Genomic DNA, 111,609 nt, shown 5'->3' with positions numbered 1-111,609 from the left:
CAATTTGCAGACCGGACGGCAGCGTGGTTTGCTCAGAAGACTGCGCCCCTGGCTGACGAATCGTTTGATAAAGCAAATCTTCGAAAACCGCACGCTGGCGCTTGAAACCATTGGTGCTGACGTTTGCCAGGTTGTTGGCAATTACATCCATATTGGTTTGCTGTGCGTCCAGACCGGTTTTCGCGATCCATAAAGAACTGATCATAGGGAGTCCTGTTAACTCATAGCCAGAAGTTGGTTAGCCTTGCCTGCGTTTTCATCGACGCTGCTGATGATTTTCATCTGCATTTCGAAGCGGCGGGCGCTGGCGATCATGTCGGTCATGGCTTCCACCGGTTTGACGTTACTGCCTTCCAGCACGCCGGACATCACGCGGATGGTCGGGTCGGCCTGTAACGTGGCGCCACGCGTGGCCTGCGCCGCCTGGGTCAGACGGAACATCCCGTCATCGCCACGCTGCACTTCGTTGCCTTCGGCTTTCACCAGCTTCAGACGACCGACAGGCGCAACGGTGTTCGCCGGGTCGCCCGGATTCAACGCCGAGATCGTCCCGTCTGCCGCAATGGTCAGCTCTGACCCTTCCGGCACCGTCAGCGGACCGGCTTCGCCCATCACCGGATGCCCCTGAATCGTCAACTGTCCGGTGGCGCTCACCTGAATGTTACCGTTGCGGGTATACCCTTCTGCGCCGTCAGCCGTTTGCACCGCCAGCCAGCCGTCCTGCTGAAGGGCAACGTCCAGCGGACGCGCGGTGTAATCCATCTGGCCTGGCGTCATGTCGGCGCCCGGCGTGGAGGCGGTGACCAGCGTACGCGTGGGCAATGACAGCCCTTCTACCGGCACCGCACGCAGTGCGTTGAGCTGTGCACGAAAACCAGGCGTGGAGGCGTTCGCCAGGTTGCTGGCGGTAACAGCCTGCTGATTGAGCGTCTGGCTTGCAGCCCCCATCGCTGTATATATTGCGTGATCCATTGCGCTTTCCCGTCAGCCGCTTAACGCAGGTTAACCAGCGTGTTGAGGATCTGATCCTGGGTTTTGATGGTCTGCGCGTTGGACTGGTAGTTACGTTGCGCGACAATCATGTTCACCAGCTCTTTACTCAGATCGACGTTGGAGGCTTCAAGCGCGCCGTTGGTCAGCGTGCCGAAGTTACCGGAACCCGCGGTACCCAGCAGGGCAACACCGGAAGACTGCGTGGCGGACCAGACGTTATCCCCTTCGGACTTCAGGCCTTCGTTGTTGGCAAAGTTAGCCAGCACGATCTGGCCCAGCACCTGGGTCTGTTCGTTGGAGTAGTTACCGACAACGGTGCCGTCATCGTTGATCTGGTAGCTCACCAGATCGCCCGGCTTATAACCGTTCTGGCTCGTCGCCACGATGTTGTTCGCACCGGTGTTCTGCTGCATGGAGTTCGCGAAACTCATTTTGAAGGTTGCCACCGTTGCACCAGTGATCTCCCCGGTCTCGATATCGACTTCCCCACCGCCGGTCAACACACCGCTCTCATTAAAGACCAATGTGGTTGCCAGTTTCGCTGCATCTCCCGCTACGCTGCCGTCCTGCGAATACACCTTCCAGGAGTTAGCTGGAGTAGCGTCTTTGACATAGAACAGGTTCATGTTGTGCGCATTACCCTGGCTGTCAAACACCGTCACGGTGCCTTTCTTGTTGTAAGAGTCAGGGTTGGCCGGGTCGAATGCGACGGTTGGCGCGGTATCGGTGGAGTTCAGGTTGATCTGCTGAGAGGCCGTGGTGGTGGACTTCGCCGCCATCAGCGTCGTTGGGATGGTGATCGCCTGCGGATTCGCACCGGTTTGCACCGTCGGCGGCGTGCCGGCAACCGGATAACCGGTTAACTGTAGCCCCTGCATGTTCACCAGGTTACGGTTTTCATCCAGCTTGAATTGGCCATTGCGGCTGTAGAACACGGAACCGTTGGCATCCACCATACGGAAGAAACCGTTCTGGCTGATGGCGACATCCAGACCACGACCGGTGTTGGTGGTCGTCCCGTCGGTGAAGTCCTGGGTGATACCCGCAACCTTCACGCCCAGGCCCACTTTAGAGCCTGCAAACATATCTGCAAAAGACGCAGAACCGGATTTAAAACCATAGGTCGCGGAGTTGGCGATGTTGTTGCCAATGACGTCCAGGTTGGTGGCCGCAGCATTCAGGCCGCTGACCGCTTGAGAAAAGGCCATGACTTACTCCTGATAAGTATGAAGGCTTAGATAATCTGCCGAACTTCGTCGAGTGTGGTGGTACCGGAGGTACCCAAATCCAGTTTGTTGCCATCGCTACCTTTGATGACGCCCTGAACCAGGGCAAACTGTAGCGGCTGAGCCACCAGCTGCGTGGTGCCGTTGCTGGCGCTAATCGCAACCTGATACGAGCCGTTAGGCGCTTTAGTGCCGTCGGTCAGGCTGCCATCCCAGGTAAAGGTATGAACGCCCGCTTTAAGCTCGCCAATCTCAATCGTGCGCACCACGTTGCCGCTGGCGTCTTTGATGGTGGCGGTGACTTTGTCGGCCGGTTGCTGCAACTCAACGCCAAACGGCGTCGTGGTGGTGGTGGACGTGCCATCGGTGGTGCTGGTGCCCGCCAGAATCGTGGTCCCCGGGATCATCACCCCGTGACCGATCAGGTTGGCGGCCTGCAAGGACTGGCTGTTATCGATTTGACCGGAGACCGAGCCGAGCGTGGTGTTCAGTTTCTCAATGCCGCTGACGGTACTGATCTGCGCAAGCTGCGTGGTCAGTTCGTTATTCTGCATCGGATTGGTCGGGTCCTGATTTTTCAGCTGTGCCACCAGCAGGGTCAGAAAGCTGCTCTGTAAATCGGAGGCATTGCTCCCGGTGAGAGAGCTGGAACCGGTTGCACTACTGGTGCTGTTGACGCCGGTATTTGTCGGGTCATTCACGTTTACGGCGATGGACATGCGTGTCTCCTTTACTGGCCGAGAGTGAGTGTTTTGAGCATCATGCTCTTCACGGTATTAAGCACTTCGACGTTTGCCTGGTAGCTGCGTGACGCGGACATGGAGTTCACCATCTCCCCGACCACATCCACGTTCGGCATTTTCACGTAGCCGCTGGCATCCGCGAGCGGGTTGCCTGGCTCGTAAACCAGCTTGTCGGGCGCCTGGCTCTCAACCACGTCCGCCACTTTCACGCCGCCCGTTGCCGCACCCGGTGCAGAATCAACCTGGAAGACGACCTGTTTAGCGCGATACGGTTGTCCGTCAGGTCCTGTCACGCTGTCGGCGTTGGCCAGGTTACTGGCTGCCACGTTCAGTCGTTTGGACTGCGCCGTTAATGCCGAACCGGCGATATCAAAAATATTCAGCAAGGCCATTTACTAATTGCCCCCCTGCAGGACGGTCATCATGCCTTTGATTTGCCCGCCGAGTAGCGTCAGGCCTGTCTGGTATTGCAGGCTGTTATCGGCAAACTGTGTGCGCTCCCGGTCCATATCGACGGTGTTGCCATCAAGCGAGGGCTGATCGGGAATACGGTAAAGCAGGTCGGTCGTTGGCGCGGTCATCGCCTGAGCGGGAATATGCCGTGAGGATGTCAGGGCAAGTGAGACACCCGTCCCTTCGGCACGTCCACGCTCCATCACTTTTTTGAGTTCACTGGAAAAATCAATATCGCGCGCCTGATACCCGGGGGTGTCCGCGTTGGCGATATTGGCGGCTAAAATTTCCTGCCGCTGGGCGCGTAAGTTGAGCGCTTCCTGCTGAAAACGTAACGCGGCGTCGAGTTTATCGAGCATGTCTCCTCCGCTGATGAGAAAATTTCAGTTCACAGCTTAAATCTCACCCCGTCTCCCCTATCGACGGAATAAGCGCAAAATGCGTCGCTATTTGTTGCGTTGATGGAAAACCACTGCGGGTAGAATTTGCTTAATTCTGGACATGGTGGAACGTGCGATGCGGACTTTTAAACGTGGCCTTGCGGCGACCCTGCTGCTTTTGAGCCCTCTTGTGCAGGCTGAGGGGTTAGAGAACCAGCTCAATGCATTCTTTGCGCAGAAGCTGGCCGGTTTCAGCGATGACGTACGCGTGACCGTACGCACCCCGCCTAACCTTTACCCTTCCTGCGAAGCCCCGTCATTTAGCGTGACCGGCAGCACCCGCTTATGGGGCAACGTGAATGTGCTGGCGCGTTGCGCCAACGAAAAACGTTATTTACAGGTTGCGGTTCAGGCGACAGGCAATTATGTTGTCGCCGCCGTTCCCATTCCCCGGGGCAGCCTGCTGCAACCAGACAGCGTAACGCTGAAGCGAGGCCGTCTGGATCAGCTTCCACCGCGGACGATGCTGGATATTAACCAGGCTCAGGAGGCGGTCAGCCTGCGCGATGTCGCTCCTGGACAGGCGATACAGCTCTCTATGCTGCGCCAGGCGTGGCGGGTGAAGGCGGGACAACAGGTGATGGTGGTCGCCAATGGCGAAGGCTTTAGTATCAACAGTGAAGGAAAAGCGCTGAATAATGCCGCAGTGGCGCAAAATGCCCGGGTCAGAATGTCCTCAGGCCAGGTGGTCAGCGGCACGGTCGGTCCTGATGGGAATATTCTGATTAACCTGTAATCTTTTTAAAGATTTCGCGGCGACTGCCGATAAATATTCAACAAATGATGATGTCAGGCGCAAACGCCGCGAACCCTCGATGAGGACAACACTATGAGCATTGATCGTACATCAGCCCTGAAGCCGGTTAGCACTGTACAACCTCGCGAAACGAATGAGGCTGCCCCGCAAAAAACGCGTCTGGAAAAAACCTCGACGGCTAACAGCACGAGCGTCACGCTGAGCGATGCGCAGTCGAAGCTGATGCAGCCAGGCAGCAGCGATATCAACATGGAACGAGTTGAAGCGCTGAAAACGGCTATCCGTAACGGCGAACTGAAAATGGATACCAGCAAAATCGCTGATGCGCTGATTCAGGACGCACAGAGTTTCCTCCAGAGTAACTAACCGTATGAGTCGACTGTCAGAAATACTGGATCAGATGACGGTGGTCCTGAACGACCTGAAAACGGTGATGGACGCAGAACAGCACCACCTCTCTTCTGGTCAAATCAACGGCAGCGCGTTGCAACGCATTACTGAAGATAAAAGCTCGCTGCTGGCGACCCTGGATTATCTGGAAAAACAGCGACGCGCTGAGCAAGACACGAAACGCAGCGCCAATGATGAGATCAATGAACGCTGGCAGACCATTACAGAAAAAACCCAGCATCTTCGCGATCTCAACCAGCATAACGGCTGGCTGCTGGAAGGTCAGATTATCCGTAATCAGCAGGCGCTTGAGGTGTTAAAGCCCTATAAAGAGCCGGGGCTGTACGGTGCGGATGGTCAAACGGCCACGGCACGTATCACGGGCGGGAAAAAGATTTCGATTTGACGCACTAGCGGCATGTCATGAAGCGGGGAGCACCTTCTGGTGACTCCCCTTTTGGCGTTTATACCGTGCGGCGGGTAAACTCTTTCACCTTGAAGCCAAGCACCGCCAGCGTGGCAAAGTACGCCACCACCCCGACCACCACCACGGCCATCAGACGCATCAGGCGGTAAGGCATGGTGCCCTGCGCCCATTCAGGCATGACATACAACATGCCAACCAGCGCGGCCGCCATCACTACTACCGCGATCGCCAGACGCAGCAGGAAGCTTGCCCAGCCCGGCTGCGGGGTGAAGATATCCTGCTTACGCAGCTGCCAGTACAGCAGCCCGGCGTTGAGACAGGCCGCCAGACCAATCGACAGTGACAGACCCGCGTGTTTCAGCGGACCAATAAACGCCAGGTTCATCAGCTGCGTCATGATCAGCGTCACAATGGCAATCTTAACCGGCGTTTTGATGTCCTGACGTGAATAGAAACCGGGCGCAAGCACCTTCACGACAATCAGCCCCATCAGCCCCACCGAGTAGGCTACGAGCGCACGCTGGGTCATGGCGGCATCAAAGGCGGTGAATTTTCCATACTGGAACAACGACACCGTCAGCGGTTTCGCCAGGATCCCCAGCGCCACCGCGCTTGGCAGCGCCAGCAGAAAACAGAGACGCAGACCCCAGTCCATCAGGCGGCAGTATTCATCGTGGTTGCCGCTGGCGAAACTTTTCGACAGCGACGGCAGCAGAATAGTCCCCAGCGCCACGCCCAGCACCCCGGATGGAAACTCCATCAGCCGGTCGGCGTAGTACATCCAGGACACCGAGCCCGACACCAGGAAAGAGGCGAAGATGGTATTGATGATGAGCGAGATCTGGCTGACGGACACGCCGAGTATTGCCGGTCCCATCTGTTTGATAACGCGCATTGCGCCCGCATCTTTGAAATTAATGCGCGGCAGAACCAGCATGCCGATCTTTTTCAGGTGCGGGAGCTGGTAAGCAAGCTGTAACACCCCGCCGACGGTCACGGCCCAGGCCAGCGCCAGCACCGGTGGGTTAAAATGCGGCGCGGCGAACAGCGCAAAGCCAATCATGCTGACGTTAAGGAACGTGGGGGCAAAGGCCGGCACGGAGAAGCGGTTCCAGGTATTCAGGATGGCACCCACCAGCGACGCCAGCGAAATCAGCAGAATATAGGGGAAGGTTATCCGCAGCAGTTGCGTCGTCAGGGCAAATTTATCCGCCGTGTCGGCAAAGCCCGGCGCCGTTACCATGATTACCCAGGGCGCTGCCAGCATCCCCAGTACGGTCACGATCGCCAGCGCCAGCGTCAGTAAACCGGAAACGTACGCCACAAAGACGCGGGTGGCATCTTCGCCCTGCTTGCTTTTATATTCCGCGAGGATCGGGACAAATGCCTGTGAGAAAGCCCCTTCGGCAAAAATACGGCGCAGCAGGTTCGGCAGCTTGAACGCAACGAAAAAGGCGTCAGTCGCCATCCCTGCGCCAAAAACCCTTGCCACAATGGCATCGCGAGCAAAGCCAAGCACGCGGGAAAACATGGTCATCGAGCTGACGGCCGCCAGCGATTTTAATAAGTTCATTAACGTGAAGTTCCACAACCCTACGGATTTCCAGGACGGATAAGCGAAAGCGCCACCCGGCAAAGCCAACAAGCGGCGCTTAGTCTAACCGGATTTCAACGAATTACTATCGGCAGATGTTACAGCGAGTTATTCCGACATCGCTTCGCGCCAGAGTCGTTCCACGATGCGCTGCGCCAGAATGGCCTGCTCCCCGGACGTTTCAGGAACCGTCTGATTCTGCACGCAGGTAATGAAGTGACGCGCACAGCCCACAAAGCCACGCTGCTCCAGGGTGCTCTGCCAGCCGGGAACGGGTAACGCAAGCACGCCATTGCCCTTCTCTTCCCGCCACTCACGCATATCGGTGACGTCATACAGCGCGCCATCCGTAACGGCCTGCACGGACTCGCGCTGGCTGCCCGCCCGACGATGCATGCTGGTCGTCACCTGTAAATGCTCAACGGCAAAATGATGTTCGGCGTAAACCATTTCACCCTGCTCGTTGGTCAGCAGCGTGCCGCTTTGCAGCTGGGCTTTTCCGTTACTCAGCCACAGGGCCGTATCCACGACGTGGAGATAATCATCCAGCAGCGTGAACCGCAGATCGTTCGGCCCCACGCTGTCGGTACGGTGCTTATCCATACGCAGAGAGGCAAACGAGCCGGACTGCGCTTTAAGCTTCTGATAGAGCGGCGCAAAACGGCGGTTGAAGCCGACCATCAGCGTCAGCTTTTTACGCGCGGCCAGCTCAATCAGTCGTTCAGCATCCTGCACATTTTCCGCCAGAGGCTTATCAACGCAGACGTGAACGCCTGCGTTCAGCAACTCGCTCACCACCTGGAAGTGCGTCGCGGTTGAGGTATGCACAAATACCGCATCACATTCACGGGCTAAATCCTGGAGTGAGACAGCATAAGGGATGCGCCAGGTTTTGCAGATGCGCTCTGCTTTCTCGCGAGTGGGCGACCACGCCCCTTGCAGCGTCCAGTCTGACGCGGCGCCTAAAACGGGCAGCCAGGCTTTTTGCGCAATCCCGCCCAGCCCCACCACTCCAATGCGTAATGTAGTCACGGTTAATCTCCCAGGTGTGCGAGTAAAGCATCCAGACGCTGCTTCAGCCCGGCAACCTCGTCTTCCAGGGCTGCCACGCGCGCAGTCAGGCTGTCGTTTGATGCTGGCGTGTCGGATTCGACGGCAAGCGTAGAGGACTCCACGTCGCCGCTAAACAGGTGCATGTAGCGGCTTTCACGCTTGCCCGGCTCGCGGGCCAGACGCACCACGTAAGGACCGTCCTCGCGTGAGGCTAATCCCTCCAGCGTCTGTTCAACGTCCTGCATATCCTGAAACTCATGCATGCGGGAGGCGCGTGTGCGCAGTTCACCCGGCGTCTGCGCCCCGCGCAGCAGCAGCGTGGTGATAACCGCCACTTCTGCGGCGCTGAGTTTTAAATCGCCAAATTCGGAATTACAAAAGCGCTGTTCATATTTAGTGACGCGATTACCGAAGCCGCTGACGGTGCGCAGGTAGTGGCGCTTCACCAGCTCATCAAGGATATCCTGCACCTCGTACTCGCCAAGGTTCATCACCGGCTCACGGTTCGTCTTTTGGTTGCAGGCCATCGTGACGGCATTCACGGAAAGAGGATACTGTTCCGGCGTCGTAACCTGCTTTTCCAGCAGGCAGCCAATCACGCGCGCTTCGGCGCCATTTAACTGATATTTCATCTTTTCTCCTTAACGACCCGCGGTCCACTCCTGCGTGGTGAGCGCGGTGAGGACATGGTCCCGCCACTCGCCGTCAATCAGCAGATAATCTTTGGCATAGCCCTCTTTCTCAAACCCCAGGCGGGCCAGCAGATCGCCGCTGCGCTTATTGTGCGGCATGTAGTTCGCCATAATGCGATGGATATGTTGCGTGCGCTGCATGTAGCGAATCGCCGCCGTCAGCGCCTCAAACATGAGCCCCTGCCCCTGCCATTTCTGGCCGATGGAATACCCGAGATAGCAGGCGTGAAACGACCCGCGTACTACGTTTGAAAAATTGGCAATGCCAACGATCTCTTTCTCTTCCGGATCGAGAAGCGCGAAATAAAACGCACTTCCCTGTTTGTGAAATTCCGCAATCATACTGAGGCGCGCCTGCCAGCCAGAGGGGTAGCAATGGCTCTCGTCCCGAACGGGTTCCCAGGGTTTTAAAAACTGGCGATTCTCGGCGTAATAATCCGCCAGACGCCAGGCATCACGCTCATGCACCAGACGAACGACCAGCCTGTCCGTCGTCAGACGCACTTTTGGCACATTACTGCGATAGCCAAACATCGATACCACTCCTTCCCGTCGCTTCTGCTCTGCCTGTTAGCTTTACTATACCTGCGCCTGTGCCTTCTGTGAAAACAGTGACATACCATTTTTATCGCTTTTCACATTTTTCGATGAGAACTCTCTATCAAAGCACCTTTTTGATAAAAAAATATTGTCGCCAGCAGGTATGTGAAAAAGCGCGGCGACACCGCAGAATATTAGCGTGCTCACCTTTTATTTTCCCTGGAGGGAAAATGTCCCGCGTATCACAGGCCAGGAGCCTGGGTAAATATTTCCTGCTCGTCGATAACATGCTGGTCGTGCTCGGCTTTTTTGTCGTTTTTCCACTTATATCGATTCGTTTTGTCGATCAAATGGGCTGGGCGGCGCTGATGGTCGGGATCGCGCTGGGCTTACGCCAGTTTGTACAACAGGGTCTTGGCGTGTTTGGCGGGGCAATAGCCGACCGCTTTGGTGCGAAACCGATGATCGTCACCGGCATGCTGTTACGTGCGGCGGGATTCGCCACGATGGCAATCGCTCATGACCCCTGGCTGCTGTGGTTCTCCTGTTTCCTTTCCGGGATTGGCGGCACCCTTTTCGACCCACCGCGTACCGCGCTGGTGGTTAAACTTATCCGTCCGCAACACCGGGGTCGTTTCTTCTCAATTTTGATGATGCAGGACAGCGCTGGCGCGGTAGTGGGCGCCCTGCTGGGAAGCTGGCTGCTGCAATACGATTTCCGCCTGGTCTGCGCCACCGGCGCGGTGCTGTTTATTCTCTGCGCGCTGTTTAACGGTCTGTTTCTGCCTGCATGGAAGCTGTCGACGGTAAAAGCGCCGGTGCGGGAAGGGCTTGACCGCGTGCTGAGCGATAAACGCTTCGTCACCTATGTTTTAACGTTGACCGGCTACTACATGCTCGCCGTGCAGGTCATGCTGATGCTGCCGATTATGGTTAACGATATTGCCGGCACGCCGGCGGCGGTAAAATGGATGTATGCCATTGAGGCCTGCCTTTCTCTGACTCTGCTCTATCCGATTGCCCGGTGGAGCGAGCGCCGTTTCCGGCTTGAGCACCGTCTGATGGCCGGGCTGTTGCTGATGACGCTGAGCATGATGCCCATCGGCCTGGTGAGCTCACTCCAGCAGCTGTTTATGCTGATTTGCACCTTCTATATTGGCTCAATCATTGCCGAGCCGGCCCGTGAAACCCTGAGCGCGTCACTTGCCGACGCCCGGGCCCGTGGCAGCTACATGGGCTTCAGCCGTCTCGGACTGGCGCTTGGCGGCGCGCTGGGTTACACCGGTGGCGGCTGGCTGTTTGATGCCGGAAAAGCGCTCCATCAGCCGGAGCTGCCGTGGGTCATGCTCGGTATGGTCGGCTTTATGACGCTGATTGCCCTCTGGTGGCAGTTCAGTGATAAACGCAGCACCCGCGGGATGCTGGAGCCTGGCGCCTGACCTTCTGGGGGAGGATATTTACCTCCCTGCACTATCAGTTTTTTCTGCTGGTTTCTCCAGGATCACCCTGACATACTGGCGTATCAGGACAGATGCGCCGATTTTATGTTGAGGAACACCATGAAAAAGATCGTTATTGCCGCTGCGTTAATTGTCAGTGGGCTGCTGGTGGGATGTAACCAGCTTACGCAGTACACCGTCAGTGAGCAGGAAATTAATCAGGCGCTGGAAAAACATAATAACTTTTCAAAAGATATCGGCGTGCCCGGCCTTGCGGATGCACATATCGTCCTGACGAATCTCGCCAGCCAGATTGGGCGCGAGGAGCCAAACAAAGTCACCCTGTCCGGCGATGCCAGCCTCGACATGACCTCGCTCTTCGGCAATCAGAAAGCGGATATCAAGCTGAAGCTCAAGGCGCTGCCGGTCTTTAATAAAGAGAAAGGGGCAATTTTCCTGCAAGAGATGGAAATCGTCGATGCGGTCGTCACGCCGGATAAAATGAAACCGGTGCTGCAAACGCTGATGCCTTATCTCAACCAGTCGTTACAGAACTATTTTAACCAGCAGCCCGCCTACGTTCTGAGCGAAGACAAGAGTAAGGGCGAATCTCTGGCGAAAAAATATGCCAAAGGGATAGAGGTGAAACCGGGTGAAATCATCATTCCTTTCACCGACTAAATACTCCGGGCGCTCAGGCGCCCGTTTTTTTTAACGGAATAGTGTGCAAACGAAAACGTTTCCGCTTATGATTTGTGTCCGGCAAAAACAGCCATCTTATGACTGATCCCTTTCAAGCCGGAGCTTCCATGACTGTACAATCCCAGGTTCTCAAAATCCGCCGCCCAGACGACTGGCATATCCATCTTCGTGATGGCGACATGCTGAAAACCGTCGTGCCGTATACCAGCGAAATTTATGGCCGTGCGATTGTTATGCCTAACCTGGTTCCGCCAGTCACCACCGTCGAGGCCGCGATCGCCTATCGCCAGCGTATCCTTGACGCCGTTCCGGCCGGGCACGATTTTACTCCGTTGATGACCTGCTATCTGACGGACTCGCTGGATCCCAATGAGGTTGAGCGCGGATTTAACGAAGGTGTGTTCACCGCCGCGAAGCTCTACCCGGCAAACGCCACCACCAACTCCAGCCATGGGGTGACGAGCATCGACGCCATCATGCCCGTTCTGGAGCGTATGCAAAAACTGGGGATGCCACTGCTGGTGCACGGGGAAGTCACCCACGCTGACATTGATATTTTCGATCGCGAAGCGCGTTTTATCGAAACGGTCATGGAGCCGCTGCGCCAGCGTCTTCCTGGGCTGAAGGTAGTGTTTGAACACATTACGACCAAAGATGCCGCAGAGTATGTCCGGGATGGAAACGAATTGATTGCCGCCACCATCACCCCGCAGCACCTGATGTTTAACCGTAACCACATGCTGGTGGGTGGCGTTCGTCCACATCTGTATTGTCTGCCGATCCTCAAGCGCAATATCCACCAGCAGGCGCTACGTGAGCTGGTCGCCAGCGGCTTCCCGCGCGCGTTCCTCGGCACGGATTCCGCCCCGCATGCCCGTCACCGAAAAGAGGCGAGCTGCGGCTGTGCAGGCTGCTTTAACGCCCCGACCGCCCTGGCAAGTTACGCAACCGTCTTTGACGAGATGAACGCGTTAGGCCATTTCGAAGCCTTCTGCTCCCTTAACGGCCCGCGTTTCTACGGTCTGCCGGTTAATGACACGTTCATTGAGCTGGAGCGCAAAGAAAGCCAGGTTGAAGCGTCGATTGCGCTCACCGACGATACGCTGATCCCCTTCCTGGCAGGTGAAACCGTAAGCTGGACGGTAAAAAGCTAAAAAATTGTCATCCCCCTGTTGTCAAACCGGCAATATAACTGTATAAATAAACAGTATATTACACAGGGGGCATTTATGCGTATTGAAGTCACCATTGCCAAAACCACCGTCCTGCCTGCTGGCGCACTCGACGCTCTGGCGGGTGAGCTATCCCGACGTATTAACAGCACTTTTCCTGAAAACGATGGCGCCATAACGGTACGTTATGCGTCAGCAAACCATCTTTCCGTCATTGGCGGCGCGAAAGAAGACAAAGACCGCATCAGCGAAATTTTGCAGGAAACATGGGAAAGCGCCGACGACTGGTTTATCACTGATTAAAATTTGCTCCCTCATTGTGTTTTTTTGCCGGGTCGCCCCGGCTTTTTTTCGTTTCGTCTCCTGGAAGTTCAAAATATTTCAGTATCTTCTTAGAAAATCGTGAACAAGATGACGTTTTATTGTTCGAACAATCCTAAAAAGCAGAAAAATGTGTTGCTACCCGTTTATTTTTTCCTGCGGAACCCTTATTAATTGATATACTGAAAAAGCTTTCAGAAAAACATGCATTGAACCTCAAAGTCGTTGTCTTCTAACACGCATTAAGGGGGTTATAATGGAAAAGAATAATGAAGTCATCCAGACCCATCCACTCGTTGGCTGGGATATCAGCACCGTAGACAGCTACGATGCGCTGATGCTGCGTTTGCACTACCAGACCCCGAATCAGCTAAACCGTGACGAAGCGGAAGTTGGACAGACGCTGTGGCTTACAACAGACGTCGCCCGTCAGTTTATTTCTATTTTGGAAGCAGGCATCGCAAAAATAGAATCTGGCGACTACCAGGAAAATGAGTATAAACGGCATTGACCTTATGCCCCTTTTCACTCAACAGGCACCCTCGCGGTGCCTTATTTATTTCGCTCTTGTATAAGCCCACATAGTTAATTACTCTGCTAACAAAGCGTTAGTAAAGAGAAGCCTATGAAATACGATTTGATCATTATCGGAAGCGGCTCCGTTGGATCTGCAGCCGGTTATTACGCTACGCAGGCGGGTCTGAATGTTCTGATGATTGACGCCCACCTTCCCCCTCATTCTGAAGGAAGCCATCACGGCGATACCCGTCTTATCCGTCACGCTTACGGCGAAGGTGAGCGCTATGTACCGCTGGTGCTTCGGGCTCAGACGCTGTGGGATGAGCTGGCCGCACTCACCGAAGAACGCATTTTTGAGCGCACCGGGGTTATTAATCTGGGGCCCGCCAACTCCACGTTTCTGGCGACGGTCGAGGAGAGCGCGAAAGCCTACCGTCTGGACGTTGAGCGTCTGGATGCGAACGACATAATGGCGCGCTGGCCGGAAATTTCTGTCCCTGAAGACTACATTGGATTGTTTGAAGCCAATTCCGGGGTACTGCACAGCGAAACGGCCATTAAGACCTGGATTGATCTCGCCGCCAAAGCGGGCTGCGCACAGTTGTTTAACTGTCCGGTCACGGGTATCACCCACCATGCCGGGGGTTCAACCGTCACCACGTCTGAAGGTGAATATACCGCCACGCGCCTGCTGGTGAGTGCGGGAACGTGGGTGACGAAACTGCTGCCGGATCTGCCCATCCAGCCGGTACGCAAAGTCTTCTCCTGGTTCCAGTCTGACGGGCGTTACAGCAGCCAGAACAAATTCCCGGCGTTCACGGGCGAGTTACCTAATGGCGACCAGTACTACGGTTTCCCCTCGGAAAAAGACGCGCTCAAGATTGGCAAACATAACGGCGGACAGGTAATTTCCTCTGCGGAAGAACGCAAGCCGTACGGAGCCTATCCGCAGGATGGTTCCGAAGCCTTCACGTTCCTGCGTAATATTCTGCCGGGCGTAGGCGGGTTGCTTTATGGCGCAGCGTGCACCTACGACAATACGCCAGATGAAGACTTCATCATCGACACCCTGCCTGGGCACGACAACACCCTGATCGTAACCGGGCTCAGCGGTCACGGGTTTAAATTTGCCTCTGTGTTAGGTGAAATCGCCGCCCAGTTTGCTCAGGGGATTGCGCCTTCGTTTGATCTCAAACCCTTCGCGCTCTCGCGCTTTAGCCGATAATACCGCTACAGGCTCCGAATAACCGGAGCCTGATTTGCGAGAGGATCATGATGCGCAGACTGGTGAATTACCTTATCAATAACATCCGCGAGCATTTCATGCTCTACATTGTCCTTTGGTCGCTGCTGGCGATTGTTGACGTCATCTTTATTGTATTCTTCTGAAAACCATCACTGACGTTTATTGACACTCCTTTAAACTTATTTAACTTATAGTTTTTATAAAAAGTCATCTCAAATTTATTGAACGAAGCGATTGAAATACATTGCGGAAACATATTCAAATTCGCTGAAATAAAATAACTAAATAACATTATTCCTTTTTTTCAGTTGCATTATTTAATTAATCCGGCCATTTTTATTGCTCAGTCATTTGAGAACGGAAATTCATATGCAATGGCGTAACTCCTCCAGCCGCTACGGAATAATATCCATGTGTTTACACTGGCTATTTGCACTTGCTGTCTATGCCATGTTTGGTCTCGGCCTCTGGATGGTGACATTAAGCTATTATGACGGTTGGTATCATCAGGCCCCCGAATTGCACAAAAGCATTGGGGTTCTGCTGATGATGGGTCTGGTTTTTCGCGTGATCTGGCGACATCTCTCTCCGCCCCCTCCTGCCCCCAAAAGCCATGGCCGTCTTACCCGCATAAGCGCTGTTGGCGCACATATCGCACTCTATGCCCTGCTGTTCGCCATTCTGATCAGCGGCTATCTCATTTCGACCGCAGACGGCAAACCGATCAGCGTGTTTGGGCTCTTTGACGTCCCTGCCACGCTGGCTGACGCCGGTTCACAGGCTGACACCGCAGGTGTGGTTCATCTGTGGCTGGCATGGAGCGTGGTGATCCTGTCTGTTCTGCATGGCCTTGCGGCCCTGAAACACCACTTTATCGATAAAGACGATACGCTGAAGCGCATGCTTGGCCGTTCGTCAGTTGACTCTGGAGCATAAAATGAAAAAACGCCTGTTGGGTATCGCATTAGGTTCGCTGTTATTTACCACCGGTTCGGCCATTGCCGCCGACTATAAAATTGATAAAGAAGGCCAGCATGCCTTCGTCAATTTCCGTATTCAGCATCTGGGTTACAGCTGGTTATATGGTACGTTCAATGATTTCGATGGCACATTTAGTTTCGACGAGAAAAACCCTGCTGCCGATAAAGTAAACGTCACCATTAATACTAACAGCGTCGACACTAATCACGCCGAGCGTGATAAACATCTGCGCAGCGCTGAATTCCTGAACGTAGGCAAATTCCCGCAAGCTACTTTCGCGTCGACAGAAGTGAAGAAAGACGGTGATAAGCTCGCTATTACCGGTAATCTGACGCTGAACGGCGTAACAAAACCGGTAACACTGGATGCGAAATTAATCGGCCAGGGAGACGATCCGTGGGGCGGAAAACGTGCTGGCTTTGAAGCCGCCGGCAAAATTCATCTGAAAGATTTTAATATCACCACAGATTTAGGACCGGCATCGCAGGATGTAGAGCTGATTATTTCGGTGGAAGGCGTTCAGCAGAAGTCATAAAACAGGCCCGGCAGGCTTTTACGCCGCCGGGCAATGTTTTACTCCGGGTCCGGAATACCCAGTTTGGTATTCAGTCGGCCCCGGGATTTATTAAAGATCTTATTCCCGTTCTCGCGCCCGGCACGGCGACGACGTTGCTCTTCTTCAGGCAGGATACTCTCTTCACTGCACAGCTCGCTACAGCAGCCATTAAACTTCTCGGCACATGCAGGACACTGAATAAACAGAAGATGACAACCGTCGTTTTTGCAGTTGGTATGCGTGTCGCACGGCGTACCGCACTGGTGACAGTGAGCGATTACGTCCTCTGAAATTCGCTCGCCCATACGCTCATCAAACACAAAGTTTTTACCGATAAAACGCACCGGTAACCCCTGCTCGCGGGCGCGGCGGGCATATTCAATGATCCCACCCTCAATATGCCAGACTTTATTAAAACCGTTGTGTTTCATCCAGGCACTGGCTTTTTCGCAGCGGATCCCCCCGGTGCAATACATAACGATCTTTTTGTCTTTATGCTCCTGCATCATCTCAACCGCTTTCGGCAGCTGTTCGCGGAAAGTGTCGGCAGGAATTTCCATCGCATTCTCGAAGTGGCCCACTTCATATTCGTAGTGGTTACGCATATCGATGAACACTGCATCCGGATCGTCGAGCATCGCGTTCACTTCAGCGGCCTTTAGGTACTCCCCCACATTAGCGGCATTGAAGTTCGGATCGTCGATGCCATCCGCCACAATACGCTCACGCACCTTCATGCGCAGCACCCAGAACGATTTGCCGTCATCATCCAGCGCAATGTTCAGGCGTAAGCCGTTAAGCGCCGGATCAAAACCATAAAGGAGATCGCGGAAGGCGCTGACTTTGCTTTCCGGCACGCTGATCTGCGCGTTAATACCCTCACGCGCCAGATAGACGCGACCAAACACGTTCAGGGCGGTGAAAGCCTGGTAAAGCGCATCGCGGGTCGCCTGTGGATCGTTGATGGTAAAATATTTATAGAAAGAGATCGTTGTGCGCGGTTCGGTTTCGGCCAACATACGCGCTTTCAACATCTCATTCGAAACGCGGTTGTGTAACACTGGCATGGTGTACAAGTCCTGCAATCGTTGAGAAATAAAAATCGGTCGGCATGATATAGCAAACAAAGACAATTTACATCCACACAATTTACGCTACATTTCAGTCAACCTGATTAATCAGACTTAACACTTGCATATTCTTTCATGTTTCGATGACAGACATTTTGGCTATGCCTCAAAAAATGAGACAATAGCCCTTCAGGACGTTAGAACACAGGACAGACATGACCCAGTTACCGAAATTTACTGCCGCGCTTTTACACCCACGCTATTGGTTAACATGGTCAGGCATTGGCTTGTTGTGGCTAATTGTACAGCTGCCTTATCCCGTAATTTTCCGCATGGGTAAAGGACTGGGCCGCATTGCTCAACAATTTATGAAGCGTCGCGCCAGGATCGCGTATCGAAATCTTGAGCTTTGCTTTCCTCAGATGAGCGAATCTGAGCGTCACGACATGGTGGTTAAAAACTTCGAATCTGTCGGCATGGGACTGATGGAGACCGGTATGGCCTGGTTCTGGTCGGATAAGCGCATGGCGCGCTGGACGGAAGTGGCCGGAACCGGCATGGATCCGGTGCATAATCTCCAGGCCAACCAGACTGGCGTCCTGCTGATTGGCGTTCATTTCCTGACGCTCGAAATTGGCGCGCGCATGTTCGGCATGCAGGCGCCGGGTATTGGCGTTTATCGTCCCAACGATAATCCGGTGATCGATTTGATACAGACCAACGGACGCATGCGCTCGAATAAAAGCATGATCGACCGCAAAGACCTTAAAGGGATGATCCGCGCCCTCAAATCAGGTGAAGTGGTCTGGTATGCCCCGGATCATGACTATGGCCCGCAATCCAGCGTGTTTGTCCCGTTCTTTGCGGTGGAAGATGCGGCGACAACCACCGGGACCTGGATGCTGGCGCGGATGTCCAAAGCGGCTATCGTGCCGTTTGTACCGCGCCGTAAACCAGACGGTTCAGGCTATCAGCTCATCATGCTGGAGCCGGAACTCACGCCGCCGCTGGATGATGCAGAAACCACCGCGCGCTGGATGAATGCTATTGTCGAGAAATGCATTATGCTCGCTCCCGAGCAGTACATGTGGCTGCATCGCCGCTTCAAAACCCGGCCTCAGGGCGTCCCTTCTCGTTATTAATCTGCATGCGGTCTTCCGGGCCGCAAGCTGTTTTAGCTTTAAAAGCTCCCCGTCATTGCGGCAATCATACCCCAGGCGCATAATTAGCAGGCTTATTACCTCACTGGTCACGGTGCCCTGCACCTCATTATGCGGATAGTTATGTCCTCCACAGATGCTCCCATAAACTGGAAACGCAACCTGACGGTTGCATGGCTGGGTTGTTTTCTTACTGGCGCCGCCTTTAGCCTGGTAATGCCCTTCCTGCCCCTCTACGTTGAACAGCTCGGCGTCACCGGCCATAGCGCACTGAATATGTGGTCCGGCCTGGTGTTCAGCATTACGTTCCTGTTCTCCGCCATTGCGTCGCCTTTCTGGGGTGGGCTTGCGGATCGCAAAGGCCGCAAAATTATGCTGCTGCGCTCCGCGCTCGGCATGGCGATCATAATGCTGTTGATGGGGGTGGCGCAGAATGTCTGGCAGTTCCTGATATTACGCGCGCTTCTGGGTCTGCTCGGGGGATTTATCCCCAATGCCAACGCCCTGATCGCAACCCAAATCCCACGCCATAAAAGCGGCTGGGCATTGGGTACGCTCTCCACTGGCGGCGTAAGCGGCGCACTGCTGGGTCCGCTGGCGGGCGGGCTGCTGGCCGACCATTACGGACTGCGGCCGGTATTCTTCATTACCGCCAGCGTGCTGTTCCTCTGCTTCCTCGTGACGCTTATCTGCATCCGCGAGAATTTCACGCCGGTAGCCAAAAAAGAGATGCTGCACGCCCGGGATGTGCTGGCCTCGCTGAAAAACCCAAAGCTGGTGCTGAGCCTGTTTGTGACCACCATGATTATTCAGGTGGCCACCGGTTCAATCGCGCCTATTCTGACGCTCTATGTCCGCGACCTGGCCGGCAACGTCAGCAATATCGCCTTTATCAGCGGCGTGATCGCCTCTGTTCCCGGCGTGGCCGCGTTGCTGAGCGCGCCGCGGCTCGGCAAGCTGGGCGATCGCATCGGCCCGGAGAAAATTCTGATCTGCGCCCTGATCCTCTCCGTTCTGCTGCTGATCCCCATGTCGATGGTGCAGTCTCCCTGGCAGCTCGGCGTGTTGCGCTTTCTGCTGGGCGCAGCGGACGGCGCGTTGCTTCCTGCGGTGCAGACGCTGCTGGTTTATAACTCCACCAACCAGATTGCCGGACGTATTTTCAGCTACAACCAGTCGTTTCGCGATCTGGGTAACGTCACCGGGCCGCTGGTCGGCGCGGGGGTTTCGGCCAGTTTCGGTTTCCGGGCGGTCTTTATCGTGACGGCAGGCGTCGTGCTGTTCAACGCTGTTTATTCCTGGCTCAGCTTATCCCGGGCGCTACGCCCGGCGCGCATAACACAACATCGTGACGGCTAATTTACGCATTCATACTTGCAAAATCATATAATCAGCTATTCTTTCCCTGAATACCTTCACGAAAAACAGGGAGACACCAATGACCATGTACGCCACGCTGGAAGAAGCTATCGATGCCGCTCGCGAAGAATTCCTCGCCGATAATCCCGGCATTGAGGAAGAAGATGCTGACGTGCAACAACTCAATATCCAAAAATACGTCCTACAGGACGGCGATATTATGTGGCAGGCCGAATTCTTTGCTGACGAAGGTGAAGACGGGGAATGTCTGCCGATATTGAGTGGTGAAGGTGCGCAGGCGGTATTCGACGGCGACTATGACGAAATTGAGTTACGTCAGGAGTGGCTGGAAGAAAATACGCTGCATGAATGGGATGAAGGTGAGTTTCAGCTCGAACCGCCGCTGGATACCGAAGAAGGTCAGGCCGCAGCGGACGAATGGGACGAGCGATAAGCTCTCGTTACTCGTAAGGGCCGTGGCTGGCATCGATGGGCAGCAGTAGCGTGTCGAAAATCAGCGAAAACGGCAGATCGAGCACGGTGAGATAGCGCCATGCGGAATCGCGGACATCCCACTGTACGCCGGGGTAGTACTGATTCCCGTGGCCCTGTCCGGGAATGGTGCGGCTGATGATGCTGCCGCAGCCGCTGAGCAGGCATGCCATCATGACAACAATGATTACTTTCATTTCTGACCTCTAAAAAAATACCGGCGATTAAGCCGGTATTTTATTTGGCGGGTGGCGCTTCGCTTACCCGCCCTACTTAACAACTTACTTCGCCTTCAGGGCCAGCGGATTCAGCTTCACGTCCTTGTAGTAGTTCACCCACGAAGAGTATCTCTCCGGAGAAGTCCACACGCGGTAGTGAAGCCGTGCCATCGTCACCGGATCGCTCAACAGCACCAGACGACGGTCGCGGTTAAGCTTTTCTGGCGTCTCATTCAGCGCCTGCTCAACGTGGCGATCGCGGGCGATCTCCAGCACCTGGCTGGCGCGGTGACGCGCAGTCGCCATCGCGGTTGCCAGCGCATTGAATGACGGGTTAAACACGGCGTGCATAAAGCCATCATCCAGCGTGCGTTTGCGGTTCTGCTCCAGATAGGTATCGGTATCCACCAGCACCTGCGGCGGAGAATACTCTTCCGGGATCAGGAACAGCTTCCAGCGTTTGGTACGCAGGCCCACCGTAGAACGACTGGAGATCACCGACACAAATGGCGACAGGATCAGCGAGAAGACGATTGGCGCCAGCCAGAACAGGAAACGCAGATCCAGCCAGGCCATACCAACGGCCCACACCAGGCCCAGCAGCAGCTGAGAGCCGTGGCGCATAAAGGCTTCACTCCATGGCGTAGAGTCATCGTCACGCTGCGGTGAATTCCACACCACTTCCCATCCCAGGAACGCGCTCACCACGAATACCGTGTGGAACAGCATACGCACCGGTGCCAGCAGGACCGAGAACAGCACTTCCAGCAGCAGTGAAAGGGTTACGCGGCAGAAACCACCGTACTCCTTCGAACCTTTACACCAGATCAGAATGATACTGAGCAGCTTAGGCAGGAACAGCAGCACCATGGTCGACGCGAACAGCGCAATCGCCAGCTCCGGACGCCACTGCGGCCACACCGGGAACAGCTGGCGCGGTTGCAGGAAGTACTGCGGCTCCGTCAGGGCATGCACAACCTGCAACGCGGTCGAGAGTGCCAGGAACATAAACCACAGCGGCGCAGACAGATAGGACATCACGCCCGTCAGGAACACCGCACGGTGAACAGGGTGCATCCCCTTCACCAGGAACAGGCGGAAGTTCATCAGGTTACCGTGACACCAGCGGCGGTCACGCTTGAGCTCATCCAGCAGGTTCGGCGGCAGCTCTTCATACGAGCCCGGCAGATCGTAGGCAATCCAGACGCCCCACCCTGCGCGACGCATCAGCGCGGCTTCCACAAAGTCATGCGACAGAATGGACCCGGCAAACGATCCTTCACCCGGCAGCGGCGCCAGGGCGCAGTGCTCGATGAATGGCTTCACGCGGATAATGGCGTTGTGGCCCCAGTAGTGAGATTCACCCAGCTGCCAGAAGTGCAGACCGGCAGTAAACAGCGGCCCGTAGACGCGGGTCGCAAACTGCTGGCAGCGCGCATATAGCGTGTCCATACCGGACGCTTTTGGCGAGGACTGAATAATACCCGCGTTCGGATTGGCTTCCATCAGACGGACCAGCCCGCTCAGGCAGTCGCCGCTCATCACGGAGTCCGCATCCAGTACCACCATGTAGCTGTACTGGTTACCCCAACGACGGCAGAAGTCATCGATGTTCCCGCTCTTACGCTTAACACGACGACGACGACGACGGTAGAAGATCTGCCCTTCGCCCTGCACTTCAGCAATCAGCTCCATCCAGGCTTTTTGCTCTGCCACGCAGATATCCGGGTTGTAGCTGTCGCTCAGGATGTAGACGTCGAAATGCGCCGCGTTACCGGTCGCCTTTACGGACTCCCAGGTGGCACGCAGCCCGGCGAATACGCGGTCAACATCTTCGTTACAGATAGGCATGATCAGCGCGGTACGGTGCTCAGGATTGAGGGGTTCATCCCCGACCGTCGACGCGGAAATGCTGTATTTGTCACGCCCCATCAGCAGTTGCAGGAAGCCCATCAGCGCCGTCCAGAACCCGGCGGAGACCCAACAGAACAGCACGGCAAACAGCAGAAGGATGCCGCTCTGTAAAATATACGGCAGCAGCTGCATGAAGGAGACCCAGATATCCTGGCCAATCATGTCAGCAGGGTTAATCAATGCCCAGCCCTGGTACGGCAGAATAGTTTTCATGTACCAGGTGGCGACAACAGTCTGTGCCAGCGTCAGCAGCAGCAGAATGTAACGACGAATCGTTCCCACGGTACGCCATTTCTGCTCGGACGCCTGCTGTTCTTTGGTCAGACGTGACAGATAGCGCGGCGTCACGTCACGCCCACGCAGGCGATCCCAGAAGCGACCCACCGGGTTGGTGCGCCACGGATCGGGGAACATAGAGGAACGCGTGGCCTTCGGCATCGCCTGTAGCTGGTCACGCCCTTCGTCATCCTTGATTAACTGCCCTTCTGCCAGCGAGTCTGGCCATGCCTGCTCCAGACGTGCCTTCACTGACCCCAGCGGCGTATCATCATCACGGGAAAAGTGACGATGTTCACCATCCAGCGCGGTGTGAACCGCGCGGATGTCGCTCGCAGGGAGTGCCGCTTTTTCAATGTCCGTTAGCGGCATGGCATCAATATATTCAGATGTATTATTCATTGGCAGGTAGCTGATAGCTCCAGGTTTCACTCAGCGGCTTATCGTTACTGACCAGCGCGGCGCGCATTTCAGTGGTCTGTTTCGGATCTTTCACCTTCACGCGCAGGGTCAAACGCCACCCTTTGGTGACCGGATTGTAACGCACAGCGTTCTCAACGATTTCACCGTTATCGCCAATGCTGGCCTGTGCCGTCACGGCAGTATCCGGCGCCAGTTTTTTCATATCCTGCCCGGTGAAGTCCACGATAAATGCCAGCGTGCCATCCGGCTGACGAATCAGGTTGGACTGCTTCACGTCCCCCGTAGAACGACGCGTCTGCATCACATACACGTTATCCGGTGCGTGCAGTTTGTCTTCGTCACGGCTGAAGGTGATCGCATACTTGAAGTTCATCTCTTTACCGGCTTCAGGCAGCTGATCCGGTGTCCAGTACGCCACGATGTTATCGTTGGTTTCATCATTGGTTGGAATTTCAACCAGCTCAACCTTGCCTTTACCCCAGTCGCCTTTCGGTGTAACCCAGGCGCTTGGGCGCAGATCGTAGCGGTCGTCCAGATCTTCAAAGCGGGAGAACTGACGGCCACGTTGCAGCAGACCAAAGCCCTGCGGGTTTTCCATCGCAAAGCTGCTGACGGCGAGGTGTTTCGGGTTGTTCAGCGGACGCCAGATCCACTCGCCGTTACCAGCATGAATGGAAAGGCCATTAGAATCATGCAGTTGAGGGCGGAAGTTAGTCGCCGGAGACGGCTGATTCGGCCCGAACAGGAACATGCTGGTCAGCGGCGCGACGCCCAGTTTGCCCACTTTATCGCGCAGGTAAACTTTAGACTGCACGTCAACCACCGTGTCACGCCCTGGCATGATCACGAAGCGATAAGCGCCTGTCGCACGAGGGGAGTCCAGCAGCGCATAAATTGTCAGACGTTTGTCGGTTGGTTTTGGACGTTCGATCCAGAACTCGCGAAAACGTGGAAATTCTTCACCTGATGGCAGCGCGGTATCAATTGCCAGACCGCGCGCAGAAAGCCCGTACACCTGCCCCGCGCCAATCACGCGGAAGTAGCTGGCGCCAAGCATGCTGACGATTTCGTCGTTTTTATCTTTGCTGTTAATCGGGTAAAGCACCTTGAAGCCTGCGAAGCCGAGGTCTTTCACCGTGTCTTTATCGTGTTGCACATCGCCAAAATTGAAATAATCCGGGCTGTACTTGATTTTACGTACCGCGGTCGCCGTCACTTCATTGATGGCAACCGGCGTGTCGAAGTACATACCCTGGTGGTAAAATTCAAGCTTGAACGGGGTTTTAATATTGTTCCAGTACGCTTTATCGTGATTGAACTGGATCTGCTGATAGTCCGCGTATTTCATGTCGCGGAAAACGGAGGGCAGGTTACTTTTTGGCGCTTCGTAGCTCTTGCCCGCCATCGATTTAGCCTGTTTTGCGACATCATCGATGTTAAAGGCCAGTGCAGATGAGGTATACAGTGACAACAGCACTGCTACACCCAACCAACGCATTTTCATCATTTGTGGTTTATGTTTCATAATAAGTAAGCACTTCCCCCTTTGTGTGCTTATATCGATCCGATCCATTTTAATGGAAACTCAGGCAATCCGACAACATTATCACTGCTTTGTTCAGCTCGCTGGCTCATGGATTAAGCAAATGAAAGAACCCGCTTTTCACTTTGCGTGCTTATCCTGGAGACAGGGTGTCGGTCTTGGTGTAGGGTTGGCTCCGAATGTAACCATTATGAGCCTTAGGGATAAGGCGAAAAGTCTGAGAATGCGCAAAGTTATATGAGCACAACCCCTGTACAACGTGAATATTTCCTCGACTCGATCCGCGCATGGCTCATGCTATTGGGGATCCCTTTTCATATTTCACTGATCTATTCCAGCCACACCTGGCATGTGAACAGCCAGATGCCCTCCTGGTGGCTGACGCTGTTCAATGATTTTATCCATGCCTTCCGCATGCAGGTGTTTTTCGTCATTTCAGGCTATTTCTCTTACATGCTCTTCTTGCGCTATCCCCTCAAGCGGTGGTGGAAAGTACGCGTGGAGCGCGTGGGCATACCAATGTTGACGGCCATTCCGCTGCTGACGCTGCCGCAGTTCATCATGTTGCAGCATGTTAAAGGCAAGGCGGAAAACTGGCCTAATCTCTCGTTCTATGAGAAATACAACACCCTGGTCTGGGAGCTGATTTCCCACCTCTGGTTCCTGCTGGTACTGGTGGTGCTAACCACGGTGAGTTTGCTGATCTTCAGTCAACTGCGCCAGCGCGCGAGCGCCGCAACTTCGACCTTCTTCGCCAACATCACCCTGGGCAAGCTGTCGCTGCTGTTTCTTGCGCTGGGGGTCGCGTATGCCGCCGTCAGGCGTACGCTGCTCATTGTCTACCCTCCCATTCTGAGCGATGGGCTGTTTAATTTCGTGGTGATGCAGACCCTGTTCTACATTCCCTTCTTCCTGATTGGGGCGCTGGCATTTATTCATCCCCGGCTTAAAGCGCTGTTTACCACCCCCTCCCCCTGGTGTGCGGTGGGTGCTGCGCTGGCCTTTGCCGCCTATCTTCTCAATCAGCGCTTTGGCAGCGGGGACGCGTGGATGTATGAGACAGAGAGCGTGATAACGATGCTGATGGGCCTGTGGATGGTTAACGTGGTGTTCGCCCTTGGCCATCGTCTGCTGAATTTTAAATCAAGTCGCGTCACCTATTTCGTTAATGCTTCACTGTTTATCTACCTGGTCCACCATCCGCTGACGCTGTTTTTCGGGGCGTACATTACGCCGCATATCAAATCGAATGCGCTGGGCTTCTTCACCGGTCTGGTCTTTGTGGTTGGCATTGCCATCGTGTTGTATGAAATCCACCTGCGGATCCCGCTTTTGCGTTTCCTGTTCTCAGGCAAACCTCAGGTTAAAGCGGGATAAAAAAACGGCGCCTCCAGAGCGCCGTTTTTGCTTTTCAGACATCAAAATGCCTGGCTGCGCACGGTCAAAAGCCGCTGATACAGGTCGGCGGTGTGCTCATCGAAACAGACAAAAATGACTTTTTCCGGCATGGGTTTGAGGGAAAGGTAGTGATAAACGGTATTCACGGCGATCGTAGCTGCCGCTTCCTTTGGATAACCGTACACCCCGGTGCTAATGGCGGGGAACGCCATGGTCTTATAGCCGTTATCTGCCGCAAGCCGCAGGCAGTTACGATACGCCTGCTCCAGAATCTCAGCCTCATGGCGGTCGCCACCGTGCCAGACGGGTCCAACGGTATGGATCACCGCTTTGGCCGGGAGATCGCCCGCAAGCGTAATAACAGCATGCCCCGGCGGGCACTCTCCCTGCTGCTGGCGCACGGTTTTGCATGCTTCAAGGAGCTGAGGGCCCGCGGCCCGGTGAATGGCACCATCCACCCCGCCCCCACCCAAGAGGGAGGAATTGGCTGCGTTGACGATCACGTCAACGTGCACCGTCGTGATATCGCCATGAATAACGTCGATTTGCGGTCTCATAAACACCCTCTGCAACCCGCCTTTTTCATCAGTGTATCGCAGAGGGAGAAGGAGAAAAACTGTCGCGAAAAAAACGGCGGTTAACGGTAATCCACCTGAACGACCGCAAGCGTTTTCTTTTCATTCAGGTATTTCATGGTGACAGCGGCCAGCGCTGAGTGAGGATGATGGCCCCGGAGCGCCTCTTCATAACTGATGGTATGCGTTTTCATACGGTTATTTTCCGGGCAGGAAATCGCAAACTGCCGATGCCGGGGCGTGACTTCGCACGGGTCAGCGACCACCGCGCCACGAAAATGAATCACCCCACCATTCTCTATAGTTGCTGAATAAGCCGGAGAAAAAAAAGAGGACAGGATCAGTCCCAGACCAGAAATAATACACGCTGCGGATTTGAACATTATTTGTACTCCTCAATGAAATTCGTCCTTGAGGGGTAAAAACGCTCCGTTATGACGTATCAATTTAAGCAACCCGTTTGCTGGGTTCTTGATATCAGCATAGCTTACCTGTGCAGCGCCGCCACTTTATTAAATCATTGATTTTATGAATGATTAAAGCGTACTTGCCGGTGCGTTCCACTGCTGTGATAAATGAAGCGATTTTCCATCGGAAACGGTGACGATTATTTTTACCGCATCCCCTGAGCGAATATTTAAACTGATTCGCGTTAAATCAATCGGCTGATTAGCGGGTATAAAAAGAGTATTTTTCTGCCGCGATGTACTTTGTCCCCCCTGCCCCTGTCGGACAGATAACACCTCAACCTGACATTCGCAGGCGTCTGCCAGCGTGACCTGAGGAATAATGGTTGTCACATTTGCCTGCTGTGAGGTACTGAACGTTATCTGGCTGGCAAGCGCGGCAAGGAGAATGAAGGTGCTCATGAGATCCTCCCGAAAAAAAACAGGGCGCATGCCCTGTTTTTTGGTACAGAAATGAATCAGTACTGGTGTGCGGTCGCGTTGTTGCCGAAGCCAACCTGGTGCACAGTCACCGTTGAGCCGGACGCTGTCTGGTCTACCGCTGCGCCGTTGCCGCCGCCGAACTGTTTTACGTTGATAACAGAGTCTTTGCTATTCCACTGGTCGATGGTGGCGCTGTTACCAAAGCCTTTTTGCAGCAGATCGATAGAACTGTCATCAGAGCCCTGGCCAACATCTGCGCCGTTACCGCCACCATGCTGGGTAATGGTCAATTCAGAATCTCGGGCATCCGTCTGCAAAGCAAGCGCGGAGTTACCGCCGCCGTACTGGTAAATGCTCAGGGTTGAGTCAGGGCCGTTATTGCCGCCACCCCAGCCACCACCGTGGCCGCCGCCAAATTGTGGTACCGCACCTGCGAAAGCACTGCCAGAAACTACGATTGCTGCAATAACTGCCACTTTGAAAAGTTTCATGGTAAACCCCCATCGGATTGATTAAGGCGTCACACATCGCTAGCGTTGAATAACGCGAATAGCCATCTGCGACTGTCTCTGTACTACAACTGCTGTTTTCTGCGTACCATACTGCGTTATATTCGCCCTGTTACCCGAGCCTTTCTGGATAATCATGGCGGTGTTGCCAAAAGCGCCCTGCTTAATACTCGCATCGTTGCCGTTGCCGGTCTGATCGATATAAGCAAGGTTATACGTCCCTGACTGATCAACATTCGCGCGGTTATTCCCGCCCTCCTGGGAAATAACGGACAGCAATTTAGAACCGCCCTGGCGTACATCAACATTATTACCTGAACCCTGTTGACCAATAATGGCTGCCTGATTGTATGAAGCTTTACTTAATTCATTTATCGCAAAATTATATTCAGAACTGGCTAAATCTGAATCACCTGCGATTACAAACCCAGGCGCACCCAGTAATGTAAACATCATAAACAACGTTTTGTTTTTCATGCTGTCACCCTGGACCTGGCTATAAAAAAGGTATTCCTTACTCCGTTAACGCGATTCGTTTTGTTAACGCCGCGTTACGGAAAAGAGTATGTCTGCCGAAACATGTTTAATATCTCACCCGTGCGCCTTATTTTTATATTCCCCTTCACCTCAAAGTCGTAAATCTCGCCTGAAACGATGGGATACTCGCCTAAAGCAGAAACCAAAAATGTCTTCCTGCGCTTGTACAACAGCGAGACAGGCTGTCCAACCTGTACCGGCTTCTTCAGACAAAAACGACAATGCCCTTTGTCACGCGCGTGACACGAAGCAAGTTTTCTTAAGAAAAAATTCCGGCTTAGGGAAGTCTTATGTTTTTAGCAGAGTTCATACTTTTTACCGGTTGGCTTACAATAATAAAAAACCAGATAATACAACTCATTATAATATACCGTATGGTTTTTAAAATCTGTGCACGTTTATACACCTGTACAACTTTCCCCTTATCTTAAAAACTATTAACCCTGCAAAATACACAAATAAATATCGAATTTTACATTCTGTTACACGATTAACACTTGCTTTAAAGTTTGCAATAGCTAGATTGAAAACAGCAGTACGTTATTTGTTTTTAATTTTACCGCCTCCTTTGGAGGAAGGTTTTTTAACTACACACAGCAGTGCCACACCTGCAGTACTTCTGGTGCCCTTTTCAATAATACGAGGGCAGCTGCCGGGTGTCATAAATAACGTGGGGTTTCATCATGTTTAATGAAGTCCATAGCTTACCCGGTCATACATTATTGTTGATCACAAAACCTTCCTTACAAGCGACAGCGTTATTGCAGCATTTAAAACAATGCCTGTCACTTAACGGGAAACTTCATAACATTCAACGTTCTTTTGATGATATCGCTCCTGGCAGCATCATTCTTCTCGATATGATGGAAGCGGATAAAAAACTGATCCATTACTGGCAAGATAATTTAAGCAGGAAAAACAATAATATCCACGTATTGTTATTGAATACGCCTGATGAGTATCCTTTCCGCGAAATTGAGAGCTGGCCGCATATTAACGGCGTGTTTTACGTTACAGAAGAAGAAAACCGTGTCGTGGAGGGTTTGCAGGGCATATTGCGGGGGGAGTGTTATTTCTCGCAAAAACTGGCCAGCTACCTCATTACCCACTCCGGAAATTATCGCTATAACAGTTCGGAATCGGCCCTTCTGACGCACCGTGAGAAAGAGATCCTGAACAAACTGCGTATTGGTGCTTCAAATAATGAAATCGCCCGTTCGTTATTTATCAGCGAAAATACGGTTAAGACGCATCTTTATAATCTTTTCAAAAAGATAGCTGTTAAAAATCGCACGCAGGCGGTGTCGTGGGCAAACGATAACCTCAGGCGTTAATAGCATGAAACGCACCCTAAGTTGGATTGCCGCCGCAGGCATTATGCTTGCTGCCGGAAACCTTCAGGCTGTTGAGGTGGAAGTTCCTGGACTGTTGACCGACCACACTGTCACCTCTGTCGGACACGATTTTTATCGTGCCTTCAGCGATAAGTGGGAAAGCGATTATCCGGGTAATTTAACCATCAACGAACGGCCCAGTGCGCGGTGGGGAAGCTGGATCACAATAACCGCTAATCAGGACGTTATTTACCAGACTTTTTTATTCCCAACGAAAAGAGACTTCGATCAGAACGTCGCTTTCGCACTGGCACAAACAGAAGAAGCTATTAACCGCCTACAGTTAGATAAAGCCCTTTTGAGCACAGGCGATTTAGCAAAAGATGAGTTCTAGCAACGACACCTATTTCGGAGGCTGTAATGCGTCTCGCACACACAGTGATTTCGTTAATGCTCATTGCGCCGTTGAGTTGGGCCGGAAATATGACATTCCAGTTCCGCAACCCTAATTTTGGCGGCAACCCGAATAACGGAGCCTTTATGCTTAACCAGGCGCAGGCTCAAAACTCCTATAAAGACCCCAGCTATGACGATGATTTCGGTATCGAGACCCCGTCAGCTCTGGATAATTTTACTCAGGCCATCCAGTCGCAAATATTAGGTGGCTTATTAACCAACATTAATACCGGAAAACCCGGCCGGATGGTCACTAATGACTTTATCGTCGATATTGCCAATAAAGACGGGCAGCTTCAGTTAAATGTGACAGACCGAAAAACCGGTAAGACGTCGACAATCCAGGTTTCCGGTTTGCAGACCAGTTCAACTGATTTCTAAACAACCCCGAAATAAGGACAATTATTATGCAGCGCTTTTTTATTTTAGTTGCAGTGTGCTTATTAAGCGGTTGTTTAACTGCCCCGCCAAAAGAAGCCGCTAAACCCACCCTAATGCCCCGTGCCCAGAGCTATCGGGATCTGACGCATCTGCCGGGCCCTACCGGGAAGATATTCGTCTCGGTCTATAACATTCAGGATGAGACGGGCCAGTTCAAACCGTATCCGGCCAGTAACTTCTCCACGGCCGTACCGCAGAGCGCCACCGCGATGCTGGTTACCGCCCTGAAAGATTCGCGCTGGTTTATCCCGCTGGAACGCCAGGGGCTGCAAAACCTGCTTAACGAACGAAAGATCATTCGTGCTGCACAGGAGAATGGTACCGTTGGCGTCAATAACCGCATGCCGCTACAGTCTCTCACCGCAGCCAATATCATGGTGGAAGGCTCGATTATCGGCTACGAAAGTAACGTGAAATCGGGCGGCGCGGGTGCCCGTTACTTTGGTATCGGGGCCGACACGCAGTATCAGCTGGATCAGATTGCCGTCAACCTGCGCGTGGTTAACGTGAGCACGGGTGAAATTTTATCCTCCGTGACCACCAGCAAAACGATTCTCTCATATGAAGTGCAGGCGGGGGTATTCCGCTTTATCGACTACCAGCGTTTGCTGGAGGCTGAAATTGGCTATACCTCTAACGAGCCGGTCATGCTATGTCTGATGTCGGCCATCGAAACCGGGGTGATTTTCCTGATTAATGACGGCATCGATCGCGGCTTGTGGGATCTTCAGAATAAAAGTGACGTGAGTAATGCGGTGCTGGTGAAATACCGTGAGATGTCGGTTCCGCCGGAGTCATGATTGGCGGCGTATAAAAAGGCGAGATTTTCGTCTCGCCTTTTTTTTATTTACTTACCACAGGAACGTTCTGGCTCTTCTCGCGTCGGGCTGCAAGCCAGAGACCGCTGTTCTTCATAGCGTAGCCAAACAGTAATCCCAGCATGAGCGAAGGGACCACCAGCTTCCAGTCCCCCTGGCCTGCAAAGGTCGCGCAGGCACCCATGAACGTGCCGGGCACAAAGGACAACAGCAGATGTTTTGCCTGAACGCACATCAGGAAAGCCACAATACCGGTCATGACGTACCCCAGGATTTCCACATGCGGCGCCAGCGCGCTGCCCTTCATAATGATCAGCGCCCAGACCACGCCACTCAGTAACGTGCTGCCTGAAATAAAGAGCCCTTTAAAACCACCCTGCGGACAGGCGAAATAGGCCGTGCAGCCAAGAAAACCGGCCCAGCTCAACAAACCGAGAGATACCGCCACCCAACCCCAGAGGCCGGAGAGGATGCCAGTCGTGATTGCAATACAAAGTAATATGTTCATGGTGCGCATCTTAGCAGATGCGCACCCAAGAAATGAGATCAGAAGCACGTTACGTGCAAGTTGAAATGTATCGTTGCAGGATTTTTGTGATTTAAATCACTCTTCACTCTCTTCTGCCAGCTCATCCCACATGGCAGCGATAGCGTCACGCGTCAGCGGAGCCAGCGTTCTCCAGAACGGAGAGGTGGCGTGGGCTTCAACTTTACCCAGGAAGGTTCCGACCCACGGGAGCAGATACATTTCGAACAGGGTTTCAATCGCCTCATTCTCATCATCACCTGCTTTATCTTCAATCCATGAGGCCGCCAGCAACAGGGTACCGATATGATCGGCAGGCATATCCGTCAGCGGCATGCCGCGTTCTGAAAGAAACGCCCGAACTTCCGCTTCGGTCGCACCTTCCTGCCAGGCAGAACGATACGGCGACACGCGACACTCTTCTCCCACGAACAGCGCGTTGTAATCCGTTGAAATCTGCTGCATATCGCAACTTTTTTGCAAGCGTTCCAGCAACTCATCCTGTTCCAGCGGCCAGCTCTGCGCCAGTTTACCTTCACGAATCAGGGTAAACAGCGGAACCAGCAGCGGATCCTGCGGCTGGCGGTAATATAAGGTGCCCAGCACGCGGCAAAGGATGGAAAACTCATTCATGTTTTTATTCCGTTATTAATTAAAGATCGGCAAATTCATCAATCGGCGCCATGCCGCGCGACTCAAGGAAGTCGAGCATACGACGCGGCGTGACGTTCAGGATCTGTTCTTCCGGGAAATTCACGTCCCGCAATATTTTCAGGCACTCGCTAAAATCACCCAGCGTGAAGGCCGTGTGTGAATCAGAGCCCAGCGCCACCATTCCGCCCGCGTCACGCACGGCCGCCGCAACGTCGCGGCAGTTGGCCTCACTGCCCTTACGCGAATGCACGAACGAGGAGTTGTTGATCTCCAGCGCCACGCGGTGCTTCGCTGCGGCCTGTGCCACGGCCTGAATATCGATCGGGTATTTCGGATTTCCCGGGTGGCTGATAATGTGCACATTGCCGCTGGCAATGGTGGCAATCATCGCCGCGGTGTTGGTCTCTTTATCCTGGGGCGCAAAGACCGGCTCGTGGAAGCCGGCGAGGATCAGATCTAACGAGGTCAGCATCGGGCCGGTGCAGTCAATTTCACCGTCGGTATTTTTGATGTTCGCTTCGATGCCTCGCAGTATCCCGATACCGTCAACCAGACGTGGCCAGATACGCATATTCACAAAATGCCAGTAGTGCGGCGCATCCGCCATATCCGGACCGTGATCGGTTATCGCAAACAGCTTGATGCCTTTCAGCTTCGCCTGAGCGATATAATCATGGAGGTTACTGTAAGCGTGAGTACTGGCGACGGTGTGCATATGCAGGTCAACGGGATACATCTTTCTCTCCTCTGCGGTTTTTCCAAAGGATAGCAGTTATCAGCGGCGAATATTAGCAAAAACCCGGCGAACGCCGGGTTTCTCTCAGTAGCCTCGCTGTCTGTCGACCTGTCCGGTCACCACGTTGCCCTTCTCTATTTCGCTGATGGTATGCGAGATATACGCCACGGCCTCCGCCGGTCGCGTCACGGCCGCAATATGGGGCGTCATCGCCACGCGTGGATGTGCCCAAAGCGGGCTGTCTGTCGGCAGCGGTTCGCGGCTATACACATCCAGCATTGCGCCTTTCAGTTTACCGCTATCCAGCGCTTTCAGCAGATCGTCTTCCACAACGTGTACCCCGCGCGCCAGGTTCATTAAGTAGCTATCTTCTGCCAACTGGTTGAGGAGCGTGCCATTGATAATGCCGACCGTTTCCGCCGTATTCGGCAGCAGGTTAATGAGAACGCGTGTCCCTTTCAGGAACGCCGGGAGTTCGTCCAATCCGGCAAAGCTCTCGACGCCCGGATAATCCTTACGGCTCCGGCTCCAGCAGCGCAGTGGGAAGCCCCACGGAGCGAGCGCTTCGGCGACTTTCGAACCCAGCACACCCGCCCCGAGGATGCCGATGGTGAAATCTTCACGCTGATAATCCGGGAGAGGTTCCCAGTGGGATTGCTGTTTAAACGCCTGATAATCGTCGAAGCGGCGGAACCAGTGCAGCACCTGGCTTACGGCGTATTCCTGCATCTGCTCCCCCATACCGGTATCTTCCAGACGAAACAGGGGAATATCTTCCGGCAGCATTTCAGGGTGAGCCTTCAGCTTACTGAGAATGGAATCCACCCCCGCACCAAGAGCAAACACCGCCTTCAAACGGCGTCCCTGTAGCATTTCGACCGGGGGATGCCAGACCAGCGCGTAGTCGGCATGTTCATTATCGCCCTGTTTCCATTCGCGAACGCGTGCGCCAGGCAGTGCCGCCGTGAGCGCCTTAATCCAGTAAGCCGTATCAAAAGTGGGGTGATAGAAGATAATATCCATAGTCATTGTCTTTTAGTGCGCTGTTTTATTTTCATTTTCAACTGGCTTGTCAGCATAACAAATTTATCGCTAAACCGCGTTGCTGATAAAAGAGGCGCTTTTCGCACATTTCGAAATCAGGTTGCCTGAAGTTTGTCTAAACACGCTAAATTACTGAAAAAGTGGGTTGACGGCAGTACGGCTTTTCCTTACATTAGCGCCCGTCCCGACAACAACGGGATGACAATATGGTGAGGTGTCCGAGTGGCTGAAGGAGCACGCCTGGAAAGTGTGTATACGGCAACGTATCGGGGGTTCGAATCCCCCCCTCACCGCCATATTCAAGACGAGAGCTCGTACGAAAGTACGGGCTTTTTTCTTATATATTCTCCGCAAGGGGGGGATGAGAACCCCCGACCGGGGTTCGACAACTGGCGCAGCCAGTTGGACAGACTGTGAGCGTAGCGAACAGGCTGCCCGCAGGGCGAGCGAAGCGAGTCAATCCCCCCCTCACCCTAACCCTCTCCCCGGAGGGGAGAGGGGATAGTTAGGTGCTCGCATTCAGTTGTCCCCTGGAAACGTTACTCCTCCACCATCCGGGCATATTCTTCGGTGAGAAAATCCACCAGCGTCCTGACCGATGGCAGCAGGCCGCGCCGGGAAGGATACACCGCATGGATCACTTCCCTTCTGGGTTCCCAGGCATTCAGCACCCGAACAAGCTCACCTGAAGCCAGCTGATCCTTCACCATCAAAATGGGCAACTGTACCACGCCCACGCCCGCCATCGCTGCCTCCCGCAGCGCCAGCATATCGGTAGTCACCAGGCGCGGCGTGAAGTGAATGTCTGCTTTCGCCCCCTCCGGCCCGCTCAGCTCCCATTTATGCAGGTGTTTACCAGCGCCCATACTTAAACCCGGCCATTCGCTGAGTTCAGAGGGCATCGCCGGGTTGCCCATCCGTTCAATCAGTGTCGGCCCGGCAACCAGACAGTGTCCCCTGTCCGCCAGCACCCTTAATACCAAATCGCTGTCATCAAACGGGCGCGGACGAACGCGGATCGCCACATCCACCCCCTCCCCCACCAGATCGACCCGTCGGTTGGTGGCTTCAAGCTGGAGGTTGATCCCCGGATAGCGCGCCATAAACCTCGCCAGCATGGGCCCCACGTGAACGTGCAGTAGGGTTACGGGGCAAGTGATCCTGACCATACCGCGCGGCTCAGCCTGTAAAGCAGCCACCGCCTCCTCCGCAGCTTCAGCCTCCACCAGCATGGCTTTACAGTGCTGATAGAACGTCTGCCCCACTTCAGTCACCGCAAACTGCCGCGTGGTACGTTGTATCAACCGAACACCCAGGCGTTCTTCCAGCTGCGCAATCCGACGGCTCAGTTTCGACTTTGGCTGATCGAGCGCCCGCCCCGCCGCCGCAAAGCCGCCATGCTCCACCACCTTCACAAACCATACGAAATCATTGAGATCCTGCATACGCCCCCATTGTTCTATTTAAGGAACAGTGAATGTCATTTTTGCTATCTACCGGGATATTAACCTTGAATATAAGCTAATTACATCAACAGGACATCAGGAGTTAATCATGAAAAACGTAACAGGCGTTTATACAGCACCTCGTCCGCACTGGGTCGGTGATGGTTTTCCGGTTCGTTCGATGTTTTCTTACCAGACGCACGGCGAACCGCTGAGCCCGTTCCTGCTGCTTGACTACGCCGGACCACATACCTTCCCGGCGGATGGCGCAAAACGCGGCGTGGGCGAGCATCCTCATCGCGGTTTTGAAACGGTGACCATCGTCTACTCAGGCGAAGTTGAGCACCGTGATTCCACCGGCAAAGGCGGCGTTATTGGTCCAGGCGATGTGCAGTGGATGACGGCAGGCGCAGGCATTTTGCACGAGGAGTTCCACTCCAGCGCGTTCTCGCAGAAAGGCGGTGAACTGAAAATGATGCAGCTGTGGGTCAACCTGCCCGCCAAAGACAAAATGGCGACACCTGGCTACCAGAGCATCACTCAGGCGGATATCCCGGTGGTCACCCTGCCGGATAACAGCGGAACAATGCGCGTGATTGCTGGCCGCTTTGGAGAGGTAACCGGCCCGGCGCATACCTTCTCACCGCTTAACGTATGGGATCTCGCGCTGCACCAGGGCAGCCACCTGACGCTCAATCAGCCCGAAGGCTGGAGCACGGCGCTGGTTGTTGTTGAGGGCAGCGTGACAGTGAACGGCACCACGCCTGCGGGTGAGGCGCAGCTGGTCGTGCTGAGTCAGAGCGGCGACAAGCTGCATCTCGAAGCCAGCAGCGATGCCAAAGTGTTGCTGATGGCCGGGGAGCCACTGAATGAACCCATCGTGGGCTATGGCCCGTTTGTGATGAACAGTAAAACCGAAATCGCCGAAGCTATTCGCGATTTCAACTCCGGCCGCTTTGGCCAAATCTAAACGTAATAAAGGAGCGCATTATGTCTACCCCTGCAAACTTCAACGGTGCACGTCCCGTTATTGACGTCAATGATGCCGTTATGCTGCTTATCGATCACCAGAGCGGATTGTTCCAGACTGTTGGAGACATGCCAATGCCTGAGCTGCGCGCTCGTGCAGCAGCGCTGGCAAAGATCGCCTCGCTGGCGAAGATCCCGGTGATCACCACGGCGTCGGTTCCACAGGGACCGAACGGCCCGCTTATCCCGGAGATCCACGCCAATGCGCCGCACGCACAGTATGTGGCACGCAAGGGTGAGATCAACGCCTGGGATAATCCGGAGTTCGTGGCGGCGGTGAAAGCCACCGGACGCAAAACGCTGATTATCGCGGGTACGATTACCAGCGTTTGCATGGCCTTCCCGTCCATCAGCGCGGTGGCGGACGGATATAAAGTGTTTGCGGTGATTGATGCCTCCGGCACCTACAGCAAAATGGCGCAAGAGATCACCCTGGCGCGCGTGGTGCAGGCAGGCGTGGTACCGATGGACACAGCGGCAGTGGCCTCAGAGATCCAGCGCACGTGGAACCGTGAAGATGCGGGAGAATGGGCAGAGGTGTACACACACATCTTCCCTGCCTACCAGCTGCTGATCGAAAGTTACAGCAAAGCGCAGGACGTCGTGAAAAACAGCGAAGTGCTCGATTCGCAGCGTTGATCCTGCGCGGTGCGCCATAAGCTGATTAAGGCTTAACCGAACAGGCACGAATGCAGAAAATCTGCTTGACCGCTTTCGCGCAACTCCCTATAGTAGCGCCCCGTTGCCCCCCAAGCGGTCAGGCAGCAAAACAATATGGTGAGGTGTCCGAGTGGCTGAAGGAGCACGCCTGGAAAGTGTGTATACGGCAACGTATCGGGGGTTCGAATCCCCCCCTCACCGCCATATTTTAAGAAGAGCTCGCATGAAAATGCGGGCTTTTTTTTCGCATGTTGCACGACTGCGGGGGGATGAGAACCCCCGACCGGGGTTCGACAACTGGCGCAGCCAGTTGGACAGACTGAGAGCGAAGCGAGTCAATCCCCGCCGGTGCGGGTGATACCGCCTCACCCATAAAAAAAGCCCGCGCATAAGCACGGGCCCGTTTTAAACTATTCCTCAGTTATTCAACTTCCCCGCCGGCTGCTTTCCTTCAGAAGAAGAAACCTGCCCCGGCAATCCCCCCTCTTCATCTCTGCGCTCCCCCAGCCAGTAATCCGCATTTTTAATCCCAAGCCGAACCGGATCAAACTGTGGATCAATTCCCTGCGCATTCTGGGTTTCATAATCCTTCAGGCTGGCAAAGGCTTTTTTATGCAAGAGGACAATGGCAATAATGTTGAGCCAGGCCATCAGCCCTACCCCGATATCCCCTAATCCCCATGCCAGATCCGCGGTGCGGATTGTGCCATATACCGTGGAAGCCATCAGACATAATTTAAGCAGGAATGTCAGCCACGGACGGTGAATTTTACGGTTGATGTAGGCGATATTGGTTTCAGCGATATAGTAATAGGCAATGATGGTGGTGAAGGCAAAGAAGAATAGCGCGATGGCGACAAAGTAATTACCAAAGCCCGGCATCATACTTTCCATCGCTGTCTGCACATAGCCAGGACCGGCCGCCACGCCTGCAATACCGGTATAAAGGGCTGCGCCGTCAACGCCCTGAACATTATAAAGCCCGGTGATCAACAGCATAAACCCGGTCGCGGAGCAGACAAACAGCGTGTCGATATATACGGAGAACGCCTGAACCAGCCCTTGTTTCACCGGATGACTTACGGCTGCTGCCGAGGAGGCATGTGGCCCGGTGCCCTGCGCCGCCTCGTTGGAATAGACACCGCGTTTAACGCCCCACATGATAGCCTGGCCCAGAATAGCGCCAAATCCCGCTTCAAGGCCAAAAGCACTTTTCCAGATCAGCAGGATAACAGCAGGCAGTTTTTCAATATTGATCGCGATAATAACGCAGGCAACAATAATATAGCCGAGCGCCATAAACGGAACGACCATACTGCTAAAGCTGGCGATCCTTTTTACACCACCGAAAATAATGAAGCTTAACAGTACAGCCAGTATTGCCGCCGTAACGTTTGGGTTAAGACCGAAGGCAATATCCAGGCTGGCGGCAATTGAGTTTGCCTGTACGCCCGGAAGTAATAAACCGCAGGAGAAAATGGTCACAATAGCAAATAACCATGCGTACCACTTCACCCCCAACCCTTTTTCAATATAAAAGGCAGGTCCCCCACGATATTCGCCGTTAATTTTTTCTTTATAAACCTGACCTAACGTGGATTCAACAAAAGCAGAGCTGGCGCCTAAAAATGCCACTACCCACATCCAGAAAAGCGCACCGGGGCCACCAAAGGTAATGGCGGTCGCCACACCGGCGATATTCCCTGTCCCTACGCGGCCCGCCAGCGTCATCGTCAACGCCTGAAACGATGATACGCCGGCATCGGTAGCCCCGCCCTGAAACATCAGGGTAATCATATGTTTTATATGACGTAATTGCAGAAAACGACTACGCAGTGAGAAATAGAGACCGACACCCAGACATAAAAATATTAACGCAGGGCTCCAGATAACACCGTTAATTGCACTAACCAGTTCGTTCATGTATGACCCTCAGCGTGATGTTCCAGAGGAAACGATCCCCTGGTGTGTTTCTTCTTAGAATTTAATTTGAACAAGTACGAAACATAGATAATTACCCAAAAGACACCAACTTAATTTTTACTGCTTAGTCATGTTCTGTGACAACATTCACGTTTAATTTTCACCTAACAATTAGCGCGATCATTATATTCAAAGGTATTTTGTGGGTATTGTAAATACATATCACATTTTTTCTAACTGTATAAAAAGCGTTCGCAGCAAATTAACAGTAATATTATTATTACCGCAAAACGGTGCGTAAATGCCGTTGAATGCTATAGGAAATAAATATGATTTAAAAAAAGCCATGCGAACAGAGGGAATAAAAGAAGCTTCCCGGCATGACGCCGGGAAGAAATGACTTAAAATGTGAAATGATCTTAGTCGGAGTACACTTCCAGCGTTCGTTGACACAGCGCTGAGCGGACGCAGTCCTCTTTTGTGAAGCGGACCACCCCTATCATCTCATCTTCCTCAAAACGTGACATGGCATCGCTCAGGCCAGACTTCACGCCCGACGGCAGGTCACACTGGGTAATATCGCCGTTGACGATAACCGTCACGTTCTCCCCGAGGCGCGTTAAAAACATCTTCATTTGCGCAGCGGTCACGTTCTGAGCCTCGTCAAGAATAACGACCGCATTTTCAAATGTACGTCCGCGCATATAGGCGAACGGCGCGATTTCCACCTTGCCAATCTCTGGTCGCAGGCAGTACTGCATAAAGGAAGCGCCCAACCGCTTCACCAGCACGTCATAGACGGGCCTGAAGTACGGGGCAAACTTCTCAGAAATATCGCCAGGCAGGAAGCCCAGATCTTCATCCGCTTGCAGTACCGGACGGGTAACGATGATCCTTTCCACGTCCTTATGAATCAGCGCCTCCGCCGCTTTGGCGGCACTGATCCAGGTTTTCCCGCATCCGGCTTCCCCGGTTGCAAAGATGAGCTGTTTACTCTCGATAGCATTCAGGTAGTGCGCCTGAGCTTCATTCCGCGCCACTATTGGCGATGCATCGCGGCTGTCCCGCGCCATGCCAATGGATTCTACGCCGCTCATCTGCACAAGCGAGGTGACCGATTCTTCTTCACGCTGTTTATGGCTACGTGAATCCCGTCTCAGCACACGTTTTGCTTCGCGACGAGCTTTGATCACTGCTTTCTGTCTTCCCATGGATAGCACCTTGAGTTGTTGGTATTCATCACACGCGCCAGCATCGGCACGATTATGCGCACGAACATCAGAGGGTTGGCTTCCTTGTAAGCCATTGCTTGCATTACCGGATGACGATACAGAACGGCTACGCGCACCGTTATGCACGTCGGTAGAAATCGTATTTAGAGGTGGAGGGGAGAATTTTGTGGTGAGGAAATCGCTGCCGGAGTCTGAGCCTCCGCGCCGGGTGCTGCGGTTGATGTGTTTACCTTGTCCAGTACAGGACGCAACCATTCGCGATCTCCATAGTGAGTCAATATCACTGCCGGGAACTACCGCTGTCTTATCTTAAGTACATCAGGAATTATCATAAATGCAACATTTATTTTACCTAGATGCAACCTTTAAGACTGCTCCTGCAGCGGAATCAGTCTCATATATGAATATTACAGAAATATAACAACAAGATAGTCATATGGAAAAATAATGTCCCCGCGAACTGTCGCAGGGACGATTATCAGGCTTCTATCAGACCCTGAGCGAGCCAGGTCTTCGCGTCACGCGCGCCGGGCAGGGCAAAGAAATAGCCGCCGCCGATGGGCTTGATGTACTCCTCCAGCGCTTCGCCGTTGAGCCGCTTCTGCACGGTGAGGAACCCTTTCTCCAGATCGTGCTGATAGCAGACAAACAGCAGTCCCATATCAAGCTGACCGGAATTGGTCACCCCCAACGAGTAGCTGTAGCCCCTGCGCATCATCAGACTGGACTGGGTCTCTTTGGTGCGAGGATTAGCGAGACGAATATGGCTGTCCAGCGCGATGACATCTCCGTTCGGATCGCGGGCGTAGTCGGGTTCATCGTGCTCGTGCTTCATGCCGAGCGGTGCGCCGGTTTGCTTATCGCGGCCGAAGATCGTCTGCTGCTCTTTCAGCGGCGTGCGGTCCCAGAACTCCACGTGGAACTGAATGATACGCACCGCCTGATAGCTGCCACCCACCGCCCAGGCCGGTTCGCCCTGATCCTCCGTCACCCAGACCACGTTTTTTATCAACACGGTATTGCTGCTGTCCGGGTTGGCGGTACCGTCTTTGAAGCCCAGCAGGTTGACCGGCGTCTCTTTCCCTTTACTGCGCGCGGCGTGGTCAGAGATAAAACCTTCCCGCTTCCAGCGCACGCTGAGCAGATCCGGAGTGTGCTTGATGATATCGCGCAGGGCGTGGATCACCGTATCCTGGGTATTGGCGCAGATCTGCAACAGCAGATCGCCGTGGCACAACGCCGCGTCGAGAGAGTCATTCGGGAATCGCGTCATTTTTTGCAGCGCTTTCGGCTTCTGCTTCGCCAGACCGTAGCGATCATCAAACAGCGATTCCCCCACCGACACGGTGATGGTCAGATTATCGGGAGCGATAAACGCCCCGAGGATCCCGGAATCCATCGGCGGCAGGCGCGGATTCGGTGTTTGCGGTGCCGGACCGCCCGCCGTAAGGAAGGCAATGCGCGTGGTCAACAGCCTGAACAGACGCTCAAGGTCTGCCTTTTCACTCGCCAGCGAATCGAAAGCCACCAGCATCATCGAGGCCTGCTGCGGCGTCAGGATTCCTGCCTGGTGCTCACCATAAAATGGCTGCGTTTCCATACGCGCATCCGGGGAGAGCGTGCCGGGGGCACTTTGCGGTTTTGCCGCATGCGCCACCGGACAGCCGCCCGCCAGGGCAAACGCGCCGCCCAGCGCCCCTACCCCTTTTAACAACCGACGTCGGGAAGGTTCCGCCACGTCGTACTCATCATGCTTGTTCATCGCTTAGTCCAGACCCAGAACGCCACGCAGCAGGGAGAGATCTTCCGCCAGCGTCGTAATCGGGCCTTTCAGCGCGTTACGATCAGCATCGGTCAGCTTGTCGTAGGTTTCGAACCCGTCTTTGGTACGGTATTTCGCCAGGATGGCGTCAACTTTCTTAAAGTTGGCATCCACTTTCGCCAGCAGTTCGCCGTTCTCTTTTTGCAGCTGGGGCCGCAACAGATCGACAATTTTTTGTGCGCCGTCGACGTTTGCCTGGAAGTCCCACAGGTCGGTGTGGCTGTAGCGATCTTCTTCGCCGCTGATTTTGCTCGCGGCCACTTCTTCAATCAGACCCGCAGCACCACCCACCACTTTCGACGGCGGGAAGGCCAGCTCGCTGATGCGTTTTTGCAGCTCCAGCACGTCGCTGTTGAGCTGATCGGCGTATTTCTCCATCCCTTTGGTGGAGCTATCGCCAAACAGGGCTTTTTCCAGGCGGTGGAAGCCGGTGAATTTCGGATCGGCGGCCTTCTGCTCGTAGTCATCTTCGCGGGCGTCAATGCTGCCATCGAGGTCAGAGAACAGCTCGGCAATCGGCTCGATGCGCTCGTAGTGCTGACGTGTAGGCGCATACAGGGATTTCGCTTTTTCGATATCGCCCGCTTTCACCGCGTCGGTAAAGGCTTTGGTGCCTGCCACCAGGTCAGCCGTCTCTTTGGTGACGTAGGCTTTATAGGCGGTAATGGCGTCGCCGAGGCTCAGCAGCGCGGTGCCTTTGGCCGCGTCCGCTGTCGCTGCGCCTTTGACGATCAGCTTACCTTTCGGGTTAGTCAGCAGGCCGCAGGTCATGTCATATTCCCCCGGCTGAAGATTTGCGGTCATTTTCTGGCTGAAGCCAGGCGCGATATTTTCACGCTCTTCCACCACCATCACGCCTTTCAGGATCTCCCACTCCAGCGCCTTCTGGCTGTGGTTCTGAATAATAAACTGGGTTTTACCGCTGTTAACCGTGATGGTCATCGGCTCGCACTGTTTATCGTTGACGGTGACTTTTACCTGCGGAATATCTGCTGCCTGAGCGGCGAAGGCAGACGCGAACAGCGCTGCCACACCAACCTGTAACGCGCTACGACGGAATTGAATAGCCATGTCTCTTCCCTTTAAAGTATGTTGTAACTAAACAAAGAGCTTCACGGCGCAGTACGCGACGGCTGAGCGCTGGGGCGCGATGGCATGAAGAACAGCACCAGCGCCGGAATAAGATAGATAAAGTACATCGCCACCTCGCTGACGCTCGGCGTTTCCTGATAGCCGAAGATACCTTCAAGGAGCGTGCCGGTCAGTGAGTGGGTGGAGAGAACGTTACTAAGATCAAACGCCACGTCCTGGAAGTGGTTCCACAGGCCCGCTTCATGGAAGGCGCGGATCGCCCCTGCCGCCAGCCCCGCGGCCACCAGCAAAATAAACAGGCTGGTCCACTTGAAGAACGCGCCCAGGTTAAGACGAATTCCGCCCCAGTAGAGCAGGAAGCCAAGCACAACCGCCGTGGCCAGCCCAAGCATCGCGCCCAGCGGCGGCCAGATGCCCACGTCCTGCTGAAAAGCCGCGAGCAGGAAGAACACTGACTCCAGGCCTTCACGCGCCACGGCGAAAAAAACCATCATGATCAGCGCCCAGCCGTGTTGGTTGCCTTTTTGCAGGGCGTTATCCACCGCCTGCTCCAGCTGTACCTTCACGTTACGGGAGACCTTGCGCATCCAGAACACCATCCAGGTGAGGATCACCACCGCTATTACGGCAACAATGCCTTCAAAAAGCTCTTGCTCTTTCTGAGGAAATTCACCGGTGGTTTCGTTGATAAGAATACCCAGCCCCAGGCAGAGCGCCGCGGCCAGGAAGACGCCAACCCACATCACGCCGATCCAGCGTCCGCGCTGGGTGCGCTTCAGATAACTGGCGATAAGGCTAACAATCAGGGCCGCTTCAAGGCCTTCACGTAACATAATGAGAAAAGGAACAAACATGCAGACACCTTAAATGTTTATCGCGGTCAACTGATGCAAAGAAAGGTAAATTCTTGTGATAGTGATTATCATTACGGCTACAAGAAAAACAAGCGAAATATGTGGAGTTTTGATGACCAGATGTAAACGCATTGCGGAATAATAATTGCCTGAGTAACCGTTGCGTTTATAAGGTATAACGAAAATGCCCATTTACGGTTAACCGGGGCTGTGGCTAAATGTCCGTCTCGAAAACCAACTGAAAATAAACCATGTTTAAAATTGTCCATTTCCTGCTGGCGCTGGTGATTATTCTTGCGCTTGCCTGGCTGGTGAGTTTCGACCGCCGAAAAATTCGCATTCGTTTCGTTTTACAGCTGATCGTGATTGAAATCGCGCTGGCATTCTTTTTTCTGCATGCAGAAAGCGGCCTTTTCATTATTAAACATGTCTCCGGTTTCTTTGAGTCACTGCTTAAATTCGCTGCCGAAGGGACGAATTTTGTCTTTGGCGGGATGGGTGAAAAAGGGCTGGCGTTCATTTTCCTTGGCGTGCTCTGCCCCATTATTTTTATCTCGGCGCTGATTGGTATTCTGCAGCATTGGCGTATTCTGCCGATCTTTATTCGGGTTATCGGGACGCTGCTGTCAAAACTGAACGGCATGGGCAAGCTGGAATCCTTTAACGCGGTGAGCTCACTGATACTCGGTCAGTCTGAAAACTTCATTGCCTACAAGGGCGTGTTGGGCGATCTCTCCTCACGCCGCCTGTTTACGATGGCTGCAACGGCGATGTCGACGGTTTCGCTGTCGATTGTCGGTGCCTATATGACCATGCTCGACGCCAGATTTGTCGTCGCGGCACTGATCCTGAACATGTTCAGCACCTTTATTATCCTTTCGGTCATTAACCCGGCCCGCCCGGAAGCCGAACCCGATATCAAACTGGAAAAGCTGCATGAATCCCAGAGCTTCTTTGAAATGCTGGGCGAATATATTCTGGCCGGTTTTAAGGTGGCGATGATTATTCTGGCGATGCTGATTGGCTTTATCGCCCTTATTAGCGCCGTTAATGCCCTCTTCTCCAGCGTATTTGGCCTGAGCTTCCAGCAGATTCTGGGTTACGTGTTTTATCCGCTGGCGTGGCTTATTGGTATTCCGCTGAGCGATGCCTTAAGCGCGGGCAGTATTATGGCAACCAAACTGGTGGCGAATGAATTTGTGGCGATGATTGAGCTGCAAAAAATAGCCCATCAAATGTCCCCGCGCGGTCTGGGTATTTTGTCCGTGTTCCTGGTGTCGTTCGCTAACTTCGCCTCGATTGGCATTGTAGCGGGGGCAATAAAAGGCCTGAACGAGCAACAGGGTAACGTGGTGTCGCGGTTTGGTCTGCGCCTGGTGTACGGTGCGACGCTGGTGAGCCTGCTGTCGGCGAGCTTTGCGGGGTTGGTGCTCTGATGCAATGCCGGGTGGCGCTTCGCTTACCCGGCCTACAAAACAACAACGGCGGGAATTCCCGCCGTTCTCATTAAAACTGCACGCACACCGGCTGGTCGACCCGCATCACCGACTCCTGTGCGAAGCGGGATTTATAAATGCCGCGTAAAGCCTCGATGTTTTTCTCGCTCTGCGCGTCTTTGCCGTGGATCAGCATCAGCGCCTTGCTCGGCTCGCGCGCCACCTTGTCGTCGTTACCCAGCCACTGACCACGGGCATCAAACACCGTTAAGCCATCGCGAAAGCGCGGCGTCACGTCCTGGTCGACAAACTGCTGCCATTCGTTGCCTGTAATTTGCGCCCCGGCAGGACGGTTTAAGCCGAAATAGAGCGTGGTTTGCTGCATCTGATTTTCGGCTTTGCAGGTTTCCACCGCCGCATGCTGCGCGGGTGCGTTACAGCCCGCCAGCATCACGCATGCTGCCACCATTAGCCCTGTTTTAATTCTCATTGATGAAGACTCACATAGGTGAAAGGACTATCCCCTCTCCCCACCGGGGAGAGGGTTAGGGTGAGGGGGAAATTACTCAGCCTGGAGCTTAGACGGCGGCGCTGAGTGGTAATGCGCATCCGCTTCCGCAAAGCGCTTCTGCATAGATGCAGACGGCGCTTTACCCAGCAGGCTAAACACCACAATACCGAGGCTGCCGAAAATGAAGCCCGGGATGATTTCGTACAGGCCCAGCCACGCGAACTGTTTCCAGACGATAACGGTAACCGCACCTATGATCATCCCCGCCAGCGCGCCGTTGCGGGTCATGCGTGACCACAGAACGGAGAACAGCACCACCGGACCAAATGCGGCGCCAAAGCCCGCCCACGCGTAGCTCACCAGCCCCAGCACGCGGTTTTCCGGGTTAGCCGCCAGCGCAATCGCCACCAGCGCCACCAGCAGCACCATAAAACGCCCTACCCACACCAGCTCTTTCTGGCTCGCGCCCTTACGCAGGAACGCTTTGTAGAGGTCTTCGGTGATGGCACTGGAGCACACCAGCAGCTGACAGCTCAGGGTGGACATGACTGCCGCCAGGATCGCGGAGAGCAGGATACCGGCAATCCACGGGTTGAACAGGATCTGCGCCAGCTCGATGAACACGCGCTCGGCGTTCTGGTTCACCGCGCCCGCCTGCGCCGGGTTGTTGTTGAAGTAGGCGATACCGAAGAAACCGACCGCGCACGCCCCCGCCAGACATAGGATCATCCACGTCATGCTGATGCGACGCGCGTGAACGATGGTGTGGTGAGAATCCGCCGCCATAAAGCGCGCCAGAATGTGCGGCTGACCGAAGTAGCCCAGGCCCCAGCCCATCAGGGAGACGATGGCCACGAAGTTCAGCCCTTTCAGCATATCGACGTTTTCGATGCTCTTCTGCTTGATCACTTCCAGCGATTCGCCAAAGCCGCCGACGGTAAAAATCACAATTATCGGGGTCAGGATCAGGGCGAAAATCATCAGACTCGCCTGCACGGTATCGGTCCAGCTTACCGCCAGGAATCCGCCCACGAAGGTATAGAGGATGGTCGCGGCCGCACCGGCCCACAGCGCCGTTTCATAGCTCATGCCGAAGGTGCTTTCGAACAGACGCGCGCCCGCCACAATGCCGGAGGCACAGTAGATGGTGAAGAACAGCAGGATCACCACCGCAGAGATAATACGCAATATGCGGCTGTTATCTTCAAAGCGTCCGGTGAAGTAATCCGGCAGCGTCAGGGCGTTGTTGTTGGCTTCGGTATGCACACGCAGACGGCCTGCTACCAGCTTCCAGTTGATCCATGCGCCAACGGTCAGGCCGATGGCGATCCAGCTTTCGGAGATACCGGAGATGAAAATCGCGCCCGGCAGCCCCATCAGCAGCCAGCCGCTCATGTCGGATGCGCCCGCTGAGAGTGCGGTGACCATCGGGCCCAAGCTGCGCCCGCCGAGGATGTAGTCGTCAAAGTTTTTAGTGGAACGCCATGCCAAAAACCCTATCAGGATCATGCCAAAAATATAAACGAGAAATGTCACCAGCATCGGTGTGCTAATAGCCATTCAAATTCTCCAAAATGTCGAGCGACAGCCGTCCGGGCTGCCTTGTTATGTCATCACCGGAACGTAGTGATGTGTGTATGTGTTTCCGTTGGGCGCGCTATCCTGCCGTATACGCATCCCACTGACAAACGATTTAACACTGCATTTACATGAATTTCATCCCTGGTTTTATACGTCTTTCCTATAGGTTGCACTCGCTCACGCTTTTACGGGTTGCACCTTTAAAAAGTGTTAAGCACCGCATAAAAACTGGGCTCAGAAACCGCCGCGCGTTCTTTTTCACAGCTAACTAATCGTTAACAATCCATTCATTTTCCAGCTTGCAGACCAGGTCACATTTAACACGGTTGCACAAAGTTGCAACATGGTGGATATTTCACGCTATCAACAGAACGCTATTACAGAACAACAGGAGTTTTGGCATGGGGATGACCACCATGGGGGTTAAGCTGGATGACGCTACCCGCGAACGGATTAAAACCGCTGCGACCCGTATCGACCGCACGCCGCACTGGTTAATCAAGCAGGCGATTTTTAACTATCTGGAAAGACTGGAGAGTGAAGAAGGTCTGCCGGAGCTGCCTGCCCTGCTGGCGGGCGCTGCGAACGAAGGCGAAGAGGCCGCGACGGCCGCTGATGAGAACCACCAGCCGTTCCTGGAATTTGCCGAGCAGATCCTGCCGCAGTCCGTCAGCCGCGCCGCCATTACCGGCGCCTATCGCCGTGCCGAAACCGACGCCGTGCCGATGCTGCTGGAGCAGGCGCGCCTGCCGGAAGCCGTTGCCGCTCAGGCGCACAGCCTGGCGTATCAGCTCGCCGACAAGCTGCGTAATCAGAAAACCGCCAGCGGACGCGCCGGTATGGTGCAGGGTCTGTTGCAGGAGTTCTCCCTCTCCTCGCAGGAAGGCGTGGCGCTGATGTGTCTGGCGGAAGCGCTGCTGCGTATTCCGGATAAAGCCACCCGCGATGCCCTTATCCGCGACAAAATCAGCAACGGCAACTGGCACTCCCACATTGGCCGCAGCCCGTCCCTGTTTGTGAACGCCGCCACCTGGGGCCTGCTGTTTACCGGCAAGCTGGTCTCCACCCATAACGAAGCCAACCTGTCGCGCTCCCTGAACCGTATTATCGGCAAGAGCGGCGAGCCGCTGATCCGCAAGGGCGTGGACATGGCGATGCGCCTGATGGGCGAGCAGTTCGTCACCGGGGAAACCATTGCCGAAGCGCTGGCGAACGCCCGCAAGCTGGAAGACAAAGGCTTCCGCTACTCCTACGACATGCTGGGTGAAGCGGCGCTGACCGCCGCCGACGCGCAGGCCTACATGGTCTCTTACCAGCAGGCGATCCACGCCATCGGTAAAGCGTCCAACGGTCGCGGTATTTATGAAGGGCCAGGCATCTCTATCAAGCTTTCCGCCCTGCACCCGCGCTACAGCCGCGCGCAGTACGACCGGGTGATGGAAGAACTCTACCCGCGCCTGAAGTCCCTGACCCTGCTGGCGCGCCAGTATGACATCGGCATCAACATCGACGCCGAAGAGGCGGATCGTCTGGAGATCTCCCTCGATCTGCTGGAAAAACTGTGCTTCGAGCCGGAGCTGGCGGGCTGGAACGGGATTGGTTTCGTTATCCAGGCCTACCAGAAACGCTGCCCGTTCGTCATTGACTACCTGATTGACCTGGCCAGCCGCAGCCGTCGCCGCCTGATGATCCGTCTGGTGAAGGGCGCCTACTGGGACAGCGAAATCAAACGCGCCCAGATGGAGGGTCTGGAAGGCTATCCGGTCTATACCCGCAAGGTCTACACCGACGTCTCTTACCTCGCCTGCGCGAAAAAACTGCTCGGCGTGCCGAACCTGATTTATCCGCAGTTCGCCACCCACAACGCCCACACCCTGGCGGCGATCTACAGCCTGGCGGGTCAGAACTACTATCCGGGCCAGTACGAGTTCCAGTGTCTGCACGGCATGGGTGAACCGCTGTACGAGCAGGTGACCGGTAAAGTGGCCGACGGCAAGCTGAACCGTCCGTGCCGTATTTATGCCCCGGTAGGTACCCACGAAACCCTGCTGGCCTACCTGGTGCGTCGTCTGCTGGAGAACGGGGCGAACACCTCCTTCGTTAACCGCATCGCCGATACCACCCTGCCGCTGGACGAACTGGTGGCCGATCCGGTACAGGCCGTAGAGAAGATGGCGGCGCAGGAAGGCCAGATTGGTCTGCCGCATCCGAAGATTGCCCTGCCGCGCGAGCTGTATGGTGCAGGCCGCGTCAACTCGGCGGGTCTGGATCTCGCCAACGAACACCGTCTGGCGTCGCTCTCTTCTGCCCTGCTTAACAGCGCATTGCAGAAGTGGCAGGCCAAACCGATCCTTGAGCAGTCCGTTGAAGACGGTGAAATGCAGCCGGTGATCAACCCGGCAGAGCCGAAGGATATCGTCGGCTACGTGCGCGAAGCCACAGAAGCGGAAGTGGATCAGGCTTTGGAGAGCGCGGTGAACAACGCGCCAATCTGGTTTGCCACCCCGCCGCAGGAGCGTGCCGCCATTCTGGAACGCGCGGCGGTGCTGATGGAAGATCAGATGCAGCAGCTTATCGGCATTCTGGTGCGTGAAGCGGGTAAAACCTTCAGCAACGCCATCGCCGAAGTGCGTGAGGCGGTCGACTTCCTGCACTACTACGCCGGTCAGGTGCGTGATGATTTCGACAACGAAACGCACCGTCCGCTCGGCCCGGTGGTCTGTATCAGCCCGTGGAACTTCCCGCTGGCAATCTTCACCGGCCAGATTGCCGCGGCCCTTGCCGCAGGCAACAGCGTGCTGGCAAAACCGGCAGAGCAGACTCCGCTGATTGCCGCTCAGGGCATTAACATTTTGCTGGAAGCGGGCGTACCGGCGGGCGTGGTGCAACTGTTGCCGGGGCGCGGTGAAACGGTGGGTGCCAAACTGACCTCCGATAACCGCGTGCGCGGCGTGATGTTTACCGGTTCGACCGAAGTAGCCTCCCTGCTGCAACGCAACATCGCCACCCGTCTGGATGCGCAGGGCCGTCCAACGCCGCTGATCGCTGAAACCGGCGGCATGAACGCCATGATCGTGGACTCCTCCGCGCTCACTGAGCAGGTCGTCGTTGACGTGCTGGCCTCTGCCTTCGACAGCGCGGGTCAACGCTGTTCCGCCCTGCGCGTGCTGTGCTTACAGGATGACGTGGCTGACCACACGCTGAAGATGCTGCGCGGTGCGATGGCGGAATGCCGCATGGGCAACCCGGGCCGTCTCACCACCGATATCGGGCCGGTGATCGACGCGGAAGCCAAAGCCAACATCGAAAACCACATTCAGACCATGCGTGCCAAAGGCCGTCCGGTGTTCCAGGCGGTGCGTGAGAACAGCGAAGATGCCCGCGAGTGGCAGACCGGCACCTTCGTGCCGCCAACGCTGATTGAGCTGGCAAGCTTCGACGAGCTGAAAAAAGAGGTCTTCGGCCCGGTACTGCACGTTGTGCGCTACAACCGTAACAACCTCAACGAGCTGATCGATCAGATCAACGCCTCGGGTTACGGCCTGACGCTCGGCGTGCATACCCGTATCGACGAAACCATTGCCCAGGTGACCGGCAATGCTAAAGTCGGCAACCTGTACGTCAACCGTAATATGGTCGGCGCAGTCGTGGGCGTGCAGCCGTTCGGCGGCGAAGGCCTCTCCGGCACCGGTCCGAAAGCGGGTGGCCCGCTCTACCTGTACCGTCTGCTGGCTAACCGTCCGGAGAACGCCCTGGGCGTGACCCTGGCGCGTCAGGACGCGGACTATCCGGTGGATGCGCAGGTGAAAGCCGTGCTGACCCAGCCACTGGACGCGCTGATTAAGTGGGCAGAAAACCGCCCTGAACTGCGTGCAATTGCGCAGCAGTACGGCGAGCTGGCGCAGGCCGGTACCCAGCGCCTGCTGCCGGGTCCAACCGGTGAGCGCAACACCTGGACGCTGATGCCGCGCGAGCGTGTGCTGTGCATGGCGGATGACGAGCAGGATGCGCTGGTGCAGCTGGCAGCCGCTACAGCAACGGGCTGTGAGGTGCTGTGGCCGGAAGATGCGCTGCATCGCGACCTCGCCAAACAGTTGCCAAAAGCGGTCTCGGCTCGCATTCGCTTTGCGAAGGCCGATGCCCTGCTGACCCAGCCGTTTGACGCGGTGATCTACCACGGTGATTCCGACCAGCTGCGCGAACTGTGTGAGCAGGTTGCGGCCCGCAGCGGTGCCATCGTTTCCGTGCAGGGCTTTGCGCGCGGGGAAACCAACCTGCTGCTGGAGCGCCTGTACGTTGAGCGCTCGCTCAGCGTCAACACCGCGGCGGCAGGCGGTAACGCCAGCCTGATGACCATCGGTTAATCGTGTAAACTCTCCCCGGTGACGCTAAGCTTACCGGGGCTACAAAATAGCCCAGGCCGGATAAGCACAGCGTATCCGGCTTTTTTACATGGAGGGGATGATGAAAAGAGTATTTCTCGCAGGTGCAGCCCTGCTCATGAGCGCCAGCGCGCTGGCCGACGAGTGCGATAACGCGACCACCCAGCTTGAACTGAACACCTGTAGCGCGCAGCAGTACCAGGCCGCCGATAAAAAGCTCAACGAGACCTATCAGGCCGCCATCAAACGTGCGGCTGCACCTCAGCGCGATCTGCTGAAAAAGGCGCAGCAGGCGTGGATCAGCCTGCGCGACGCGGACTGTGCGTTTATCGGTTCGGGTACGGAAGGCGGGAGCGTTCAGCCAATGATTGTGAACCAGTGTCTGGCGGAAAAAACCGTGGAGCGCGAAGCGTTTCTGGCCACGCTGATGCAGTGTGAAGAGGGCGACTTAAGCTGTCCCCTCCCGCCGGGCTGACGCGGCACTGAGCAATCCCCTCGCCCCTCCGGGGAGAGGGTTAGGGTGAGGGGAACATACGGCGGTGGCGGTCATTCCGTTCACTTTATGTTCCTTGCCACTCTGTAACGACATGACCGGTGAACGTGCCAGGGTGGCTCAGTCGCCACCACCCTGGCGACCCGGGCTCCCGGCGGTAAATCGCCGCTTCGCGGTGCCCTCGGCTTATTCCTTCCGGCTTATCGGGTACGGGCGGAGGCAACGTCCCTGTAAAGCCGCCCTCTCGGCGCATCCCTGCGCCTCGCCCCGGCCTGCAGGAAACGCCTCAGCGATTTACAGCCGGACCAGGGCATCGCTGACAGCCCTCAGTCATTTAGAAAGCAACTTTATTGCTTCTGCATAAAAAAATTACTGGGGATCCCTCAGCCCCGCGGGAGAGGGTTAGGGTGAGGGAAATTAGCGCACACGGATCCCTTCGATAATCATCCGCTGCACGTTTTCCAGGGTGCTCTGGAAAAACGCCTCGTCCTGGAGCGTTTTACCGGTTACCGCCTCGACCTGGGCCGCGAAGTCAGCGTAGTGCTGGGTTGAGGCCCAAATCATGAAAATCAGATGCTGCGGATCGACGGGCGCCAGTTTTCCGCTGGCGACCCATCCGGCAATAATGGCCGATTTTTCGTCCACCAGCTGCTTTAGATCTCCCGTCAGCTCCGCCTGCAACAGCGGCGCGCCCTGTAACATCTCCAGACAAAACAGCCTCGATGCCTGGGGATAATCACGCGATACCTCCAGCTTCAGGCGTATGTACTCCTCTATCGCCACCAGCGGGGCCAGCTCTTCGCGAAATGCTTTAAGCGGTGCGAGCCAGATATCCAGGATCTGCTGCATCACCGCCACATATAGCGCCTCTTTCGACGGGTAGTAGTAGAGCAGATTGGTCTTGGACACCCCGGCCTGCTCCGCCACCTGCTCAAGGCGCGTACCGTGAATACCAAACTGCGAAAATGTCTCCAGCGAAGCGCTGAGGATCGCCTGTTTCTTGGCGCTCACCGCCTGCGAACGTTTACCGGGTGTTTTCACTGCGCCTTGTGTCATTTTCGCTCTCCATTTTCTGTCCTGCGCTCAGCATAGCAAAACCCCCGTCTCGCCACGACCTTCTGCACCCTCAGCGCGCATGAGTGCCTGTTTTCTGTGCAATGATTTTGACCACTTAGTCCACATTTTCGCTGTTAAATTTAACAGCCACCAGTTAACACCCTAATAACAAAGTATTTTTCAAAACTGGCACTCCCTTTGCAAAAACGTCGTGACACCTGCGACGTAATGAAGAGAGGTTCGTGATGAAAATTGGCGTATTTGTACCGATCGGCAACAACGGCTGGCTTATCTCGACCACGGCCCCGCAATACATGCCGACCTTTGAGCTGAATAAAGCCATCGTGCAGAAAGCGGAGCATTACCACTTCGACTTTGCGCTCTCGATGATCAAGCTGCGCGGTTTCGGCGGTAAGACCGAATTCTGGGACCACAACCTGGAGTCCTTTACCCTGATGGCGGGCCTGGCGGCGGTAACCTCGCGCATCCAGATTTACGCCACCGCCGCCACCCTTACCCTTCCCCCGGCAATTGTGGCGCGGATGGCCTCCACCATCGACTCCATCTCCGGCGGGCGCTTTGGCGTTAACCTGGTCACCGGCTGGCAAAAGCCGGAGTACGAGCAGATGGGGATCTGGCCGGGGGACGATTACTTCTCCCGTCGCTACGACTACCTGACTGAATATGTGCAGGTGCTGCGCGATCTGTGGGGCACCGGCAAAAGCGATTTCAAAGGCGACTTCTTTACCATGAACGACTGCCGCGTCAGCCCCCAGCCGTCGGTGCCGATGAAGGTGATTTGCGCCGGGCAGAGCGACGCGGGGATGGAATTCTCCGCCAAATACGCCGACTTCAACTTCTGCTTCGGCAAAGGCGTTAACACCCCGGCCGCCTTCGCGCCCACCGCGGCACGCATGAAAGCGGCCGCCGACAAAATCGGGCGCGACGTGGGCTCCTACGTGCTGTTTATGGTGATTGCCGACGAAACCGACGACGCCGCGCGCGCCAAATGGGAACGATACAAGGACGGCGCCGACGAGGAAGCCCTGAGCTGGCTGACCGAGCAGAGCCAGAAGGATACCCGCTCCGGCGCGGACACCAACGTTCGCCAGATGGCCGACCCGACGTCTGCCGTCAATATCAACATGGGCACCCTGGTTGGCTCGTATGCCAGCGTCGCCAGAATGCTCGACGAAGTGGCTGCCGTGCCCGGCGCCGAAGGCGTGCTGCTGACCTTCGATGATTTTCTCACCGGCGTGGAAACCTTCGGCGAGCGTATTCAGCCGCTGATGCAGTGCCGCGCCCACATCCCTGCCGTGACGAAGGAGGTGGCGTAATGACGACCCTCAACGCTCGCCCGGAGGCCATCACCTTTGACGCGCAGCAGAGCGCGCTGATCGTGGTGGATATGCAAAACGCCTATGCCAGTAAAGGCGGGTATCTGGATCTGGCCGGGTTCGACGTCTCGGCCACGCAGCCGGTGATTGAGAATATCAAAACCGCCGTGAGCGCCGCGCGTGCTGCGGGCATGCTGATCGTCTGGTTCCAGAATGGCTGGGACGACCAGTACGTCGAAGCTGGCGGTCCCGGCTCACCCAACTTTCACAAATCCAACGCCCTGAAAACCATGCGCCAACGGCCTGAACTCCAGGGCACGCTGCTGACGAAAGGCGGCTGGGATTATCAGCTGGTGGATGAGCTGGTACCGGAAGCTGGCGATATCGTACTGCCGAAACCGCGCTACAGCGGCTTTTTCAATACCCCGCTCGACAGCCTGCTGCGCAGCCGGGGCATTCGTCATCTGGTCTTTACGGGCATTGCCACCAACGTCTGCGTGGAGTCCACCCTGCGCGACGGCTTCTTCCTCGAGTATTTTGGCGTGGTGCTGGAAGACGCTACCCATCAGGCCGGGCCGGATTTTGCCCAGAAAGCCGCCCTGTTCAATATCGAAACCTTTTTTGGCTGGGTCAGTAACGTCAATGATTTCTGCGACGCGCTGGATCCCCCGCTCGCCCGCATCGCCTGAGGAGAACCGCTATGCCGAAATCCGTGATTATTCCGCCGGGCACCAGCACCCCGATAGCCCCGTTTGTCCCCGGTACCCTCGCCGACGGCGTGGTGTATGTCTCAGGCACGCTGCCGTTTGATAAAGACAACAACGTGGTGTTTATCGATGACCCAAAGGCGCAAACCCGCCACGTGCTGGAGACGATCAAAACCGTGATCGAAACGGCGGGTGGCACGATGGAGGACGTGACCTTCAACAGCATCTTTATCACCGACTGGAAAAACTACGCCGCGATTAACGAGATCTACGCGGAGTTTTTCCCCGGCGATAAACCGGCGCGATTTTGCATCCAGTGCGGGCTGGTAAAGCCTGAAGCGCTGGTTGAAATTGCCACCGTTGCGCACATCGCGAAGTGAGGCCGCCATGAAACTGTCCATTTCCCCGCCCCCCTTTGCGGGCGCGCCCGCGGTGGTGCTGATTGCCGGGCTCGGCGGCAGCGGCAGCTACTGGCTGCCTCAGCTCGCCGTGCTGGGGCAGGAGTATCAGGTGGTGTGCTACGACCAGCGGGGCACGGGGAATAACCCGGATACCCTGCCGGAAGATTACACCCTCGCACACATGGCCGACGAGCTCGCACTGGCGTTAGCCGGGGCCGGGATCGCCCGTTACTGCGTGGTCGGCCACGCGCTGGGGGCGCTGGTCGGCCTGCGGCTGGCTATCGATAAGCCTGACGCCCTCACCGCGCTGGTTTGTGTCAACGGCTGGCTGACCCTCAATGCCCATACCCGACGCTGTTTTGACGTTCGCGAACGTCTGCTGCATGCGGGCGGGGCTCAGGCGTGGGTAGAGGCACAGCCGCTGTTTCTTTACCCGGCAGACTGGATGGCTGCCCGCGCTCCGCGGCTGGAGGCCGAGGAAGCGCTGGCGCTGGCCCATTTCCAGGGCAAAGCCAATCTGCTGCGCAGGCTGCATGCGCTGAAACAGGCCGATTTCAGCCGCCACGCTGCACGCGTTCGCTGCCCCGTGCAGATTATCTGTTCCACCGACGATCTGCTGGTGCCGTCCGTCTGCTCCGCGGAACTGCACGCCGCCCTCCCGCACGCCCGCAAAACGGTCATGCGCCAGGGCGGGCATGCCTGCAACGTGACCGAGCCGGACATCTTTAACACGCTGCTGCTGAACGGGCTTGCCAGCCTGCTGCACAGCCCTGAACCCGCTTTGTAAGGAGCCTGAATGAGCGAAGCCATCACGCCCGCCGCGCTGGAAACGCTGTTTACCGGCGCACGTACCCATAACGGCTGGCTGGATATACCGGTCAGTGACGAGACGCTGCGCGAGATTTATGACCTGATGAAATGGGGGCCGACGTCCGCCAACTGCTCCCCGGCGCGCATTGTCTTTGTGCGAAGCCCGGAAGGAAAAGAGAAGCTGCGCCCGGCGCTCTCCAGCGGCAACCTTGAGAAAACGCTCACCGCCCCGGTCACGGCAATTGTCGCCTGGGACAGCGAGTTTTATGAGCGCCTGCCTGTACTGTTCCCGCACGGCGATGCCAGAAGCTGGTTTACCTCCAGCCCCGCACTGGCGGAAGAGACCGCCTTTCGCAACAGTTCGATGCAGGCCGCGTACCTGATCTTCGCCTGCCGCGCGCTCGGGCTCGACACCAGGCCGATGTCCGGCTTTGACCGGGAAAAAGTGGACGCGGCCTTTTTCACGGGCACGCTGCTTAAAAGCAATCTGCTGATTAACATCGGTTATGGCGATATGAGCAAAGTCTATGGGCGCTTACCGCGTCTGACCTTCGAAGACGCCTGCGGGCTGGCGTAAGGAGCCATCATGACGACACCCGATCAACAAACCTTCCGTGATGCCATGGCCTGCGTCGGTGCGGCGGTCAATATCATCACCACCGACGGCCCTGCGGGAATGGCGGGCTATACCGCCAGCGCGGTATGCAGCGTGACCGATTCCCCGCCCACTCTGCTGGTTTGCCTCAACCGTGGCGCGTCCGTCTGGCCGATTTTCAGCGAGAACCGCACCTTGTGCGTTAACACGCTGAGTGCCGGACAGGAGCCATTATCCAACCTGTTTGGCGGTAAAACGCCGATGGCGGAACGCTTTGCCGCTGCCCGCTGGCAGACAGGCGACACGGGCTGTCCACGTCTGGAAAATGCCCTGGCCTCGTTCGACTGCCGCATCAGCCAGGTGGTTAGCGTCGGCACCCACGACATTCTGTTTTGCGACATCGTATCCATCGTTCGCCACCCGGCACCGCAAGGGCTGGTGTGGTTCGACCGCGGCTATCACGCACTTATGCGACCCGCCTGTTAATCCGCATTCAGGAGACAGAACATGTTCGGACTTCCCCACTGGCAGTTGAAATCGACCTCCACAGAAGCAGGCGTGGTCGCGCCGGATGAAAGGCTCCCGCTCGGGCAGACAATGGTGATGGGCGTGCAGCATGCGGTCGCGATGTTTGGTGCGACGGTGCTAATGCCCATGCTGATGGGGCTGGATCCTAACCTCGCCATTTTGATGTCGGGTATGGGTACCCTGCTGTTCTTTTTTGTCACCGGCGGGCGCGTGCCCAGCTATCTGGGCTCCAGCGCCGCCTTTGTGGGAGTCGTTATTGCAGCGACCGGGTTTAACGGTCAGGGCATTAACCCCAACCTGAGCGTGGCCCTCGGCGGCATTATCGCCTGTGGGCTGGTCTACACCCTGACCGGTCTGGTGGTGATGAAAGTCGGCACGCGCTGGATCGAGCGGATGATGCCCCCCGTCGTCACCGGGGCGGTGGTGATGGCGATAGGCCTGAACCTCGCGCCGATTGCGGTGAAGAGCGTATCCGGCTCGCCGTTTGAAAGCTGGATGGCGGTGATTACGGTGCTGTGCATCGGCGTGGTGGCGGTCTTTACGCGCGGGATGATCCAGCGGCTGCTGATCCTGGTCGGGCTGATTGCGGCCTGTCTGATCTACGCGCTGCTGGCGAACGTGTTTGGTCTCGGCAAGCCGGTTGATTTCACACTGATTCACCAGGCCGCCTGGTTCGGGATGCCGCACATGACCTCGCCCACCTTTAACGCTCAGGCGATGATGCTCATCGCGCCTGTCGCGGTGATCCTGGTGGCTGAAAACCTGGGCCACCTGAAAGCCGTAGCGGGAATGACCGGGCGCAATATGGATCCGTATATGGGGCGGGCGTTTGTGGGAGACGGTCTGGCGACCATGCTCTCCGGCTCGGTCGGCGGCAGCGGCGTGACGACCTACGCGGAAAATATCGGCGTGATGGCAGTGACCAAAGTCTACTCGACGCTGGTCTTCGTGGCGGCGGCGGTGATGGCGATGCTGCTCGGCTTTTCCCCAAAATTCGGCGCATTGATCCACACCATCCCGGCACCCGTGATTGGCGGCGCCTCGATTGTTGTATTTGGTCTGATTGCCGTCGCGGGGGCACGCATCTGGGTGCAGAATCATGTTGATCTGAGCCAGAACGGTAACCTGATCATGGTGGCGGTCACGCTGGTGCTGGGCGCAGGCGACTTCGCCCTGACGCTGGGCGGGTTTACGGTGGGCGGGATTGGTACGGCGACCTTCGGCGCGATCCTGCTCAACGCCCTGCTTAGCCGACGCAAAGGGGATGAAGCGCAAGCGGAAGCCATCACCCCCTGAACCTGAAATAGCCGGGTGACGCTACGCTTACCCGGCCTACATGCCAATTGTAGGCCCGTGCAAGCGAAGCGCCGCCGGGCAAAACGGACAGCGTGCGCGTTGTTAGCTATCTGCCCCTTGTTCAGTGCCGAACCCGGCAGTCGCCTTACGTCGTTTTTTTAACTTTAACTCGCTCACCAGCACCCCGGCGACAATAAATGCCGCGCCCACCAGCGCCAGCAGCGGCAGACGCTCCCCGGCGAGTCGCCCGAAAATACCCGCCCACACCGGTTCACCGGTATAGATGACCGTCGCCCGTGTCGGAGATACGCTGCGCTGCGCCCAGTTCATGGTGACCTGAATAATAGCGCTAAAAATGCCCAGCCCCAGCGCCACGACGATAAGCCCGGTAGACATCGGCGGGACGGACTCCCCTGCCGGCACCATTGTCGCGAACGCCACCAGCGACGCGGTGGCAAGCTGCACGACCGTCACCCGCTTGACGTCCACTTTTCCTGCCCAGGCGCTAATCAAAATAATTTCTGCCGCAATGGCAACGGCCCCCACCAGCGTGATGATCTCTCCCGGCCCCAGCGCCAGCAGATTATTTTCCGGCCCGGCTAATAAAATGAGGCCGATGAACGCCAGCACGATACCAATGCACGACATCAGGCCCGGTATTCTGCCCAGGCACAGCCACTGCAACAGCGGCACCAGCGGTACGTACATGGCGGTGATGAAGGCGGATTTACTGCTGGAGATAGACTGGAGCCCCCACGTTTGCAGGCTATAGCCCATGGCAATCGCCACGCCAATAGCGACACCCGCTTTAAGCTCTCTCAGGGTCAACCCGCGCAGGGTTTTCAGCGAAATAAGCGCCACGGCAACCGCCGCGGTTGCAAAACGCAGCCCTACAAAGAAAAACGGATCGCTCATCGTGACCGCGTACTGAACGGCAAGAAAGGTTCCGCCCCAGAACATGGTGATCAAAATCAGGATGGCTTCCTGAGGCTTAATGGAGAAAGTAAAACGGGAAACGGACATGGGACACCAGCACGAAGAATCAATCCTGTAGTGTGCGATGCCTTTGATTACAGTTCAATGTAGCAGACATAAAAAAACCGCCGGGAAACCCGGCGGCAGAGAGTTAACCCGGCGTACTACTTGTTGCTGCCGTGGCTATTTTTACCCCCTTTTTTGCCAGCCTCTGATGCGCGCTGAGGGTCGTTTTTAAAATTGCCCCCGCTAGACTGGCCACCTTTACGACCTGCTTCTGATGCTCTTTCACGGTCTTCAGCGAAATTACCTGAACCACCACGATGGTTTGCCATCTCTAACCTCCAGAGTGTGAAACATTAGACATCATATTGCATTCAGTAAAAGAGGATTCTTTCACCTCGCGGCTCAAGGACAGTACCTTTATCTGTGCCGCGTGAAACTAAGCTTAGTGTAATGCGGCTATCCGGCAAGCGAGAGGTAATATTCTGCAACATGATCTCAGCCTTTCGTATGAAATATTGAGGAGGTCATCCATAAGCCATTCTTATATTTTGAAAAATCAGCGCCGCTAAAGTTGTTTCATTTTGCTACAAAGCACATAACGAAAAGATATTGTTATATATCAAATAAATGCCGTTCATTTTTGCAGTCTGGCCGTGATGTCATATCTTTAAAGTAACGCAGCGATCCGCTGTAAGAAAAACCAACGAGGAGTGATGCAAAATGGCAAAAGTTCTGGTGCTCTATTATTCCATGTATGGACACATTGAAACCATGGCTCACGCAGTTGCAGAAGGCGCAAACAGAGTAGACGGCGTTGAGGTTGTGGTTAAACGCGTACCGGAAACCATGCAGGCGGAAGCCTTCGCCAAAGCCGGGGGAAAAACACAAAACGCCCAGGTCGCCACCCCGCAGGAGCTCGCGGACTATGATGCCATTATCTTCGGCACCCCGACCCGCTTCGGCAATATGTCCGGCCAGATGCGCACCTTCCTCGACCAGACGGGCGGGCTCTGGGCCTCCGGCGCGTTATACGGCAAGCTGGCCAGCGTGTTCAGCTCTACCGGCACAGGCGGCGGCCAGGAGCAGACGATCACCTCAACCTGGACTACCCTTGCACATCATGGGATGGTGATTGTGCCGATTGGCTACGGCGCGCAGGAACTGTTCGATGTTTCCCAGGTTCGTGGCGGGACACCGTATGGCGCGACAACCATTGCCGGTGGGGATGGTTCACGTCAGCCAAGCAATGAAGAACTTTCGATCGCCCGCTATCAGGGTGAATACGTCGCGGGTCTTGCCAAAAAACTGAACGGCTAACCCAACAGGAGGACAAGTATGCCAACTCAAGAATCCAAAGCTCACCACGTGGGCGAATGGGCAAGTTTACGCAATACCTCTCCGGAGATTGCAGAAGCCATCTTTGAAGTCGCCAGGTATGACGAAAAGCTGGCTGAGCAGATTTGGGAAGAAGGCAACGATGAAGTGCTGGTTCGCGCTTTCGAAAAAACCGACAAAGACTCGCTGTTCTGGGGCGAGCAAACCATCGAACGTAAAAACGTCTGAATGTTCCCCCCGCCCGCGCGGGGGGTTTTCTTCTATTTCGCCGCGTTGTTCATCACCGCATTGAATCTATCGATCGGACAGGAGCCGTTGCCATCTACCGGACAGCCCTTCAGCTCCAGCGTCACGCGCTGCGCAGGAGATTGCAGCGACAGCACGCTGGCATTACGCAACTGCTCAGAACTCTGGTAGACATACTCAATTTTCATCAGCTCCTGGTTAGTGTTTTTGTCATGCCAGCGCTGGAAGACAATTTTACCGCCAATCGGGGTTCGTTCCTGCTGGTCGTGCAGCTGATACGGCCTGAAATCCAGCGCGGTCAGCAGCGAGGCAATGTTGGAGTCGTGCCCCACCAGCAGGGTAATTTTTGGCGCTTTGGCCTGTTCGATCACCAGCGCTTTATCAATGTACTTCACCAACGGTTTAGCCACGTTCTGCGCCACGTCCGTCGAGGTAAACAGCGAGTCCTGGTAGCCGTTTTTCAGCTTCGACAGCACGCGCCACTGCTGATCGGTTTTGATTTCCCCCCATGCCACCTGGTCTGCCGGGAATCCTTCGTAATACTGTAGGGTGAACGCATCCACCAGCGAGTTACCCACTTTCAGCGGCCCGGAGACGCCCGGCTCTTTTTCATAATCGGCGCTGAACGTATCTTTCGCCTCCGTCAGGGAACAGACTTTTTTCTCCTTGCAGGACGGCGAGTCGCTATAGTTTGTCAGCAGCTCCAGCAGTTTGTAGCTTTCATCCAGCTGCATTTTCTGCCGTTCTGTCTCCATTGCTTTCAGCGCTTTCTCACGAAACTCAGGGGAATTATCGGTAATGACCGGATTGAAGGTGGGGTCCATGGTGCCCATTTTTTCCTGATGATGCACAGGCACATCGCACCCCGGGAACGCGCCGGTGATAAAGAACTGCGCGGTCGCCACGGTGCGCTGGAGGCTGTTGGCGTAGGCATAGACGGTATCCGCTTGCGGGCATTCACCCGTCTTCACCATCCCCTGCTCTGCCAGCCACTCGCGTATATAGTGACCCATATACACTTCCAGTACGCCCCCTTTGGTGGTGAGCTGTCCACCCGGGACGTCCCACTCCGGCCACTGCTTCGGCGTGGACTGCTCCAGCACGCTGCCGTTATTGGCGAGCGGCGCACGCAGGTTGTGGCGGCTCATGATGAGTACCTGTTCCAGCTGATAGCCGTCCGGTGTGTCCTGCGCCTGTGCGCCAAAGGTCACGGCAAGGGTACCTGCCACGGCAACTGCAAGTAGTGCTTTTCTCATCCCTAATTCCTCACACGTTTTTTTAATGTCGCATTGAGTGTGACAGATTCGTGACAGGTTTTTCGGGAAGCATTTCTCAAACTGATGAATACGTGACTCGCTGATTCAGAGGCTGATGCCGGTGACGATACCGACATACAGCGCCGCCCATGCGCAGGCTGAAAGCAGGCTGATGGCGTAAACCTTTATCGCGCTCAGCCTGAGCATGCCCGCCGCCAGCGGCACGATATAGCGAAGTACCGCCAGGAAACGCGAGGTGAACAACACCAGCACGCCATTTTTATGCAGCTGGTGCTGTACCCGCAAAAACTTCCCGGCATGTTTTGCCGTGAAGCGTGACACTCGCCGGGTATGCCCCATCAGCTGGCCGATATGGTAATTCAGCACCGATCCTGCCGTAGCGCCCATCACCACCGCCAGCCACGTCAGCGCCGGATGCATACTCGACTGGCTGACGGCAATCCCCGCCAGCAGCATGACCGATGCGGGCGGGAGCACGGAAGAGATCAGTACTGTTGATTTACTCAGTGCCATAACAACGAGCAACGCGAAGAGATGCGTTGGATAATGCGCAAAATGATCCAGCAGCGTGTCCAGCCATGCCATTTTACTCTCCCCGGTAACATCAGAATTCCCCATTAGAAGTGAAAATAGTTAAATAAAACGTCAACATTCATTCAATAATATTCATTTAAACCATACTTAAACATTATTTAAATTCCTCAGCAGCCATTTTAAATAAGCGTATTATCCCTCACGTTTTACAACGATCTCGTTATGGCGAGGCTCCTGTACAAATACACGTTATCGCTCTGGTGGGTTCGAGAGAACCGGCACAGGGTAAAACAGGCACTGTCGAATCAAGGCTTTGCCAGTATAACTTCCCTTACGGGATACGGTGTACAGTGCTGAACCCAGGACGTGGGGATCTCCTTTCCGACATGCCCTGTCTTGCTCGCCCCTGAGAGATTTTATTATTCAAAGGGAAGTTACAATGTCTTACGTTATTCACAACCAAAATCTGGCTTTTAACGACAGCGCCATCGCGCAATATATGAATACCGATGTTATCGTTATTGATATTTCATTATGCGTGGCTCTGGCACGCGAGCAGTTCTTTGAAAAATTAAAAGATGATGATATTCCGTCACATATTTTTATCGAAGACAACGGTCGCCTCGCGGGTTTGATTGCCGTACGTAAATTATTGCAGGCCACGGATACCGTACAGCCCGTTAAGGGGCTGATGATATCGGATTTTATCCAGCTTAAACCGGAAGATGAGCGGGCGGATGTCGCCGGGTTGCTGGCGCACGCAGGTGCGGATGTCGTACCGGTGGTGACCCACGGCAAGCTGGTGGGCTGCCTTACCGAGCGTGAAATCGCCCATCTGCTGGAAGATGACGTTACTGAAGATGCCCAGCTTCAGGGGGCAACGCTGCCGCTGGAGAAGCCCTATCTGGAAACCAGCGCCTTTAGCCTGTGGAAGAAACGCTCCGTCTGGCTGCTGCTGCTGTTTGTCGCGGAAGCGTATACCAGCTCGGTGATCCAGCATTTTGAAGAGGCGCTGGAATCCGCCATTGCGCTGGCGTTCTTTATTCCGCTGCTGATTGGCACCGGCGGAAACAGCGGGACGCAGATCACCTCGACGCTGGTGCGCGCCATGGCGCTGGGTGAAGTCCACCTTCGCGACGTGGGTCGCGTGCTGCGCAAAGAGATGAGCACCTCGTTAATGATTGCCGCCACGCTGGGTCTGGCGGGCTGCGTTCGTGCCTGGATGATGGGCATTGGGATAGAAATCACGCTTATCGTCAGCCTGACGCTGGTCTGCATTACGCTGTGGAGCGCCATTGTCTCATCGGTGATCCCGATGGTATTGAAACGTTGCAAAATCGACCCGGCGGTCGTTTCCGCGCCGTTTATCGCCACGCTGATCGACGGTACCGGGCTCATTATCTACTTCAAAATCGCACAGTATACGCTTGGGCTGGAATAACGAAAAAACCCTGCGATATTGCTATCGCAGGGTTTTCGAATTTGGCGGAAGCGTAGAGATTCGAACTCTAGAACCCTTTCGGGTCGCCGGTTTTCAAGACCGGTGCCTTCAACCGCTCGGCCACGCTTCCAAAGTGAGGCGCACTATAAACATCTCTGAGCATGATGTAAAGCAGGAAATTGCATTACGTTGAGCTTCTTGCCTCATTCCCTTCCGCTCCGATCACTTCTTCGTCATCGGCTGGCTAAAATGTAAACATTTATTTTTACATCACATAAACTTATTAGAATGAAAGTTTGTGATCTAGACTCTTTTTCATACACCGCAGCTTATCCGTGCAACATTACCACCTCAATATGCCCTTGTAAGACCCTATTCACGCAGGTCACTGCGATAAGAGATTTTTCATGAAATTATTCGATACCGATAACTACAGACTTATTCTCTGGCGTAAATTTCTGCCGTGGCTGATCCAGAACGGTGCGCAAAAAAACAACCCGCATGACTATTTTCTGGTGTACTTAAAAGATGCCGACAATACGCGTTATATTCTGAAGAAGCACGAAAGCAGCAACGTTGTGCTCTGCCCGATGCATAAAAGCGAAGATGTCAGTATGAGCGTGGAAGATATCAGCGAAATGCAGGCTGAAATCATTCACTATAAGCGCAATGGGTTTCAGGCTTACAAAGGCATTATCCCGTTTGCCTTTGACCATTATACGAAAATCATCACCTTAAAAACGGCCCTTGCTCGTCTGAAAGGGCGCTGTATTTCTGGCCTGAAATCTGATTCAGAAACCATCAGCCGGGACCGTTACAACTTGCTCAGGCTGCTGGTGACCGACTACGTCAACCAGCGCCCTTCGCGCGTTTCGTCTGGTTTCACCCAGCGGGAAGTGATCGCCATGCTTTACGGCACACTTTGGTATAAACATATCAAAAATGAGTCGTTTAGCAGAAAAATCGCGCTCTTACTTGAGTCGCTCGTGATCACGGGCGATCTCAGCGAAGAGGGTAAGGTGTACTACGTGCAGGGCCAGGCTATTACCACCATGGTCGAGTATGAAAAAGAGGACCAGCGGGTAACGCATCAGCAAAAAATGCAGAAAAAAATTACGCGTTTTATGTTTGCGATAACGCTATCTACGCTGCTGATTATTCTGGTTCTGCTGTCGATGGCAGGGGTCGTCGACCTCGCCGCTGTCTGGCAGAAAATACTACAGATTAAGCCTCTTAGATTTTTAATGAATTTTATCTAAAACCCTGCCCATTAATTATGAATTTTATTTTTATCAGCGATAACTATTACCTTTGCCACGGTGTCTCAAGCTCACTGACATCTACCCATTTAATTCGCGATGAGGAGGATATTCACCATCTTTATGAGGTCGATCCTGAGCTGGATTTTATCATTGCGATTGAACAGGATAAGTTACGCAATAAAACCATTCAGCAGGTCAAAAAAGTCAAGCGTGATTACATTGTCCTGATGCATGAGATAGAAGCCAACAGCGCGGTGAGAATTGATAATATTATCTATTCGTCGATGCATTTTACTGCTCACCCTTTTCAGCAGCTGATGCGTTTTTATCGGGCGCTCAGGACACACTCCTTTACCCGACGCGAATATGACGTGCTAAAGCTTTTCCATATGGAAAATCATGAAATCGCGAAAAAGCTGCAACTGTCACAAAAAACGACCAGCACCTACCGCGTGAGGATCCTCGAGAAATTGAATATGCGTTCAAAAAACATTCTGGCGATGACCCGTATAAAATCGGCGATTGTCGATCAGAAACTGTGATCTTTTGCCTTACCACGTGAAAACCGGGGCCTCAGGTTTCGCCCTGAGGGGGTTTGGCGGGCGCGGTATACCAGTTCTCTTTGGCAACCATTACGCTGCCCTCTGGCTGCATAACAAAATTCGGAGACATGATCTGCACGTTAAATTCGTTAAACACATCCTGTATCTGGCTATGCAGTTCATTGCGGGCAACCGCGAGGGACTGGTCGGGCAGCAGACGAACCTGCAACTCGTAGGCGATATACCAGTCCATTAACCCTAACTGGCGCACCAGCGGCGGCTCGGAAAGATCAATCCCTTTTGCCCGTTTCGCGGCCAGCTCCAGCATGGCATGCACCTGACGCCATGGGGTGTCATAACCAATAGTGACGCTGACCGTCAGATTGAGGCTGCCATCGGGCTGTAGCGCGCTAAGGTTGGTGATCTTACCGCTCACCACCACCGCATTGGGCACGGTAACGACATAATTTTCCCGGGTAATAATTTTGGTCGCCAGCATGCCTATTTCACTGAACTTACCTTCGTTATCCGCCACCCGAATGACATCGCCTTTACGCAGTGCGCGGGAGTAAATCAGGACCAGACCGCTCATGGCATGGTTCATCACCCCTGCCGAACCCAGCGTTAACATCAGGCCGAAGAAGACGCTAATACCTTTAAACGCCAGTGAGTTTGCGCCGGGGAGAAACGGCCAGGCAGCGGAGAGAGCAAATAGCCAGACGGCGACGGAAATGAGCTTACGGGTTGCCCCCACGGTTTCCGGATGTACGCCGGGAAGTTGCAGACGACCAGCCTCCACCTGATTCAGCACCATCCTCAGCAGCTTCAGAATAAAAGCGGTAATGAGGAAAATGATCAGAACAATCGTCAGCCCCGGCAAAGCCGAGACAATCGCCAGGGCAATTTGCTGCACCACGCGAAGCGACCAGTCTCCCAGCGACGTGCCCCACACCCGCGTCCACGGAAACAGACTAAATGCCCAGCTCAGCCAGACGTAAAAGCCAATCAAACCCAGCAGGAACATCAGCAAGGCGTAAAGCCGAATCTCAATGGCGCCAATGTACCGCCGCCAGCTTTGCGGCACCCGGCTGCGATTCTCCACAATACGCAGACGGTAGACGCGTCGAAACCAGCGCCAGGATCGCCAGGCGCCATAGCAGAGCAGCAAAAGCGCCAGCAGGCCAGCGGCAGCTTTTACCGTCGACAGCGCCAGCCAACCGGTATCGTATTGATCGCGCAGGGCCATTCTCTGCGCTTCCATGCGCGCCAGCACGCGCTGCGCGGCCTGATCGAGGGTGAGATCGTCCCCTTCGTCCAAATCCCCTTCCGTCAGCAGCATCACGGGCTTACCGTTCATCACGATCAGCCGCCCCTGCTGGTTATAGCGGGTCACGGGGACGATAGTGAGCGGCTCACGCACGTCCGCCTCGGTAAAATTGCGCAGGGTGTTGCGGATGCGTAAAACGCGCTCCTCCGGCGTGGTCAGGCCAAATTTCGCCTGAAGCATGACGATCGGCTGATGAAAAATATAGACCGTCCGGGCGCGCTCCTGCTCAGAAGGCGCCTGGCGGGGCTCAGCGGCATACGATGAGAAGGCGCTCAGGGAGGCAAAACAGAACGCAAACGCGAGCAGGATCTTTTTCATCCTCACTACCCCAAATCAGAAATCTTGTTGTTTTTCAGGCAACCCGCGAATGCCAGGTGGGTATGTTGAGAATAGTCCAGCCTTTCGTTTCTGCAACAAGCGACGGTGAGCGTGTTGCTCTCAATCACAATATATGTATCATGTTATAACATAACAATTTGGGATTGTGTTCTATGTTACTTAAAAAAGGGTTATTTCTGGCTTTATTGCTCTCCACGGCGCCTGCCGCTTTCTCAGCAACCTCATGGCCCCTCACGATTGAAAATTGCGGCGTAAAGCAGACCTTTGCGCAGGCTCCTCAGCGCGTCGTGACCGTGGGACAGCATGAAACAGAATTACTGCTCGCACTGGGGCTGGAGAAAAAGATCGCCGCAACGTCGGTCTGGTTCGGCAAGCTCCCGGATCCGCTGGCAGATGCCGGGAAAAATATCCCCCGGCTTGCAGATAATTCCCCCTCATTTGAAGCCGTGGTGGGACAGAAACCTGAGCTCGTTCTCGCGCAGTATCACTGGCACATTGGTCCGCAGGGAGAAGTGGGCACCCGTGAGCAGTTTGCCTCGATGGGGATTAATACGTGGATCTCTCCTGCCGACTGCACGGATAAAGCGGTGACGGAAAAGTCAAACGCAGACGGAGCACGTAGCGCGCCGTTTTCGCTGGCCGAAATCACACGGGAAGTGACAGATCTGGCGACGATATTTGATGTTTCCGCGCGAGGTGAGCAGCTTAATCATACGCTGACGGAACGTATCAAAAAGGCCCAGGGGCGCGTCTCAGCGAAACCGCTTCGCGTCGTATTCTGGTTCTCAAGTAGCCGTCTGAATGGCGATCCCTGGGTGGCGGGGAATTACGGCGCGCCTGGCTGGATCAGCCGCACGCTGGGGTTGAAGAACATTATTGACTCTCATGACGAATGGCCGGCTGTAACCTGGGAACATATTGCCCAGTCGCAGCCGGACGTGATTGTTATCGCCGGGATGTCCCGCAGGCTCTACCCTGCCGATGACGTTGAAGTAAAAAAAGCATTCTTGCGTAATGACCCGGTGACGAAGAACATGCCTGCGGTCAGGAACAACCACATTATTGTGGTGCCGGCAATGTCGTTAAACCCTTCATTACGTAACGTCGATGCGGTTGAGCTTATCAGCGATCGGCTGGCTTCTTTCCAGGATGAACAATGAGTCATTTCGCTTTTGACCGCCGCCAGCAAGGTTTACTGGCAGCAGGCGTCATGGCGCTGCCGCTAATGCTGGTTTTTGCCGCCAGTATCGGTGATATGCCGGTGTCGTATGCCAGTACCGGGAAAGCGATCCTCAACGGACTGGGTTTGACCTCTTATGCGTTGCCACAAACGGAGGAGGGTATCGTCTGGCAATATCGCATGAGCCGGGCAGTGATGGCCGCGTGCAGCGGCGGTGGCCTGGCGCTGTGCGGGCTGGTGTTACAGTCGATCCTGCGTAACCCTCTGGCTGAGCCTTATCTGCTGGGGATTTCCGCGGGCGCCTCGCTGGGGGCCGTCTGCGTGATGCTTCTCGGCATGGGGGGAAGCGTGATTGGCGTGAGCAGCGGTGCGTTTGTCGGCTCCTGCGCCGCCTTTGCGCTCATCATGGTGATTACAAACGGCATGAGTGAAAGCCCGTCGCGCATTTTGCTGGCCGGTATTGCGGGCACCCAGCTCTTCAACGCCATGACCGCGTACGTCGTCAGCACGTCCGCCAATCCCGAGCAGTCCCGTAGCGTCATGTTCTGGCTGATGGGGAGTCTGAGCGGCGTGCGCTGGCCTGACGCGCTGCTGGCTCTGGCCGTTACGCTTGCGGGTTTACTGGTGGTATTGCTCTTTTCCCGGGCGCTGGACACCTTCACCTTCGGGGATGAGGTCTCCACCACGCTGGGGATCCCGGTTACCGCCGTGCGTATTGTCTTATTGCTGACCTGTGCCGTTGTCACCGCCACGTTGGTGAGCGCTACAGGCGCAGTGGGGTTTGTCGGGCTGGTCATTCCCCATGTGACGCGCATGCTATGCGGGCCGGGCCATCGCCGCTCGATCCCGCTGACGTTTCTCATCGGCGCCCACTTTATGATCCTTGCCGATATCGTCTCACGCACGCTGATCGTGCACCAGGTTCTGCCCATCGGGGTGGTGACTGCGCTGGTGGGCGCCCCCGTCTTTGTGGCGTTGCTTTATCAAAACCGAAAGGAGCATCCATGAATATAACAGTGGCCGGGTTAACCGTAACCCGACAGGCGCAGACGGTGCTTAAGGATATCGATCTCGACCTGCCATCCGGGCAGATTGTCGGCCTGTTAGGGCCAAACGGCTCAGGCAAGTCGACGCTGCTGCGCTGCCTCGCCGGGCTGTTTCCACGACACAGCGAACGTGTTGCGCTTAATGGCACAACGCTTGGCTTGATGCCGCTGAAAATACGGGCGCAGCACATGGCGTTTGTCCCGCAACATGCTGAGATCGACGGGGAACTGACCGTTGAGGATATTGTCAGGCTGGGGCGTACGCCCTACCGGAAAACATTCCAGAGAACCACGCGCGACGATGAGGCTGCGGTTGAACAGGCGATTGGCCTGATGCAGTTATGCAGCTTACGCCAGCGGCGATGGCACTCTTTGTCAGGCGGAGAACGACAGCGAAGTCAGATAGCCCGCGCGCTGGCCCAGCAGCCGCAGGTGCTGTTGCTCGATGAACCGACAAACCACCTGGACATTCAGCACCAGCTGGAGCTGATGCGGCTCGTTTCACAGCTGCCGCTTACGGTGGTGGTTGCACTGCACGATCTCAATCTTGCGGCCAATTATTGCCAGCGTCTGATCCTCCTGAAGGCCGGGCAGATCGCAGCCACGGGTGCGCCCGAAGCGGTGCTGACGCCCTCGAACATCGCGGATACCTGGTGCGTAAAAGCTCAGGTCTGTAAGGCCGACGCCGGGATCACGATAAGCTATAACATGGGTAACATGGCGGAGAGCCAGAACAAAAGCAAAAACCCCTGCGATATTGCTATCGCAGGGGTTTCGAATTTGGCGGAAGCGTAGAGATTCGAACTCTAGAACCCTTTCGGGTCGCCGGTTTTCAAGACCGGTGCCTTCAACCGCTCGGCCACGCTTCCTAAGTGAAGCGAACTATAAACACCTCACCGCGCGCTGTAAAGGGTGCGCGCATTCGTTCGCTTTAAAAATAGCCAAAATGCGTTTAATCGGTTGAATAGACAACAGATTGGCCGTTTTACCAGCATAATATCCACCGCGGATCGTTAGTGCTTTTTGATGTACATATTTTTGGTGTAGTAGTAGCCAAGCTTATCCGGCGTGAAGCCCCCTACCCACGGTTTCACCAGGTGCGTGCGCACGTAGTGATAGACAGGGATCGCCGGCACATCGCGCCCCAGCAGATCTTCTGCCTGCTGGTAGAACTTACCGCGCTCCTCCGCCGTTTTCGCCTTCGCCGCATTCACCAGAGCCAGATCGTATTCCGGATTGCTGTACTGAGTGGTGTTTTGGCTGTCACCGGTACGGAAGTTATTCAGGAAGGTTGCGGCGTCATCGTAATCAGCAATCCAGGCGTAGCGCACCGCGTCAAAGTTATGGGTGTGCATGGTATCAAGCATGGTTTTCCACTCCTGGTTTTGCAGCTTCGCCTCTACGCCGAGGTTCTTCTTCCACATCGAGCTGGCGGCAATCGCAATACGCTGGTGCGATTCCGAGGTGTTATAGAGGAGATTAAAGCTGAGCGGATGGCTGTCATTAAATCCGGCTTCGGCCAGCAGTTTTTTCGCCTCGGCAATGCGTTTATCCATCGGCCAGCTGGCGTAATCAGGGTTCTGTAACTTGACGCCGCCAATATCCGGCTGGCTGATGAGCCATGCCGGGCGTTGCCCCTGCCCTAAAACTTTCCCGGCGATAATATCTTTATCCAGCGCCAGATTCAGCGCCTTACGCACGCGGGCGTCGCTGAACGGCGGCCGGGTGGTGTTGAATTCGTAATAATAGGTGGCAAGCTGCGGCGATACGTCCAGCTCGTTCCCCAGCGTTTTCTTCAGCTGAGCAAACTGGTTGATCGGCACCGTGTAGGCGATGTCGATTTCGCCCGCTTTGTAGCGGTTGACGTCAGCGGCTTCGGAGGAAATGGGCAGATAGGTCACCTTGTTGATGACGGTATGTGCGTTATCCCAGTATTTCGGGTTTCGCACCGCCACAATGCGTTCGTTCACCACCCACTGTGACAGTTTATAGGCCCCGCTGCTGACGAAGTGCTCCGGTTTGGTCCACTTATCACCGAAACGACCTACCAGGACTTTATCTATCGGCACCAGAGACGGGTGAGCCAGCATCGCCAGGAAAGCAGCATTTGGCTGGGTGAGCGTCACTTCCAGCGTGGTGTCATTGATGGCTTTCACGCCCAGCGACTCGGGTGCTTTTTTGCCTTCTGCGATATCAGTGCCGTTGACGATACGCATACTGCCGGGATAGCTGGCATACGGAGAGACGGTTTTCGGGTCGACCAGTCGCTGCCAGCTCCAGACAATATCTTCCGCGGTGATGGGGGTGCCATCGCTCCAGGTTATGCCCGGGCGCAGATGGAAAGTCCAGACGGTGTTATCTTTATTTTCCCATTTCTCCGCCAGGCGCGGCTGGATTTCACCTGCCGGAGAGACGCTGACCAGCCCGTCGAATAAATCGCTGATAATATTGAATTCGACATCGCTTTCGACTTTATGCGGGTCGAGCGAGGCGGGTTCACTGCCGTTGTTCCTGACCAGTTCCTGCTTATCTGCCAGCTGGGTTCCTGCTGGCACGTTAGCCGCCCAGGTTGCCGTGCTGGCGCACAGGACCCCTGCGGTTAACAAAGAGAGCGTAAAGTGCATGCGTGTTTGTGGTTTCATTTCCTTCGCCTTATTGTCTGTTTTTATGACGATCCGGAAATAACTCTTAGCGGCCTTAGGGAAATAACGCAATATTTTTCAGTGACCTATAAGAGGTTGATCTGAATACGCCTTGCATACCGCACTTCATTCTGAGTACAAAGGCTTTACCAGAATAAAAAACCAGCATAATCCCTAAGAGGCTGAGTAAAGATGGGTAAAACCACTTTGCGTCTGCCGCGCCGTTTCCTATTCTTTGCGCTAATTACATCTGTCATAAGAGAGTGACTCATGGATCGTATAATTACTTCTTCACGCGACCGCACATCGCTACTCAGCACCCATAAGGTGCTGCGCAATACCTATTTCATGCTCAGCCTGACGCTGGCGTTTTCGGCGATCACCGCGACGGCCAGCACCGTACTGATGCTGCCTTCTCCGGGCCTGATCCTGACGCTGGTGGGTATGTATGGTCTGATGTTCCTGACCTATAAAACCGCGGATAAACCGGTGGGTATTCTCTCCGCTTTCGCCTTCACCGGCTTCCTGGGCTACATCCTGGGGCCAATCCTGAACGCCTATCTGTCTGCCGGAATGGGCGACGTGATTGGTATGGCGCTGGGCGGTACCGCGCTGGTGTTCTTCTGCTGCTCGGCCTACGTGCTGACCACCCGTAAGGACATGTCCTTCCTCGGCGGTATGCTGATGGCGGGTATCGTGATTGTGCTGGTCGGTATGCTGGCGAACATCTTCCTGCAATTGCCTGCTCTGCATCTGGCAATCAGCGCGGTGTTTATCCTGATTTCATCCGGCGCAATCCTGTATGAAACCAGCAACATCATTCACGGCGGTGAGACGAACTATATCCGCGCCACCGTGAGCCTGTATGTGTCGCTGTACAATATTTTTGTCAGCCTGCTGAGCATCCTGGGCTTCGCCAGCCGCGATTAACTCACCGTGCTGTGAACAAAGCCCCGCTTATGCGGGGCTTTGTTTTTTTGGTAGACTGAGGCGGTTTTTGACTAACGCGTGAATGAATATGTTGAGTTTTGAAGGCAAAGAGATCGAAACCGATAACGACGGTTATCTGAAAGAGAGCAGCCAGTGGAGCGAAGCGCTGGCGGAGAAAATTGCGGAAAACGAAGGAATTACCCTCTCCCCGGAACACTGGGAAGTGGTGCGCTTTGTGCGCGAATTCTACCTCGAATTCAACACCTCTCCGGCTATCCGCATGCTGGTCAAAGCCATGGCGAATAAATTTGGCGAAGAGAAAGGCAACAGCCGTTATCTGTATCGCCTGTTTCCGAAAGGCCCGGCTAAACAGGCGACAAAAATTGCCGGCCTGCCAAAGCCGGTAAAATGCATTTAATAGCGAATACTGAAGTCAGCGTATTCCCGGCCGGGTTGATGCGGTTCCGTTAGCACCTTATCAACCCGCGCGCTGCGCGGTCCGCCCGCTTTCAGCCACGCCACCAGCTTCTCTACCCGATCCGCCTCACCGCAGGCCACAACCTCCACGCTGCCATCATCCATGTTACGCGCATACCCCGTCAGTCCGAGCTGAAGGGCTTCGCGCTGGGTGCTGTAGCGGAATCCGACGCCCTGTACAAGGCCATGGACCCAGGCAATGGTGCATACATTTGACATCATCCTTCTCCTTATCCGACTGGCGCGTTGCATTTCCTCGCTGAAGTCGGGAAAATGGCGGCCATTTCATTGGAATCGACAGAATAGCAAATTATGAGTGTACGTTTAGTGTTAGCCAAAGGGCGCGAGAAGTCATTACTGCGCCGCCATCCCTGGGTCTTTTCCGGCGCGGTTGCCCGCATGGAAGGTAAAGCCAGCCTCGGTGAAACCATCGATATTGTTGACCATCAGGGGAAATGGTTAGCACGCGGCGCATACTCGCCTGCATCTCAGATCCGCGCGCGCGTCTGGACGTTCGATAAAGAAGAAGCCATCGATATCGACTTCTTTGTCCGTCGTCTGCAACAGGCGCAGCAGTGGCGCGAGTGGCTGGCAAAGCGTGACGGGCTGGACAGCTATCGTCTGATTGCCGGTGAATCCGACGGGCTGCCGGGCGTGACCATTGACCGCTTCGGCAATTTCCTGGTGTTGCAGCTGCTGAGCGCCGGGGCGGAATACCAGCGTGCCGCGCTAATTAGCGCCCTGCAAACCCTGTTCCCGGAATGTGCCATTTACGACCGCAGCGACGTGGCGGTACGTAAAAAAGAGGGCATGGAGCTGACGCAGGGCCCGGTCACCGGCGAACTGCCGCCTGCCCTGCTGCCTATCGAGGAGCACGGCATGAAGCTGCTGGTGGACATCCAGGGCGGCCATAAGACCGGTTATTATCTCGACCAGCGTGACAGCCGTCTGGCAACGCGCCAGTACGTTGCCGATAAGCGCGTGCTGAACTGCTTCTCCTATACCGGCGGCTTTGCGGTCTCTGCCCTGATGGGCGGCTGTGCCCAGGTTGTGAGCGTCGACACCTCACAGGAAGCGCTGGATGTGGCGAAACAGAACGTTGAGCTGAACAAGCTGGATCTGAGCAAAGCGGAGTTTGTGCGCGACGACGTGTTCAAACTGCTGCGTAAATACCGCGACCAGGGCGAGAAATTTGACGTTATCGTGATGGACCCGCCGAAGTTTGTAGAAAATAAAAGCCAGCTGATGGGCGCCTGCCGTGGCTATAAAGACATCAACATGCTGGCGATCCAGCTGCTGAACCCGGGTGGCGTTCTGCTGACGTTCTCCTGCTCTGGCCTGATGACGACAGATTTATTCCAAAAAATCATCGCCGATGCCGCAATAGATGCGGGTCGTGATGTACAATTTATAGAGCAGTTCCGTCAGGCCGCCGATCATCCGGTGATCGCTACCTACCCGGAAGGGCTGTATCTGAAAGGGTTTGCCTGTCGCGTCATGTAACTTGAAAAGAGAAATATTGCCCGCACATAGTGTGTATGTAATGTTTCCCGGGAGGTGACTATGATTGCCAGCAAATTCGGTATCGGCCAGCAGGTCCGCCACACCTTGCTTGGATATTTGGGTGTGGTCGTGGATATCGACCCGGAGTATTCCCTTGATGAACCGTCAGCAGACGATCTGGCCGTTGACGCAGAGCTTCGCGCCGCGCCCTGGTATCATGTGGTTATGGAGGGCGACGATGGTCAGCCTGTCCATACCTATCTTGCCGAAGCGCAGCTGAGTGGTGAACTACAGGATGAGCATCCGGAACAACCCACTATGGACGAGCTTGCTCAGACCATCCGCAAACAGTTACAGGCGCCAAGACTGCGTAACTAAAGGTGTAAAAAAGCCCGTAAAACGGGCTTTTTTTATTTTGCCAGCCCCAGACGGGGAATATCGATTGCCGGACAGCGATCCATCACCACTTTCAGCCCGGCATCGCGTGCCAGCACGGCTGCCTGCTCATTAATTACGCCCAACTGCATCCACAGCGTTTTCGCGCCAATGGCGATCGCCTCCTGCGCCACGCCCCAGGCCGCCTCTGAATTACGGAAAACGTCCACCATATCCACCTTTTCCGGCACGTCCGCGAGCGTCGCATAGCCCTGCTGACCCAGCAGCGTTTTCCCCGCCACCTTAGGCGAGACCGGGATCACGTGATATCCCTGGTCCAGAAGGTATTTCATGACCCGATAGCTTGGGCGATCCGGTTTATCGCTGGCGCCGACCAGCGCGATAGTGCGCGTGGACGTCAGAATCTCGACAATGTCGTTCTCTTTCATGCTGTTCCTCCTGGTTTTTTTCAAAGTGTACGTCAAAGCGGACATCTCAACCACGCATCCCATACAGAAGTATGAGGGCAAAACGGCAGAATATGTCTATATGTTAGTAAACGTGTTTATCGAAAAATTTTGATACATTCTTACCAGGTAGTTTGTCTACAGGAGTCTGCTATGAAAACCGGCATTGCCTGGGCTGTGGTTGCGTTAATCATGCCGGTTTGTGTTTTCGCAACCACCCTCAGACTCTCAACCGACATTGACCTGCTGGTGCTGGACGGGAAAAAAGTCTCCAGCTCCCTGCTGCGGGGCGCAGACAGCATCGAGCTGGATAATGGCCCGCATCAGGTGGTTTTTCGGGTTGAAAAGACGATTCGCCTCGCCGACAACGAACAGCAGGTGTACATTTCGCCTCCGCTGGTGGTCAGCTTTAATACCCAACGCATCAGCCAGGTCAATTTTCGTCTCCCGCACCTTGAAACAGAAAAAGAGTCACTGGCATTTGATGCCTCACCGCGCATTGAGCTGGTGGACGGGGATTCTATGCCCATCCCGGTAAAGCTGGATATCCTGGCGCTGACAAAAAGGCCAAAAGGAACAGATTACGAAGCGGACACGGAGATCTATAACAGAGCCAGCAGGCGCGCCTCCCTGCCCCAGTTCGCCACCATGATGGCGGATGACAGTACCCTGCTTTCGGGCGTATCGGAGCTGGATGTACTCCCTCCTCAGTCGCAGACCCTTACTGAGCAACGCCTCAAATTCTGGTTCCAGAATGCCGATCCGGACACGCGCGCCCGTTTTCTGCAATGGGCGAAACGACAACCTTCGTCGTAAGCCACATTTTTTCGTCCTTTCTCTTGCAGCATCAGTCAGTTCCCGTCATCGTGTAGCGAGGTAACCTCACGGATAAGATTATGGAACTGACAACACGCACACTTCCGGCGCGCAAGCACATTGCTCTGGTTGCGCACGATCACTGTAAACAAATGCTGCTTAACTGGGTTCGTCGCCATCAGCCTCTTTTACAGCATCATGCCCTTTCTGCCACGGGAACAACCGGCAACCTGATCCACCGCGAAACCGGTCTGGAAGTGAATGCCATGCTGAGCGGCCCGATGGGAGGTGACCAGCAGGTCGGCGCTCAGATTTCGGAAGGTAAAATTGACGTTCTGATATTCTTCTGGGATCCGCTGAACGCGGTTCCGCATGATCCGGACGTTAAAGCGCTGCTGCGTCTGGCGACGGTATGGAACATTCCGGTAGCCACCAATCTTTCAACGGCAGATTTCATCATTGAATCGCCGCAGTTTAACGATCCGGTGGAGATTTTGATCCCGGATTATCAGCGTTATCTTGCGGAGAGACTGAAGTAGTTTTTTGCCCGGTGGCGCAGCGCTTACCGGGCCTACAGAATTTGCCCGGCGCGTTACGGCTTTCTCGCCACCGGCACGTCAATACTTTTCAAAATATCGACAAACACTGACGGCTCCTCTTTGTTGAACAAGAGCCACACGCGATGCCGCGCGCGGGTTATCGCCACGTACAGTAAACGCCGCTCCTCTGCATCCGGGAAATCTTCCGGAACAGGCAATAACGCCTCTTCCATCACGGATTCCCGCGCCGGTGCCGGGAAACCGTCGCTCCCCTCTTTCAGCCCCACCACAATTACGTAGTCGGCCTGCTGCCCTTTACTGGCGTGAATGGTCATAAAATCGAGCTGTAGTTTTGGCCAGCGCGTTGCCGCTTTTTCCAGCGCCGTCGGCTTGAGGTGGTGATAACGCGCCAGGACCAGAATCCGTTCATCCGGTTTCGCATAGCCGCTCAGTTTATCCAGCAGCGGTTCCAGCTGATCGTCCGCCAGCAGCGTGACGGCCTTTTTATCCCCCGACGTCAGGCTGTTAAGCGGCTTCGACAGCTGATGCGGGTTCTGCTGAATAAAACGGTTGGCAATTTCACCAATCCGCGAGTTGAAGCGGTAGGTGGTGTCCAGATCGCTGCGATCGCCTTCCCCAAAATAGTGATGGAAGGCCGTCGTGAGGGAAAGTTGCGCCCCGCTGAAGCGGTAGATAGCCTGCCAGTCATCGCCCACGGCAAACAGCGACGTGTGTTTATTCTGCGCCCGCAGCGCCGAAAGCAGCGCAGCGCGCTGCGGCGAAATATCCTGAAACTCATCCACCAGAATGTGTTTCCACGGGCTGACGAAGCGCCCTTTCTCCAGAATGATAATGGCCTGATGGATTAGCCCGGAAAAATCGACCGCGTTTTCGTCTTTCAGCGCAGTTTTCCACGCTTTCAGCATCGGCGCCATTAGTTTAACCCGCTTAGAAAACACGGCGCGGATCGACTCCGGTGCGCTTTCTATCATCTCCGCCTGAGAGCCGCCGTGCATGCGCATCAGGCTTACCCACCGGTCGAGACGAGAGCCCAGTCGGCGCGCCAGCTTTTCATCCTGCCAGAAGCTGCCCTCCGGCACCTCCCAGTTGAGTTCCTCTTCAAGCCACTGACGCCAACCTTTCGCCTGCGCCTTTTTTTCACTGCACTGCTGACGCCATGCCTTGATAAACAGCGCCTGGCGAGCCTGAGCATCATTCTCCAGCTTGCTGACAACAGGGACTTTTTTGCTGCCCTGTTGAATAATGTGTAAAGCGAGGGAGTGGAACGTGCGCGCCGAGATATCCTGAGTATGCAAACGCGCCTGAATGCGCTCATCCATCTCCTGCGCCGCCTTGCGACCAAAAGCCAGCAGCAAAATCTGGTCGGCAACTGCCTCGCCCGTTGTCAGAAGCCAGCCCGCGCGCGCCACCAGCACCGACGTTTTGCCGCTCCCTGCGCCTGCCAGCACCAGTAAAGAGTGCTCGCCATTCACCACTGCGCGCGCCTGGGCAGGATTGAGAGGCGATGATTCCACCGTACTGAAGAAATCGGCATATTGCGTAAGCATCGCCTCAGTCCAGGCCTGGTTATGCGCCAGACGGCTTTTCTCGATATCGCTAAGCCAGGCCTGACACTTCCGCCACGCATCGCGACAGTTATCAAATTCCTCAAGCCGCGCCACCGGTAAAGGCAATGCCGTCAGCGCCTGGGTGATTTTTTGCTGAAGCCCGGCGGTTTGCTGGCGCGTCAGCCACTTCTGCTGCGTATTGCTTAGCGCGATATCGTCCAGCACCTGATGCAGCACCTGTGCGGCAATCACGCTCATCTCCTGGCTCCACTGGTGCCAGCGCATGTTCAGATGATGGTGGAAGCGTTGGGTTTCCGCCCACTCGGTCCCGTGGAGTCGCACCACTTTCTCTGCCGGCAGAACGAACTCCAGCTCCCCCCATACCAGCCCTCGTTTACAGTGAATGGCCAGTAGCTGATTAAACGGAATAAGGTATTCGTGGCGTTCACCGGAGACTTTCACTCCCGCATTAAGAAGCACAACCTTGTCGTAAGGGTGCTGCGCCAGGCGTTTGCCCATTGAAGTTGCTTTCAGTTCCATATCCTGCCGGATCCACGAGGTCATAATTTGTCAGACAGTTTAACTGCCAGTTTTAAGGTGCTCCAGCCCAAAAAAACGTTACAATCACCGGGCGTTAATCATATCGAAGGAAATGAGGGTTTATGCGTACCGTTCTGAATGTGTTGAATTTTGTCCTTGGCGGTTTTGCCACCACCCTTTCCTGGCTTTTTGCCACCCTGGTGAGCATCGTGCTTATCTTCACCCTTCCGCTGACGCGCTCCTGCTGGGAAATCACCAAACTGTCCCTCGTTCCTTATGGAAATGAAGCGATACACGTGGATGAACTGGAGCCGGAAAGAAAAAATGCCCTGATGAATACCGGCGGCACGCTGCTGAATATTTTATGGCTAATCTTCTTTGGCTGGTGGCTGTGTCTGATGCATATCTTCGCCGGTATCGCCCAGTGCATTACGATTATTGGCATTCCGGTTGGCCTCGCTAATTTCAAAATTGCCACCATCGCCCTGTGGCCGGTAGGACGCCGAGTTGTTCCGGTCGAAGTGGCGCAAGCCGCGCGTGAAGCCAATGCCCGTCGTCGTTTTCAGTAATAAGGACTGGCCGCTCTCATGCTAAGCCCCCTGCTTCGTCGCTATACATGGAACAGTAACTGGCTGTATAACGTCAGGATATTTATCGCCCTCTGCGGCACCGTCGCTCTGCCGTGGTGGCTGAATGATGTGAAGCTCACCATCCCCCTCACGCTTGGGGTGGTGGCCGGCGCGCTGGCGGATCTCGACGACCGCCTGGCCGGTCGTTTGCGTAATCTGGTCATCACGCTGGTCTGCTTCTTTATTGCTTCCGCCTCCGTTGAGCTGCTTTTCCCGTGGCCCTGGCTGTTTGCCTTAGGGCTGACGGTGTCCACCAGCGGCTTCATTTTGCTCGGCGGCCTCGGGCAACGCTATGCCACTATCGCGTTTGGCGCCCTGCTGATTGCCATTTACACCATGCTGGGCGTCTCTCTTTACGATCAGTGGTATCAGCAACCGGTCCTGCTGCTATTGGGCGCTATCTGGTATAACCTGCTGACCTTAACCGGGCATCTTATTTTTCCGGTTCGTGCCTTACAGGACAACATTGCCCGCAGTTACGAACAGCTGGCCCACTATCTGGAGCTGAAATCCCGGCTGTTTGATCCGGATATCGAAGAGGACAGCCAGGCGCCCTTGTACGATCTGGCGCTGGCAAATGGCCAACTGGTCGCCACGCTGAATCAGACCAAAGCGTCTCTGCTCACCCGTCTGCGCGGCGATCGCGGTCAGCGCGGTACCCGGCGCACCCTGCACTACTACTTTGTTGCCCAGGATATTCACGAGCGCGCCAGCTCCTCGCATGTGCAATACGCTGACCTGCGCGAGAAATTCCGCTACAGCGACGTGATGTTCCGTTTCCAGCGTCTGCTGTCGATGCAGTCTCAAGCCTGCCAGCAACTTGCGCGCTCAATACTGCTGCGCACGCCCTATCAGCACGATCCTCGCTTTGAACGCGCATTCAGCCACCTGGATGCGGCGCTCGATCGCGTTCAGGCCAGTGGAACTTCGCCGGAACAGTTCAAAGCCCTGGGATTCCTGCTCAACAACCTGAGAGCCATCGATGCTCAGCTCGCCACCATTGAGTCTGAACAGGCGATGGCGATGCCGGGCAATGACGCTGACAACCAGCTTGCCGACGACAGTCTGAACGGCTTCAGCGATATCTGGCTGCGCCTGAGCCGGCATTTTACGCCGGAATCCGCCCTCTTTCGCCATGCGGTAAGGATGTCGTTGGTACTGTGCGTTGGCTACGCGTTTATCCAGATAACAGGATTGCTCCACGGCTACTGGATCCTGCTGACCAGCCTGTTCGTCTGCCAGCCGAACTATAACGCTACCCGCCATCGACTCGCGCTGCGTATTGTCGGGACGTTAGTCGGGGTCGCCATCGGGCTGCCGGTGCTCTATTTTGTGCCTTCAGTAGAAGGGCAACTGATCCTGATTGTGATTACCGGGGTACTGTTCTTCGCCTTCCGCAATGTGCAGTATGCCCACGCCACGATGTTCATCACGCTGCTGGTTCTGCTCTGCTTCAATCTGCTGGGTGAAGGCTTTGAAGTGGCCCTCCCCCGTGTGATCGACACGCTTATCGGCTGCGCCATCGCCTGGGCGGCGGTGAGCTTTATCTGGCCGGACTGGCGTTTCCGAAATTTACCGCGCGTGTCCGACAGAGCAATGAACGCCAACTGCCGCTATCTGGACGCTATTCTTGAGCAGTACCATCAAGGTCGCGATAACCGTCTGGCCTATCGGATTGCCCGTCGCGATGCGCATAACACTGACGCAGAGCTGGCTTCCGTTGTCTCGAATATGTCAACTGAGCCGCGCGCCACGGCAGAAATCCGGGAGACAGCCTTCCGCCTTCTGTGTCTGAACCACACGTTCACCAGCTATATCTCTACCCTTGGCGCCCACCGAGAGAAACTGACGAATCCGGGCATCCTGGCACTGCTGGACGATGCCGTTTGCTACGTTGATGATGCGCTTCATCATCAACCTGCGGATGAGCCACGGGTTCACCAGGCACTGGATGAACTGGTGCAACGTATCGCACACCTTGATCCAGGCACCGACAACAAAGCTCCGCTGGTCCTTCAGCAAATTGGCCTGCTTATCGCTTTGCTGCCGGAAATTTGTCGGCTGCGACAGCAGATCGCTACCTGGCGGAATGATGGCCCTGCGACTCAGGCAGCGCATTAAACCACTCCGTAAGCTCCCGGCGAATATCCGCCGGGAGTGCCGCTTCATGTAACCCTTCAATCGCGCCTTCAAGCGCGAACAATACCCGGATACTCAGCGCTTTATTCTTAGAGCGCATTTTCAGCCAGCTCGTCTTCGCCCCCAACTGTCGTAGCGTCTCTTCATTAGTAATGCCCGCCTCCATAAGCAGGACCTCAATCTGAAAGGTCAAGTTCGGCAGATCTTTAAGCCGGTTACGCTGATGGCGCTGGTAGCGCTCTTTCCTGGCGGCATCGAGCGCAAACGAGGAGAGCTGAAGCAGTTTTTCCCTGTTTTGCCACAGACCTTCATCCACACGGTAGTAATTAAGCAGCACAGGACGTCCTCGTTTCATCAGGGTCAGAAAAGAAGAGGCGTTTTTTACACAGTATTTTGCACTTTGCTCACAGGCGCGAAGGTACAGCTCACCGTCAGACACCATCGCGAACACCGCTTCATCCACGGCCAGGGTATAACCGCCAAACAGGGCGCGATGATGAATTTCGCCCAGCGGAGAGAGGTATTCTTGAGATTGATAAATCCGATCATAAGATATCTTTTTCATGATAATTCCATTAAAAATCATACAGTAACAACGATATTTCTTACTAACGGATCCGTTAGCAGGAAAATAGGCAACTTATTGCCGTTGGGCAAGATGATTTTTTCAGGTTCACCAGGAATGGATGAAATTTGCGAGTCGCTTTCCGAAAATGAGGTTGATCTTTATGCATACAGGGGTTACTGTATATCCATACAGTAACTACAGGGCTGGAATGAATATGTACACTTCAGGCTATGCAAATCACTTAACACCTTCTACTTCTGCCGCAGGCAATGCTGCGCAGAATTCTATCGGGCGTGAATCGACAGGGCTTATCAGTGAAGTGGTTTACCGTGAAGACCAGCCGCTGTTGACACAACTCTTACTCCTGCCGCTTTTGCAGCAGCTCGGGCAACAGTCTCGCTGGCAGCTCTGGCTGACGCCACAGCAAAAATTAAGTCGCGAATGGGTTCAGTCGGCTGGGCTGCCGTTAGCGAAGGTGATGCAGATTAATCAACTCTCCCCTTGCGATACGGTCGAGTCGATGGTCCGGGCATTACGTACCGGGAACTATAGCGTCGTGATTGGGTGGTTGCCTGAGGATCTGTCGCAAGAGGAACATTTGCGTCTGACTGAAGCGGCTGAAGAAGGTAACGCGATGGGTTTCATCATGCGGCCAGTTCGTGGAGATTCCTATCGCAGAGGACAACATCCCGGGCTAAAAATTCACTCAAATGTGTACCATTGAGTCATTTTAAGAGTTTTCCTGGAATTTTTTTCGACCGCAGTATGCAAAAAAAGTTCAACGCGCCAAAACTGCGGCAAGGCTTGTCTGACGCGGTTCTCGTTAATTTTACTGCACAAAATTCGTTCAAAAATTGTTAAATATTAGGTATACGGAACTTTTTTTTTCATATGCCTGACGGACTTCACACTTGTAAGTTTTCAGCTACGTTGTAGACTTTACATCGCCAGGGGTGCTCGGCCTAAGCCGAAGATATCGGTAGGTTTATATTTGACCACGCCCCCCGGTGAAGGATTTAACCGTGATTCCTCCGATGGAGATATTCATGGCAAATTTTGGATGATAACGAGGCGCAAAAAATGAAAAAGACAGCTATCGCGATTGCAGTGGCACTGGCTGGCTTCGCTACCGTAGCGCAGGCCGCTCCGAAAGATAATACCTGGTATGCAGGTGGTAAACTGGGCTGGTCTCAGTTCCATGACACCGGTTGGTACAACAGCAGCCTGAACAACGATGGCCCTACTCACGAGAGCCAGCTGGGTGCAGGTGCGTTCGGTGGCTATCAGGTTAACCCGTATGTTGGCTTTGAAATGGGTTACGACTGGTTAGGTCGTATGCCTTACAAAGGCGACAACGTAAATGGCGCTTTCAAAGCTCAAGGCGTACAGCTGACCGCTAAACTGGGTTACCCAGTAACTGACGATCTGGACGTGTACACCCGTCTGGGCGGCATGGTATGGCGTGCAGACTCCAGCAACAGCATCGCTGGTGACGACCACGACACTGGTGTTTCCCCAGTATTCGCTGGTGGCGTTGAGTGGGCAATGACCCGTGACATCGCTACCCGTCTGGAATACCAGTGGGTTAACAACATCGGTGACGGTGCTACCGTTGGCGTACGTCCAGACAACGGCATGCTGAGCGTTGGTGTTTCTTACCGTTTCGGTCAGCAGGAAGATGCGCCAGTCGTAGCTCCAGCTCCGGCTCCAGCGCCAGAAGTACAGACCAAGCACTTCACTCTGAAGTCTGACGTTCTGTTCAACTTCAACAAAGCTACCCTGAAACCAGAAGGTCAGCAGGCACTGGATCAGCTGTACACCCAGCTGAGCAACCTGGATCCTAAAGACGGTTCTGTAGTGGTTCTGGGCTTCACCGACCGTATCGGTTCTGACGCTTACAACCAGGGTCTGTCTGAGAAACGTGCTCAGTCTGTAGTTGATTACCTGGTATCTAAAGGTATCCCAGCTAACAAGATCTCCCCACGTGGTATGGGCGAATCTAACCCAGTTACCGGTTCTACCTGTGACAACGTGAAACCACGCGCTGCACTGATCGACTGCCTGGCACCAGATCGTCGCGTAGAGATCGAAGTTAAAGGTATCAAAGACGTTGTAACTCAGCCTGCGGCATAAGTTATCGTCTTATAAAAAAACCCCGCCATGCGGGGTTTTTTATTATCTGAAGAAAAGTAAAAAGCTTATTTTTTACCTAACAGTGCCTGTAGATCGTTTTTCAACGTCGACATCTGGCTGGCATACTTCTCTTTGTGCTCGGCATCTTCAATCAGCTGCACCACCGTTTCCGACAGGGTTTTCCCGCGCCGTTGCGCAAGCCCGGCCAGACGCTGCCAGACCATGAACTCCAGGTCGATGGATTTCTTACGGGTGTGCTGATGCTCGGCATTGAAATGCCGTTTACGACGAGCTCGGATAGTTTGCTTCATCCGGTTTAACAAGGCCGGATTAATGTGTTTCTCGATCCAGCCGTTGACCTGTACCGGTTCGTTTTCGAGGGTCAGCAACATATCCACAGCTTCTTGTGCCGCGCTGGCTTCGATGTAGCAGGTGATCAGCTCCCCTTCACGGTGCTTTTTGACCAGGTACTTCCATTTCCAGCCGCTTTCGAGGTTTTCCAGTTGTTGATATTTCATTGCGATCTCAGTGTTACCGTGTAACTCTGTTCAGAATATCAGTTTTTTGGCAATCTGCTGAAAAGAAATCATATCCTGTGAAACGTCGCAGGCGATCCGCATGACGAAAACCCGAATCCTGATTGGGCAGAGTGCGCCGCTTACGGTATACTCCACGGTTTTACTTCTGACTAAAAAACATCAACTTTGACCATTACGAAACTTGCATGGCATGACCTGGTTCCGGATACCGAGAGCTATCAGGAGCTGTTTGCACAGCCAGACCTCACAAAAGAACACAAATTCATACTTAGCGAGACACAACCGCGTTTGCATTACGCGCTGGAGCAGATGTCATCCCCATGGGCTACATCTCCTTTCATGCTGCTCAAAGCCCCGGAAGAAGCCGAGTATCTGACGCTTCTCGGTGATGCCATGCGCCAGTTGCAGCCAAAAACGAATGCCGTTTTTGGTGGTCAGTATCATATTGCCGGTCGCGACGTGACATTCGAACCTGCCACGCAGGCAGATGGATTGTTCGCTGCAAAAGGCGAGGTGATCACCGCCAACTGGGTGGAAGCAGAACAGTTGTTCGGCTGCCTTCGTCAGTTCAATGGCGATGTTTCACTGCAACCCGGGCTGGTACACCGCGCGAATGGCGGCGTATTGCTCATCTCCCTTCGCACACTGCTTGCGCAGCCGCTGCTGTGGATGCGCCTGAAAACGGTGGTGACGCAGCAACGTTTTGACTGGGTAGGCTTCGACGAGTCACGTCCTCTGCCTGTTTCCATTCCGTCTATGCCGCTGTCGCTGACCGTCGTGCTGACGGGTGACCGTGAATCCCTGGCTGACTTCCAGGAAATGGAGCCAGAACTCGCGGAGCAGGCGGTTTACAGCGAATTTGAAGACAATATTCAGATTGCAGATGCCGATGACATGGCGCAGTGGTGTCAGTGGGTTATGGCCGTGGCGGAACGTTTCGCGCTGCCCTCACCTGCCGAGGATGCGTGGCCGGGCTTAATCCGCGAGGCCGTACGCTACACCGGCGATCAGGAAACCCTGCCGCTCTGTCCGCTCTGGATCGGCAAACAACTGCGTGAAGTGGGCGTTATCAGCGGCAACGGTACGTTCAACGGTGAGCAACTGAGCCAGATGCTGGCCCAGCGTGAATGGCGCGAAGGCTATCTTGCTGACCGTATGCAGGATGAAATTCTGCTTGAACAGATTCTGGTGGAGACCGAAGGCGAACGTATCGGGCAAATCAATGCCTTGTCCGTCATCGAGTTCCCCGGGCACCCACGCGCCTTTGGTGAGCCTTCCCGTATCAGCTGTGTCGTACACATTGGTGACGGCGAATTTACCGATATCGAACGCAAGGCCGAACTGGGCGGAAACATTCATGCCAAAGGCATGATGATCATGCAGGCATTCCTGATGTCTGAACTTCAGCTCGAGCAGCAGATCCCCTTCTCTGCCTCGTTGACCTTTGAGCAGTCCTACAGTGAAGTCGACGGCGACAGCGCCTCAATGGCAGAGCTGTGCGCCGTGATCAGCGCGCTTGCAGACGTGCCGATTAACCAGAATATTGCGATTACCGGGTCCGTGGATCAGTTTGGCCGTGCCCAACCGGTGGGCGGACTGAATGAGAAAATCGAAGGCTTCTTCGCAATCTGCCAGCAGCGCGGTTTAAACGGCAAACAGGGCGTGATTATTCCGGCACCTAACGCTCGCCATTTGAGCCTGAGCCAGGCGATTCTGGATGCGGTAGAGCAGGAACAATTCACTGTCTGGGCCATCGAAGGGGTTGAGGATGCACTACCCTTACTGACAAACCTGGTCTGGGACGGCGAAGGCCAGACAACCCTGATGCAGACCATTCAGGAACGTATAGCTCAGGCGACACAGCAGGATGCTCGTCATCGTTATCCGTGGCCGTTACGCTGGTTAAGTTGGTTTAGTGCGAACTGATCGGACTTGTTCAGCGTACACGTGTTAGCTATCCTGCGTCCTTCACTAAAATAAGGCTTACTGAGAACATGGTAGATAAACGCGAATCCTATACTAAAGAAGACCTTCTTGCCTCTGGTCGCGGTGAACTGTTTGGCGCGAAAGGCCCGCAGTTACCAGCCCCAAATATGCTGATGATGGACCGTGTCGTGAAAATGACCGAAACCGGCGGCAACTTTGATAAGGGTTACGTAGAAGCAGAACTCGATATCAACCCGGACCTGTGGTTCTTCGGTTGCCACTTTATTGGCGATCCGGTAATGCCTGGCTGCCTGGGCCTCGATGCTATGTGGCAGCTGGTTGGCTTCTATCTGGGCTGGCTTGGCGGTGAAGGCAAAGGCCGTGCGCTGGGCGTAGGCGAAGTGAAATTCACCGGTCAGGTTCTGCCTACCGCGAAGAAAGTCACCTACCGTATCCATTTCAAACGCATCGTTAACCGCCGTCTGATTATGGGCCTGGCGGACGGTGAAGTGCTGGTTGATGGTCGTCTGATCTATACCGCGAACGACCTGAAAGTGGGTCTGTTCCAGGATACCTCCGCTTTCTGATAACGGCTTTTAGCCCCTTCCAGAAAGGCGAAACCTCCGCATTGCGGAGGTTTCTTTTTAAAGAGACGGTATCAAGCAAGTACTGCCCTGTCTCCGATGGCTTCTCGCCAGCCCCCTAGCCATTGGGACCTTTGATTCAGGGCCTGATAGGGACACATTTCTTTAGAACGTCCGGCGATGCCAGCCTGATAACCACGTTGATGAGCCCTTTCCAGGCGATCTCGTTTCTGTCTCTTCATGCCTCGTTTCCCTCATTCTTTTGTCTGGTGGAAAGAAAACAGTGGTTGCAATATGTGCAAGCACAGTTAACGAATACCCCGAATCTGCGTCAGCGTCAACGTTCAAAATTCATACGGGTGTCATATTTGTGAGCTACATGGAAGATCGTTTGTACAAAAAGTGTGATGCGGGACAAGTAACAACCTGAACGTAAAACGAAAAAAAAGCCGCAATCAGCAAGAAGCTGAGTGCGGCTTTCGTCGATGAATTTTACTTATGGCAGGCGGGAAATCTCTCTTGCTATAGTAGCCGACTCCTGTGCCCATCCCTGCGCAAGTACTTTCACCATTTCGTCATAGCCATCTTTCTGCTGCTTGAGTTCAAGATGGAAAGGACGCTTAATCAGCTGACCCTGGTGATTCAGCAGCCACTCCCCGCTGATAACAACGGCACCATCATAGCGGCCATGGAATCCCGTCACGTTAACATTCAGAGTGTCCTGATCGCTTCCCAGAGGCTGCGAGGCAACGACCCAACCGGGGAGCTGGCTGCTCAGATTCGCCACCAGCGTATTGCGTAGCTGCTGATCCAGCGGGCTGGCCCACAGGTTATTGTTGGCGATTACGTACTGCACATCGCTGGTCTGGTAGACCACCCCGTTGCCCGCCAGGTAATCTGGCACGGCAACCTGCTCAACCCACAGCAGACGGCTGCCCTGCGAGGCACTGCTCTGCGCCCCCGACTGCGCGCTTAACGGCAGCTGGTAGTAGCTTTTGTTATCGCTTCCAGAGCTACAGGCCGTTAATACCAGTGCGCCTGCGATGATTAGCCATTTTTTCATTGTTTCGCCCTCTTAGGCTCAGGATCCTTTTTATCTTTCGCTTCAAACACCAGCGCGTTGCTCTTTTCATTGAGCGTTTTCAGAACGGGCTGTAGCTCGCGTAAAACCTGATCAAGACGTTGCATATCCGCCACCATCTTGTTGTAGGCCGCTGAGCCCGGCTGGAAGCCCTGCATACTGCGATTCAGTTCACGCAACGTTTTCTGCATATCCTGCGGCAGTTGCTGCATGGACTGGTTGGCCGTGATCTTGTTGATATTATCCAGGGTAGTTTGTAGACGTTGCATCGTCGCCTGGCTCTGATGCAGTGATCCCGTCGCAGCCTCAAGCATTGGATTCAGCGGCAGATTGTTGATCTTATCCAGCGTTTCCATCAGACGCTGTTGGATCTGCGCCAGGCCACTGCTGACCGTAGGAATGATTTTGTAGCCGCCAAATTCACGGACTCCCGTCATAGGTGGCGCTTTTGGATAGAAGTCCATATCGACATACAACGCCCCTGTCACCAGGTTGCCGGTTTTCAGCGAGCCACGCAGACCGCGATTCATCAGGTCGCTGATATGCTCCCCAATATCCTGATCCTCACCAATCTGGTTAATTAAACGCTCAGGCTCAATGCGTATCAGCACCGGAATACGATAATCATCATCAAGCATTTGCTTGAGTCCCGGAACAAAGTAAGGCACTTGCCCCACTGTACCCAGACGGATACCGCGGAACTCAACTGGCGCTCCTGGCTGCAAGCCGCGTACAGAGTCCTTAAAGAACATCAGATAATCGATGTGATCGGTATAGAGCGCATCCTGAATGCTTTTTTGATCGTCAAACAGTCTGAACGCGGTTTTTTCCGCCACCGGTTGTCCCAGATCTATACCTTCCGGCACGTCAAAACTGACGCCCCCACCAAACAGCGTGGTGAGTGAACCCATCTCAACGCGCATCCCCGCAGAGGTGAGATCCACAGCGATCCCACTGTCTTTCCAGAAACGAACGTTACTGGTCACCAGTCGGTCATTAGGCGCATTGATAAATAGCTGATAGCTGATGGTCCGTTTTTGCGGATCGAAGGTGCTCGTTTCAACCGAACCGACACGATACCCACGGAACAGCACCGGATCGCCCGGCGAGAGCTGGCCCGCTTTTTTGCTGTCCAGAATGACGCGGATCCCTTTTGCATCCGGTGGCGCAAGCGGCGGTGAATCCAGCAACTGATAGTTTGCTGGCTGGGCGCCTTTATTGCCGGGCTGGAGTTCAATGTAAGCCCCTGACAATAGCGTCCCTAAGCCGCTGATCCCTTCTCTTCCGACCTGCGGTTTCACCACCCAAAAAACGGAATCTTCATGGAGCAGTTTTTCCATGCCAGCATTCAGGCGGGCCTTAATTTCAACATGGGTTAAATCATCCGTCAGGGTCGCGCTTTCCACGACACCCACATCCACGCTGCGGCTCTTGATGGTGGTTTTTCCGCCCTCAATTCCCTCTGCATTGGTGGTAATTAGCGTGACTTCCGGTCCCTGATGGCTGTAATGATAAAACAGGATCCATGCACCGATCAGCGCGGTCACGATGGGGAAAATCCACACCGGCGACCAGTTTCTGACCTTCTGCACTTTAGCCTCTCCACTCTTATTTTCCATGCTCTTACTCTTCCTCATGGCTTGAATCGGGCTCACGATCCCACGATAAACGAGGGTCGAAGGTCATGGCCGCAAACATGGTCATAATGACGACCAAAGCAAACATCAGCGCTCCCATAGCGGGATAAATACTCATCAGCCCACCCATACGCACCAGCGCTGAGAGAACCGCAATCACGAACACGTCAATCATCGACCAACGGCCAACAAATTCCACGACCTCATAAATCAGATGCATGCGCTCACTGTCACGCTTACCGTGCCCTTTTGCATCCCAGCAAAGCCAGGCAATGGCAATCATCTTTAAGGTCGGAACCATAATGCTGGCGAGAAATATGACGCCTGCAACAGGGTATGACCCTTCGCTCCACAGCAAAATCACCCCGGCAAGGATGGTCGAGGGCATTCTGTCGCCGAGCAGATCGGTGATCATGATCGGCAAAATATTGGCGGGCAGATAAAGCATGACAGAGGTCACCAGCAGCGCCATGGTCCATTGCAGGCTATTTTTGCGTCGGACGTGACCTTTGGTTTCACAGCGGGGACACACCTCGACATCCGCGGGCAGCACGGCGGTGCAGCAGGAGCAGGAGCGCAGCCCCTGACGGATACCCGGTACGCCCACCTTTACCGTCTGCGAGAGCGTCGGTGCCGGGGCAATATCGTCCCAGGTCCAGCGTCGGTCCACGCACTGGAAAGCGCGCAGTTGCAGCACGCAATACAGACACCACGGAATAAAGCTGCTGCCAATCCCCACATCGCCGTAGGCCATCAGCTTCACGAAGCTGACCAGGATACCCGCCAGAAAAATTTCCGCCATCCCCCAGCTTTTCAGCTGGAACAGGATCCGCGCGAGTTTGATTTTAAGGGCGGTGGGCATCCTGACGCGATTGACCAATAGCAGAATGACGACCAGGCAAAAAGCCGGGACTATCTGCACGAACAGAAGAAAGAAGGTGCCAAGGCTGGCGTAATCTTCCGAGAACATCACGCCTGGAATTTCCAGTAACTCCACCTGGCTTACCATCCCGCCCACTTTCATAGAGATGAAAGGGAAGAGATTGGAGAGTAGTAACATGAACAGGGCTGCCAGCGCGTAAGCCGTAGGACGCTGCCTTGGCGCGTCCCACTCGGTCGTCAGCGTAGCTCCGCAGCGCGGGCAGGCAGCCTTATGACCGTGACCAAGCTCTGGCAACGCCACGAGCATATCGCATTGCGAGCATAAAATATGCCGATCGGCATGGTGCTGGTCACACATAGATTATCCCTGTTTATGCGCCGTTTTTCAGAGACTCAAGGTACTCCCAGCGCTCAAATGCCTCTTCCAGCGCCTGCTCGGCCTGGGAGAGTTCAGCCAATACTTTCTGAGTATAGTCGTGAGGCTGCGTAAAGAATGACGCATCAGCGACCTGAATTTGCAGTGCTTCCAGTGCCGCTTCCAGCTCTTCCAGACGCTGCGGCAGCCCTTCCAGCTCGCGCTGCAAGTTATAGCTCATTTTAGCAGGAGACTTTTTGACAGTTTCTGCTTTCACAACAACAGGTTCAGCGACATTTTTGGTCTTCGCCTGTTTTTGCGCCAGCGACTGCGATTGCTGTCCACGCGCGTCATGATAGCCGCCCACATATTGACCGATACGTCCTTCGCCTTCGAAGATCCAGCACTCGGTCACGGTGTTATCGACAAATTGACGATCGTGGCTGACCAGCATCACGGTTCCCTGATAGCCATCAATCAACTCTTCCAGCAGTTCCAGCGTTTCGACATCCAGATCGTTCGTCGGTTCATCGAGAATCAGTAAGTTACTGGGTTTCAGGAACAGGCGCGCCAGTAAAAGACGGTTACGCTCACCGCCGGACAGCGCGCGCACAGGCGTCAGGGCGCGTTTCGGGTGGAACAGGAAGTCCTGAAGGTAGCCCAACACGTGACGCGGCTTGCCGTTAACCATTACCTCCTGTTTGCCCTCAGCGAGGTTGTCCATCACCGTACGGTCCGGATCCAGCTCTGCGCGATGCTGGTCAAAGTACGCTACTTCCAGCTTGGTACCACAGTGAATACGACCGCTGTCTGCCTGCAACTGGCCCAGCATCAGTTTCAGCAGCGTGGTTTTGCCGCAGCCGTTTGGACCAATAAGCGCAATTTTGTCGCCACGCTGAACCTGTGCGGAGAAATCGTTCACCAGCACTTTGCCGTCAACCGAATAATTCACGTTCTCCATTTCGAAGACAATCTTGCCCGAGCGGGACGCCTCTTCCACCTGCATTTTGGCGCTACCCATGACTTCACGGCGTTCGCTACGTTCGCGGCGCATCGCCTTCAGGGCGCGAACGCGGCCTTCATTACGGGTACGACGCGCCTTGATGCCCTGACGGATCCATACCTCTTCCTGCGCCAGCTTGCGGTCGAACTCGGCGTTTTGCAGCTCTTCCACGCGCAGGTTCTCTTCTTTCTCCAGCAGATAGGTATCGTAATCGCCCGGATAGGTCACCAGCTTGCCGCGGTCGAGGTCGACAATGCGCGTGGCCATGTTGCGGATGAACGAACGGTCGTGGGAGATGAAGATAATGGTGCCATTGAAAGTTTTCAGGAACCCTTCCAGCCAGTCAATTGCTTCGATATCCAGGTGGTTCGTTGGTTCGTCCAGCAGCAGTACCCTGGGCCCGCTCACCAGGGCACGGCCCAGCGCGGCTTTACGCAGCCAGCCGCCGGAGAGCGCCGACAGCTCCATATCCGCTTCCAGGCCAAGCTGAGCCAGCACTTCGTTAATGCGGTTTTCCAGCTGCCACAGGCCATGGTGATCGAGCATCTCCTGCACTTTTGCCAGCTCGTTGAGATTTTTGTCGCTCGGGTCGGTCATGACCAGATGCGAAATCTCGTGGTAGCGCTTGAGGTATTCCGCCTGCTCTGAAATTCCTTCGGCCACAAAATCGTACACGCTGCCGGTAACGTTACGCGGCGGATCCTGTTGCAGACGAGAGACGACCAGATCCTGCTCGTAAACAATACGGCCGTCGTCCAGCCCCTGCTCACGGTTGAGGATTTTCATCAGCGTCGATTTACCTGCGCCGTTACGGCCGACCAGACAGACGCGCTCGTTATCTTCGATATGCAGCTCTGCATTATCGAGAAGCGGTGAGTCGCTGAAAGAGAGCCACGCGCCGTGCATACTAATTAAAGACATTTATTTTTCCTTTCAGACCGCGGAGATCAGCCAGCAGTTGTGGATTTGACGGTTACGGGCAAAGTCCTGAGACAGCGTTTTTTGGCTGATTTCTTGTGCTTTAAGTCCCAGTTCGGCCAGGCCGTCGTGATCCATGCGGAATCCGCGCTTGTTATTCGAGAACATAATGGTGCCGCCTTTACGCAGCAGACGCTTCAGGTCGGTCATCAGGCGCAGGTGATCGCGTTGAACGTCAAAGCTATCCTCCATACGCTTGGAGTTAGAGAAGGTCGGCGGATCGATAAAGATAAGGTCAAACTGCTCGTCGGTATCGCGCAGCCAGCCCAGCACGTCGGCCTGTAACAGGCGATGCTGACGACCGGTTAAGCCGTTAAGACGCAGGTTGCGCTCTGCCCACTCCAGATAAGTACGGGACATATCGACCGTGGTGGTACTACGCGCCCCACCAAGCCCTGCATGAACGCTGGCGCTGCCGGTATAGGAGAACAGGTTCAGGAAGTCTTTGCCCTTACTCATCTGGCCCAGCATGCGGCGGGCGATGCGGTGATCGAGGAACAGACCGGTATCAAGGTAATCGGTCAGGTTAACCCACAGGCGCGCGTTATATTCGCCCACTTCGATGAAGTCGCCCTTCTCGCCCATCTTCTGATACTGGTTTTTGCCTTTCTGACGCTCACGGGTTTTCAGCACCAGCTTGTTTGGCGAAATGCCGAGTACGGCGATGGTGGCCGCAATCACATCCAGCATACGCTGACGCGCTTTTTGCGCATCAATGGTTTTCGGCGGGGCGTATTCCTGAACCACCACCCAGTCTGCATAGCGGTCAACCGCCACGTTGTATTCCGGCAGGTCAGCGTCGTAAAGGCGATAACATTCGATGCCTTCCTGCTTCGCCCACTTCTCAAATTTCTTCAGGTTTTTGCGCAGACGGTTGGCATAATCTTCCGCCACGCCAGACGGTTTGCTGTCCGCTGCTATCTCTGCCAGATGGTAGTTTTTCTGCACGCAGTCCAGCGGGCCGTTTTTCGCCTTGAACTGGCGATCGGCACGTAATTGCAGGCAGCTCAGCAGCTCCGGCGAGGCGCTAAACAGGGAGAGGTTCCAGCCGCCGAAATGCGCTTTCATGTTGCGGCCCAGCAGGCTGTGTAGCGCAATCAGCGCTGGCTCGCTGCCAAGACGCTCACCATACGGCGGGTTGCTGATCACCGTACCGTACGGGCCTTTTGGCAGCGGATTGGTCAGGTTCGCCACATCTTTGACGTCGAAGGTCACCAGCTCACCGATACCGGCACGACGGGCGTTGCTGCGCGCGCGTTCAATCACCCGTGGGTCGTTGTCCGAACCGTAAAAGTGAGAGGTGTACTCCGCCAGCCCTTTACGGGCACGGGTCTGCGCGTCGTCTTTGACCTCTTTCCAGAGGGCTTCATCGTGCTGCGCCCAGCCTTTGAAGCCCCACTGTCCACGATGCAGCCCTGGCGCGCGGTCGGTGGCCAGCATCGCGGCTTCAATCAGCAGCGTACCGGAACCGCACATTGGATCGAGCAGCGGCGTACCCGGCTGCCAGCCGGAGCGCATCACGATAGCGGCGGCCAGTGTCTCTTTGATTGGGGCCATGCCGGTGCGATCGCGATAGCCGCGCAGATGCAGGCCTGCGCCGCTCAGATCCAGGGAAATACTGGCAGTGTCGCCGTTCAGCCAGACGTTGATACGCAGATCCGGGTTTTCACGATCAACGTTCGGACGTTCTTTATTACGACGCGTGAAGCAGTCCACAATGGCGTCTTTGACGCGCAGGGCACCGTACTGGCTGTTGCGGATCTCATCGTTGACGCCGTTGAAATGCACCGCAAAGGTGGCGTCCGGGGTGAAGATCTCTGTCCAGTCGATCATCTGTACACCGGTGTAGAGATCAAGATCGCTGTAGACCTTGCACTCTTTCATCGGCAGCATGATGCGCGACGCCAGACGGCTCCACATCAGGCTCTGGTAAATAAGCCGCGTGTCGCCCTCAAAATGGACACCACCCTGAACCACCTGGCACTCTTTCGCGCCCAGGGTTTCCAGTTCAGTTTTTAACAGCTCTTCCAGCCCACGGGCCGTACTGGCAAACAGAGAATTCATATCGTCACTTTTACTCATAGAAAATTGTCGCGCATTATAGCTAATATGGCGTGTATGTCATAAAGTTGAAGGCTTATTTTATTTAGCGGGAGTGTGCAGTGGCGACGTTATCCAGGCTTTTTATTCATCCGGTGAAATCCATGCGTGGTATCGGCGTGACGCACGCGCTGGCCGATATGAGCGGATTCGCCTTCGATCGTATTTTTATGATCACCGAGCCTGACGGTACGTTCATCACCGCACGTCAGTTCCCGCAGATGGTTCGCTTTACGCCTTCCCCGCTTCATGACGGATTGCATTTGACCGCGCCAGACGGTTCAAGCGTCGTGATCCGCTTTGCTGATTTTGCGCCGGTTGAAGCGCCAACGGAAGTGTGGGGCAATCATTTTACCGCGCGTATCGCGCCGGATAACATTAACCAGTGGCTGAGCGGCTTTTTCTCACGTGACGTTCAGCTGCGCTGGGTTGGGCCTGCGCTGACTCGTCGCGTGAAACGCCACGACGCGGTTCCCCTCTCCTTTGCGGATGGTTTTCCCTTCCTGCTGACCAGCGAGGCCTCGCTGCGTGATTTACAAACCCGTTGCAAAGCCAGCGTGCAGATGGAGCAGTTTCGCCCGAATCTGGTGGTGACCGGAGCGGATGCCTGGGATGAAGATACCTGGAAAGTGATCCGCATCGGCAGCGTTATCTTTGATGTCGTGAAGCCGTGCAGCCGCTGTATTTTTACCACCGTCAGCCCGGAGAAAGGCCAGAAACACCCTTCCGGCGAACCGCTGAAAACCTTGCAATCATTTCGTACCGCGCAGGATAACGGTGATGTCGACTTCGGCCAGAACCTGATCCCCCGCTCCAGCGGCGTAATCCGCGTGGGCGACGAGGTCGAAATTCTTACCCGCGGCCCTGCAAGAGTGTACGGCGCAGGCCAGGAAGAAGAAATGGTTGACGTTGTCACCAACGTCGCTTCCGCAGTGGATATTCACTGGGAAGGCAAAGTTATTCGTGGTAACAATCAGCAGGTGCTACTGGAACAGCTGGAGCAGGCGGGTATCCGCGTACCTTATTCCTGTCGCGCGGGGATTTGCGGATGCTGTCGCATTAAACTGGTCGATGGTGAAGTGAGTGCCCTGAAGAAATCTGCGATTGGCAGTGACGGCACGATCCTGTGCTGTAGCTGTGTACCGAAAACATCCGTACAGCTGGAAGCTTAAACCGCCTGTTCGAGGCTGAAGGAATCGACGCGCAGCTGAGGCTTCAGCCTGTCATTCATCACTTTGATGGCATCACCTAACTGCATGACTCGCCCGGCAATGGTCACGCCGGGTTGGGCCAGCAAACAGAGCGCAGCGTTTTCACCGGGTTCAACCACCAGCAGATTCACCTCTTCTTCGGTGTCGCTCAGATTAACGCTGGCCGCATCGCCGATAGCCGGGGTCCAGCTCATACCGTGCGCGAGGAAATGCCAGCTTTTCGGCATTTGTGGTTTCAGGAAACGGATCGCCACCAGCGCATTTAGTACCAGTTCAGCGCGCTGTTCTTTGGAGAGATTGAAGTCGCGGCATTTTTCTTCAAAAGAGAAATAGAGTGCAGCGTCGTCAACGCAAAAGCCTGAGGGAGCAAACGCGTCTGGCGTTAACATTCGGCGCGCAAAACGAGAGCGAAACAACATGCCATTGGCTAAGTCGAGCATCATACGGTCATGCTCGTCACAAAAATACCAGCGCCAGTTATCGTCAGGTTTAATTCGCATGTTTCTCTCCCGTCCCCAAAACGTCCTGTACTAAAAATGTCCTGTTTGCCGCTTCGCTTATAACACTAGTAATAAAAGACTATAATGTCTAAATAAGCAACAATGACGGAATATAAAACAACCAGGGCTGGAAATAAAGCCCTGGTTGTCTGATTAAGAGAAAAGATTAGATATGCGTGACAATTTCTTTAATCAATGGCGGCCCTTTAAAAATAAAGCCGGAATAAATTTGCACCAGTGAAGCCCCTGCCGCCATCTTCTCACGTGCAGCGATGACGGAGTCAATGCCACCCACGCCAATAATCGGCAGCTGGCCTTTTAATTCCGCGGAGAGTGCGCGAATAATTTCGGTGCTTTTTAATTGTACCGGACGGCCACTTAATCCACCCGCTTCGTCACAGTTTTTCATTCCCTGGACGAGGGAGCGATCGAGCGTTGTATTGGTCGCAATCACACCATCAATATTATGGCGAACTAAACTGTCGGCAACCTGGATCAATTCTTCTGCCGAAAGATCCGGGGCGATCTTGACCGCGACCGGAACATATTTATGGTGGATCGCCTGTAGTGCCGTTTGTTTATTTTTAATGGCGCTAAGAAGATCGTCAAGCGCTTCGCCATATTGTAATGAACGCAGCCCTGGGGTGTTAGGCGAGGATATATTCACCGCGATATAACCGGCATAGGCATAGACTTTTTCCATACAAATCAGATAGTCATCTTTACCCTGCTCGACTGGCGTGTCTTTATTTTTGCCAATATTAATACCCAGCACACCATCAAAATGGGCTTTCTTAACGTTCTCAACCAGATGATCGACGCCAAGGTTATTAAAGCCCATGCGGTTGATCAGCCCCTCGGCTTCAACCAGGCGGAACAGACGTGGCTTGTCATTTCCCGGCTGCGGACGCGGCGTCACTGTCCCGATTTCGATCGAGCCAAAGCCCATCGCGCCGAGTGCATCAATGCATTCGCCATTTTTGTCCAGACCGGCCGCAAGGCCCAGTGGATTTTTGAACGTCAGGCCCATGCATTGGACAGGTTTTTCCGGCACGTTTTGACGCACCAGCGCGGCCAGAGGCGTTCCTGTAATACGACGTAACTGCTGAAATGTAAATTCATGAGCGCGCTCAGGATCGAGCTGGAAAAGGGCTTTACGAACGAAGGGGTAGTACATGAACTCTCCTGGATTCCCGGTGTGCAAACCGGGAGGGGATTATGTGCGATCCCGCCCGGAAAGGGAATTGACCTGTGGCAAAAAAAGCCATGTAAAACGCAATCGTTTACTTATCGGTTCGCTTCTTATGCTTTTTTCTGCATTCATCCTGAGGATAAATCATTTAGTGGAATAACCACGCAATGTCACACTCCTGAAAATTGTTATGAATGTTAGATAAAAGCAAACAATTAGTTATAAGGAGCAACCATGCGCGTCATTACCCTGGCCGGAAGCCCCCGCTTCCCCTCTCGATCCAGCGCACTGCTGGAATACGCTCGCGAAAAGCTTAATGCTCTGGATGTCGAAGTGTGTCACTGGAATTTGCACAATTTCGCGCCTGAAGATCTGCTCTACGCCCGTTTCGACAGCCCGGCGCTGAAAACCCTGATCGAACAACTTAAGCGTGCTGACGGGTTGGTCGTCGCGACACCAATTTATAAAGCCTCTTTTTCCGGTGCACTGAAAACGCTGCTCGATCTGCTACCCGAGCGCGCGCTGGACGGTAAGGTCGTCCTGCCGCTGGCCACAGGCGGTACGGTAGCCCATTTACTGGCGGTGGATTATGCCCTCAAGCCGGTTCTGAACGCGCTGAAAGCGCAGGAGATCCTGCATGGCGTCTTCGCTGACGACTCACAGGTAATCGACTACCAGCATAAACCGCATTTCACGCCGAATCTGCAAACCCGCCTCGACAGCGCGCTTGAAACCTTCTGGCACGCCCTTAATCGTCGGGATCGCCACGCGGCGGCATTTCATCAATCACAAGGAGTGGCGCATGTTTAAAACAGTTACCCGTATCGGGCTGGCAGGTCTGCTGGCAGTGGCATCGCTGGCTCAGGCGGCGGAGAAAACGCCGGAGAGCCTGCGTATCGGTTATCAGAAAGGCAGCGTCAGCATGGTGCTGGCGAAAAGCCATGCGTTGCTGGAGAAACGTTTCCCGCAGACCAAATTCTCATGGGTCGAGTTCCCTGCCGGACCGCAGATGCTGGAGGCGCTGAACGTCGGGAGTATTGATTTAGGCAGCACCGGCGATATCCCGCCGATCTTTGCCCAGGCGGCCGGGGCGGATCTGGTTTACGTTGGCGTTGAGCCCGCCAAGCCGAAGGCAGAGGTTATTTTGGTGCCGGAGAACAGCGAGTTCAAAAGCGTCGCCGATCTCAAAGGCCATAAGGTTGCTTTCCAGAAAGGTTCCAGCTCGCACAACCTGCTGCTGCGCGCGTTGCGGGAGGCCGGCCTTAAATTCACCGATATCCAGCCCGTTTACCTGACGCCTGCCGATGCGCGCGCGGCGTTTCAGCAAAAAAATGTTGATGCCTGGGCTATCTGGGATCCGTACTACTCCGCCGCACTGTTGCAGGGCGGTGTGCGGGTGCTGAAAGACGGCACCCCCCTGAAACAAACCGGTTCGTTCTACCTGGCGGCACGTCCTTACGCTGAAAAAAATGGCGCATTTATTCAGCAGGTGCTGGATACCTTCTCTCAGGCCGATGCGCTGACCCAAAGCCAGCGTCAGCAGAGCATCACGCTACTGGCAAAAACCATGGGCCTGCCTGAACCGGTGATCGCCACCTATCTTGACCACCGTCCTCCCACCACCATAGCGCCGGTTGACGCCCACGTTGCCGCCCTCCAGCAGCAAACGGCAGACCTCTTTTATCAAAACCGCCTGGTTCCAAAGCAGGTGAATATTCGCGAACGCATCTGGCAACCCGCTGGCATTGAAGGAAAAAAATCATGAGTCTGAATCTTTTCTGGTTTTTACCCACCCACGGTGATGGACACTATCTTGGCACAGAAGAAGGCGCCCGCCCGGTCGATCACGGCTATCTACAGCAGATCGCCCAGGCGGCAGACCGCATCGGTTTTACCGGGGTGCTGATCCCGACGGGCCGTTCATGTGAGGACGCGTGGCTGGTTGCCGCGTCGATGATCCCCGTCACCCAGCGCCTGAAATTCCTGGTAGCCTTGCGCCCAAGCGTGGTGTCGCCCACCGTCGCGGCACGCCAGGCGGCAACGCTGGACAGGCTCTCCAACGGCCGCGCGCTGTTCAATCTGGTGACGGGCAGCGATCCGCAGGAGCTGGCGGGCGATGGCGTTTTTCTCGATCATACCGAGCGCTATGAAGCCTCCGCAGAGTTCACCCGCGTCTGGCGACGTCTGCTGGAAGGGGAAACCGTCACCTTCGAAGGAAAACATATCCACGTTCGCGATGCGCAACTCTACTTCCCGCCGGTACAGCAGCCGCGCCCTCCCCTTTATTTCGGCGGATCGTCGGACGTGGCGCAGGAGCTGGCGGCTGAGCAGGTCGATCTCTATCTGACCTGGGGCGAGCCACCGGAGCTGGTTAAAGAGAAAGTTGCTCAGGTACGCGCCAAAGCCGCAGAACATGGCCGTACGGTGCGCTTCGGCATTCGCCTGCACGTGATCGTACGCGAAACCAACGACGAGGCCTGGCAAGCCGCCGACCGTCTGATCGCTCATCTGGACGACGACACTATCGCCAAAGCACAGGCGGCGTTTGCCAAAACCGACTCAGTGGGCCAACACCGAATGGCCTCCCTGCACAACGGCAAGCGTGAAAATCTTGAGATCAGCCCGAACCTGTGGGCCGGGGTGGGTCTGGTGCGTGGCGGCGCCGGTACGGCGCTGGTCGGCGACGGTCCAACCGTAGCGGCACGCATTAATGAATACGCGGCGCTGGGGATCGACAGCTTTATCCTGTCTGGCTACCCGCATCTGGAGGAGGCCTACAAGGTGGGTGAACTGCTCTTCCCGCACCTGGATGTCGCTATCCCGGAAATTCCGCAGCCACGTCAGCTTCAGTTGCAGGGCGAAGCCGTGGCGAATGCGTTTATCCCGAGAAAAGTCGCGCAAAGTTAAGGAGCCACCATGTCTTCAACCGCACAAAAATGGCTGCTGCGCGCCGCACCGTGGTTTCTGCCCGTCGGCATTGTCCTCGTCTGGCAACTGGCGTCTTCAACTGGCTGGCTGTCGAGCCGTATTTTGCCCTCTCCGGAGGGCGTTGTGGAAGCGTTCTGGTCGCTAAGCGCCAGCGGTGAGCTGTGGCAACATCTTGCCATCAGCTCCTGGCGCGCGGTAATCGGCTTTTCGATTGGCGGGAGCATCGGCCTGACGCTGGGGCTGATCAGCGGCCTGTCCCGCTGGGGTGAGCGGCTGCTGGATACCTCCGTTCAAATGCTGCGTAACGTGCCGCATCTGGCGCTTATTCCGCTGGTTATCCTGTGGTTTGGCATTGATGAGAGCGCCAAAATTTTTCTCGTGGCGCTGGGAACATTATTCCCGATTTATATCAATACCTGGCATGGGATCCGCAATATCGATCGCGGTCTGGTTGAGATGGCCCGCAGCTATGGCCTGTCAGGTTTTGCCCTGTTTACCCATGTGATCCTGCCGGGCGCCCTGCCCTCCATTATGGTTGGGGTGCGTTTTGCGCTCGGCCTGATGTGGCTAACCCTGATCGTGGCGGAAACCATTTCGGCCAACTCCGGCATTGGTTATCTGGCGATGAACGCCCGCGAGTTCCTGCAAACGGACGTGGTGGTGGTTGCCATTATCCTTTATGCCCTGCTTGGCAAACTTGCGGACGTCAGCGCCCAGTGGCTGGAACGTAGCTGGCTGCGCTGGAACCCGGCCTACACCGCTCAGGAGGCGAAAGCATGAATACTGCACGACTGAACCAGGGAACACCGTTACTGCTGAACGGCGTGACCAAACGCTACGGCGACAACACCATTCTGAATGCACTGGATCTGCATATTCCTGCCGGACAGTTTGTGGCCGTTGTTGGCCGCAGCGGTGGCGGCAAGAGTACCCTGCTGCGTCTTTTAGCCGGGCTGGAGGCGCCAAACAGTGGTGACATTCTGGCGGGCACGACGCCGCTGTCCACGATTCAGGATGATACGCGCATGATGTTTCAGGACGCGCGTCTGCTGCCGTGGAAAACGGTGATGGATAACGTCGGGCTGGGCCTGAAGGGCAGCTGGCGGGAGGACGCCCGGCAGGCACTCGCCGCGGTAGGGCTGGAGAATCGCGCGGGAGAGTGGCCTGCGGCCCTGTCGGGTGGACAAAAGCAGCGCGTGGCCCTGGCACGCGCGCTGATTCATCGTCCCGGCCTGCTGCTGCTTGATGAACCGCTCGGCGCGCTTGATGCCCTGACGCGGATCGAGATGCAGGATCTGATTGAAACCCTCTGGCAGACGCACGGCTTTACGGTGCTGCTGGTGACGCATGACGTAAGCGAAGCTGTGGCAATGGCAGACAGGGTGCTGTTAATAGAAGAGGGTAAAATTGGTCTGGATCTGACGGTGGATATTCCACGTCCTCGCCGGGTGGGATCGGCCAGACTGGCGGAGCTGGAGGCGGAAGTGCTGGATAGAGTGATGAAACGTGGAGAAGCGGAGATTCAGCGGATAAAGGCTAATGCCTGATGCCCTCACCCCGGCCCTCTTCAACAGGGAGCACGGCGCAAGGGCAAATCGTAGGCCCGGTAAGCGAAGCGCCACCGGGCTTTTTTACATCAGGCCAGCGCCTTTGTAATCTTCTCGTACAGATCGCCAGACAAATTTTCCAGCCCTTTCAGCTGCTCAAGTGCGGCACGCATTTTCGCCTGACGCTGCGCATCGTAGCGTTTCAGGCGGATCAGCGGCTCAATCAGACGAGACGCCACCTGCGGGTTACGGCTGTTCAGCTCGGTCAGCATTTCAACCATGAACTGATAACCGCTGCCGTCTTCAGCATGGAACGCGGCCGGGTTGCTGCTGGCAAACGCGCCAATCAGGGAGCGGACGCGGTTCGGGTTGCTCATGGTGAACGAACGGTGCTTCAGCAGGCTACGTACGTTGCTGAGCGCATCGGCTGCCGGGCTGGTGGCCTGAAGGATGAACCACTTGTCCATTACCAGACCATCCTGATGCCACTTGTCGTCGTACTCCTGCATAAGCGCATCGCGGCACGGCAGCTCGGCGGCAACGCTTGCGGCCAGCGCAGCCAGCGCATCCGTCATGTTATCGGCTTCGTGGTACTGCTTGCTGACCAGCGTGTTCGCCAGCTCTGCCTCACCAAACGCCAGATAGCGCAGGCAGGTATTGCGCAGGGAACGTTTACCGATATCCGCATGTTCCACCCGATACGCGTCCAGCTTGTTGGCGTTGTAAATTGCGAGGAACTCATCTGCCAGTTCGGTCGCCAGCGTGCGGGTCAGCGCTTCACGCACGGCGACGATCGCAATGGGGTCGATGATGTCAAACAGCTCGGCGATTTCAGTCGCGGACGGCAGCGTCAAAATTTCAGCCGCCAGCGCCGGGTCAATATTCTCATCCAGCAGGATGGCACGGAACGCGTCTGCCACATGAACCGGCAGCGTCAGCGGCTGGCCCTGCTGGTAACGGTTGACGTTCAGCTTGATGTAGGTCGCCAGCAGACTTTGTGCCGCATCCCAGCGCGAGAAATCGTTGCGCGCGTGACGCATCAGGAACGTCAGTTGCTGATCGCTCCACTTGTATTCGAGTTTCACCGGCGCGGAGAATTCGCACAGCAGGGCAGGAACGGGCTGGAAATAGACGTTATCGAAGATAAAGGTCTGCTCTGCCTGGGTCACGTTCAGCACGTTATGCACCGGGTGGCCGCCCTTCTGTAACGGGATCACGTTGCCTTCGTTGTCGTACAGCTCAACGCTGAACGGAATGTGCAGCGGATGTTTCTCTTCCTGCTCCGCCGTTGGCGGCGTGCGCTGGCTGATGGTCAGCGTGTACTGCTCGGTTTCCGGGTTGTAGTCGTCTTTGACCGTCACAATCGGCGTACCGGCCTGGCTGTACCAGCGGCGGAAATGAGACAGATCGACGTTAGAGACGTCTTCCATCGCCTGAACAAAATCGTCGCAGGTGGCCGCACTGCCGTCGTGACGCTCAAAGTAAAGCTGCATCCCTTTCTGGAAATTCTCTTCGCCCAGCAGGGTGTGGATCATACGGATAATTTCAGCGCCTTTTTCATACACCGTCAGGGTGTAGAAGTTATTCATCTCAATGACTTTATCCGGGCGGATCGGGTGCGCCATTGGGCTGGCATCTTCTGCAAATTGCAGACCACGCATGGTGCGCACGTTGTTGATGCGGTTCACCGCCCGCGATCCCAGATCGGAGCTGAACTCCTGATCGCGGAAGACGGTTAAGCCCTCTTTCAGGCTCAGCTGGAACCAGTCGCGGCAGGTGACGCGGTTCCCGGTCCAGTTATGGAAATATTCGTGGCCGATAACGCGTTCGATATCGAGGTAATCTTTATCCGTTGCGGTATCGGTACGCGCCAGCACGTATTTAGAGTTAAAGATGTTAAGACCTTTATTCTCCATCGCGCCCATATTGAAGAAATCGACAGCAACGATCATATAGATGTCTAGGTCATATTCGAGGCCAAAGCGCGTTTCATCCCACTTCATGGAGTTGATGAGGGAAGTCATGGCCCACGGGGCGCGGTCAAGGTTGCCACGGTCCACGAACAGCTCCAGCGCGACTTCACGGCCAGAGCGCGTTTTAAAGGTGTCGCGCAGAACATCGAAATCGCCCGCCACCAGCGCAAACAGATAGCATGGTTTAGGGAACGGATCCTGCCACTGTACCCAGTGACGGCCATTCTCCAGTTCCCCTTCACCAATCCGGTTGCCGTTGGAAAGCAGGTACGGGTACAGCGTTTTGTCGGCAATAATTTTGGTGGTAAAGCGCGCCAGGACGTCCGGGCGATCCAGATACCAGGTAATGTGGCGGAACCCTTCGGCTTCACATTGGGTGCACAGGGCTACGCCTGACTGGTAAAGCCCTTCCAGCGCGGTATTGGCGGCAGGGCTGATTTCATTCACGATGCGCAGGGTAAAGCGTTCCGGCAGGTTGTCGATGACCAGCTGGTTGCCTTCTTCTTTATAGTCTGACCAGGCTTCATCATTAATATGCAGGGAAACCAGCGTCAGGTCTTCACCATCCAGACGCAGCGGCACGGCTGTCGCGCTCTGGCGCGTCACCTGGCTTACCGCCGTGACGACGGTTTTTGTGGCATCCAGGTCGAAGGTCAGATCGATATCGCTTATCAGGTAATCCGGCGCACGGTAGTCGTGGCGGTATTTAGCTTGTGGCTGTTGTGTCATAGAAAACCTTATGCATCGTTTGTCGAGTAACGATTCAATATATTCCGGTTGTGTAAAACGCGCTATGCAGAATGTTCATCTTTTCAGGCACAACGCCGTTTTTGCTACATTTTTATAACACGGGGCACGAAATGCGCTCGACCATAAAGTGTGCTTATGTTGTGATCGGGGTTCAATAAATCACTAAACAGGGTATACTCCGGAGTTGTTTATTGTACTAAACGCTCCCGTGAGAGGATGCTACAGCGCACCTATGACTCAATTCGCTTCTCCGGTTCTGCATACGTTGCTGGATACCGACGCGTACAAGCTGCATATGCAGCAAGCCGTGTTTCACCACTATCATGATGTTCATGTTGCGGCGGAATTTCGCTGCCGGGGTGACGACTTGCTGGGTATCTACGCAGATTCCATTCGTGAACAGGTCGATGCCATGCAGCATCTGGCGCTCACCGATGACGAATATCAGTGGCTTTCAGGCCTGCCTTTCTTTAAAGCGGACTATCTGAACTGGCTGCGTGAGTTCCGCTATAAGCCGGAACAGGTCACCGTCACCAATGATAACGGCAAGCTGGACATTCGTCTGACCGGCCCGTGGCGCGAAGTGATCATGTGGGAAGTGCCGCTTCTGGCCGTGATCAGCGAGCTGGCCCACCGCTATCGCTCCCCTGAAACCGGTGTAACGCAGGCGGTTGCTGCTCTGGAGAATAAACTCGTTGAGTTTTCCAGACTGACAGAAGGGCTGGATATGTCCCGCTTCCGTCTGATGGACTTTGGCACGCGCCGCCGCTTCTCTCGCGAGGTTCAGGAAGCCATTGTCAGACGTCTGCAACAGGAGCCGTGGTTCGTTGGCACCAGTAACTACGATCTGGCGCGTCGCCTTGATTTAACGCCGATGGGTACCCAGGCGCACGAATGGTTCCAGGCGCACCAGCAGATCAGCCCTGACCTTGCCAACAGCCAGCGCGCCGCCCTCGCCGCGTGGCTTGAGGAATACCCGGATCGGCTGGGTATTGCCCTTACCGACTGCATTACCATGGACGCGTTCCTGCGCGACTTTGGCCCTGAGTTTGCCGAACGCTACCAGGGTTTGCGCCATGATTCCGGGGACCCGGTTGAATGGGGTGAGAAAGCCATCGCCCATTACGAAAAACTGGGTATCGATCCCATGAGTAAGGTGCTGGTCTTCTCCGATAACCTTGACCTGGCGAAAGCCGTCGACCTTTATCGCCACTTCTCATCGCGGGTGAACCTGAGTTTCGGAATTGGTACGCGCTTAACCTGTGATATCCCCCAGGTGAAACCGCTGAACATCGTCATAAAGCTAGTGGAATGTAACGGTAAGCCGGTCGCGAAGCTCTCCGACAGCCCGGGCAAAACCATCTGCCATGACAAAGCGTTTGTCCGCGCATTACGTAAAGCCTTCGATCTGCCTCAGGTTAAAAAAGCCAGTTAACGGCTTCGGGGGAGCCTTCATGGCTCCCCTTCTCTTATTAATTTCTTATTTCTTCTCTTAAGACGGTGAAATTTACTTGTCTGATAGCGGATGGCAGGTAACATAGATATCCCCCCTATCAGGGCGGACAAGTGTTTATTTTTTCCGACTATTAACAGAGAGAATATTATGAGCGTTGTGCCTGTAGCCGACGTACTCCAGGGCCGTGTCGCCGTTGACCAGGAGGTCACCGTGCGCGGATGGGTGCGTACTCGCCGAGATTCTAAAGCTGGCATCTCCTTCCTCGCCGTCTATGACGGTTCCTGCTTTGATCCTGTACAGGCCGTCATTAATAATTCTCTGCCCAATTACAATGATGACGTTCTGCACCTGACAACCGGCTGTTCCGTGATCGTCACCGGTGTTGTGGTGGCCTCTCCGGGCCAGGGTCAGAGCTACGAAATTCAGGCGACCTCGGTGGAAGTGACCGGCTGGGTTGAAGATCCGGACACCTATCCGATGGCTGCAAAGCGTCACAGCATCGAATATCTGCGTGAAGTTGCGCACCTGCGTCCGCGCACCAACCTTATTGGTGCAGTGGCGCGCGTGCGTCATACGCTGGCGCAGGCGCTGCATCGATTCTTTGACGAGCAGGGTTACTTCTGGGTGTCTACTCCGCTGATCACGGCATCCGATACCGAAGGCGCAGGTGAAATGTTCCGCGTTTCAACGCTGGATATGGAAAACCTGCCACGTACGCCGGAAGGAAAAGTCGATTACGACAAAGACTTCTTTGGTAAAGAAGCCTTCCTGACGGTTTCCGGCCAGCTCAACGGCGAAACCTACGCCTGTGCGCTGTCTAAGATCTACACCTTCGGCCCAACCTTCCGTGCGGAAAACTCTAACACCAGCCGTCACCTGGCGGAATTCTGGATGCTGGAGCCGGAAGTCGCCTTTGCCGATCTGAATGACGTGGCTGGCCTGGCAGAAGCGATGCTGAAATACGTGTTCAAAGCCGTTCTCGAAGAACGCGCAGACGACATGAAATTCTTCGCTGAGCGTGTCGATAACGACGCCATCGCCCGTCTTGAACGCTTCGTCTCCGCAGACTTCGCGCAGGTGGATTACACCGACGCGGTCGCTATCCTGGAAAAATGCGGTGAGAAATTCGAAAACCCGGTTTACTGGGGCGTGGATCTCTCCTCCGAGCATGAACGTTATCTGGCAGAGAAGCACTTCAAAGCACCGGTTGTGGTGAAAAACTATCCGAAAGACATTAAGGCGTTCTATATGCGCCTTAACGAAGATGGTAAAACCGTTGCCGCGATGGATGTTCTGGCGCCGGGCATCGGTGAGATCATCGGTGGCTCCCAGCGTGAAGAGCGCCTGGATGTGCTGGACGCGCGTATGCAGGAGATGGGCCTGAACCCGGCGGACTACAGCTGGTATCGCGATCTCCGTCGTTACGGCACCGTTCCGCACTCTGGCTTTGGCCTGGGCTTCGAACGTCTGATTGCTTACGTAACAGGTGTTCAGAACGTACGTGATGTGATTCCGTTCCCACGTACACCGCGTAACGCAAGTTTCTAACCGACCAAATCATTAATGGCCAGCAAATGCTGGCCATTATTTTATCCTGCAATGTCAGTTTTCGTCAGTCAAAAGTAAGCGTCTATACACCACAACCCCGCAATTCCCTCTACCTGTTACGTTTTGTTTCCACGAAATATCCTTAGACAAAAAAATAACCCTATTCTTATTGCGCTTAATACAATCCTTACGTAATAGCACAAAAAACAACCACTTTCACAGCCATCTGGATGGCTTTTGTCGATTATAAGAAAAAATGAGCCGTTTAACTTCTGTTTATACGAAAGACCTTTAGCTAAATTAAACATAAGGAAATCATATATATAAGAATAAAGTGGAGGTTTAATTCACCAGAACGCGCTGAAGTTTGAGGTGCTTCACAAAGTTCCCAAAAATACATATTTAGTTACACATATTTTCTTTTGGTAACTGAATCTTGAAGATTGTAGCACTTTCAATGTAGCGAAACGGTTCTATGAATGGAAAGATGCCTGTCAGACACATAAAGACACCTAACTCTCATCAATAGTTCCGGAAATATTTATTGACAGAATTTATTGACGGCAGTGGCGAGTGTCATAAAAAAACCAATGAGGGTAATAAATAATGATGAAGCGCAATATCCTGGCAGTGGTAGTCCCTGCCCTGCTGGTAGCCGGTGCAGCAAACGCTGCTGAAATCTATAACAAAGACGGCAACAAATTAGATCTTTACGGGAAAGCAGTTGGCCTGCATTACTTCTCTGATTACGCGGGCAACGATGGCGACAACACTTA

The 111,609-nt window shown here is 54.9% G+C and carries 113 protein-coding genes, 4 tRNA genes, 1 other RNA gene and 1 riboswitch (2 of these 119 running past the window's edge); of the genes, 64 read left to right on the top strand and 54 right to left on the bottom strand.

Annotated features, from left to right (window positions below):
• The 6 genes in view from flgG to flgB are tightly spaced (at most 26 nt apart) and all read right to left on the bottom strand, a layout consistent with a single transcriptional unit that may run on beyond the window.
• Nucleotides 1-205, bottom strand: partial view of a flagellar basal-body rod protein FlgG gene (gene flgG, locus ACQG1K_RS08465; protein WP_000625853.1) — the start only. The gene continues 578 nt to the left of window position 1, outside the view; 205 of the gene's 783 nt are visible here — the first part of the coding sequence; its start codon is at nt 203-205; its stop codon lies beyond the left edge, outside the window.
• A gap of 11 nt (nt 206-216) precedes the next feature.
• Nucleotides 217-972 carry a flagellar basal body rod protein FlgF gene (locus ACQG1K_RS08460; RefSeq protein ID WP_022647727.1) on the bottom strand — a complete coding sequence of 252 codons (756 nt, stop codon included), beginning with the start codon at nt 970-972 and terminating at the stop codon, nt 217-219.
• 20 nt (nt 973-992) lie between these two features.
• On the bottom strand, nt 993-2,201 hold the full coding sequence (gene flgE / locus ACQG1K_RS08455) for a flagellar hook protein FlgE (protein ID WP_165715745.1): 1,209 nt from the start codon (nt 2,199-2,201) through the stop codon (nt 993-995).
• Between the two features lie 26 nt (nt 2,202-2,227).
• Nucleotides 2,228-2,938: a flagellar hook assembly protein FlgD gene (gene flgD, locus ACQG1K_RS08450; RefSeq protein ID WP_003857994.1), complete on the bottom strand. Its 711-nt coding sequence runs from the start codon at nt 2,936-2,938 to the stop codon at nt 2,228-2,230.
• 11 nt (nt 2,939-2,949) lie between these two features.
• A complete protein-coding gene (gene flgC, locus ACQG1K_RS08445) occupies nt 2,950-3,354 on the bottom strand; it encodes a flagellar basal body rod protein FlgC (RefSeq protein WP_367076512.1) in 405 nt (134 codons plus the stop codon).
• A gap of 3 nt (nt 3,355-3,357) precedes the next feature.
• On the bottom strand, nt 3,358-3,774 hold the full coding sequence (gene flgB, locus ACQG1K_RS08440; RefSeq protein WP_003857999.1) for a flagellar basal body rod protein FlgB: 417 nt from the start codon (nt 3,772-3,774) through the stop codon (nt 3,358-3,360).
• 157 nt (nt 3,775-3,931) lie between these two features.
• On the opposite strand from flgB, the gene flgA reads away from it, so the two are divergent.
• The 3 genes from flgA to flgN all read left to right on the top strand — a co-directional run bounded on the left by flgA (nt 3,932) and on the right by flgN (nt 5,408).
• On the top strand, nt 3,932-4,591 hold the full coding sequence (gene flgA, locus ACQG1K_RS08435; protein WP_022647723.1) for a flagellar basal body P-ring formation chaperone FlgA: 660 nt from the start codon (nt 3,932-3,934) through the stop codon (nt 4,589-4,591).
• Between the two features lie 93 nt (nt 4,592-4,684).
• Nucleotides 4,685-4,978: a flagellar biosynthesis anti-sigma factor FlgM gene (flgM, locus tag ACQG1K_RS08430; RefSeq protein ID WP_003858002.1), complete on the top strand. Its 294-nt coding sequence runs from the start codon at nt 4,685-4,687 to the stop codon at nt 4,976-4,978.
• A 4-nt stretch (nt 4,979-4,982) separates the two neighbouring features.
• A complete protein-coding gene (gene flgN / locus ACQG1K_RS08425; protein ID WP_022647721.1) occupies nt 4,983-5,408 on the top strand; it encodes a flagella biosynthesis chaperone FlgN in 426 nt (141 codons plus the stop codon).
• Between the two features lie 58 nt (nt 5,409-5,466).
• Here the strand turns inward: flgN and murJ are convergent, their stop codons facing one another.
• The 4 genes from murJ to rimJ form a co-directional block, all read right to left on the bottom strand.
• The gene (murJ, locus tag ACQG1K_RS08420) at nt 5,467-7,002 is read right to left on the bottom strand and encodes a murein biosynthesis integral membrane protein MurJ (RefSeq protein ID WP_017384735.1); all 1,536 of its coding nucleotides are present in this window, start codon (nt 7,000-7,002) and stop codon (nt 5,467-5,469) included.
• Nucleotides 7,003-7,131: 129 nt separating this feature from the next.
• Nucleotides 7,132-8,055, bottom strand: coding sequence for a Gfo/Idh/MocA family protein (locus tag ACQG1K_RS08415; protein ID WP_367076516.1), 924 nt, complete (start codon nt 8,053-8,055; stop codon nt 7,132-7,134).
• A 2-nt stretch (nt 8,056-8,057) separates the two neighbouring features.
• On the bottom strand, nt 8,058-8,708 hold the full coding sequence (locus ACQG1K_RS08410) for a YceH family protein (protein WP_045307934.1): 651 nt from the start codon (nt 8,706-8,708) through the stop codon (nt 8,058-8,060).
• Between the two features lie 9 nt (nt 8,709-8,717).
• Nucleotides 8,718-9,302: a ribosomal protein S5-alanine N-acetyltransferase gene (gene rimJ, locus ACQG1K_RS08405; protein ID WP_003858007.1), complete on the bottom strand. Its 585-nt coding sequence runs from the start codon at nt 9,300-9,302 to the stop codon at nt 8,718-8,720.
• Nucleotides 9,303-9,538: 236 nt separating this feature from the next.
• Here rimJ and mdtH point away from each other — a divergent pair, with 236 nt between their 5' ends.
• The 9 genes from mdtH (at nt 9,539) to ACQG1K_RS08360 (ending at nt 16,223) form a co-directional block, all read left to right on the top strand.
• A complete protein-coding gene (gene mdtH / locus ACQG1K_RS08400) occupies nt 9,539-10,747 on the top strand; it encodes a multidrug efflux MFS transporter MdtH (RefSeq protein ID WP_022647718.1) in 1,209 nt (402 codons plus the stop codon).
• Nucleotides 10,748-10,867: 120 nt separating this feature from the next.
• On the top strand, nt 10,868-11,428 hold the full coding sequence (locus ACQG1K_RS08395; protein WP_023305855.1) for a lipoprotein: 561 nt from the start codon (nt 10,868-10,870) through the stop codon (nt 11,426-11,428).
• Nucleotides 11,429-11,556: 128 nt separating this feature from the next.
• Nucleotides 11,557-12,603: a dihydroorotase gene (gene pyrC, locus ACQG1K_RS08390; protein WP_022647716.1), complete on the top strand. Its 1,047-nt coding sequence runs from the start codon at nt 11,557-11,559 to the stop codon at nt 12,601-12,603.
• A 75-nt stretch (nt 12,604-12,678) separates the two neighbouring features.
• A complete protein-coding gene (gene dinI / locus ACQG1K_RS08385; RefSeq protein ID WP_367074780.1) occupies nt 12,679-12,924 on the top strand; it encodes a DNA damage-inducible protein I in 246 nt (81 codons plus the stop codon).
• Between the two features lie 274 nt (nt 12,925-13,198).
• Nucleotides 13,199-13,453, top strand: a complete 255-nt coding sequence (gene bssS, locus ACQG1K_RS08380; RefSeq protein ID WP_023299782.1) for a biofilm formation regulator BssS — start codon at nt 13,199-13,201, stop codon at nt 13,451-13,453.
• A gap of 114 nt (nt 13,454-13,567) precedes the next feature.
• Nucleotides 13,568-14,686, top strand: a complete 1,119-nt coding sequence (gene solA / locus ACQG1K_RS08375; RefSeq protein WP_058676842.1) for an N-methyl-L-tryptophan oxidase — start codon at nt 13,568-13,570, stop codon at nt 14,684-14,686.
• A gap of 50 nt (nt 14,687-14,736) precedes the next feature.
• Complete coding sequence (locus ACQG1K_RS08370; protein ID WP_022647713.1) at nt 14,737-14,850, top strand: YceO family protein; 114 nt, start codon at nt 14,737-14,739, stop codon at nt 14,848-14,850.
• A gap of 226 nt (nt 14,851-15,076) precedes the next feature.
• Nucleotides 15,077-15,643 (top strand): cytochrome b, encoded by a 567-nt coding sequence (locus tag ACQG1K_RS08365; RefSeq protein ID WP_022647712.1) that lies wholly within the window; start codon nt 15,077-15,079, stop codon nt 15,641-15,643.
• 1 nt (nt 15,644) lies between these two features.
• Nucleotides 15,645-16,223 (top strand): YceI family protein, encoded by a 579-nt coding sequence (locus ACQG1K_RS08360; RefSeq protein WP_022647711.1) that lies wholly within the window; start codon nt 15,645-15,647, stop codon nt 16,221-16,223.
• Nucleotides 16,224-16,261: 38 nt separating this feature from the next.
• On the opposite strand, the gene ACQG1K_RS08355 is transcribed toward ACQG1K_RS08360, so the two are convergent.
• Nucleotides 16,262-17,311: a rhodanese-related sulfurtransferase gene (locus ACQG1K_RS08355; RefSeq protein WP_023299780.1), complete on the bottom strand. Its 1,050-nt coding sequence runs from the start codon at nt 17,309-17,311 to the stop codon at nt 16,262-16,264.
• A 218-nt stretch (nt 17,312-17,529) separates the two neighbouring features.
• Here ACQG1K_RS08355 and ACQG1K_RS08350 point away from each other — a divergent pair, with 218 nt between their 5' ends.
• The 3 genes from ACQG1K_RS08350 (at nt 17,530) to ACQG1K_RS08340 (ending at nt 20,287) form a co-directional block, all read left to right on the top strand.
• Nucleotides 17,530-18,456: a Kdo(2)-lipid IV(A) acyltransferase gene (locus ACQG1K_RS08350; protein WP_023305852.1), complete on the top strand. Its 927-nt coding sequence runs from the start codon at nt 17,530-17,532 to the stop codon at nt 18,454-18,456.
• A gap of 141 nt (nt 18,457-18,597) precedes the next feature.
• Nucleotides 18,598-19,833, top strand: coding sequence for a multidrug efflux MFS transporter MdtG (gene mdtG, locus ACQG1K_RS08345; protein WP_023305851.1), 1,236 nt, complete (start codon nt 18,598-18,600; stop codon nt 19,831-19,833).
• A gap of 79 nt (nt 19,834-19,912) precedes the next feature.
• A complete protein-coding gene (locus tag ACQG1K_RS08340) occupies nt 19,913-20,287 on the top strand; it encodes a MysB family protein (RefSeq protein WP_003858026.1) in 375 nt (124 codons plus the stop codon).
• A gap of 7 nt (nt 20,288-20,294) precedes the next feature.
• Here ACQG1K_RS08340 and ACQG1K_RS08335 read toward each other — a convergent pair whose 3' ends face one another.
• From ACQG1K_RS08335 to mdoG, 3 genes are all read right to left on the bottom strand, one after another.
• Nucleotides 20,295-20,522, bottom strand: coding sequence for a YceK/YidQ family lipoprotein (locus ACQG1K_RS08335; protein WP_003858030.1), 228 nt, complete (start codon nt 20,520-20,522; stop codon nt 20,295-20,297).
• An 84-nt stretch (nt 20,523-20,606) separates the two neighbouring features.
• Nucleotides 20,607-23,135: a glucans biosynthesis glucosyltransferase MdoH gene (gene mdoH, locus ACQG1K_RS08330; protein ID WP_023299777.1), complete on the bottom strand. Its 2,529-nt coding sequence runs from the start codon at nt 23,133-23,135 to the stop codon at nt 20,607-20,609.
• The gene (gene mdoG / locus ACQG1K_RS08325; RefSeq protein ID WP_426720881.1) at nt 23,128-24,681 is read right to left on the bottom strand and encodes a glucans biosynthesis protein MdoG; all 1,554 of its coding nucleotides are present in this window, start codon (nt 24,679-24,681) and stop codon (nt 23,128-23,130) included. The genes mdoH and mdoG overlap by 8 nt, the downstream gene beginning before the upstream one ends.
• A gap of 255 nt (nt 24,682-24,936) precedes the next feature.
• Here mdoG and mdoC point away from each other — a divergent pair, with 255 nt between their 5' ends.
• The gene (mdoC, locus tag ACQG1K_RS08320) at nt 24,937-26,076 is read left to right on the top strand and encodes a glucans biosynthesis protein MdoC (protein WP_022647705.1); all 1,140 of its coding nucleotides are present in this window, start codon (nt 24,937-24,939) and stop codon (nt 26,074-26,076) included.
• 41 nt (nt 26,077-26,117) lie between these two features.
• Here mdoC and ymdB read toward each other — a convergent pair whose 3' ends face one another.
• The 5 genes from ymdB to csgB all read right to left on the bottom strand — a co-directional run bounded on the left by ymdB (nt 26,118) and on the right by csgB (nt 28,548).
• Nucleotides 26,118-26,654: an O-acetyl-ADP-ribose deacetylase gene (gene ymdB, locus ACQG1K_RS08315; RefSeq protein WP_367074774.1), complete on the bottom strand. Its 537-nt coding sequence runs from the start codon at nt 26,652-26,654 to the stop codon at nt 26,118-26,120.
• A gap of 80 nt (nt 26,655-26,734) precedes the next feature.
• The gene (locus ACQG1K_RS08310) at nt 26,735-27,055 is read right to left on the bottom strand and encodes a type 1 fimbrial protein (RefSeq protein WP_045622602.1); all 321 of its coding nucleotides are present in this window, start codon (nt 27,053-27,055) and stop codon (nt 26,735-26,737) included.
• A gap of 153 nt (nt 27,056-27,208) precedes the next feature.
• Nucleotides 27,209-27,541, bottom strand: a complete 333-nt coding sequence (gene csgC, locus ACQG1K_RS08305) for a curli assembly chaperone CsgC (RefSeq protein ID WP_023299776.1) — start codon at nt 27,539-27,541, stop codon at nt 27,209-27,211.
• A gap of 56 nt (nt 27,542-27,597) precedes the next feature.
• Nucleotides 27,598-28,053: a curli major subunit CsgA gene (gene csgA / locus ACQG1K_RS08300; RefSeq protein WP_003858043.1), complete on the bottom strand. Its 456-nt coding sequence runs from the start codon at nt 28,051-28,053 to the stop codon at nt 27,598-27,600.
• Nucleotides 28,054-28,092: 39 nt separating this feature from the next.
• The gene (gene csgB, locus ACQG1K_RS08295; protein ID WP_022647701.1) at nt 28,093-28,548 is read right to left on the bottom strand and encodes a curli minor subunit CsgB; all 456 of its coding nucleotides are present in this window, start codon (nt 28,546-28,548) and stop codon (nt 28,093-28,095) included.
• A gap of 743 nt (nt 28,549-29,291) precedes the next feature.
• On the opposite strand from csgB, the gene csgD reads away from it, so the two are divergent.
• Genes csgD through csgG form a run of 4 tightly spaced genes read left to right on the top strand, consistent with a single transcriptional unit; the run spans nt 29,292 to nt 31,639 of the window.
• Nucleotides 29,292-29,942: a biofilm master transcriptional regulator CsgD gene (gene csgD / locus ACQG1K_RS08290; RefSeq protein WP_367074771.1), complete on the top strand. Its 651-nt coding sequence runs from the start codon at nt 29,292-29,294 to the stop codon at nt 29,940-29,942.
• Nucleotides 29,943-29,946: 4 nt separating this feature from the next.
• Complete coding sequence (csgE, locus tag ACQG1K_RS08285; RefSeq protein WP_003858052.1) at nt 29,947-30,336, top strand: curli production assembly/transport protein CsgE; 390 nt, start codon at nt 29,947-29,949, stop codon at nt 30,334-30,336.
• Between the two features lie 26 nt (nt 30,337-30,362).
• Complete coding sequence (gene csgF, locus ACQG1K_RS08280; protein WP_003858054.1) at nt 30,363-30,779, top strand: curli production assembly/transport protein CsgF; 417 nt, start codon at nt 30,363-30,365, stop codon at nt 30,777-30,779.
• A 26-nt stretch (nt 30,780-30,805) separates the two neighbouring features.
• Entirely contained in the window at nt 30,806-31,639 is an 834-nt protein-coding gene (gene csgG / locus ACQG1K_RS08275) for a curli production assembly/transport protein CsgG (protein WP_023299773.1), read from the top strand.
• A 43-nt stretch (nt 31,640-31,682) separates the two neighbouring features.
• Here csgG and ACQG1K_RS08270 read toward each other — a convergent pair whose 3' ends face one another.
• The 4 genes from ACQG1K_RS08270 to ghrA form a co-directional block, all read right to left on the bottom strand.
• The gene (locus ACQG1K_RS08270) at nt 31,683-32,165 is read right to left on the bottom strand and encodes a DUF1097 domain-containing protein (protein WP_072202167.1); all 483 of its coding nucleotides are present in this window, start codon (nt 32,163-32,165) and stop codon (nt 31,683-31,685) included.
• A 96-nt stretch (nt 32,166-32,261) separates the two neighbouring features.
• Nucleotides 32,262-32,816, bottom strand: a complete 555-nt coding sequence (locus tag ACQG1K_RS08265; RefSeq protein ID WP_108367751.1) for a TorD/DmsD family molecular chaperone — start codon at nt 32,814-32,816, stop codon at nt 32,262-32,264.
• A 19-nt stretch (nt 32,817-32,835) separates the two neighbouring features.
• Entirely contained in the window at nt 32,836-33,573 is a 738-nt protein-coding gene (locus ACQG1K_RS08260; protein ID WP_022647697.1) for a phosphatase, read from the bottom strand.
• Nucleotides 33,574-33,657: 84 nt separating this feature from the next.
• On the bottom strand, nt 33,658-34,596 hold the full coding sequence (gene ghrA, locus ACQG1K_RS08255) for a glyoxylate/hydroxypyruvate reductase GhrA (protein ID WP_154051632.1): 939 nt from the start codon (nt 34,594-34,596) through the stop codon (nt 33,658-33,660).
• A 229-nt stretch (nt 34,597-34,825) separates the two neighbouring features.
• On the opposite strand from ghrA, the gene ACQG1K_RS08250 reads away from it, so the two are divergent.
• Nucleotides 34,826-34,913, top strand: a tRNA-Ser gene (locus ACQG1K_RS08250).
• 44 nt (nt 34,914-34,957) lie between these two features.
• Nucleotides 34,958-35,094: non-coding RNA, RtT sRNA (locus ACQG1K_RS08245), on the top strand.
• Between the two features lie 62 nt (nt 35,095-35,156).
• On the opposite strand, the gene ACQG1K_RS08240 is transcribed toward ACQG1K_RS08245, so the two are convergent.
• Nucleotides 35,157-36,062 carry a LysR family transcriptional regulator gene (locus ACQG1K_RS08240; protein ID WP_023299771.1) on the bottom strand — a complete coding sequence of 302 codons (906 nt, stop codon included), beginning with the start codon at nt 36,060-36,062 and terminating at the stop codon, nt 35,157-35,159.
• A 109-nt stretch (nt 36,063-36,171) separates the two neighbouring features.
• On the opposite strand from ACQG1K_RS08240, the gene ACQG1K_RS08235 reads away from it, so the two are divergent.
• The 3 genes from ACQG1K_RS08235 (at nt 36,172) to ACQG1K_RS08225 (ending at nt 37,955) form a co-directional block, all read left to right on the top strand.
• Nucleotides 36,172-37,032, top strand: coding sequence for a pirin family protein (locus ACQG1K_RS08235; RefSeq protein ID WP_228338814.1), 861 nt, complete (start codon nt 36,172-36,174; stop codon nt 37,030-37,032).
• A gap of 20 nt (nt 37,033-37,052) precedes the next feature.
• Nucleotides 37,053-37,730 (top strand): isochorismatase family protein, encoded by a 678-nt coding sequence (locus ACQG1K_RS08230; protein WP_003858068.1) that lies wholly within the window; start codon nt 37,053-37,055, stop codon nt 37,728-37,730.
• Nucleotides 37,731-37,867: 137 nt separating this feature from the next.
• Nucleotides 37,868-37,955: transfer RNA gene (locus ACQG1K_RS08225), tRNA-Ser, on the top strand.
• A gap of 213 nt (nt 37,956-38,168) precedes the next feature.
• Here the strand turns inward: ACQG1K_RS08225 and ACQG1K_RS08220 are convergent.
• The 5 genes from ACQG1K_RS08220 to efeU form a co-directional block, all read right to left on the bottom strand.
• Nucleotides 38,169-39,674 carry an alanine/glycine:cation symporter family protein gene (locus ACQG1K_RS08220; protein WP_126290743.1) on the bottom strand — a complete coding sequence of 502 codons (1,506 nt, stop codon included), beginning with the start codon at nt 39,672-39,674 and terminating at the stop codon, nt 38,169-38,171.
• A gap of 419 nt (nt 39,675-40,093) precedes the next feature.
• Nucleotides 40,094-40,885: a phosphate starvation-inducible protein PhoH gene (phoH, locus tag ACQG1K_RS08215; RefSeq protein ID WP_017384762.1), complete on the bottom strand. Its 792-nt coding sequence runs from the start codon at nt 40,883-40,885 to the stop codon at nt 40,094-40,096.
• 499 nt (nt 40,886-41,384) lie between these two features.
• Complete coding sequence (gene efeB / locus ACQG1K_RS08210) at nt 41,385-42,668, bottom strand: iron uptake transporter deferrochelatase/peroxidase subunit (RefSeq protein ID WP_367074764.1); 1,284 nt, start codon at nt 42,666-42,668, stop codon at nt 41,385-41,387.
• A 3-nt stretch (nt 42,669-42,671) separates the two neighbouring features.
• Nucleotides 42,672-43,799, bottom strand: coding sequence for an iron uptake system protein EfeO (gene efeO, locus ACQG1K_RS08205; RefSeq protein ID WP_022647690.1), 1,128 nt, complete (start codon nt 43,797-43,799; stop codon nt 42,672-42,674).
• A 41-nt stretch (nt 43,800-43,840) separates the two neighbouring features.
• On the bottom strand, nt 43,841-44,674 hold the full coding sequence (efeU, locus tag ACQG1K_RS08200; protein ID WP_032624499.1) for an iron uptake transporter permease EfeU: 834 nt from the start codon (nt 44,672-44,674) through the stop codon (nt 43,841-43,843).
• A gap of 251 nt (nt 44,675-44,925) precedes the next feature.
• Here efeU and ACQG1K_RS08195 point away from each other — a divergent pair, with 251 nt between their 5' ends.
• On the top strand, nt 44,926-46,110 hold the full coding sequence (locus ACQG1K_RS08195; protein WP_023305841.1) for a NupC/NupG family nucleoside CNT transporter: 1,185 nt from the start codon (nt 44,926-44,928) through the stop codon (nt 46,108-46,110).
• A 70-nt stretch (nt 46,111-46,180) separates the two neighbouring features.
• Here the strand turns inward: ACQG1K_RS08195 and ACQG1K_RS08190 are convergent, their stop codons facing one another.
• Nucleotides 46,181-46,600 (bottom strand): DUF3574 domain-containing protein, encoded by a 420-nt coding sequence (locus ACQG1K_RS08190; protein ID WP_154848745.1) that lies wholly within the window; start codon nt 46,598-46,600, stop codon nt 46,181-46,183.
• A 72-nt stretch (nt 46,601-46,672) separates the two neighbouring features.
• Nucleotides 46,673-48,181 (bottom strand): sodium/proline symporter PutP, encoded by a 1,509-nt coding sequence (gene putP / locus ACQG1K_RS08185; protein WP_022647686.1) that lies wholly within the window; start codon nt 48,179-48,181, stop codon nt 46,673-46,675.
• Between the two features lie 422 nt (nt 48,182-48,603).
• On the opposite strand from putP, the gene putA reads away from it, so the two are divergent.
• Nucleotides 48,604-52,566, top strand: coding sequence for a trifunctional transcriptional regulator/proline dehydrogenase/L-glutamate gamma-semialdehyde dehydrogenase (gene putA, locus ACQG1K_RS08180; protein WP_063146134.1), 3,963 nt, complete (start codon nt 48,604-48,606; stop codon nt 52,564-52,566).
• A 100-nt stretch (nt 52,567-52,666) separates the two neighbouring features.
• Nucleotides 52,667-53,059, top strand: a complete 393-nt coding sequence (locus tag ACQG1K_RS08175) for a lysozyme inhibitor LprI family protein (protein WP_063853802.1) — start codon at nt 52,667-52,669, stop codon at nt 53,057-53,059.
• Between the two features lie 435 nt (nt 53,060-53,494).
• Here ACQG1K_RS08175 and rutR read toward each other — a convergent pair whose 3' ends face one another.
• Nucleotides 53,495-54,133 carry an HTH-type transcriptional regulator RutR gene (gene rutR, locus ACQG1K_RS08170; protein ID WP_155019002.1) on the bottom strand — a complete coding sequence of 213 codons (639 nt, stop codon included), beginning with the start codon at nt 54,131-54,133 and terminating at the stop codon, nt 53,495-53,497.
• Nucleotides 54,134-54,378: 245 nt separating this feature from the next.
• Between rutR and rutA the strand changes: the two genes are divergently transcribed.
• The 7 genes from rutA to rutG are packed head-to-tail and all read left to right on the top strand — an operon-like array spanning nt 54,379 to nt 59,807.
• Nucleotides 54,379-55,470 carry a pyrimidine utilization protein A gene (gene rutA, locus ACQG1K_RS08165; RefSeq protein WP_023305836.1) on the top strand — a complete coding sequence of 364 codons (1,092 nt, stop codon included), beginning with the start codon at nt 54,379-54,381 and terminating at the stop codon, nt 55,468-55,470.
• Nucleotides 55,470-56,159 (top strand): pyrimidine utilization protein B, encoded by a 690-nt coding sequence (rutB, locus tag ACQG1K_RS08160; RefSeq protein WP_069596428.1) that lies wholly within the window; start codon nt 55,470-55,472, stop codon nt 56,157-56,159. The genes rutA and rutB overlap by 1 nt, the downstream gene beginning before the upstream one ends.
• Nucleotides 56,160-56,170: 11 nt before the next feature.
• On the top strand, nt 56,171-56,557 hold the full coding sequence (gene rutC / locus ACQG1K_RS08155; protein WP_015570870.1) for a pyrimidine utilization protein C: 387 nt from the start codon (nt 56,171-56,173) through the stop codon (nt 56,555-56,557).
• A 7-nt stretch (nt 56,558-56,564) separates the two neighbouring features.
• Nucleotides 56,565-57,365 (top strand): pyrimidine utilization protein D, encoded by an 801-nt coding sequence (rutD, locus tag ACQG1K_RS08150; protein ID WP_367074757.1) that lies wholly within the window; start codon nt 56,565-56,567, stop codon nt 57,363-57,365.
• 9 nt (nt 57,366-57,374) lie between these two features.
• A complete protein-coding gene (locus tag ACQG1K_RS08145) occupies nt 57,375-57,965 on the top strand; it encodes a malonic semialdehyde reductase (RefSeq protein ID WP_367074756.1) in 591 nt (196 codons plus the stop codon).
• Between the two features lie 9 nt (nt 57,966-57,974).
• Nucleotides 57,975-58,469 (top strand): NADH-dependent FMN reductase RutF, encoded by a 495-nt coding sequence (gene rutF, locus ACQG1K_RS08140; protein ID WP_367074754.1) that lies wholly within the window; start codon nt 57,975-57,977, stop codon nt 58,467-58,469.
• A gap of 21 nt (nt 58,470-58,490) precedes the next feature.
• On the top strand, nt 58,491-59,807 hold the full coding sequence (rutG, locus tag ACQG1K_RS08135) for a pyrimidine utilization transport protein G (RefSeq protein WP_155025263.1): 1,317 nt from the start codon (nt 58,491-58,493) through the stop codon (nt 59,805-59,807).
• A gap of 102 nt (nt 59,808-59,909) precedes the next feature.
• Here rutG and ACQG1K_RS08130 read toward each other — a convergent pair whose 3' ends face one another.
• Both ACQG1K_RS08130 and ACQG1K_RS08125 read right to left on the bottom strand, forming a co-directional pair.
• Nucleotides 59,910-60,830 (bottom strand): DMT family transporter, encoded by a 921-nt coding sequence (locus ACQG1K_RS08130; RefSeq protein WP_228338819.1) that lies wholly within the window; start codon nt 60,828-60,830, stop codon nt 59,910-59,912.
• A 116-nt stretch (nt 60,831-60,946) separates the two neighbouring features.
• A complete protein-coding gene (locus ACQG1K_RS08125; protein WP_001273664.1) occupies nt 60,947-61,117 on the bottom strand; it encodes a general stress protein in 171 nt (56 codons plus the stop codon).
• A 391-nt stretch (nt 61,118-61,508) separates the two neighbouring features.
• Here ACQG1K_RS08125 and wrbA point away from each other — a divergent pair, with 391 nt between their 5' ends.
• On the top strand, nt 61,509-62,105 hold the full coding sequence (wrbA, locus tag ACQG1K_RS08120) for an NAD(P)H:quinone oxidoreductase (RefSeq protein WP_022647675.1): 597 nt from the start codon (nt 61,509-61,511) through the stop codon (nt 62,103-62,105).
• An 18-nt stretch (nt 62,106-62,123) separates the two neighbouring features.
• Nucleotides 62,124-62,351 carry a YccJ family protein gene (locus tag ACQG1K_RS08115; RefSeq protein ID WP_022647674.1) on the top strand — a complete coding sequence of 76 codons (228 nt, stop codon included), beginning with the start codon at nt 62,124-62,126 and terminating at the stop codon, nt 62,349-62,351.
• A gap of 32 nt (nt 62,352-62,383) precedes the next feature.
• Here ACQG1K_RS08115 and agp read toward each other — a convergent pair whose 3' ends face one another.
• The gene (agp, locus tag ACQG1K_RS08110) at nt 62,384-63,625 is read right to left on the bottom strand and encodes a bifunctional glucose-1-phosphatase/inositol phosphatase (RefSeq protein WP_367074750.1); all 1,242 of its coding nucleotides are present in this window, start codon (nt 63,623-63,625) and stop codon (nt 62,384-62,386) included.
• A 105-nt stretch (nt 63,626-63,730) separates the two neighbouring features.
• Entirely contained in the window at nt 63,731-64,231 is a 501-nt protein-coding gene (locus tag ACQG1K_RS08105) for a DedA family protein (protein WP_023305831.1), read from the bottom strand.
• Nucleotides 64,232-64,389: 158 nt separating this feature from the next.
• Nucleotides 64,390-64,559: riboswitch (M-box (ykoK) riboswitch) on the top strand.
• Nucleotides 64,560-64,619: 60 nt separating this feature from the next.
• Between ACQG1K_RS08105 and ACQG1K_RS08100 the strand changes: the two genes are divergently transcribed.
• On the top strand, nt 64,620-65,621 hold the full coding sequence (locus ACQG1K_RS08100) for a magnesium transporter (protein ID WP_367074749.1): 1,002 nt from the start codon (nt 64,620-64,622) through the stop codon (nt 65,619-65,621).
• A 42-nt stretch (nt 65,622-65,663) separates the two neighbouring features.
• On the opposite strand, the gene ACQG1K_RS08095 is transcribed toward ACQG1K_RS08100, so the two are convergent.
• A tRNA-Ser gene (locus ACQG1K_RS08095) sits at nt 65,664-65,751 on the bottom strand.
• Nucleotides 65,752-66,028: 277 nt separating this feature from the next.
• Between ACQG1K_RS08095 and ACQG1K_RS08090 the strand changes: the two genes are divergently transcribed.
• Nucleotides 66,029-66,880: a hypothetical protein gene (locus tag ACQG1K_RS08090; protein ID WP_023299756.1), complete on the top strand. Its 852-nt coding sequence runs from the start codon at nt 66,029-66,031 to the stop codon at nt 66,878-66,880.
• A 17-nt stretch (nt 66,881-66,897) separates the two neighbouring features.
• On the top strand, nt 66,898-67,425 hold the full coding sequence (locus ACQG1K_RS08085) for a helix-turn-helix domain-containing protein (RefSeq protein WP_023305829.1): 528 nt from the start codon (nt 66,898-66,900) through the stop codon (nt 67,423-67,425).
• A 31-nt stretch (nt 67,426-67,456) separates the two neighbouring features.
• Here ACQG1K_RS08085 and ACQG1K_RS08080 read toward each other — a convergent pair whose 3' ends face one another.
• On the bottom strand, nt 67,457-69,070 hold the full coding sequence (locus ACQG1K_RS08080; RefSeq protein ID WP_426720883.1) for a mechanosensitive ion channel family protein: 1,614 nt from the start codon (nt 69,068-69,070) through the stop codon (nt 67,457-67,459).
• Nucleotides 69,071-69,243: 173 nt separating this feature from the next.
• On the opposite strand from ACQG1K_RS08080, the gene ACQG1K_RS08075 reads away from it, so the two are divergent.
• Genes ACQG1K_RS08075 through ACQG1K_RS08065 form a run of 3 tightly spaced genes read left to right on the top strand, consistent with a single transcriptional unit; the run spans nt 69,244 to nt 72,112 of the window.
• The gene (locus ACQG1K_RS08075) at nt 69,244-70,251 is read left to right on the top strand and encodes an ABC transporter substrate-binding protein (RefSeq protein ID WP_154051640.1); all 1,008 of its coding nucleotides are present in this window, start codon (nt 69,244-69,246) and stop codon (nt 70,249-70,251) included.
• Nucleotides 70,248-71,279, top strand: coding sequence for a FecCD family ABC transporter permease (locus ACQG1K_RS08070; RefSeq protein WP_426720884.1), 1,032 nt, complete (start codon nt 70,248-70,250; stop codon nt 71,277-71,279). Before ACQG1K_RS08075 ends, ACQG1K_RS08070 begins: the two co-directional genes overlap by 4 nt.
• Complete coding sequence (locus tag ACQG1K_RS08065; RefSeq protein ID WP_367074746.1) at nt 71,276-72,112, top strand: ABC transporter ATP-binding protein; 837 nt, start codon at nt 71,276-71,278, stop codon at nt 72,110-72,112. Before ACQG1K_RS08070 ends, ACQG1K_RS08065 begins: the two co-directional genes overlap by 4 nt.
• On the opposite strand, the gene ACQG1K_RS08060 is transcribed toward ACQG1K_RS08065, so the two are convergent.
• Nucleotides 72,099-72,186 (bottom strand) — tRNA-Ser (locus ACQG1K_RS08060). The two genes, ACQG1K_RS08065 and ACQG1K_RS08060, sit on opposite strands and share 14 nt — an antisense overlap.
• Before the next feature lie 144 nt (nt 72,187-72,330).
• Nucleotides 72,331-73,959 carry an ABC transporter substrate-binding protein gene (locus tag ACQG1K_RS08055; protein ID WP_367074745.1) on the bottom strand — a complete coding sequence of 543 codons (1,629 nt, stop codon included), beginning with the start codon at nt 73,957-73,959 and terminating at the stop codon, nt 72,331-72,333.
• 270 nt (nt 73,960-74,229) lie between these two features.
• Here ACQG1K_RS08055 and yccA point away from each other — a divergent pair, with 270 nt between their 5' ends.
• Complete coding sequence (gene yccA / locus ACQG1K_RS08050) at nt 74,230-74,889, top strand: FtsH protease modulator YccA (protein ID WP_003858127.1); 660 nt, start codon at nt 74,230-74,232, stop codon at nt 74,887-74,889.
• Between the two features lie 88 nt (nt 74,890-74,977).
• Entirely contained in the window at nt 74,978-75,307 is a 330-nt protein-coding gene (tusE, locus tag ACQG1K_RS08045; protein ID WP_003858129.1) for a sulfurtransferase TusE, read from the top strand.
• Here tusE and yccX read toward each other — a convergent pair.
• On the bottom strand, nt 75,304-75,585 hold the full coding sequence (yccX, locus tag ACQG1K_RS08040) for an acylphosphatase (RefSeq protein ID WP_003858131.1): 282 nt from the start codon (nt 75,583-75,585) through the stop codon (nt 75,304-75,306). The genes tusE and yccX overlap by 4 nt on opposite strands.
• 93 nt (nt 75,586-75,678) lie before the next feature.
• Here yccX and rlmI point away from each other — a divergent pair, with 93 nt between their 5' ends.
• Together rlmI and hspQ are read left to right on the top strand one after the other, a co-directional pair.
• Nucleotides 75,679-76,869, top strand: a complete 1,191-nt coding sequence (gene rlmI / locus ACQG1K_RS08035) for a 23S rRNA (cytosine(1962)-C(5))-methyltransferase RlmI (RefSeq protein WP_023299749.1) — start codon at nt 75,679-75,681, stop codon at nt 76,867-76,869.
• Nucleotides 76,870-76,929: 60 nt separating this feature from the next.
• Complete coding sequence (gene hspQ / locus ACQG1K_RS08030) at nt 76,930-77,247, top strand: heat shock protein HspQ (RefSeq protein WP_003858136.1); 318 nt, start codon at nt 76,930-76,932, stop codon at nt 77,245-77,247.
• Between the two features lie 32 nt (nt 77,248-77,279).
• Here the strand turns inward: hspQ and ACQG1K_RS08025 are convergent, their stop codons facing one another.
• On the bottom strand, nt 77,280-77,693 hold the full coding sequence (locus tag ACQG1K_RS08025; protein ID WP_006809337.1) for a CoA-binding protein: 414 nt from the start codon (nt 77,691-77,693) through the stop codon (nt 77,280-77,282).
• A gap of 171 nt (nt 77,694-77,864) precedes the next feature.
• Here ACQG1K_RS08025 and csgI point away from each other — a divergent pair, with 171 nt between their 5' ends.
• Both csgI and mgsA read left to right on the top strand, forming a co-directional pair.
• Entirely contained in the window at nt 77,865-78,527 is a 663-nt protein-coding gene (gene csgI / locus ACQG1K_RS08020) for a curli synthesis inhibitor (RefSeq protein ID WP_023305822.1), read from the top strand.
• 80 nt (nt 78,528-78,607) lie between these two features.
• On the top strand, nt 78,608-79,066 hold the full coding sequence (gene mgsA / locus ACQG1K_RS08015) for a methylglyoxal synthase (protein ID WP_003858146.1): 459 nt from the start codon (nt 78,608-78,610) through the stop codon (nt 79,064-79,066).
• A 53-nt stretch (nt 79,067-79,119) separates the two neighbouring features.
• Here the strand turns inward: mgsA and helD are convergent, their stop codons facing one another.
• A complete protein-coding gene (gene helD / locus ACQG1K_RS08010; protein WP_023299746.1) occupies nt 79,120-81,174 on the bottom strand; it encodes a DNA helicase IV in 2,055 nt (684 codons plus the stop codon).
• A 122-nt stretch (nt 81,175-81,296) separates the two neighbouring features.
• Between helD and ACQG1K_RS08005 the strand changes: the two genes are divergently transcribed.
• Both ACQG1K_RS08005 and yccS read left to right on the top strand, forming a co-directional pair.
• Nucleotides 81,297-81,743, top strand: a complete 447-nt coding sequence (locus ACQG1K_RS08005; protein WP_023299745.1) for a YccF domain-containing protein — start codon at nt 81,297-81,299, stop codon at nt 81,741-81,743.
• An 18-nt stretch (nt 81,744-81,761) separates the two neighbouring features.
• A complete protein-coding gene (yccS, locus tag ACQG1K_RS08000; protein WP_367074740.1) occupies nt 81,762-83,924 on the top strand; it encodes a YccS family putative transporter in 2,163 nt (720 codons plus the stop codon).
• On the opposite strand, the gene ACQG1K_RS07995 is transcribed toward yccS, so the two are convergent.
• The gene (locus ACQG1K_RS07995; RefSeq protein ID WP_023299743.1) at nt 83,881-84,507 is read right to left on the bottom strand and encodes a TfoX/Sxy family DNA transformation protein; all 627 of its coding nucleotides are present in this window, start codon (nt 84,505-84,507) and stop codon (nt 83,881-83,883) included. The two genes, yccS and ACQG1K_RS07995, sit on opposite strands and share 44 nt — an antisense overlap.
• Before the next feature lie 217 nt (nt 84,508-84,724).
• Here ACQG1K_RS07995 and sulA point away from each other — a divergent pair, with 217 nt between their 5' ends.
• Together sulA and ompA are read left to right on the top strand one after the other, a co-directional pair.
• Complete coding sequence (sulA, locus tag ACQG1K_RS07990; RefSeq protein ID WP_032610196.1) at nt 84,725-85,234, top strand: SOS-induced cell division inhibitor SulA; 510 nt, start codon at nt 84,725-84,727, stop codon at nt 85,232-85,234.
• 356 nt (nt 85,235-85,590) lie between these two features.
• Complete coding sequence (gene ompA / locus ACQG1K_RS07985) at nt 85,591-86,643, top strand: porin OmpA (RefSeq protein ID WP_017694761.1); 1,053 nt, start codon at nt 85,591-85,593, stop codon at nt 86,641-86,643.
• A 65-nt stretch (nt 86,644-86,708) separates the two neighbouring features.
• On the opposite strand, the gene matP is transcribed toward ompA, so the two are convergent.
• Entirely contained in the window at nt 86,709-87,161 is a 453-nt protein-coding gene (gene matP, locus ACQG1K_RS07980) for a macrodomain Ter protein MatP (RefSeq protein WP_006809347.1), read from the bottom strand.
• Between the two features lie 186 nt (nt 87,162-87,347).
• Between matP and ACQG1K_RS07975 the strand changes: the two genes are divergently transcribed.
• Both ACQG1K_RS07975 and fabA read left to right on the top strand, forming a co-directional pair.
• On the top strand, nt 87,348-89,108 hold the full coding sequence (locus ACQG1K_RS07975; protein WP_367074738.1) for a Lon protease family protein: 1,761 nt from the start codon (nt 87,348-87,350) through the stop codon (nt 89,106-89,108).
• 68 nt (nt 89,109-89,176) lie between these two features.
• Nucleotides 89,177-89,695 carry a bifunctional 3-hydroxydecanoyl-ACP dehydratase/trans-2-decenoyl-ACP isomerase gene (gene fabA / locus ACQG1K_RS07970; protein ID WP_000227926.1) on the top strand — a complete coding sequence of 173 codons (519 nt, stop codon included), beginning with the start codon at nt 89,177-89,179 and terminating at the stop codon, nt 89,693-89,695.
• A gap of 71 nt (nt 89,696-89,766) precedes the next feature.
• Here fabA and rmf read toward each other — a convergent pair whose 3' ends face one another.
• The 6 genes from rmf to rlmKL all read right to left on the bottom strand — a co-directional run bounded on the left by rmf (nt 89,767) and on the right by rlmKL (nt 97,692).
• A complete protein-coding gene (gene rmf, locus ACQG1K_RS07965) occupies nt 89,767-89,934 on the bottom strand; it encodes a ribosome modulation factor (RefSeq protein ID WP_003858162.1) in 168 nt (55 codons plus the stop codon).
• A gap of 254 nt (nt 89,935-90,188) precedes the next feature.
• Entirely contained in the window at nt 90,189-90,755 is a 567-nt protein-coding gene (gene pqiC / locus ACQG1K_RS07960) for a membrane integrity-associated transporter subunit PqiC (RefSeq protein ID WP_022647654.1), read from the bottom strand.
• Nucleotides 90,752-92,392 (bottom strand): intermembrane transport protein PqiB, encoded by a 1,641-nt coding sequence (gene pqiB, locus ACQG1K_RS07955; RefSeq protein WP_022647653.1) that lies wholly within the window; start codon nt 92,390-92,392, stop codon nt 90,752-90,754. Before pqiB ends, pqiC begins: the two co-directional genes overlap by 4 nt.
• 4 nt (nt 92,393-92,396) lie before the next feature.
• Nucleotides 92,397-93,650, bottom strand: a complete 1,254-nt coding sequence (gene pqiA, locus ACQG1K_RS07950; RefSeq protein WP_022647652.1) for a membrane integrity-associated transporter subunit PqiA — start codon at nt 93,648-93,650, stop codon at nt 92,397-92,399.
• 13 nt (nt 93,651-93,663) lie between these two features.
• Nucleotides 93,664-95,571 (bottom strand): ABC transporter ATP-binding protein, encoded by a 1,908-nt coding sequence (locus ACQG1K_RS07945; protein WP_022647651.1) that lies wholly within the window; start codon nt 95,569-95,571, stop codon nt 93,664-93,666.
• 12 nt (nt 95,572-95,583) lie between these two features.
• Nucleotides 95,584-97,692, bottom strand: coding sequence for a bifunctional 23S rRNA (guanine(2069)-N(7))-methyltransferase RlmK/23S rRNA (guanine(2445)-N(2))-methyltransferase RlmL (gene rlmKL, locus ACQG1K_RS07940; RefSeq protein ID WP_032671569.1), 2,109 nt, complete (start codon nt 97,690-97,692; stop codon nt 95,584-95,586).
• Between the two features lie 98 nt (nt 97,693-97,790).
• Here rlmKL and ACQG1K_RS07935 point away from each other — a divergent pair, with 98 nt between their 5' ends.
• On the top strand, nt 97,791-98,900 hold the full coding sequence (locus ACQG1K_RS07935; RefSeq protein ID WP_022647649.1) for a YcbX family protein: 1,110 nt from the start codon (nt 97,791-97,793) through the stop codon (nt 98,898-98,900).
• On the opposite strand, the gene zapC is transcribed toward ACQG1K_RS07935, so the two are convergent.
• Together zapC and pyrD are read right to left on the bottom strand one after the other, a co-directional pair.
• Nucleotides 98,897-99,439, bottom strand: coding sequence for a cell division protein ZapC (gene zapC / locus ACQG1K_RS07930; RefSeq protein ID WP_023299740.1), 543 nt, complete (start codon nt 99,437-99,439; stop codon nt 98,897-98,899). The genes ACQG1K_RS07935 and zapC overlap by 4 nt on opposite strands.
• Nucleotides 99,440-99,605: 166 nt before the next feature.
• Nucleotides 99,606-100,616, bottom strand: coding sequence for a quinone-dependent dihydroorotate dehydrogenase (gene pyrD, locus ACQG1K_RS07925; protein WP_015570907.1), 1,011 nt, complete (start codon nt 100,614-100,616; stop codon nt 99,606-99,608).
• Between the two features lie 249 nt (nt 100,617-100,865).
• On the opposite strand from pyrD, the gene ssuE reads away from it, so the two are divergent.
• From ssuE to ssuB, 5 genes are read left to right on the top strand one after another with little or no spacing between them, the layout of a single operon-like run.
• The gene (gene ssuE / locus ACQG1K_RS07920; RefSeq protein WP_022647647.1) at nt 100,866-101,441 is read left to right on the top strand and encodes an NADPH-dependent FMN reductase; all 576 of its coding nucleotides are present in this window, start codon (nt 100,866-100,868) and stop codon (nt 101,439-101,441) included.
• Nucleotides 101,434-102,396, top strand: a complete 963-nt coding sequence (locus tag ACQG1K_RS07915; RefSeq protein WP_367074731.1) for a sulfonate ABC transporter substrate-binding protein — start codon at nt 101,434-101,436, stop codon at nt 102,394-102,396. The genes ssuE and ACQG1K_RS07915 overlap by 8 nt, the downstream gene beginning before the upstream one ends.
• The gene (gene ssuD, locus ACQG1K_RS07910) at nt 102,393-103,538 is read left to right on the top strand and encodes an FMNH2-dependent alkanesulfonate monooxygenase (protein ID WP_038415787.1); all 1,146 of its coding nucleotides are present in this window, start codon (nt 102,393-102,395) and stop codon (nt 103,536-103,538) included. The genes ACQG1K_RS07915 and ssuD overlap by 4 nt, the downstream gene beginning before the upstream one ends.
• 9 nt (nt 103,539-103,547) lie before the next feature.
• Nucleotides 103,548-104,339, top strand: a complete 792-nt coding sequence (ssuC, locus tag ACQG1K_RS07905) for an aliphatic sulfonate ABC transporter permease SsuC (protein WP_023299738.1) — start codon at nt 103,548-103,550, stop codon at nt 104,337-104,339.
• Complete coding sequence (ssuB, locus tag ACQG1K_RS07900; protein ID WP_022647644.1) at nt 104,336-105,106, top strand: aliphatic sulfonates ABC transporter ATP-binding protein; 771 nt, start codon at nt 104,336-104,338, stop codon at nt 105,104-105,106. The genes ssuC and ssuB overlap by 4 nt, the downstream gene beginning before the upstream one ends.
• Nucleotides 105,107-105,195: 89 nt before the next feature.
• On the opposite strand, the gene pepN is transcribed toward ssuB, so the two are convergent.
• On the bottom strand, nt 105,196-107,808 hold the full coding sequence (pepN, locus tag ACQG1K_RS07895) for an aminopeptidase N (protein WP_367074728.1): 2,613 nt from the start codon (nt 107,806-107,808) through the stop codon (nt 105,196-105,198).
• A gap of 253 nt (nt 107,809-108,061) precedes the next feature.
• Here pepN and pncB point away from each other — a divergent pair, with 253 nt between their 5' ends.
• The 3 genes from pncB to ompF form a co-directional block, all read left to right on the top strand.
• Nucleotides 108,062-109,264, top strand: coding sequence for a nicotinate phosphoribosyltransferase (pncB, locus tag ACQG1K_RS07890; RefSeq protein ID WP_023299736.1), 1,203 nt, complete (start codon nt 108,062-108,064; stop codon nt 109,262-109,264).
• Nucleotides 109,265-109,432: 168 nt separating this feature from the next.
• Complete coding sequence (gene asnS / locus ACQG1K_RS07885) at nt 109,433-110,833, top strand: asparagine--tRNA ligase (protein WP_003858191.1); 1,401 nt, start codon at nt 109,433-109,435, stop codon at nt 110,831-110,833.
• 606 nt (nt 110,834-111,439) lie between these two features.
• Nucleotides 111,440-111,609, top strand: partial view of a porin OmpF gene (ompF, locus tag ACQG1K_RS07880; protein WP_022647640.1) — the 5' portion only. Its footprint extends 889 nt past the window's final position; 170 of the gene's 1,059 nt are visible here — the first part of the coding sequence; it begins with the start codon at nt 111,440-111,442; the stop codon falls past the right edge of the window.

This window comes from Enterobacter cloacae complex sp. 402C9 (genome assembly GCF_050030745.1).
Classification (GTDB): Bacteria; Pseudomonadota; Gammaproteobacteria; order Enterobacterales; family Enterobacteriaceae; genus Enterobacter; species Enterobacter intestinihominis.
This window is presented reverse-complemented; position numbering and strand designations above follow the sequence as displayed.

Excerpts from the sequence above, each read along its gene's own strand:
- ACQG1K_RS08460 (WP_022647727.1), bottom strand. The coding sequence starts at position 972 with ATGGATCACGCAATATATACAGCGATGGGGGCTGCAAGCCAGACGCTC.
- flgE (WP_165715745.1), bottom strand. The coding sequence starts at position 2,201 with ATGGCCTTTTCTCAAGCGGTCAGCGGCCTGAATGCTGCGGCCACCAAC.
- flgD (WP_003857994.1), bottom strand. The coding sequence starts at position 2,938 with ATGTCCATCGCCGTAAACGTGAATGACCCGACAAATACCGGCGTCAAC.
- flgC (WP_367076512.1), bottom strand. The coding sequence starts at position 3,354 with ATGGCCTTGCTGAATATTTTTGATATCGCCGGTTCGGCATTAACGGCG.
- flgB (WP_003857999.1), bottom strand. The coding sequence starts at position 3,774 with ATGCTCGATAAACTCGACGCCGCGTTACGTTTTCAGCAGGAAGCGCTC.
- flgA (WP_022647723.1), top strand. The coding sequence starts at position 3,932 with ATGCGGACTTTTAAACGTGGCCTTGCGGCGACCCTGCTGCTTTTGAGC.
- flgM (WP_003858002.1), top strand. The coding sequence starts at position 4,685 with ATGAGCATTGATCGTACATCAGCCCTGAAGCCGGTTAGCACTGTACAA.
- flgN (WP_022647721.1), top strand. The coding sequence starts at position 4,983 with ATGAGTCGACTGTCAGAAATACTGGATCAGATGACGGTGGTCCTGAAC.
- murJ (WP_017384735.1), bottom strand. The coding sequence starts at position 7,002 with ATGAACTTATTAAAATCGCTGGCGGCCGTCAGCTCGATGACCATGTTT.
- ACQG1K_RS08410 (WP_045307934.1), bottom strand. The coding sequence starts at position 8,708 with ATGAAATATCAGTTAAATGGCGCCGAAGCGCGCGTGATTGGCTGCCTG.
- rimJ (WP_003858007.1), bottom strand. The coding sequence starts at position 9,302 with ATGTTTGGCTATCGCAGTAATGTGCCAAAAGTGCGTCTGACGACGGAC.
- mdtH (WP_022647718.1), top strand. The coding sequence starts at position 9,539 with ATGTCCCGCGTATCACAGGCCAGGAGCCTGGGTAAATATTTCCTGCTC.
- ACQG1K_RS08395 (WP_023305855.1), top strand. The coding sequence starts at position 10,868 with ATGAAAAAGATCGTTATTGCCGCTGCGTTAATTGTCAGTGGGCTGCTG.
- pyrC (WP_022647716.1), top strand. The coding sequence starts at position 11,557 with ATGACTGTACAATCCCAGGTTCTCAAAATCCGCCGCCCAGACGACTGG.
- dinI (WP_367074780.1), top strand. The coding sequence starts at position 12,679 with ATGCGTATTGAAGTCACCATTGCCAAAACCACCGTCCTGCCTGCTGGC.
- bssS (WP_023299782.1), top strand. The coding sequence starts at position 13,199 with ATGGAAAAGAATAATGAAGTCATCCAGACCCATCCACTCGTTGGCTGG.
- solA (WP_058676842.1), top strand. The coding sequence starts at position 13,568 with ATGAAATACGATTTGATCATTATCGGAAGCGGCTCCGTTGGATCTGCA.
- ACQG1K_RS08370 (WP_022647713.1), top strand. The coding sequence starts at position 14,737 with ATGCGCAGACTGGTGAATTACCTTATCAATAACATCCGCGAGCATTTC.
- ACQG1K_RS08365 (WP_022647712.1), top strand. The coding sequence starts at position 15,077 with ATGCAATGGCGTAACTCCTCCAGCCGCTACGGAATAATATCCATGTGT.
- ACQG1K_RS08360 (WP_022647711.1), top strand. The coding sequence starts at position 15,645 with ATGAAAAAACGCCTGTTGGGTATCGCATTAGGTTCGCTGTTATTTACC.
- ACQG1K_RS08355 (WP_023299780.1), bottom strand. The coding sequence starts at position 17,311 with ATGCCAGTGTTACACAACCGCGTTTCGAATGAGATGTTGAAAGCGCGT.
- ACQG1K_RS08350 (WP_023305852.1), top strand. The coding sequence starts at position 17,530 with ATGACCCAGTTACCGAAATTTACTGCCGCGCTTTTACACCCACGCTAT.
- mdtG (WP_023305851.1), top strand. The coding sequence starts at position 18,598 with ATGTCCTCCACAGATGCTCCCATAAACTGGAAACGCAACCTGACGGTT.
- ACQG1K_RS08340 (WP_003858026.1), top strand. The coding sequence starts at position 19,913 with ATGACCATGTACGCCACGCTGGAAGAAGCTATCGATGCCGCTCGCGAA.
- ACQG1K_RS08335 (WP_003858030.1), bottom strand. The coding sequence starts at position 20,522 with ATGAAAGTAATCATTGTTGTCATGATGGCATGCCTGCTCAGCGGCTGC.
- mdoH (WP_023299777.1), bottom strand. The coding sequence starts at position 23,135 with ATGAATAATACATCTGAATATATTGATGCCATGCCGCTAACGGACATT.
- mdoG (WP_426720881.1), bottom strand. The coding sequence starts at position 24,681 with ATGAAACATAAACCACAAATGATGAAAATGCGTTGGTTGGGTGTAGCA.
- mdoC (WP_022647705.1), top strand. The coding sequence starts at position 24,937 with ATGAGCACAACCCCTGTACAACGTGAATATTTCCTCGACTCGATCCGC.
- ymdB (WP_367074774.1), bottom strand. The coding sequence starts at position 26,654 with ATGAGACCGCAAATCGACGTTATTCATGGCGATATCACGACGGTGCAC.
- ACQG1K_RS08310 (WP_045622602.1), bottom strand. The coding sequence starts at position 27,055 with ATGTTCAAATCCGCAGCGTGTATTATTTCTGGTCTGGGACTGATCCTG.
- csgC (WP_023299776.1), bottom strand. The coding sequence starts at position 27,541 with ATGAGCACCTTCATTCTCCTTGCCGCGCTTGCCAGCCAGATAACGTTC.
- csgA (WP_003858043.1), bottom strand. The coding sequence starts at position 28,053 with ATGAAACTTTTCAAAGTGGCAGTTATTGCAGCAATCGTAGTTTCTGGC.
- csgB (WP_022647701.1), bottom strand. The coding sequence starts at position 28,548 with ATGAAAAACAAAACGTTGTTTATGATGTTTACATTACTGGGTGCGCCT.
- csgD (WP_367074771.1), top strand. The coding sequence starts at position 29,292 with ATGTTTAATGAAGTCCATAGCTTACCCGGTCATACATTATTGTTGATC.
- csgE (WP_003858052.1), top strand. The coding sequence starts at position 29,947 with ATGAAACGCACCCTAAGTTGGATTGCCGCCGCAGGCATTATGCTTGCT.
- csgF (WP_003858054.1), top strand. The coding sequence starts at position 30,363 with ATGCGTCTCGCACACACAGTGATTTCGTTAATGCTCATTGCGCCGTTG.
- csgG (WP_023299773.1), top strand. The coding sequence starts at position 30,806 with ATGCAGCGCTTTTTTATTTTAGTTGCAGTGTGCTTATTAAGCGGTTGT.
- ACQG1K_RS08270 (WP_072202167.1), bottom strand. The coding sequence starts at position 32,165 with ATGAACATATTACTTTGTATTGCAATCACGACTGGCATCCTCTCCGGC.
- ACQG1K_RS08265 (WP_108367751.1), bottom strand. The coding sequence starts at position 32,816 with ATGAATGAGTTTTCCATCCTTTGCCGCGTGCTGGGCACCTTATATTAC.
- ACQG1K_RS08260 (WP_022647697.1), bottom strand. The coding sequence starts at position 33,573 with ATGTATCCCGTTGACCTGCATATGCACACCGTCGCCAGTACTCACGCT.
- ghrA (WP_154051632.1), bottom strand. The coding sequence starts at position 34,596 with ATGGATATTATCTTCTATCACCCCACTTTTGATACGGCTTACTGGATT.
- ACQG1K_RS08240 (WP_023299771.1), bottom strand. The coding sequence starts at position 36,062 with ATGCAGGATCTCAATGATTTCGTATGGTTTGTGAAGGTGGTGGAGCAT.
- ACQG1K_RS08235 (WP_228338814.1), top strand. The coding sequence starts at position 36,172 with ATGAAAAACGTAACAGGCGTTTATACAGCACCTCGTCCGCACTGGGTC.
- ACQG1K_RS08230 (WP_003858068.1), top strand. The coding sequence starts at position 37,053 with ATGTCTACCCCTGCAAACTTCAACGGTGCACGTCCCGTTATTGACGTC.
- ACQG1K_RS08220 (WP_126290743.1), bottom strand. The coding sequence starts at position 39,674 with ATGAACGAACTGGTTAGTGCAATTAACGGTGTTATCTGGAGCCCTGCG.
- phoH (WP_017384762.1), bottom strand. The coding sequence starts at position 40,885 with ATGGGAAGACAGAAAGCAGTGATCAAAGCTCGTCGCGAAGCAAAACGT.
- efeB (WP_367074764.1), bottom strand. The coding sequence starts at position 42,668 with ATGAACAAGCATGATGAGTACGACGTGGCGGAACCTTCCCGACGTCGG.
- efeO (WP_022647690.1), bottom strand. The coding sequence starts at position 43,799 with ATGGCTATTCAATTCCGTCGTAGCGCGTTACAGGTTGGTGTGGCAGCG.
- efeU (WP_032624499.1), bottom strand. The coding sequence starts at position 44,674 with ATGTTTGTTCCTTTTCTCATTATGTTACGTGAAGGCCTTGAAGCGGCC.
- ACQG1K_RS08195 (WP_023305841.1), top strand. The coding sequence starts at position 44,926 with ATGTTTAAAATTGTCCATTTCCTGCTGGCGCTGGTGATTATTCTTGCG.
- ACQG1K_RS08190 (WP_154848745.1), bottom strand. The coding sequence starts at position 46,600 with ATGAGAATTAAAACAGGGCTAATGGTGGCAGCATGCGTGATGCTGGCG.
- putP (WP_022647686.1), bottom strand. The coding sequence starts at position 48,181 with ATGGCTATTAGCACACCGATGCTGGTGACATTTCTCGTTTATATTTTT.
- putA (WP_063146134.1), top strand. The coding sequence starts at position 48,604 with ATGGGGATGACCACCATGGGGGTTAAGCTGGATGACGCTACCCGCGAA.
- ACQG1K_RS08175 (WP_063853802.1), top strand. The coding sequence starts at position 52,667 with ATGAAAAGAGTATTTCTCGCAGGTGCAGCCCTGCTCATGAGCGCCAGC.
- rutR (WP_155019002.1), bottom strand. The coding sequence starts at position 54,133 with ATGACACAAGGCGCAGTGAAAACACCCGGTAAACGTTCGCAGGCGGTG.
- rutA (WP_023305836.1), top strand. The coding sequence starts at position 54,379 with ATGAAAATTGGCGTATTTGTACCGATCGGCAACAACGGCTGGCTTATC.
- rutB (WP_069596428.1), top strand. The coding sequence starts at position 55,470 with ATGACGACCCTCAACGCTCGCCCGGAGGCCATCACCTTTGACGCGCAG.
- rutC (WP_015570870.1), top strand. The coding sequence starts at position 56,171 with ATGCCGAAATCCGTGATTATTCCGCCGGGCACCAGCACCCCGATAGCC.
- rutD (WP_367074757.1), top strand. The coding sequence starts at position 56,565 with ATGAAACTGTCCATTTCCCCGCCCCCCTTTGCGGGCGCGCCCGCGGTG.
- ACQG1K_RS08145 (WP_367074756.1), top strand. The coding sequence starts at position 57,375 with ATGAGCGAAGCCATCACGCCCGCCGCGCTGGAAACGCTGTTTACCGGC.
- rutF (WP_367074754.1), top strand. The coding sequence starts at position 57,975 with ATGACGACACCCGATCAACAAACCTTCCGTGATGCCATGGCCTGCGTC.
- rutG (WP_155025263.1), top strand. The coding sequence starts at position 58,491 with ATGTTCGGACTTCCCCACTGGCAGTTGAAATCGACCTCCACAGAAGCA.
- ACQG1K_RS08130 (WP_228338819.1), bottom strand. The coding sequence starts at position 60,830 with ATGTCCGTTTCCCGTTTTACTTTCTCCATTAAGCCTCAGGAAGCCATC.
- ACQG1K_RS08125 (WP_001273664.1), bottom strand. The coding sequence starts at position 61,117 with ATGGCAAACCATCGTGGTGGTTCAGGTAATTTCGCTGAAGACCGTGAA.
- wrbA (WP_022647675.1), top strand. The coding sequence starts at position 61,509 with ATGGCAAAAGTTCTGGTGCTCTATTATTCCATGTATGGACACATTGAA.
- ACQG1K_RS08115 (WP_022647674.1), top strand. The coding sequence starts at position 62,124 with ATGCCAACTCAAGAATCCAAAGCTCACCACGTGGGCGAATGGGCAAGT.
- agp (WP_367074750.1), bottom strand. The coding sequence starts at position 63,625 with ATGAGAAAAGCACTACTTGCAGTTGCCGTGGCAGGTACCCTTGCCGTG.
- ACQG1K_RS08105 (WP_023305831.1), bottom strand. The coding sequence starts at position 64,231 with ATGGCATGGCTGGACACGCTGCTGGATCATTTTGCGCATTATCCAACG.
- ACQG1K_RS08100 (WP_367074749.1), top strand. The coding sequence starts at position 64,620 with ATGTCTTACGTTATTCACAACCAAAATCTGGCTTTTAACGACAGCGCC.
- ACQG1K_RS08090 (WP_023299756.1), top strand. The coding sequence starts at position 66,029 with ATGAAATTATTCGATACCGATAACTACAGACTTATTCTCTGGCGTAAA.
- ACQG1K_RS08085 (WP_023305829.1), top strand. The coding sequence starts at position 66,898 with ATGAATTTTATTTTTATCAGCGATAACTATTACCTTTGCCACGGTGTC.
- ACQG1K_RS08080 (WP_426720883.1), bottom strand. The coding sequence starts at position 69,070 with ATGAAAAAGATCCTGCTCGCGTTTGCGTTCTGTTTTGCCTCCCTGAGC.
- ACQG1K_RS08075 (WP_154051640.1), top strand. The coding sequence starts at position 69,244 with ATGTTACTTAAAAAAGGGTTATTTCTGGCTTTATTGCTCTCCACGGCG.
- ACQG1K_RS08070 (WP_426720884.1), top strand. The coding sequence starts at position 70,248 with ATGAGTCATTTCGCTTTTGACCGCCGCCAGCAAGGTTTACTGGCAGCA.
- ACQG1K_RS08065 (WP_367074746.1), top strand. The coding sequence starts at position 71,276 with ATGAATATAACAGTGGCCGGGTTAACCGTAACCCGACAGGCGCAGACG.
- ACQG1K_RS08055 (WP_367074745.1), bottom strand. The coding sequence starts at position 73,959 with ATGAAACCACAAACACGCATGCACTTTACGCTCTCTTTGTTAACCGCA.
- yccA (WP_003858127.1), top strand. The coding sequence starts at position 74,230 with ATGGATCGTATAATTACTTCTTCACGCGACCGCACATCGCTACTCAGC.
- tusE (WP_003858129.1), top strand. The coding sequence starts at position 74,978 with ATGTTGAGTTTTGAAGGCAAAGAGATCGAAACCGATAACGACGGTTAT.
- yccX (WP_003858131.1), bottom strand. The coding sequence starts at position 75,585 with ATGTCAAATGTATGCACCATTGCCTGGGTCCATGGCCTTGTACAGGGC.
- rlmI (WP_023299749.1), top strand. The coding sequence starts at position 75,679 with ATGAGTGTACGTTTAGTGTTAGCCAAAGGGCGCGAGAAGTCATTACTG.
- hspQ (WP_003858136.1), top strand. The coding sequence starts at position 76,930 with ATGATTGCCAGCAAATTCGGTATCGGCCAGCAGGTCCGCCACACCTTG.
- ACQG1K_RS08025 (WP_006809337.1), bottom strand. The coding sequence starts at position 77,693 with ATGAAAGAGAACGACATTGTCGAGATTCTGACGTCCACGCGCACTATC.
- csgI (WP_023305822.1), top strand. The coding sequence starts at position 77,865 with ATGAAAACCGGCATTGCCTGGGCTGTGGTTGCGTTAATCATGCCGGTT.
- mgsA (WP_003858146.1), top strand. The coding sequence starts at position 78,608 with ATGGAACTGACAACACGCACACTTCCGGCGCGCAAGCACATTGCTCTG.
- helD (WP_023299746.1), bottom strand. The coding sequence starts at position 81,174 with ATGGAACTGAAAGCAACTTCAATGGGCAAACGCCTGGCGCAGCACCCT.
- ACQG1K_RS08005 (WP_023299745.1), top strand. The coding sequence starts at position 81,297 with ATGCGTACCGTTCTGAATGTGTTGAATTTTGTCCTTGGCGGTTTTGCC.
- yccS (WP_367074740.1), top strand. The coding sequence starts at position 81,762 with ATGCTAAGCCCCCTGCTTCGTCGCTATACATGGAACAGTAACTGGCTG.
- ACQG1K_RS07995 (WP_023299743.1), bottom strand. The coding sequence starts at position 84,507 with ATGAAAAAGATATCTTATGATCGGATTTATCAATCTCAAGAATACCTC.
- sulA (WP_032610196.1), top strand. The coding sequence starts at position 84,725 with ATGTACACTTCAGGCTATGCAAATCACTTAACACCTTCTACTTCTGCC.
- ompA (WP_017694761.1), top strand. The coding sequence starts at position 85,591 with ATGAAAAAGACAGCTATCGCGATTGCAGTGGCACTGGCTGGCTTCGCT.
- matP (WP_006809347.1), bottom strand. The coding sequence starts at position 87,161 with ATGAAATATCAACAACTGGAAAACCTCGAAAGCGGCTGGAAATGGAAG.
- fabA (WP_000227926.1), top strand. The coding sequence starts at position 89,177 with ATGGTAGATAAACGCGAATCCTATACTAAAGAAGACCTTCTTGCCTCT.
- rmf (WP_003858162.1), bottom strand. The coding sequence starts at position 89,934 with ATGAAGAGACAGAAACGAGATCGCCTGGAAAGGGCTCATCAACGTGGT.
- pqiC (WP_022647654.1), bottom strand. The coding sequence starts at position 90,755 with ATGAAAAAATGGCTAATCATCGCAGGCGCACTGGTATTAACGGCCTGT.
- pqiB (WP_022647653.1), bottom strand. The coding sequence starts at position 92,392 with ATGGAAAATAAGAGTGGAGAGGCTAAAGTGCAGAAGGTCAGAAACTGG.
- pqiA (WP_022647652.1), bottom strand. The coding sequence starts at position 93,650 with ATGTGTGACCAGCACCATGCCGATCGGCATATTTTATGCTCGCAATGC.
- ACQG1K_RS07945 (WP_022647651.1), bottom strand. The coding sequence starts at position 95,571 with ATGTCTTTAATTAGTATGCACGGCGCGTGGCTCTCTTTCAGCGACTCA.
- rlmKL (WP_032671569.1), bottom strand. The coding sequence starts at position 97,692 with ATGAATTCTCTGTTTGCCAGTACGGCCCGTGGGCTGGAAGAGCTGTTA.
- zapC (WP_023299740.1), bottom strand. The coding sequence starts at position 99,439 with ATGCGAATTAAACCTGACGATAACTGGCGCTGGTATTTTTGTGACGAG.
- pyrD (WP_015570907.1), bottom strand. The coding sequence starts at position 100,616 with ATGTACTACCCCTTCGTTCGTAAAGCCCTTTTCCAGCTCGATCCTGAG.
- ssuE (WP_022647647.1), top strand. The coding sequence starts at position 100,866 with ATGCGCGTCATTACCCTGGCCGGAAGCCCCCGCTTCCCCTCTCGATCC.
- ACQG1K_RS07915 (WP_367074731.1), top strand. The coding sequence starts at position 101,434 with ATGTTTAAAACAGTTACCCGTATCGGGCTGGCAGGTCTGCTGGCAGTG.
- ssuD (WP_038415787.1), top strand. The coding sequence starts at position 102,393 with ATGAGTCTGAATCTTTTCTGGTTTTTACCCACCCACGGTGATGGACAC.
- ssuC (WP_023299738.1), top strand. The coding sequence starts at position 103,548 with ATGTCTTCAACCGCACAAAAATGGCTGCTGCGCGCCGCACCGTGGTTT.
- ssuB (WP_022647644.1), top strand. The coding sequence starts at position 104,336 with ATGAATACTGCACGACTGAACCAGGGAACACCGTTACTGCTGAACGGC.
- pepN (WP_367074728.1), bottom strand. The coding sequence starts at position 107,808 with ATGACACAACAGCCACAAGCTAAATACCGCCACGACTACCGTGCGCCG.
- pncB (WP_023299736.1), top strand. The coding sequence starts at position 108,062 with ATGACTCAATTCGCTTCTCCGGTTCTGCATACGTTGCTGGATACCGAC.
- asnS (WP_003858191.1), top strand. The coding sequence starts at position 109,433 with ATGAGCGTTGTGCCTGTAGCCGACGTACTCCAGGGCCGTGTCGCCGTT.